The sequence below is a fragment of the Gemmatimonadaceae bacterium genome (genome assembly GCA_035606695.1).
Classification (GTDB): domain Bacteria; phylum Gemmatimonadota; class Gemmatimonadetes; order Gemmatimonadales; family Gemmatimonadaceae; genus JAQBQB01.
In genome coordinates this window covers 1-115,343 of record DATNEW010000015.1, presented here as the reverse complement: position 1 = coordinate 115,343, position 115,343 = coordinate 1, and the positions used below count along the sequence as shown (strand labels likewise).

The following is a 115,343-nucleotide window of genomic DNA, read 5'->3' as shown; positions in this document are numbered from 1 at the left end:
CGCGAACCGTACGCACCGGCAAGCCCAAGACCGGTGCCGAGCGCCGCAAGGATGAGCCCCTCGGTGAGAAGTTGTCGAATCAACCGCGATCGACTCGCGCCGAGCGCACGCCGGACGGTCAGCTCCGATCGTCTCGCCACCGCGCGCATGAGCAGCAGGTTCGCCACGTTCGCGCACACGATCAAGAGAACGATGGCCGCGACCGCGGACGCGACGCGCAGCATGGGCTCGAGCTCCTTCGCGTTGTCCCATGGGTTCTGGTCCAGCGGAAGCACCCGCACGCCGCGGCCTCGATCGTCATTCGTAAACTCTAACTCGAGCCGGCGTGCCGCCGCATCGATCTGCGCCTGAGCGGCCGCGAGATTCACTCCTGGCGCGAGTCGCGCAAACCCTTCGATCCATCGTGACGATCGGTCGTTCAACGTGTAGCCAGAAGTACTGAACACCGCCTGCTGCGACGCGGGAACCCAGAACTGCATGGCGTAGCCGACGAACGTGCCGAGGAACTCCGGTGGCGCGATGCCGACGATCGTGTGAGGCGCACCGTTCAAGTCGACGGTGGAGTCGATCAGCCGGGGGCTTCCATGAAACCGGTCTTGCCACAACCGGTAGCTCACGACCACCACCGGATGCACGCGGTCGCCCACGTCCTCGCCCGCCATGAAACCACGGCCGCGGATGGGCCGGACTCCAATCGCGTCGAAATAGTTTGCGGTCACGATCTGACCGATGAGACGCTCGGCGCGATCGCCGCCGGTTAGTGTCGCGCCCGTGATCTTGCTGACGAAGAACGAGCTGAAGGCCGTCGTTCCTTTTGCGAGATCCATGAAGTCCGGCCACGACATGTCGTCGTAGCCCGACGCGCCCTTCGCCGTCCCGGCGATCGCCACGAGCTGCTCCTGGTCGCGAACTCCGGGGAACGGATGATGAACGATCCCTTCCGTCCACGCGAGGACGGCGGCGTTGGCGCCGATTCCCAACGCGAGACATGCGACGGCGATTGCCGACACGACCGGCGTCCGGCGGAGCATGCGAAACCCAAATGACAGATCGTGGATAGCGCGCTCGCGCCACCGATTTCCCCACCCGTCGCGAAGGTCTTCCTGGATTTGACCGACGTTGCCGAATCGCCGGCGTGCTTCATCGCGCGACTCGGCCGCCGTGAGTCCGGCCGTCCTGAGCTCGTCGGCCTCGAGCGCGAGGTGATCTTGCAGCTCTCGCGCGATGTCGGCGTCAGACGGTCGCGGGCGTCGCTGCCACCAGGGCATCGCTCATCCCTCCGAGGGCCGCATGACACGGGTGACGGCGGTCATGAGCTGCGCCCACTTCGATTGCTCGCGCCGCAGCTGTTTTCGGCCGGCGGCGGTGAGGCGATAGTACTTGAGCTCGCGCGCAATCTCGCCGCGGACCTCGAACTTTCCGGCAATGAGTCCGTTACGTTCGAGCCGGTGCAGTGCCGGGTACAGGGAGCCGTGTTCGACCGACAGCACGTTTTCGGTCGTCTGCCGGATGTGGTTGGCGATGCCGCGGCCGTGCGTCGGGCCGAAGATCAGGGTTTTCAGCACGAGCATGTCGAGGGTGCCCGGCAGCAGCTCGAGTTTGTCGTCGTCTGCGCGATGCGGCATGAGGCGGGTCGATGGTAGACAATCGACTATACGATAGTCGATAGACTACTATCGATCGGCGGGGGGAATCTGTCAAGCGGCCAATGCGCGCGCTAACCGCGAGAGGCGCGAACCCCACGCGCCGCCGGGAGCGCATCCTCGGAAATCCGCCCGCGACGCAGCGCCTCCGAACGCGAACGGACGCATTGGTCCAGCGTCTCGCATCGGCATTGGACGAGACCCTCGAGCAACCCCTTCATGCGCTCGGCTTGCTCGATGCGCCGCGCCAGCTCGGCGATTTTTCCTCGTGCCATGGTCTGCCATCGGGCGGACGCCGGTGTCGACCGATCGAATCCTGAAATCAGCTGACGCGTTTCGGCGATGGTGAACCCCGACTCCTGCGCGAGCCGAATGAGCGCGAGCGACGAAAATACATTCTCGTCGTACACGCGCCGGCGGCCGATCCGGCGCGCCGGCGGAATCAACCCGGCCTCTTCGTAATACCGCAGCGCCGACACGTGCAGCCGGGCGCGGCGGGCAACCACGCCGATTGGAATCACGTCATCCGTGGCGCCCATGATGCCTCACATTGAGAGCGTGATGATCGGACCACGATCACGTACTGCCGGGCGGAACGATCCCGTTCATCCGGAGATACTCGACGAGTTGCCCGTAATGATCGTAGGTGTGCTCGATGTTCATGATCGCGATGCGGAGCCGTGAAGAACGCGGCGGACCGTACAGCGCGTAGCTGGGGCGCGGCACCAGTTCGTTGGCGTCGTCGATCGTGCGAGCGGCGCGCTCCATATAGTCGAATGCATCGCGAACGTACGCGATGACCTGCTCCTTCGTGCGCACGTTCGGATCGCCCGCTTCGGCTCGCGTCACGTTACCGCGCAACTGGTCGCCAAGGATCGCGCCGCCATCGAGGTACAAGTCAGCCGCGATGTGCTTGAGCTGCTCGGCATATGATCGTGTGCCCGCGAACCTGCCAGCCGTCGGAACGAAGTCATATTTGTCCGCGGGCATGGCCTGGGCGAGGCCGAGTACACCCTTCGCCATTGGCTCGAGCGCCGACAGCACGATTCCGGCGTTGTTGCGAGACGCTTTGAGTGAATCCGACTGCGCGGCGATCCGGGCGCCGGGACAGAGTAAGGCGAATACGACGACGATGTGAAAACGATGCATGAAGCCTCCGCGCCGGCGGAGCGAGCGAGTTCGCGGGGGCGATCACGCTTCGCTCCCCAATCCGACAACACAGGCTAAGAGCTCAAGCGCACTTGAGCGCAAGAGGGCGCTGCTTAATGTTCCTCCAACGCGGTTCGCGGCTCGACCCGAGCGGCGCGCCAGGCGGGAGCCACCGCGGCGAGCAGTCCCGCGACGCCGAGCACGCCGATCGTCCCAGCCAGCGTCGGGACGTCGTACGACGCCACCCCATATAATAGATGTCGAATCGCGAAACCCGCGCCGAGGGCGACGACGACGCCGATGGCGATACCCGCGAGCGTGAGCGCGCTCGCCTCGCGCGCGACGAGCGCGACGATCTGCGCGGCCGAGGCCCCCAAGGCGCGGCGCACGCCGAATTCCTGGCGACGCTGCAGCACGCTGTACGCGACGACGCCATACAACCCGATCATCGCCAAAAAGAGCGCCGACGCGCCGAACGCCGTCATGCAACGCGAGGCGAAGCGTGCGCTCGCACTCGAGTCGCTGATCAGATCATCGATTGTCCGAATTCGGGAGACGGGGATCGTCGGATCGACGCGCGCGACGGCGCGTTGGATCGTCGCCGCGAGATGATCCGCCGGCAACGTGCTCCGCACCACGAATTGCAATGTGCTGAACGTTGGATACGGCTTCTGCGTGTACGGCACGATCATCTCGGGGCGCGTCGTGTCCGTGAGCGCGTATCGTCGCATATCCGCGGCGACGCCGACGACCGTCATCCACGGTGCGCTGCTCTTCGGTCCGCCCAACCTGATCCGCTTGCCGACCCCCGACTGGCCAGGCCAAAGCCATTTCTCCATCGCGCGGTTCACGATCACCACCGGCAATCCGTCCTCGCGATCCGTGGTGTTGAAGTCGCGACCCGCGATGATCGGCGTGCCGAGCGCGCGGAACATGCCGTCGCTTGCGACCGTGTAGTCCGCGCCGACAATCGGACCATTCTCAGGCTGGGGCCGATTCTCCGCGGAGAACACGGTCCATTCCTGAGATCCCGAGAGTGGAAGCGGCTTTCCCATGGCGGCCGCGTCGATCCCGGGGATGGCGCGTATTTGCTCGAGGGCGGCGGCGATGAAGCGCGCGCCGGCCGGGTGCTCCATGTACGTCGGGCCTTGGCGTTCCGGATAGCGGTTGCGCGGCAGCGTCAGCTCGAACGTCACGCCGTTCGGTGCCGTGAAGCCAAGCTCCGTGCGTAATTGCCGGGCGAGACTCTTGCCCATCAAGCCCGCCATCGCGACGAGCACCACCGCCATCGTGACTTCGACGATGATGAGAATCCGCCGCAGACGCTCGGCGCCGGCAGCCGCTCCCATGCCGCGGCCGCCGCGACGCAGCGTCTCGATGAGGGGAATCCGCGACCCGAACAGCGACGCGCCGACTCCCGCCGCGAGTCCAACGACGATGGTCGCCGTCAGCGCGACGATGAGTGTTCTCATATCGAAGGACGCATTCGCGACGAGCGGGAACTTGTCGGAAAGCTGCGCGCGAACGACATGAAATCCGGCGAGCGCCATCCCCGTCCCGGCGACCCCGGCGAGGAAGGCGACGGCGAGCACGTCGACGACCGATCCGAGGACGAGCCGCCAGGCGGGTGCGCCCAACGCGCCGCGGACCGCCAGATCTCTCCGCCGCCGCTGCAGCTGCGCCAACTGCAATTGCGCGGTGTTGACGCACGCGATGAGGAGCAGGAGCGTGACCGCGGCCAGGAGGCTCAGGAACAATCGCGCCGACTCGCCGACGAGCTGCTCGCGGAGCGGGACCGCTTCAGTTCCGAAGAACGCTTTCGCTCCCGGGTAGATCTTGCGCATCGTCTCCGTCACCTGATCCAGCTCGCCGCGCGCGCGGACGATCGCCGTTCCGGGACGAAGGCGAGCGATGATGGCCATGTCCTCCGGTCCGCCGGCCGGCGGCGCGATGGGCACCCACAGCTCGGCGCGCGCGGGAAACTCGAACGTCGGCGGCATCTCGGCGCCGCGCGGGAAGGCGAAGCCCGGCGGGGCCACACCGGCGACCACATACGGCTCCGAATTGAGTGCGATCGTGCGGCCGATGATGTGCGTGTCGCCGCCGAAGCGGCGCCGCCAGAGCGCATCCGACAGCACGACGGGTCGCGTCTCTCGCGGAATCTCGTCCGATCGAGAGAAGAAGCGTCCGAGCTCGGGCCGCACACCGACGGCCGCGAAGAAGTCGCCCGTCGCTTGAATAGCGTCGATGCGCTCCGGGAGCGCGTCCTCGCCGAGGTTCATTGGCCGCGCGCGAAATCCGGCGACCGACTCGAACGACGGCATGTTGTCGCGCATCACGGTCAGTTGCTTGCCGCCGATCGGCTGCAGCGCGTCGCCGGCGCCGAGCGACGGCACGTACTGCCAGACCATGACGACGCGCTCCGGTTGCCGAAACGGCAACGGCGACAGCAGCACCGCATCCACGATGTTGAACATGAGTACGCACGCGGCGAGGCCGAGTGCGAGCGTGGACACCGCGGTCAGCGTGAATGCGCGCTCGCGCGCGAGCCGCCGCAGTGCGTGGCGAAGTTCCTGAGTGACGTGTTCCATGCGTATTCTCCGGTGGCGTGCGCGTTCGCTGGCGGCATCGGCAGAGCTCACGTAGCGTCTGGCGTCGGCGAGATCTCCTGATTCGCGTGCGACCTGCGCACGCGCGTCGGCCTCGGACATACCCTGCGCGATGAGATCGGCCACGCGCATGTCGCAGTGAAACGCGATCTCGTCGTCGAAGTCCCTGCGAATCTGGTGTGCGCTGCGCCAGGGCAATTGGAAGACGGGGCGTGGGCCGTCGGCTGGCCGCCTCATGCTGGATCGAGCACCCGAAAGATCGCGGCGGCGTAGCGCCGCCAGTCGGCGTCTTCGGCCTTCAGCCGTGACCGGCCTTTCGCCGTGAGGCGATAGTAGCGCGCGCGGCGGCCATTCTCGGAAACGCCCCACGACCCGCTGACGCAGTCGTCGTGCTCCAGACGGTGCAGCGCCTTGTAGAGCGGCGCGTACTCCACCGCGATCACGCCGCGCGTGCGGTCGCCGATCCAGCGCGCGACGGCGTAGCCGTGCATCGGTTCCCTCGTCAGCGCGCGCAGGACGAGAACGTCGAGTGTGCCCTGCAGCAGGTCCATGCCGGCATCCGGCATCCGCTCTCCAAGTACCAGGTACTAGGAACGTGCGAATGCGTGCGGCGGCGCGCCAGCGGATTTACCATTTCCGGACAAAGGAGGAATCACTCAGGACGCGCCGTCGCGGTGCGAGCACACCCCGGCCGACAGCGGCCTCAAAACGCCGTGAGCCGGTATGTCGTCTTCATCGTCAACGCCGTGCCGGTCGCGTCGTGTGACACGACGAGAAACGCGGTCGATCCCGGACGGTACTCCCACCGGGCCACGAGATTGACGCTCTCGTTCCTCACACGAAAGCCATCGAGCGCCGCCGCCGGCGGAGTGAACGAAACGAATCGATCGTCGTAGGACTCGGCCGCCGGCGTGGCGCTCAACGCGCGCACATCGGAATACGCGCCATTGCTGAAAAAGGGCGCGACGTACGCATCAAACGTCAGATCCCGCGTGAGTGCGTAGCTCGAGCGGATGGTGATGGCGGTCGTGCGCTGCGTCAGGCGCGCGAATGCATGACGTACGGTATCGACGTCCCCGCCAAAGTTGCCGAGCCACTGTGTGTTGTCGTGGTTCGTCACGAACACCGCTCCGAGTGTCGCCTGCCAGCGCGATGACAGGCGGAGGTCGACGATGGGATTCACGCTCTGCATGCGCGAGCGGCCGCCGTCCGCAATCGTCCAATTGCCGTGCAACGTCGGCGCGATGCGATCGCGTGGATCGCCCTGAATCGTCAACCACGGGATCAGCTCTCGATCGCTGCGCAGCGCGGGGCCGCCCCGGGCGCAGAAGTCGCACACCACGCTGCCCAGGTGACCAATCGTGGCGCCGCCGCGCAGCCACCAGTTGTTTCGAAATTGGAGATGAGTGTTCGCGTTCACAGCGTTCTCCAACCGTTGATCCTGCGCGTTCCACGTATCCCACTTGTTGAAATTGAAACGCCAATTGTTGTAGAACGCGCGCGGCGTGCGGAGCGTGTAGTCCAGCCATGTGGCCACCGTGCGTTGGTCGGCACGCTGCAAGTAGCCCATGTCGTTCGAATCGTAGCCCGGTGACTGATGCTCGAAACTCGACTCGAACATGAATGCGCCGCCGTACTTCCCTACCGCCGCTTCTTCCTGATCGCCCGTCAATACCGCGCGCGTCGAGTCGAGGCCGGCTCCCGGGCGCTGAAGAAAATGCACACCGTCCCGCTGCAACTGCGTGATGGCCGACGGCGACCCCGCGATTCGTGATTCGGTGGCCGAACCCCAGACCTCATATCGACCGTCGAAGAAACGATGCCGGAACGTTGCGCCGCCGACTGCGGCGCTCTGCGCGAGATAAGGCGACGTCCACTCGTTCATCGAGCGCCGAACGAACGTTCCGAGCAATCCAACGGCGCTCTGTCCCCCGCGAAAATCCTGTTGGACCCGCGCGACGGCGTAGTCACTGCGCGGCTCGATCGTTTTGCCGTCCACCGTCGCGCCGTCGGTGGATGCGCCGAGCGCCGCGATCGTCAGCCCCGCATCGGTTCGGCCTGTAAGCTTGACTGCCGAGAGAATCGGCACCGCGTTGAATGCCGAGCCGTCGCCGTACAATGCCGCGAGCTGCGGCGCGCGACCGATGCGTCGCGAATAGAATAATTCATCGCTGCCGCAATTCACGGCGTTGCAATTGAACGGAACCGTGTATGGCCCCGCGCCGTCGAGAAAGAACGGCCGGTGCTCCGGAAAGAACGTCTCAGCCGGCGACAGATTCACGACCGACGGATCCGCCTCGACCTGGCCGAAATCAGGCAGGATCGTGGCGTTGAGCGTGAAGGCCGGCGCGAGGCCTAGACGCACATCGCCGCCCGCGCCGAGCTCCGACTGGCCGGCATGCGAGATCGTACGAATGAATGGCGTCGCCTCGACCGGATGCGGGCTGCCCGCTCCCTCGAGCCCCGTCAATACACCAAACTGCGAGACAATCCCCGGACGGCTTGGATGATACGCGGGCCAGCTGTCATTCTCACCGCGACGCTGAATCGCTCGATTGACCAACAAGCCGAGGCGGGACGCCGCGGCGCCCGAGACGCCAAGCTGCGAGAACGGAATGCTGAACTCGGCCGCCCAACCCAACGAATCGATCCAGACCGCCGCACTCCACACGCCGTCCCATGATACGTCTTCTCGGCTATCGGCACTGATCGCCGCGTCACGCTGCACACCGGCGGCGTTGACGTAGAATTCGTAGCCGGTGCGACCGTCGCCGCTGGTGCCGAGGTAGATGCCAATCTCGTCGGAGGCGCTCGTGCCGTCGCGGCGGGACAGCGTGTGCACGATGCTGTTCGGCGCCGGATCGAACGCGCGCACGAACACGTAGAGATTGCGCGCATCGTACGCGACCGCGAACTCGGTGCGGAAGCTCGGCTCGCCATTCTCTTGCGGGCTCCATTGGCGAAACGACCGCTCACACGGAATCCCTGCCCAAATCGAGGACTCGTCGGACTCGTTCAAAGCCGGCGGTCGCGGCAAGCGGCGAGCAACGATGCTGGACGGACTCCCCGCGACGAGCGCGGCAAACAACACGATCGCGAACATTGGCTCTCCTGTTAGTGAACGGAGGTTCGCGATCGCGGAGGCCATCTCTCATGTGCCAGGGGACTGGCTGGCCGCGCGAGGGGATGGAGTGGCCTCGGCCGAGCACCCACGCGACCTATCTTCAAAGCATGATCGCGCGCACGTCTCGCTACTGGGTCACGGTCGTCCTGGCCGGATTCGCCATCTACACGGCCATCGCCGTGCTCGGCGCGCTGTCGGCGCTCACGTATTTCGGCGCAACGCATACGGTGATCGATTGGCGAGGGTACATCGCGAATCGATTCCTCGAGCAATACACCTGCGCGCTGTTCGTGGCGCCCTTGTTCTGGTTGGTGGATCGGTATCCGCTCGTCCCGCGCGATTGGAAGCGGCACGTCGGCGTTTTCGTGATCGCGATCGTCACATTCATCGCCGTGAAGTACGCGATCATGTTGCCACTGTATCGGTGGTGGAGCGGCGAGACGCCGGCGACATATTGGCTGGCACTCGTCGACAACGCCGTGCCGGTCTCATTCGACTTTCTTGCGATCGTCGGCGTGGCGCACGCGCTGCGCTACTATCGGGAAGTACAAGAGCGCGAGCGCGCGGCGGGCGAGTTGACGACGCAGCTGGTGCAAGCGCGACTGGATGCGCTGCGCGGCCAACTCCATCCCCATTTTCTGTTCAATACGCTGAATGCCGCGGCGACGCTCATGCACGAGAACGTGGCGGCGGCCGACGACATGCTCACCCAGCTCGGGAGTCTGTTGCGTATCTCGCTCGAGCGGACGGAGTCGGAGGTCACGCTCGAGCGCGAGCTCGAGTTGGCGGACCGCTATCTGGCGATCATGCGATACCGGTTCTCCGACCGGCTGTCTGTGGCGGTCAACGTGTCGGATGACGCCCGTCTTGCGTTGGTGCCGCCGTTCATAACGCAGCCATTGCTGGAGAATGCGCTCGAGCATGGCATCGCAAGGCGGCGAGGTGCGGGGAGCATCGACATCGTCGCACGGCGCGACGACGGCGCGTTGGAGGTCACGATCGCGGACGACGGCGCGGGTTTGTCGGCGTCCGCGGGGAACGGGATTGGCCTCGCGAACACGCGTGCCCGCCTGACCCAGTTGTATGGGGCGCGCGGCGGACTCGAGTTGTCCGCGTCGGATTCGGGCCGCGGTGCGCGCGCGGCAATTCGCATTCCCTACAGGACGTTCCCTGCGGTCTCTTCATGCGACGCGTCGTAATCGCCGACGACGAGCCGCTGGCACGGCAGCGTTTGCGGATGATGCTCGCGCGTCATCCGGAGTTTATCGTCGTCGCCGAGTGCCGCGATGGCCAGGAAGCCGTCGACGCCCTCGTCGCCGAGCGTCCCGATGCAATATTTCTCGACGTGGCAATGCCGGCGCTCGACGGCTTCGAGGTCCTGGAGGTGCTCGAGGCAGAGTCGAATCCCGCTGTCGTCGTGTTCGTGACGGCGTTTGCCGATCGGGCCGTTCCGGCGTTCGACGCGAACGCGGCGGATTTTCTGCTCAAGCCGTACGATCAATCGCGATTCGACCGGGCGATCGAGCGCGTTGAAGCGCGACTCGGCCGGTTGCCCAGCGCGACGAGTGACGTGCTGCGCACGCTGCCGCGCCCTCTCACGGCGGAGCGTTTTCTCGTGCGCGGCACCAATCATCTGTACTTCGTGCGTACGGCCGACGTGGAGTGGATCGACGCGGCGGCGAACTACGTACGCCTCCATGCCGGAGGGCGCGTGCACTTCGTGCGGGACACGATGAAGCACGTGATCGAGCGCTTGCCGGCGGAGCGGTTTCTCCGCGTGCATCGCTCGATGATCGTGAATGTGGAGTTCATTCAACGCCTCGAGCCGGCGGAACACGGCGAGTTCGTCGTCACGATGCGCGATGGAAAGCGGATTCAGACGGCTCGGACCTACAACGAACAGGTGCGCGCGTTCTTGCGCCGCTAGGCCTTGCCACGTTCTGGCCAATGCGCCTATCAGCAGCTCACCGCACCTCGAGCGTCATTCACTCCGCCGCCCGTCCTGAACAAGCCGTTCGTACAGGCGCTGGCCGATGGCTGCGTGCCGCTTGTCGCGGTCCTTCACGGAGAGCGGCGCGGATGCATCACGAACCTCGAGGCCGCTGATCTTCTGGAGATTCTTCTGAAAGCGTGCGAGCCCGCATTGCGCGAAGGCATCGGGATCGATCGAAAACGCGTACACCGCGGCGGCGAAGAGGGTTCGTACGCTGTTGCTGTTGATCACAATTCCCCCGTTCGCGTCCACCGCGAGGCGTCTCGCTCGGCGGTCCATTTGCGGCGTGAACGAGACGACGTCGACAATGGGTTTGCGCTCCGCGCCCTGTTTGAACGCGCGCAGCGGTGTGTGCATCAGCGCGCGCACGACGTGCGGGACGTCGCGCTCGTAGGCGGTCATCGCGTGCGTCGGGTGACGCGCCGCCCAACCGCCGTATGCAGTGTCGGCCAGGGCCGCGAAACCGGCCGGCTCGCTTGCGCTGTCGGCTAGTTGGCGCACGGCCTCGCAAACCACGAGGGCTCGGAGTGCCCGCGTCGGATAGGTGCTCCACCGACTCCCGGCGCGGTGCAGATCCGGTTGTCGCTCTTCGGCAACGATGCTCGGCTCGGCGTCGATCATGCCAAGCAAGACGTCGGCGTACGCCGGACCGCCGACGAGCACCGCATAGACGTCCGCGAACGTTTCGCTTCTCCACCGAATCGACCACGCGGCGATCCGCTCCTCGAGTGTTTCGTCGACGGAACCGGCCGCGGCCGCGCGAAGCGCGTCGGCGATGCCCGTCTGAAGCTCGCCGGTCAGATCAAAATCATCTTCAACGAGATGACCGGCTTCGTGCGCGACGACGATGCCATGCGGCAAATGCGCAAGTTGATAGTGCGGTACGCCGATCAGAGGAACAGGTAGCGTGCGCAGAATGTCGTCGAACAGTGCGGTCGCGTCTTCGCCCGCCCCGGTCTCGTCAATCTCGTACCCGAAACCATGCGGCCTCGCAAACGCGCTTCGTTCCGGCGTGGTGAAGACCAGTGGAGGCTCGCGTCGTGCGACATGATGGACGACGCCGCTCGCCACCGCGCGATTTCGCGCCGGCTGGTAGGCCTGCCACGCCAGCTCGTCAAACGGCGCGAGCTCCGTCCGGAGCGGCTCGACGAGTCGCAGCGCGAACTTCGAGCGATAGAACTCCCAGATTCGAAAGGCGCCGAGGAGCTGCGTGTCGAATCGATCAGCATCGGCTTGGTCCAGCGTGTCATCATCACCGGCGCTCGCCGGCAAGGATTCAGCGAGGCGTGTATAGAGCACCTCGAGGCTTTGGCACACGTCCTCGAGCTGCGTGCGGTGAATGGAGAATGCGTCGCTCGCCGCGATGGCGCGCCACGCGCCGATTTCCGATCGCAGGCTCGACAGCTTGATCGCCGTCACCACGCGACGAGTCTTTTTGCTCGCCATACGTCACGGCACCGCGCTCATGAGGAGGTCGTCGCCATCGAGCTCGGGGTCGCGAGCAAACAGGGCGATGCACGCGTTTCCGAGCCGCTCTTCTATCGATACACTCTCGCCACGCGTTTCGACGGCGCCGCCGCGGCGCGCGAGCCGGGCGATATCGCCCGGAGTGTGCCGCGCGCGCAACGCGGAGATCAGAGCCTCCGACTGCTCGTGCTGTTCGGCCGGCGTGCCGAGCCCCGCGGCCAGAACAACGGGGAGAGCGCCCAGCAGAAACAACTGCGCCGCGAATCGGTTGCGCAGTAAGAGCTGGCGCACCGCTTCGCTCACGCTCGGTGGACGCGGCGTATCGACGACGACGAACGGCGCCGCCCCCTCGGCCGTCGCGGACTTGAAGACCGACGCGAGATGCTTTGCGTCGAAGCCGGCCGCGAGGGAGAACGACGGATTGAACTGGAGGAACAGCTCGTCGCGCGAACGCGATTCGCCGATCGGCGCCGCGAGATGCACGACATCGTACCCCTGGCGCAGCAGTCGATAGAGATCGTCGACCTTCTCGACGGGCGGCGAATCGACGTCGAATCCTTTGGCCCGGTACAGCCACCGCAGATCGGTGCCGCGCGCGAGCTGACCGCGCTGCGAACTCACTTGCATGTCCAACATCGGCTCGAGCAGCAGCACTCGTGGGAAGGTTCGCTCATGCTGGCGGCGCGACATCGCCTCGCGAAGCGCCTGCCTCGTGCCTGCGTCGAGCACCGAGGTCACCGGGAGATGTCGCATCCGTTGAAAGCGCACGACAGCGCGCTGCGTCACCGCGCCGAACACGCCATCGACGACGACGAGCTCGCCCCCGAGTTGCGAGAGCGCCCCCTGTGCCCACGACACGCGCGTGTTCTGCAGCGTGCCCGATGCCGTGCGCCACATGTGGTGAAGGTTCTTCTTCCATACGAGAGGTGTGGCCGACGCCGGATCGAGCAGTATGAGCTCCCACGGCACAGCGTGAAACGCCGGGATGTCGCATTCGAACATGAAGTCGCGCGATAGGTGTGAAGGGTCCGCGCGGGCCTCCGATTCGTCACCGATCGCACGCTGCAGCGACTCGGGCAGCAATGACTCGGCGATCTCGCGTCCGAACGCGACCCAGTTCTGTCGCAGGCGCTCGACCAGGTCGAGCGAAGGAGAGCCGCCGGTCGGGCCGCCCTGGAGCATTTCCAGTTGCGTGGAAAGCGGCTCCCCAATCTGCCGACGCGTCGTGACCGGACTGTCGTGCGAGGTCCTCACGGACACCAGGGTCGCATCGCGCGGGCTGTCGATCCTGATCCCCACGCCTTCGGCGTGCGCGAGCTCGTCATGCCACGCCGCTGCGCGCGCCGCGGACAAGCGGTTCGGTGACCGATCCATGCGCATGCCCAGCTCAGCGTAGATGGATCGCGCCTGGCTCTCGTATCGCGCTTGGTCGTTCGCATTTCTCGACTCGGCCGCCAAACTGCCGAGCAGCGCGTACAGGCGGGCGTTGTAGATCGACCGCACCGCATCCTCGCGACCCGGGCCCTCGAAGAGCTTGCCGCTGATCCGCGCGAGCGAATACGACGCCTGCGCCGCGCCGCCGCGGAACTCCCGCTCGGCGTGCTCGAGATACGTCACGGCAACATACGTCGGAAATTCATCCTCGACCGACCGGATTCGCTCGAGCCATCCCTTCGGCAGAACGTCGACTGGATCGAGTCGCAAGCGATCGCAGGCGAGTGCGATTCCCCGCCACGCGAGCGGAGTGGTCGCTCGACGGAGCGTCGGAAGCATCTCGTCGAGCTCCGTCACCGCGCGCTCACGGTGGCCGAGCACGCGCAGCAGTTCGACGCGGTTGAGCGCGAGCCGAACCTGGTCCGCAGGAACGATCTTCATGTTCGCCGGCCCCACGGCGAACGCGTCGACGAGCCGAAGTACGCGCTGGGCCGTTCCGGGGGAAATTCCGGAGGCGACGCGCGCGCGCCGAAGTTCCGTGAGATTCGCGAGACGCGCCAACGGATGGTCGAACGCGGCCAGAGCGCGCTGGAGCGCATCGACCTGTCGCGCGTCATCGTCCGGATCGCCGAGCTCGAGCGACGCGACCGGAACCAACACCATGTTTTTCGGATGATCATTCTGCGTCGACGTCGCGGCTGCTTCCGCGGCGGCGAGCAGGCGCCGCACTTCGTCGCGATTGCCCAGACGATCCTGAAACGCCGCGCGAAGGAGAGTGAGATCGAGTTGCAGCGCGTCTGAGGCACGGGTAAACGCATCGCGTTCACCGAGATGCTCACCCGCTTGGCGCACGTCGCCCAAATCGTACAGGAATATGCGCGCGGTGCTGAGGAGCAGACGCGCGACCTGCGCGGGCTCCTCGGTGGAGTCGGTCAGCGAGTGCAGCAGGTCTACGGCGCGACGCAGTTGCATCCCGCGGCGAAGCGCGTGCGACTCGACGACCCCGCACGCAAGCGCGACTTCGTTCCACTTCGCGCACTCGGGCGACCCACGCGGTGCGCTCAGGCACTGCTTTCGAGCGGCGGCGCCTGCCTTGCGCGCGAGCTCCCGCGCGGCTTTCGGATTGCCCGCCTCGAGCTGCAAGGCGGCGAGGATGGGAGCTTCCTCCTGATCGACGGAACGCCGCCCCCGTCTCCACGCGGCGGCCGGCCCCGCGCGTCGAAGCGCGCTCGCGGCGAGGCCGCACCGCAGGTCCACCTCGAGCTGGGCGCGCTGAATGCGTGCGTACGCGTCGCGCAGGTCGCTCCGCGACACACCGCGCCAGTTCGCCAGGACATTCTCAGCCTTCACACACGCGTCGAGCGCGCGCGCGTATGCGCCGCTCTCCTGACTGCGCTGCACGATGCGAAGGACGGCATCGACGTATGCGGCGGCATCGTTGCGCCGCCGCGCGACTCTGCCGGCTTCGGCATCGATAGAGTCGGCGTCACGAGTGTCGGCGACCGGCGCCTCGGCCAGCGCGCTGAGCACGGCTTGTCGTTCGTCGGCGGACAACCGCGCGCGCCGGGCTTTGTGCAACGCTGCGAGCGCCGATGCGCGCGACGCCTCGTCGTCGGCGAGCTTCCAGCGCAGCACCGCGTTCTGTGCGACGGAGACGACTGTGGCCCAGGGCGCCCCACGCTCCGTCCACTCGTCGGCCTGCCGCAGGTGGATTCGCGCGTCGTCGATGAGACGCTGACGTTCCGCGGGCGCCGCAGTGTCGGCGGCCTTTGCGCGCGAGTGCGCGAGCACGAGGTGCGCCGTCGTGACGAGCTCCCGCGACACGAGCGGCGTCTCGTCGGGACCCGCTTCGGTCTCGCTGAGATCCTCGGACAACAATACGGACCCGAGCGCCGCGAGCGCGTTTGGCTCATTCCAGAACTGGCGAACGCGGCGCTGCCAGCGTGCGCCGGCCGCCGACGCGTCGAGCTCGAATTCATGGAACGTCAAATCGGCGAGCGTTTCGTCGAGCCATGCATCGCGTGTGATGAGCCTGCGCTTCAGGCGACGGACAGCGTCGCGATGAATCAGCCGGACGACCGCCTGCTGCCGCAACGCCCGGCGCATCGGATGCGTGACGGACGGCTGTAACGCAAGCGTCTCGGTCGTGCCCGCGTCGACGTTGACCCACGACGATGCGCTCGCGTAGCCGCGGAGCTCGTCCCACAGCTGATCGAAATCGAGCGGCGCCACGTGCGAGCCGTGGCGTCCATCACTCCACTGCGCCGGCCAGCGCTCGTCGCGTACGTCGTCCCGCTTCGGCTGGTCGTAGCGGCGGTCGCCGCCCATGGCGCGTTGCAGGTGCGGACCAAGCACGTCCTCGACGACGTCACGCCTGAGATGGCGAACGAACGCGGCATACCGCAGGAGCCAACGCAGCGGATAGCTCGGAATCCGCCGCAGCACACGTTCCATGACAAACAACACCTCCGGCTCGGAGTTCTTCTCGATTTCCTTCGACGTGATCTCAGGATTGGCCTGGAGCACGTCGGCGTAGAGCGCGAGCATGAAGGGAACACCGCCGGCTTTCCTGACCACCGTGTCGATGACGTCCGAATAAGGAACGCCGCGATTCTCCAGGAGATAACGGCGCGATTCGGTTGGGTCGAACGGTTTCACCTCGCTGGTGTTGACGTTCGCCGCGAACTCCGCGTTGACGGCCGGGAACTGCTGCGCCAACTGGTAACGGCCCGCGAGAATCAGCGTGAGGTCAGGTGCCGTCGGGCCGCGCCCGGTCGCGAGCGACTCCACCGCCGCTCTGAGGTTCGCGACCGCACGAACGACGGCGAGCACGTCGACACGGTGCTTCAACTCAGCATCTTCGAGCGTATCGAGCACCAGGATGACCCGCCCGCTGCAACTTTCGGCGATTACACCGGCCAATCTCGACAGCACCTCATTCTCTTCGTCGGCACGCTGCCGCTCATCATCGCCGGTCGAGACCTTGCGCTTGACCTCACTCGCTTGCCGACGCCGCCGCTGCAACTCTTGCTCGCGCATCTCGCGCACGGCGCCGACGAGCTCCGACAGCGGCGCGCCGCGAAGCTGGGGGTTCAGTCGCGCGGCGAGCTTGCCGAGGAAAAAGCGGGGCTCGAGACCCGTCTCGGACTGGTCGAGCAAATCAAAATCGACGCGCGCGACGGGGATGTTGCGCGACAAGCAATAGTGCGAGGCAAGCCAGCGCAGAAACATCGTCTTGCCCCGGCCGCCGCCTCCGTGGATGTGAAGAATGAACTTGTCGTCGGGTTTTAGAGTTTCCTCGAACGCGCGCAGGAGGGCGCCTCGCTCGAGATAGCGCGCCGTACGAAAGTAGTCGTCGGCAAGCGCTGCCCGTGCGCGCAACGCACCACGCGCATCGGTGCGAAAGCTCGCGAGGTCGGTGTCGAGAAACGCGGCGCGCTGATCGAGCACTTCGAGAAACGACTCGCACGCCGATAGATCGAAGGCGTCGACGGCGGCGGCGTACAGTGTGCGAAATTGTTGGCTCGCGGCGACACGGTCGGTCACGAGACGGTGATAGACGATCTCCGCTGTCGCCTCGACCTCGTGGTGGGCGAACCACTCCGACAGACGCGCGTTGAAGAGCTCGAATCGTGCTCGGCCCAGCGGCTCGTCGTCGATTTCGGTCTCGCTGTCCGTCTCGAGCCACTCCCGCTCATAGTGGGCGCGGTCCGAAGGATCGAGACAGAACCATCCATCGCGGCCGGAATCCGCTTGTACACCGGGCAGCGAAGGGAGTCGATCGAACGGCGCGAGTGGCAGCGTCCCCGCATCGCGCTCGAAGACCTCGCGCACGAGCTGCGCGTTTACGCGGCGCGCCAGCGCGCACCGCCTCAGCAACCGGCGCTCGGACGCGTCCAGGAGGGCCGCGGTAAACGCCGCCGGCGAGCTCGCCGTCGTGAGCGCGTCGAGAATTCGTGCAGCCGTCGCGGCGAGGGCGATGGCGGGCGTCATTTCATTTGCCCGCAAATGGTGTCGATGCGTTGTAGGACATTCCCGCCGTGACCGAACTGGTCGAGCATCTTCTGCACGATTCCGCCCTTGTCCAACGCGGAAAACACCTCGCCCGACCACTGAAAGCAGAGCTGCCGGACAACGGCGATCATCTCATCGGGGGCGAATTCGTTCAGCGGGATCTTCGCGGGTGCATTCGGCGCCACATTCGCCAATTGTGCGGCGAGGTCCTTCGATCGCGTGATCAACACGAGATGAACACCCTTCACTTCGCCTCGCGCAATCGGCGCGAACAGTCCGCGCGGCAACCAGTCGGTGAGCGCCGTCGGCTCTATTTGTTCGATCTGATCCAACACGAGAACGAGGGACCCGGGCCGAGCGGCGTTCTCCAGGGCCAGACGGAACTGCAGCAGCGTGTCGTCGACGAAGTTCTCCGCCGGCCGCTCGCTGCCGACAAGGCGGCGCCCCTCGTCCGTCACGACGTCCTCCTCGCGCAGCGGGGGAATGAGTGTCACGCCGCGGATGCGATGATTCAGAGTCCACGTGAATTCGCGGAATGCCTTTTCTGGCAACGGCCAATCGGGGTCGCGTTTCAGCTCGCGGTCGGCGGTCGGCCGCTTGCCGTCGCGAATCCATCGCAACGCATCGAGAAGATCCGGGATGCCGGTGGTGCCGAACGACACGTAGACGACGTTCGCGCCATGCCGTTGGGCGACCTGGTAGCACCACTTCGCGAGATGCGATTTGCCGATCTCGCTCTCGCCGGTGATGAGGGTCAAATGCGGCGACGACGCTCCGGTGGCTCCATCGACGGCATTGCGTGCGAGCCGCGACGCGCGGCCGCGCAGCGTCTCGCGTACGATGCGTCGCTGCGTGACTCGTGACGAAAACCGTTGCACCAGCAACGTGCTGCATTGAACCGCCGGCGGGCGAGGCAGCACGAATCTCGGCAGCACGCGCGTTCGCAGCACGGGAAACGACCACTCGCGGCGCTGCTCGAGGGAGGCGATTCTGGAAATCTCCCACCGCGCCTTCGCGACGGCGCGATCCGGACACGCGCCCTGGATGATCTCCTCGTACAACGCCGCGGAGAAGGCCGCCGCCAGATCGCCGCGGATGTCGTGCTGCATGCCGACGACGCCAAGGGTGCCGATCCGCAGGAAGCCGTCACTCAGGCTCGTGTGCGGCATCAACGCGCTGGCGCCGCCCTTAACGGCAGCAGCAGTACGACATGCGTTGAGAACCACCAGGCGGATCGGGACGCGCTGCAATGCATTCTGGATGTCGCGCGCCGACCACGCCTCCAATCCCGCTCTGCCAGGAGCGCGTGGCGAATACATGAGCAAACGCGAATCGCCGGCGCCGCCGCCCGTGTCCGCGTGACCGATGAAATGCAGAACGTGTGGCGCCGCATCCGCGCAGCGGATCGTCAGCTCCGCGATCGTGGGATTCTCGAGCACCTCGTATTCGATCTCGCAGCGATGCTTGCCGAAGAGCGTCTCGAGCCGGCACAGCTCCTCGTCTGCCGCGATGGCCGTTTTCCCTCCGGGCTCGACCGAGACCGCGACGATGACGCGCAGCGGCCAGTCGTCGAGCGGATACTCGAGCCCTCGAGCGGCGGGGCGAACGAGCGGATTGCGATCCGCGAGCGTGAGGGCTTCGCCCCGCAGCATTGGGTTTTCAGGATCGACAAACAGGTAATTCCCGTCCTCGTCCCGCATCATTTCCCACGGCAGGTCATGCAGCGATTTCGTGCTCGCGTGCGACGCGATGTTCAGGACCGTGCAGAGTCCCGCGCCGGGAGCGTCGTCACGGAAGTCGTGCCACGACTGCCCCACGCCGCCCGACGTGAGGACGCGATACAGCGACAGTCCGAGTGCGTCGTACTCCGACAGTTCCTCTTCGTCGTGCGCGTAAAGCTCGACGGCCGCTTTCGCGCCGATCGGCGGGCCGGCCTCGGACTTCGGCGCGTAGTCGGCGGCGAAGAACGCGGCCGGAATAGTCGTGGTCGCGATCGGCTCGGCCGGAAGGACCGTGGCATCGGCCGACATCACCCGCAGCTCGACGGGAAATCCGTCGTTGGTTTTCGGACCGATGTGCAGGACGGCGGTACGCACGCGCGCGCTACTCGGGTTGCGATTCGGCGAAGAGAACGATCGCCCGCTGCGGAATGAACGGTTGGGAAGTTTCGACCAGCCCCTTCCTGGACACGACTTCCGGATCGAACACCCACGGCCCGTTGTGTTCCTCCTGCCGCAGGCGTCCCGCCTTGTACGCGAACGCTGCGGGCGAGCTGCTCGCGCTCTTGAACGCAATCGTCGAGTCGTTCGCGACACTGACGCTTCCCTTCACGCCGAGATCGATGTAGGCGCCCACGTCGCCCATGATGTCCGTGCTGAATGCCTTCCGGTCGCTTCGTGTCATGAGCAGCTCGCGCGCATACGCATACTGATAGGCGATATGGAGCTGTCCGGCGTCGAGATATTTCTGCGGAATGCCCGCGGTCTTCATTCCGCGAATGATCGGATCGAGGGATGCCGGATCGACCCGCTTGTACGTCACGCCGGTAAATGAGAATGCAAACGACGTCGTGCCGGCAAACCCCAGGTCGATCTTCGGCACGGCGGAAATGCCGATGGCACGGAGCGCGTTCTCGAGAAAGCTGATCGACGCGTCGAGCTTCTTGTCCGACGTGTGCTTGTACGAGATGTCCGCCAGCTCGCCCTCCTCGACCTCGACGTTCTTCGCCGCAGCCAGATACTTGGCGAGCGGCCCACGACGCACGAGACGCTGAGTTTCGGGCGCATAGTTGTACAGCTCGGGCGGTTCGAAACCCGTTTCGGGCAGAAAGACGGGCTGGAAACCGAGGCGATTGAGCTCCCGGACGAGGGCGTCGGGCATAGCGATTCCTTGAGGAGGTGGCGCCCGAGCGAAAGGATCCGGGGCGTAGGAATGCCAGGCAATAATCGATCAGGCACGGGCGAGCCACAAGATGGGCTCGCGCCATGGAGGATTAGAGCGCTCTAATCCTTCTCGTAGTCGCCGACTCGGCTCGCGCTCGTCCAGGCTCCCCCGCACGCCACGCCCCGGCGCTCCACTTGACATTCTAAATGAGGCCCGGTAGGCTCTCACTAGATACTCTAAATGAGGCCCGGTGACCCACACCGATCTCGATTTCCTCCGTGGATCGCTCGACGTCATCGTGCTGCGCACGCTGGCCGGCGGGCCGGCGCACGGACTCGCCATCGCCCGGTGGATCCGCGTCGTGACCGACGACGCGCTCCAGCTCGACGAAGGCTCGCTCTACCCCGCCCTCTACCGCATGGAGAATCGCGGGTGGATCCGCGCCACCTGGCGCGTGACCGAGAACAACCGCCGCGCCAAATACTATTCCCTCACCATGCTCGGCCGCCGGCAGCTCGCTGAGCAGACGGTGACCTGGAATGCCTTCGTCGGGGCCGTGGCGAAAGTGTTTGCCGCGAACACGTCGGCTTCCCCCGCCCCGGTCAAATGAGTCGCCTCGACGACGGACGCCACACGCCGTGGTATCGCTACGTCCGCTTCTGGGGAACGAACGTCCGCGCCGACGTCCGCGACGAGATCGACTTTCACATGGAAGGCGTGGTAGAGGAGCTGCGCGCCGCGGGGCTCAGCGAGGCCGACGCCCGCCGCGCCGCGCGTGAGCGGTTCGGCAACGTGCGGCGCGTCGCCGACAGCATGCGCCAACTCGCCGCCCGCCGGGAGCAATCGACCGAGATGATGGAACTCTTGAGACGACTCGCGCAAGGCACGCGGCAGGCACTCCGGCGCCTCGCCCGCGAATGGCGGTACTCGCTCGCCGTGGTCGGCATCCTCGCCGTCGGCATCGGTCCCGCGGCCGGGATGATCTCCGTCATCACCAACGTTCTGCTCAAGCCGCTCGACTATCGAGCGCCGCAGCGACTTGGCATGCTGCGCGTGAGTCTCGCGCAACTACGGAATCATCCCGGACTCGCGCCGGGCGAAGTGTACACCATGCGCCAGGACAGCATCTTCGACGACGTCGCGATCGAGACGCGCCAGGCCGAAGTGTCGATGGGTCCGCCCGGTCAGCTCGTCCCGCTTTCGCAACTCGGCGTCTCCACCGAGATGCTGTCGATGCTCGGCGTGCATGCCTACCTCGGTCGCGTGTTCTCGACGGAAGATTTCGTGCCGTTGAGCGCGCAGAATCAGTCGTTCGGCTCGGCACCGGGCGCGCCATCCGCGGGGCCGCCGCAGCGGATGATGATCGACTACGACACCTGGCAGACGCACTTCTCGAGCAATCCGAACGTCATCGGGACGTTCGTGCCGATCAATGGAACGCCGACGCAGATCATTGGCGTGCTGCCACCGGGCTTTCAGCTGATCACCGGACGCGCCGCTCCGAGCCGAGTGGACGTGTACACGGCGTTTCCGCTGCCGCAATTCTGGAACGCGTGGATGTTTCCCACGATCGCGCGGCTCAAGCCGGGCCAGACATTCGAGCAGGCGCAGGCGGCGCTCGACGCCATCGCGCCGCGCATCAAGCGCGAGCATCCGGAGTTCTACGAGGGCGAGCTTCACTTCACCATCACGCCGCTGCTCGACGACATGACGCAGAGCACTCGTCCGGCATTTCGCGCCGCGGGCGCGGCGGTGATCCTGCTCTTCATCATCGCGTTCGCGAACGCCACGGCGCTCGTGCTCGCGCGCATGCGGGCGCGAGAGACGAGCTTCGCCGTCCGCTACGCGCTCGGCGCCACGCCGCGCGCGCTCGTGGCCCATGCGTTCGGTGAGAACTTGCTGCTCGCCGTGGGCGGCGCCATCGCCGGCGCGGCGCTCGCCGTCGCGACGGTGAGCGGCATACGTACTCTCATTCCACACTCGGTGCCGCGTTGGCAAGCGGTCGCCGTCGGCTGGGACCAGCTGCTGTGGGCGGCGGCCCTCAGCGTCGTCGGACTCCTGTTGTTGGGCCTCGCGCCGCTCTGGCGCGTCGCTCGCGGACGCGGCTTTTTGTCGCTGCGATCCGGTTCGGCGCAGGGCGGTGCCGCGGAGAGCGCGCGATCGCGACTCGTGCTCGTCGGCGCACAGATGGCGCTCACGGTGGTGCTGGCGTTCGGCTGCGTGCAATTGGCGCGAAGCGCGGTTCGCCTGCGGCATATCGACTTGGGCTTCGACGCGAACGTGCTGACACTCCGCGTTGCGTATGACTCGAAGCGATATCCGACGGGCGGAGCGCGAGCCGCGCTCTATCAGCGCATTCGTGATCGCGTACGCCAGGTTCCCGGCGTGACGGACGCCGGCGTCGTCACGCATGTGCCGCTCAGTGGCTCGACGATGATGGACGGCTACGAAGCGGATCTGAGCAAGGAGACGTCGTTCAAGCAGGGCGCGAACTACCAAGGGGTGACGCCCGGATATTTCCGTACGATGCGTATTCCAATCCTCCAAGGGCGCGATTTTACGGACGAGGAAGATCGCGATACGCTGCCCGTGATCATCGTCGACGAGTCACTCGTGCGCACCGTCTTTCCGCATGAACGGAGCGCGATCGGAAAGACGCTGCGGCTCGGGTGGGGATTGCCCAACGCGCGCATCGTCGGCGTGGTCGGTCACGCACGCACGATCGATCCCGGCCGCGCCGTGCGGCCGCAGATCTATTGCCCAATAGGCAATCTGTTCCAGCAGGCGGGAATCGTGGTTGCGCGCACGCAAGGCGATGCACGAGCGCTGGCCCCCGCCATCACCAGCGCCATACACGACGCGGGGCCCGGGCGCGCCGTCTCGAACGTCGCGATGCTCACGGAGAACGTGACGGCGGCGACGAGCACCCTGGTTGCCGTCACGGGATTGGTGACCGTGCTCGCGGCTTCCGCCGGGCTCCTCTCGGCGGTCGGACTCTATCTCGTCGTCGCGTTCGTGGTGCACGAACGCCGGCGTTCCACGGCGATTCGCGCCGCACTTGGCGCGACCGCGCCGCGTGTGATGTGGGAGAATTTCCTCACGAGCGCCGGCGTGCTCGGTGTTGCACTGCCGTTGGGGACGATCGCGGCGTTGCTGGTGAGCCCAGCGTTGGACGATCTCGTCTACGGCGTGAGAAGCCGTGATCCTCTGAGTTTGGCGGCCGCGATTGTAGTTGCCGCGCTCGCGGGATTGCTCGGGACGTACGTGCCGCTCAGACGGGCCGCCAATGTCAACGTGCTCGAGGCGTTGCGGGAGGCGTAGGCCGGCAACCAGCGGACAGATCGCGCCGGTTCGAAACCGGTCGTTGAGGCGAATTCGCTTCAGTTGGCGCCCCGCTGGCCGATAATCCCTTACGGGGGTCAGAAGTCTCCGGCTCGAGAGGCAGCACGACGGCTTCGTCCGCGCGTGTGAGCGTGCAGCCCGGCGTCCCCGGCGCCCTACGATAACGCTCCTCGCTCACAAGTCAGGTAACGATGCCACGGTCCCCGATGCTGGGTTCCATTCGCGCTCGCCTGCGGTTCGCTGCCGCGGGAATCGCGGTCGTGTTGTTCGCGGCCGCGACGGTCGGCGTGCTCACGCTGCAGCGGCTCGCGCGCGACATTCAACGCGCCGAAACGGCCGAAGCGCGCGTGCAGGATCTCACCAGCCGCTTCGCGCTCGACGTGGCAGACGAGCTTCGCGCGGGCGACCAATATCTGCACACGGCCGATGCCGTCTCCGACGCCGCGTTTCGCTCCCGCGGGCGAGAGGCGCACCGGGTGCAGGCCGCGCTCGTGCGCTTGCAGGGAACGGGCGTGCCGCACGACAGCGCATCCGACGCCGAGCTGCTCGCGCGCATCGACGCCGAGCTCTCCGTCATCGAAAGCGTCTACGCGCGAGCGCATCGCCTGGTCGACATCGGCGCCGGGAGCACCGCCACCACCATCGTCGGGCGCGCGGACACGCTCGAGTCGCAATTGCGCGAAGACGTGTCGGTGCTCGCCAGGAACGAGACGACTCGCGTCACGGAGTTCGCGCATTCCGTCCGGCGCGAAGCCATGGCCAGCTCGGCGGTGTTGATGGCGCTGCTCGTCGGCGCCATCGGTCTGGTGGCCCTGCTCACGTGGCAGGTTGGTGCGTCGATGTCGCGCCCGCTCGCCGTGCTCGTCGCGCACGCGAACGCGTTGCAACAGGGCGAGCGCGAGATGCACACCGCGTCGGAGGGAATGCCGAGCGAGTTTCGCGTGCTCGCCAACGCGATGAATCAGGCGTCGCAATCGCTCGCGTCGCTCGCGCGCACGGAAGAGGCCCTGCATCAATCCGAGAAGCTTGCCGCCATCGGCACGCTCATCTCCGGTGTGGCCCACGAGTTGAACAACCCGCTCCAGGCGGTGTTGCTCACCTCGGAGCTGCTCAAGGCCGAAGCGACTGATTCGGAAACGCGCGCGGAGCTCGCGGCGATCGGCGAGCAGGTGCTGCGCGCGCGCACGATCATCTCCGACTTGCTCAAGACGGTGCGCACCGACACCGTGGTACGAGATGCCGCGCCGCTCGAGGGCACGCTTCGCGACGTGGAGCGCGAGCTTTCGACCATCGCCGCGCGGTATGGATCGGACGTGGAGCTCATCGTGAACGGGCCGCTTCCGCCGCTCGTCGTCGAGCGCGTCGGGTTCGTGCAGGTGATCACGAACCTCGTGGCCAACGCCGGTGCGGCGGCCCTCGAGGGCGGCCGTATTCGCGTGACCGCGCAACGATGCGGCGGCGGTTGCGAGATTCTCGTCGACGACTCGGGCCCCGGCATCCGACCCGAGGTGCACGGCCGCATCTTCGAGCCGTTCTTCTCGACCAAACCGGTTGGCAAAGGCACTGGACTCGGCCTCTCCGTGTCTCGCGGCATCATCGAGAGCATGGGCGGCACGTTGACCGCGGAGTCGCCGGGTGGCGGCAATCTCACCGGCGCTCGCTTCCGCGTCTTCATCCCGTCCGGACGCCATCGACCGAACACGAAGCTCGCGCCTCGAGCGTCTGCCGAAGCGCCTCCGCAGCCGGCGACACAATCTGACCGGACCGCATCCGCTGCGCCGGCGCGCATCGAACCTCGTGCGGCGTGCCGCATGTTGGTCGTTGAAGACGAGCCGGCGATTCGGACCGTGCTCGAGCGCCTCTTCCGCCTTCGCGGCTGGACCGTCGACGTCGCGTCGAACGGCGACGAAGCATGGTCAGCGATCAACGAAAGCGTGATCGAGGACTCGCCGTACGGCGCGATCGTCTGCGATCTGCGCATGCCGGTGCTGTCCGGCATGGAGCTTCACGACCTGCTGCAGCGCGAGCAGCCTGATTTGTTGAACCGCCTCGTGTTCCTCACCGGCGACATCGTCGGCGCGGACGTGCGCGCCTTCGTCGAGCGCACCAGGTGCCGAATTCTCTCGAAGCCGCTCGACGTCGCCGATCTCGATCGCGTCGTCGCCTCGATCGCGCGCGCCGCCGGCGCCACCGTCACCCAACGTGAAACCGGAGCCTGGCATGTCTCGGCATAAGGCGGCGCTGCTGATCGCGTCATTCGCATCGTTGCTCGGCGTGAGTTGTACGCGTCGCGACGATGCGTACTGGGTCGGCGCCGTCGGACAGTATGCCGGCGATGAGGCGGCGCGCGAAAACCTGCGCGGCATCCAGCTCGCCGTGAGCCAAGTGAATCGATCCGGCGGCATTCACGGACACCTCGTTCGTCTCGTGACGAAAGACGACGCTGGACGAGGCGACCTCGCCGCGCGCATCGCGCACTCTTTCGTCGCCGACGAACGCGTATCGGTTGTCGTCGGACACACGACGTCCGCCGCGATGATCGCCGCCGCGCCCGTGTACGACAGGCATCTCGTCGCGATCGCCACGACGGCGTCGGCTCCCGCGCTCACCGGCATTTCGCCATGGGTGTTTCGGGTCATTCCGAGCGACTCCGTGACCGGCGCGCGGTTGGCGCGTTTCGCGGCTTCGCGCGGGTGGCATCGCGCCGCGATTCTCTACGAGAACGACGTCTATGGGCGCGGCCTGGCCGACGCGTTCAGCGGCGTCTTTCCGGGTACCATCGTGTCGTCCGATCCGATCGTGCCCGACGCCGCCGACCTGCCGACGTTCGTTCGATTCTACGAGCGCTTCACGCCGGACGTGATCTTCGTGATCACTCGTCCGAGTTACGTGCCCGCGTCGTTGCGCGATGCGTTGGCGAACAAGCACCTGCCCGTCGCGATCGTCGCCTCCGAGGGATCCACGGATCTCGAGCACGACGTTGCGCGCGCCGAGGACATCTACACGAGCGCGCCGTTCAGCAGCCTGCGTGATGGTGGCGATCGCGGCGAGTTCAAGCGCGACTACGAGGCGGCATTCGGCAATCCGCCGATGCAGGAGGCGGCGCTCGCCTACGACGCGGCGGTTACCGCGTTTGCGGCGCTCGCCGCGGTTGGTCCGGATCGCGCGGCGATCCGCGGGTACTTGCGCGCGCTGGACAACGACACCGCGCCGATCGGCGCGACCGGGCGGGTCTACTTCGACTCGCTCGGCGATCGCCGCGCGCTGGGCGGCGTGCTGTTGCAGGTGAAGCGGGGGCACGTCGTCGCGCTCGCGGACACGTTGCGCTGACTTCGTCTCCGGCATCATCGGCGAGGTTCGATCCGTCGGCGTCGACCGTCCGCTCCTGCATGGCGAACGATCGCCGAGCCTAGACCCTGCCGACGATGGTCGGGCGCAATCCATGAATCGCCCGATGACTGCCGTCACGCACAGGAACGGGGTTACGCTCGACTCCAACGAGTTGCTCTAACGAGTTGCATCGGCACGGGACAGGCGACGACGCTCGAGAAGGTCAGCGAGGCGCAGGACGCGCCGTGATGAAATCGGGAAGGCGCATCTGCGCGACGCAGGTCGTATCGACGGCGCGCGGATCCGCCGCGTCGAGAAAGGCGCGCTCCATCGCGTCGATGCATGCGCCGCGCGGGACGTGCCCGCCCGGCGCGACGACGTGAATGCTGTTCGACAAATATCTCGCGGCATCGGCGGTGAACTTCGCGGGGGCAACGGGGTCGACGTTTCCGGAAAGCAGGAACACCGGGACATCCGCCCGAACCGGGTCGCCGTAATTCTCGGATAGCTTGCCGCGCGGCCAGCCGGCGCACGCCGCGATCTGTTCGCGCACGCGGCTGTCGCCGAGATACGTATGCGCGGTCTCGCGCTCGATCGTCCGCGGGTCGATGCGCGACACGTCTTCGGTACACGTGATGGCGAGCAGGAACCCAAAACGAATACTCGAGCGGAGTTGGCGATTGGACTGAATTGCCGCGGCGGCGAAGGCGCCGTAATCGCCCTCGAACGCGCGATGTACGAGCATCGGAACGGCCAGCGAGCGTGGTGCGGAATACGTCATGACACGAAGCGCCTCGGCAAATTGCGGCCAGGTGAACGGCACGGTCGTGGAATCCGTGCCCGAACCCGCCACAACGCGCACCGCCGCGGGAGCGCGCTTCAGGCGATTCATCACCGAGTCCAGCTCGGAGGCGACATTGGGGAAGCTCGTGTGACATGCCGCTTGCCGCTGGCACTCAGCGAAGAGGGAGTCGATCGCGTCCTGCGCCGTGCGGGCATGCGGCAACGGGTTGAGGAGCGACACCGGCGCCGTTCCCTCGAGGATCGCGCTGCGCACCGTCTCGGGATGCGTGCGAAGCCACAGATACTCGACGCGCGTTCCCCACGAGGCCGCCCACAGGTCGACCTTTGCGTAGCCGAGCGCGCGACGAACCTCGTCAAAGTCCTCGACGATCGCGGGCGTCGTGTAGAATCGGAGATCCACTTTCTTCCGCAGGCCATCGCGGCAGGCGTCGATCCTGTCCTTCGGAAACAGCGTCTCGAGATACTCCGCGGCGCCGAGGGCAGGTTTCGACATGTCGCAATCGAGCCGGCTTGGGCCGCTCGTGCCGCGGTGGTCGGCGATGACGATGTCATGGTCGTCGCGCATCCACGAGAACCACGCGCGCGGTACGAGTGCCTCGGAGTTCGTGGTGCCCGGGCCGCCGGGTGAAACGAAGATGACCGGGTCGGCGGCGGGATGCGCGGTGCGCGACGGCACCACGATCACCACGAGCGGGATGGTGCGGCTTCGCGGATCGTTCCGATTCTCGCGCACCGGATATGTGCCGCACTTGAGCTCCGCATCGATATTGGGAAATCGACATGGCGAGAGCTGCAACGACTGGGCGGCGGCGGGAGCGCCTGTGGCGACGAGCAGACTGACTGTCACGGGAAGGAGTCGCATGCTCGGTACAATAGCACGCGCCGCCGGAACGGCCGTGCGTTAGATGTGGCGGAAATGTGAAATCCTTGTATGCGCCTTCAGTACGAGCCGCGTCGCCGACTGCGACTGCGAGAAAAGCGCGCCGTCGGTACTGATTCAATCCGCTCATGCGGGTTCGCGATTCGACATCTCGAACGCGAACGCGAGCATCTGACGAGAGTCAGCGAAAACCTTTCGGCCGCTACGAAACGCGGCGAACGCGTCGAGATTCGCGCGAATACCAAGAGCTTGGACATCGCCAACGCGGCTAACCAATATCTTGCCGACCCAAGCAGCCAAAGCGCGATTCGATTCCTGCTTGCAAGCAGAAAGTGCGAAGGCGCCGTGGATGCGCGCGCGGACCTCTTCAATCGAATGATCTCGGTTCTCCGGAAGCAGGCCGTGAATCCGGCATTATCGCTCGCCGACTCGGCGACGATCACCACGACCGATACCGACAGGGTTCAACGCGTCGCGGCAGCGAATGCCTTTCCCGTGTTCGCCGGCACCGTCGCGCCATACGAGGTGATCGCGCGGTTCGCGCGCGCACACAATCGCGACTCGTCGGTCACGCGCATCCTGCCCGCATTCAGCAGCTACCGCACCGGCAAAGCAAGCTGGTCTAGTCGCCACTGTCACCCGAGCGCGGCGGCAAAACCGGGTCCGAGATCAGTATCGGTATGTGTGCGTGGCAACGCCTACCAAGTCGCGGCGACTACCGCGAACGGCGGCCCCGTCCCACACTACCCGTCTGGCGTGCGTTGCCCTTCGCATTTGTCGATGCCACGCGGGCCTTCTTCCCTTTTGTCATTGGCTTTGCCTGAACGAACGCCACGCCGTTCGGGGCCTTTGACTCCGCGGCACGCAACACACGCGGACCGGCACCTGTAAACACCAATGCACCCGGGCGCCCCAACTCACGGACGCCGTCGAGTATCGTGTCCGCGGCCCTCTTGACACTCTTTCCAAAGGTCACGCGCGTGGCTCCTCGGGCCCGTTCTTCCCCCACCGGGGTGATCGCGATCTGGACATCACATGAAAGGCGATTGAGCAGTTCCATCAGCTTGCTGATGGAAAAGTCCTTCGTGTGCCCCCGCAGCAACATCGACACCTTTGGCTGCGTGGTACCAAGCCGTTCTGCGGCATCGCGCTGGTTCAGCTGTAGGCGTTCGATCCGGTCCGAGATGGCGAGCGCGAGATCGGCCTTCACGAGTTCCGTTTCTGGCTCGGCGAAGCCGAGATCTGCGAAGATGTTGTCGCTCCCAACCTTGCCCATGCTGGGTTCGGCGCGGTGCGCGTTTTTGCGTGCCATCATGACCTCCGTTAACGCCGCTTCCCCTGCGGCGGGCGATTGGATGCTTTCGTACCAGCGTTGCCGGCGTCCTTGGCCGCTGCTACCGCCGCCTTGTACTCATCGATCTTCCCTTGCAACTCGTCCGAGGGGTTTTTGCTCTCGTCTCGAGCTTCCGTAAACTTGGTTTCGATCAAGGCTTTGTCTCGCTTCGGCGTCTCACTGCCTTCGTGCGACTTCTTCTTGAAGACATGCAACACGCACACGAGGTTCGGGAAGCTCACCGTGTAGACCGCCCGATATACGTCCGTGTCGTACGGCTCGACCAGTTCAACGACGCTCCACCCTTTGTGCTTCTTCGTGGTGAGTGGTTTCGCCGAAGGATGGTGCCGGCCTCCTTGGGCGGCGCGAATCCCGACACCGAATGCACGGCGTACGGGGTCAGGCATGTCCATCAGGTCGTCGTACGAACTCCCGCACCAATACACCGGCTTGTACGGCGGATCCGCCCCCAGCGCCTTCAGCAGTTCTCGAGCCTTTCGCGTCTCGTCTGCCGTCACAGCATTATACCAGAACAAGTATACGCGGTTCCCCTCCGGAAACCAAGGCGGGCCGCCTGAGTGGACGCGCTCGTGTGTAGAACGCGAATTGTGGCATGGGATCGCAACCCGGCGGGATCACCCTCATTATGGTGCCCACTCGAGTGCTGTTGAGAGGGCCTCATTTGCCTTCTCGAGATGGTCGGAAAGCGTTTGCACTTCACGATGTACGCACGACCTGCTGTTCACCTTTAAGCCGCGGCAGCGTTCAAGATCTCTAAAGCACTCAACGCGACGTTAGGGCGAAGATCAAGAGGAGAAAATGCATGGCGCATAGCCAGGCTCGGCGGATATTCGTGCGAGAATGCTCCAACATGCACCAGGATTCGCGCACCTTTCGGGTCATGTCGCTGGTAAGCGGCGCAAACAATTCTCTAATCGTGTGAAGCGACATCACTTAGGGACGCCGATTTGTGGTGTATGTTTACCGAAACGACAAACGGCGGCACAGGCCGCCGTAAGTCAGTCAATCACAACGTTTTAAATCGGGACGGCGGGATTTGAACCCGCGGCCCCCCGAACCCCATTATGGGGTAACCGAGCGCTCAACGCCTGCAACTTCGCGCACCTCGACACGTTACCTCACCAGACATCCTGCAGATTCACGAATGGTTTTCGCGCAGATTGAGGCATTCGACATACCCCACATACCCCAAAACGCGTGAGAAGAATTGCCGGCGGTCAGGCACCACGGATTCTCTCGACGAATGCCCTCACGCGTTCCATCGCTTCGCGTCCGTCAAGTACGGGAAGTTCGAGGTCACTCGCAAGCGCGGCGAAAGGCTCGACCCAGTGCGACGGCAGCTCCAGCACGGGCGGCCAGTCGTGAGTGCCGCGAGTCCGAAACACTGATTCGCACGCTTCGCGAAGCCCCGCGTAGTCGGTGACGAGCGCCTCCATCAACAAGACATCGACCAAGTCCTTGAATCGCTCGTTCCGCTTGCCGGACCGCGGTGGCAGTGTCATTCCGTGAAGTTTCTGCGCGATGTGCATGCGCAGCGGGAGACAAGCCAGCTCGGTCGGCCCCGTGATCCCGGTTGCCTCCTCGAGTGGTACCGCAGGAATCAGCTCTATCTCACGCTCTCCGGTTTCGGCGCGAGCAACGTCGATGATGATGCTCGTCCACGCACCGCCCTTGTAGGTGACCGCAAACTCGACACTCACTGTGCGGTTCTCGAGAACGAGGGGCTCGCTCTTTCGGCGAAAGTGGAAGCCTTGATAGCCGCCGGCATTTGTGCTGATGGCATGTTCGAGAGCACGCGCGAGGTCCGCCTCATCATGATGTAAGACGAGATCGATATCCTTCGTCGCGCGCGCTCGATCCTTCAGTCGGAGCTCGAGCGCAACGCCGCCCTTGATGGTGAATCGGTGGCCATCGCTGTTCTTGCTCGACTGTTCGAGAAGGCCCGCAAGGATCATGTACGAGATCCATGCTCGAACGCGGCCTTCGCTGACGGCGAGTTCTTTCGCGTACGCGCGCGCGTACCGAGCTAGGACACCCGCCGATGGTGGTGGCCCGGTTGGCGGCTTCTGTCGTGGACTGATCACCGATGCCGCGTTCCTCGCTTCGCCGGAGTCTTGCCTCGCGCCGAACGCGTCTTCTTCGGCGCTGTGTGGGCCTCCGCCCCCGCGCTGCGTGAACTCCTTTTCCGCGACGGTGGTTCGGCGAGCAGTTCCTGCGTGAGACCGTCGGCCTCGTCGTGTGTCAGCCGCCCCGTGCGGCGGCCGTCGGCGATAGCGCGCCGAATCAGCGCGGGACCGATGTGCGCGGCGTGGACGTCACGAATCGTCCGAGCAGGCGTTGTCACCGGCACACCTTCCACAACCTGAACGTCCTCCGGAATGAGCGGCGCAAAATGCAGCACGAGCTGAGGCGGTACCGCGCGTCGAAGCCGCAGCTCAGGAGGCAGTGTGATATGGATCTTCGCGGGGCTGACTTCCGATAGCTCATGTAGTGCAAGCGCGGAGACATGAGAAACAACCGCGCGAGCGTCTGGGCGGCGGACCTGTGGCCAGAGCGCCGCCTCCATATATTGGCCGAGCGGCGACACCGGGAACCGAGTGAGCCGATACACGCCGCGGCTCACGCGCTCGATGTCGCCACTTTGATGGAGTTGAACGAGCCGAACCTGATGAATGCCAGCGGCGCGAGCCTGCGCGGCGGTGAAGTAGCCGAGCTGGCTTTCAGCTATGTCGTAGAGCTTGGTCGTCCATTGACGCGATCTCATCGGTCCAGTGCCGGAGTGGCAATAATATAATGTCTGAGAATATTATTGCCAACGGAACTTCCCGGGGCGAATGACACAACCGGACGAACATCGGCGAATCGCTGAGATACGCGAACGCCTCGACGCGATCGCGACGGAACGACGGGCGCTGAATGAAGAACTCGTCGCGCTGGAACGTCGTGTTCCGAACGCCCGCGCGCGACGTTCGACGCCGGAAACGCGCAACAAGGCCACTCGTCACAAAGAAATCACCGTCGGCCGACAAGATCGCGCTCTTCCGCCGCCTCTTCGCGGGTCGAGGCGACGTCTTCCCGGTTCGCTGGGAAAATGCCAAGACCGGGAAGTCCGGATATGCTCCGGCTTGCAATAACGAATGGAAGCCCGGCATCTGTCACAAACCGCGCGTGAAGTGCGGTGAATGTCCCCACCAGGCATTCATTCCGATTTCGGATGAAATCATTCGCCGTCATCTGGGCGGGCCGTCGAACAAATCAGCGTTCACGGATTTTGTCGCGGGGGTATATCCGCTCCTTTCAGACAATACGTGCCATTTCCTGGCCGTCGACTTCGACGGCGACAACTGGACATCCAACGCGATCGCCTTCGTCGAGACATGCCAGAAGCTGAACATCTCAGTCGGCCTTGAACGATCGCGGTCCGGCGCGGGCGGTCACGTGTGGCTGTTTTTCGAGGAGTCCTTGCCTGCTCGGCTCGCGCGCCAACTCGGTTTCGTCGTCCTCACCGAAACCATGGACCGGCGTCCTGAAATCGGCTTCGACTCCTACGATCGGTTCTTCCCATCGCAGGATATCATGCCGGCGGGAGGTTTCGGCAATCTCATCGCCCTTCCTCTTCAAGCAGACGCGCGAAAGAATGGCAACACGCTCTTTGTCGACAGCGATTTGCACCCATTCGAGGATCAATGGGCATTCCTCTCGTCACTCGCACCCGTCTCGCGCGCCACCGTCGAGCGCATCGTCGCCGAGGCCGAAACACATGAGCGCGTTGTCGGCGTGCGGATGCCGGTGGATGACGACGACGCGGACGAGCCGTGGCTTGCGCCACCATCACGACGGCCAATGGACAAGCCCATTACCGAGCCACTGCCTCATTCGGTCCAAGTCGTTATCGCCGACGGCATCTACGTCGACCGCACTGCCCTTCCGCCAGCCCTAGTCGCTCGGCTGATTCGTCTCGCCGCATTTCAGAATCCGGAGTTCTTCCGCGCGCAAGCGATGCGGCTGTTCACGAACGGCAAGCCGCGGATCATCTCATGCGCAGAAATTCATCACCAGCACATTGCCCTTCCACGCGGGTGTCTTGACGAGGCGGTCGGTGTATTGAATCCGAATGGCATCGCACCGCAGCTCGACGACAAGCGGGAGCCTGGCAGAACGCTCGATGTACAATTCGCCGGAGAACTCCGCGCAGAGCAGGCGCTCGCCGCCGGCGCTCTGTTGCATCACGACTTCGGAGTGTTGGCGGCCGCGACAGCCTTCGGCAAGACGATTGTTGCGGCCTCGCTGATCGCCACCCGCGGACGCAGCACGCTGGTCCTCGTGCACCGGCGCGAGCTATTGGCGCAATGGGTGGAGCGCCTCGCCTCATTCCTATCCGTGGACCGCTCGCAGATTGGCGTCATTGGTGGTGGGCGACGTAGGCCTACAGGCCTGATAGACGTGGCAGTGATTCAGAGTCTCGTGTGGCGCGGCGTCGTATCGGACGAGATCGCGGGATACGGTCACCTCGTAGTCGATGAATGCCATCACGTTTCGGCTGCGAGCTTCGAGCTCGTCGCGCGTCGCTCAAAAGCGCGCTACGTCCTTGGACTGTCCGCGACCGTCGCGAGACGTGATGGTCATCACCCAATCATCCTGATGCAATGCGGCCCAGTGAGGTACAGAGTCGAGCACAAAGCACAGGTGCTGCAGAGTGGATTCGACCATCGTGTGCTCGTGCGGGACACGGCATTTCGCCTTCCAACGACGATTGCCGAGGACCGTCCTTCGATAACCGATGTGTACCGCGCGCTCGCGTCTGACACACGACGGAATTCCCAAATTGTCGAAGACGTCCGGGCGGCCGTGGCGGGCGGCCGGTCACCCCTCGTCCTTACGGAGCGTCGCGATCATCTCGACGCCCTCGCAGAACAGCTGCAAGACATCGGTGACGTTATCGTGCTGCGCGGAGCCATGAAGGCCTCTGAACGTCATGCTGTCAACGCTGCTCTACGTGGCGACTCCAATCGACCCCGCGTTATCCTGTCGACTGGTCGGTACTTGGGCGAAGGCTTCGACAATGCGCGCCTCGACGCCCTCTTTCTGGCAATGCCCATTGCTTGGAAGGGCACGCTAGCACAGTACGTCGGACGTTTGCACCGTGACCGCGAAGGGAAACGCGACGTCGTGGTGTATGACTATGTTGACGGCCTGGTCCCGGTGCTCGCTCGCATGAGCGCGAAGCGGCAGGCAGGTTATCGTGCTCTTGGTTACTCGATCTCGACGCAGCGAATCTGATCGCCTGGTGCCGTCGATCTGACGGCAAGCGAGAGGAAGGAGGCCCCATGTCGGATAGGTCGCAGGATTCCGCTGAGGACATCGGGATGAAAGACGCCGCGGAGCCTGAGGGCTTAGTCGAATTCCTTCGGCAGTCGCCTCTCACCAAGGCGGTCGCCGATGGCGAGATCTCGCCGGACGTCTTTGAACGTGAGCGTGAGTCGTCGCGCGACATCGACCTGTCTGAAATCGACCCAGGGAAACCGAACGACGCTACGTCGTAACGCTCTGGCCGAAGCGGAGGCCACCTGATCATCGTTCAGGGGAGCCAGCGTTCAAGTTTGTTCCTGTGGGGCAACGCGGCATCCGGCAACGCCTTGCACTCGCCCATACTCGTGAGCAGCGCGCGAGAATCACCGATTCGACGCCAAAACCGCGCGAAACATACACCACGATTTGTCGGGTATCAGCACGATGGCCGCCCGCTTCCCGTCGGTTGTCGCGTACGCGGCCCGTCGCGTCAGGCCTTTGTACGTATCGATCGTCCACGCCTTGACCGGCGGCCAGACGGGACGTCGATCAGGAGCGCAAAGCGATAGAGCTCGTCGACGCTGGACTGCCGTCTTGCGATGCGGTGACCGACCTTTGATAGGCGCCGATCGGCTGCGCGATACGTGGCACGCACGACGCGAGGCCCGATGGCGCGCGGCCTCCGGCCGGCGTCGAATCCGAGGCGCGTCCTCTTCCCCCTTCAGCACCCACGAGCACACAGAATTCGGCGAAGACCTTCGTGATTTCGCCGAGCCCGAATTGCGGCAACGTCGTTCGCGGCATGAAACGCGCCTGCGGCGGGATGCCAAATGCGCTGTCGATGAACACGTCGCCGTCGCGAGCCTCGTGCCGGCACTCGCTGCCGTCCGCATTTCGCCAGCGTCCATACTGCGGCAGGAGTGAGCAACCTTCCCCTTGCTTACCGAGTGGAATGAACATATCTTCCACTCGGTTACCTAGGGGATCAACTGTGAGCAAGCCGACAGACCTCGTTCAAGGGACGCTCGATCTACTCGTGCTCAAGATCCTGGCGTTGCAACCGCTGAACGGCTGGTCCATTGGTCAGCGCCTGAAGCAGCTGTCGGCGGAGGTGCTTCAGGTGAGCGACGGCTCGCTCTACCCTGCCCTGCAAAAGCTCGAACACCAAGGATGGATCTCGTCCGAGTGGCAGCTGAGCGAGAAGAACCGGCGCGCCAAGTTCTACTCGCTCACCCGTGCCGGCCGGCAGCAACTCCAGCTGGAAGCCGGCAACTGGGAGCGACTCGCCGCGGCGATCACTTGTCTCGTACGACTTCAGGAGGCATGACGTGACCATCGATCGCCTCGTTCGGATCATCGCGATGCGCATTCGCTCCCTCGCGCGAAGAGGTCAAGTCGAACGCGACCTCGACGAGGAAATCCATTATCACATCGAGCGACAGACCGAGGAGAACATACGGTTGGGGATGTCTCCGGCCGCTGCGCGGGCGGCGGCACTGCGAGCGTTCGGCGGCGTTGAATACCAAAAAGATCAGGCGCGAGACCACCGCGGCACACGCTGGGTGGAAGATCTCGTCGCCGATGTTCGGTATTCGCTGCGTACACTGCGCCGCGCACCGGCGTTCACGGCCGCCGTGGTGATCACGCTCGCGCTCGGCACCGGCGCGAACACGGCGATGTTCACGGTCTTGCGCGGCGCACTGCTTCGCGATCTTCCGAATCGTGACGCCGATCGTGTGTTGCTGCTACGGCAATCGACGACCGGGCCGCGCTCGAGGGATCTCGGCTTCTCTGTCCCCGAAGTCCGTGATTACCGGGCGGCGAGCAAGACCGTCGCGGAGTTTGCCGAATACTCGTGGTCGGCGACGTCCGCGCTCCCGTTTACGCTCGCAGCGGGAAATGAGCTGCCACTCCGCCCAAGCGTGGCGATCGTGAGCGGCAACTTCTTTCGCGTCATGGGCCTCGACGCGGAGCGCGGCCGATTGATCGGTCCAGGCGACGATGGTCCGTCCGCGCCCGCCGTTGCGGTCCTTTCACACGAGTTCTGGGCGACTCACTTCGCTGCGGATTCGCGAATCATCGGTCGCACCGTCCGTCTGAACGACGCTCCGGTCACCGTGATTGGCATCGCTCGTCCCGCCGCGCCGTATCCGGAGCGCACCGACGTTTTCGCGAATACCTCATCCAGCGATCATCACATGAGTGCGGCGATGGCCAATGGACGCACGCACCGGATGTCGCAGGTTTTCGCGCGACTCGCTCGCGGTGCTACGGTCGAGCAGGCGCAGCGCGAATTGAGCGGCATTGCGGCCAATATCTACCGTGCCCATCCGGACGCGTACGCGAAATCCGCGCGCTATGAGGTGTCCGTCCTTCCGCTGCGTGACGCCGTCAACGAACGCGCCGCGCACACGCTCTGGTTGTTGATGGGCGCGGCCGTCCTTGTGCTCCTCATCGCGTGCGCAAATGTCTCGAACCTCACGTTGATCCGCGGCGCGGCGCGCGAACGAGAACTTCAGGTCCGCCTTGCGCTGGGAGCAGGCAAACCACGGCTCCGCCGGCTTCTCATCGCTGAGAACTTGATTCTCGCGCTGGCTGGCGGTGGCCTGGGCGTCGCAATTGCGGTCGCCGGAACACGAGCGTTGGTATCGTTCGCGGCTCAATTCTCGGCGCGCGCGAGTGAAGTTCACGTGGATGGCATCGTCCTCGCCGTGTGCCTTCTGACGAGCATCGGCGCGGCCCTCGTGCTGTCGTTCATTCCGCGGTTGCCCAGCGGCGGCAAGCTGGGTCCATCACTCACGTCGGCAGCGCGGCGCGCGACAATGTCACGCGGCCGCCAGCGTTTTCAGCGCGGACTCGTCGTCGCTCAAGTCGCGCTCTGCGTGATCCTACTTGCCGGTGCGGGTCTTATGTTCCGCACTCTCGTCGGGCTCAGCGCGATCGAAACCGGCGTCCACGGCGATCAGGTGCTCGCGATGGACGTTCCACTGAAGGGCGACTTCGTTCGCGAAGTCGGGCGGCGGGCAGAGAATCTCGTCCGGTACGAGCGAATGCGCGACTACGTCGCGACAGTACCCGGAGTGGCTCGCATCGCTCTCGCGTCGGCACAGCCGCTGCGCGCATCCCGCAACGACATCGGCATCCTTGTCGAGGGACATGACCTTCCAGCAAATCAGCCCGCGCCACGCAGCGCATTTCGCGCGGTCGACCCAGGCTACTTCAACATCATCGCGGTCCCGCTCCTGAGCGGCCGCGATTTCACGACGACTGATCGCTTCGAAAGCGCGCCCGTGGCGATTCTGAGCAAGGGACTCGCCGAGCAACTCTTTGGCACCGGCAACCCGATAGGTCAGCACATTGCGATGGGTGACCAACTCCCCACGGATCGTCCGGCGAAATGGGTGACGGTCGTCGGCGTCGCGGGGAACACGCGCGACCGCGGACTGGATGCCGGATTCACGGCCACCATATATCGACCGTTCGCGCAGGAGGCGATCATTTCACCGGCACTCGTGGTGCGAACGTCGTCGGACCCCACCGCCGTGAAGTCAGCAATTCTCCGGGCGATTCGTGATGTCGAATCGGCGCAAGTTGTCGAGCGCATGATGACGATCGATGAAATCCGTGATGAGGCGATGGCGCCGCGGCGGGCGACAGGATTGTTCGTAGCGTCATTCGGCGGACTCGCCTTCGTGATCGCCATGGTCGGCATTGGCGGCCTTCTCGCTTACTCCGTGAACTCACGAACTCCAGAGCTCGGCATTCGAATGAGCCTGGGCGCCGACCCTTGGCGCGTACGCGCGATGATCCTTGCGGAAGGTGGGTCTCTACTCGTTGGTGGGATCATCGTCGGCATCGGGGCAACATTTCTTTCGACTCGCCTCCTCCGAACACTGTTGTTTGGCATCTCGCCGCACGATCCCCTGACGCTTGTTGGAGTCGTGATCGCACTTGGCGTTGCCGGACTGGCGGCGTGTTGGCTGCCGGCAGCGCGGGCGGCGCGAGTGCACCCGGCGATCGCGCTGCGCGCCGAGTGACGGGTGGCGTCCGCGTTAATTCGAGGAACACTCGAATTGTTGATCATGCGCTCGCTCGCCGATGAGCCGCTGCACAGCGGCGGCATCGCGCATCGGCTCAGGCGCAACTCACACGGTGCATTCCGTGTTGCATCAGCGCACCTGATCGAACCGCTCCGCAAGCTCGAGCATCGCCGCTGGGTTCGCTCAGAATGGCGTCGCAGCGAGAACGATCGCCGCGCACGCTATTATGCGCTCACCGGTTCCGGGCGTCGACACATGGCGCGCGAAATGACGGCATGGCGCCGGCGCCTCGCCACGTTCGAGCGTCTGTTGTCGTGAGGGCCGCGCAGATCGCCGGGGTCACGTACATCGCCTATGTGTCGACATCAATCGCCGACGCCATCATGTACGGCCGCGCCACCGCGGGCGGTTCTGTCACAGCAAGGCTCGCGTCGGTTGCGCTGCACGGTGGATTGCTCGAACTCTCGATCGTTCTCGCCGTGGCGACGGTCATCTACGCGCTGCTCCTCGCGGTTTCGCTCTACACGATCACTCGCGAGGTCAACGCCGGCATTGCCCTGTTCGCGATGGGCTGCCGATTCGTCGAGGCGATGGCGAACGCGGCACCAGCGGCCGCGCGACTCGGGATCCTCCGGATCGCGACATCGATCTCGTCAACCGCCGGCGACGGTGCGAGCGAAGTGGCGCAAGCGTCGCTCTTGTTTCAGGCGCCGTCGTTAGTGATGGCTGTCAGCTCGACGATTTTCGCATTGGGTAGCGCGATCTTCGCGTTCTTGCTGTTGCGTGGCCGCCGCATTCCGTCGTGGCTCGCCGCAATAGGGATGGCGAGCTCTCTCCTTCCGTTACCGATGTTCCTGCTGCGCGCCATGCGGCTCGTCAGCGCCTCCGCGGTTTGGTATTCGAACGTTCCGTTGATCACGTTCGAGCTTGCATTTGCCGCGTGGCTGCTCGTCAAGGGCGTCAGGCAACCTGTTGCAGCGGCGCACACATCATGAACTCGCCACCACGCGTGACGAACAGGATAAAGGCTCGCATCGCCGGGACCCTCTATGTCACGGTCATCATCACCGCGGGATTCGCGGAAGCGATTGCGCGCGGGAGACTGATTGTTCGGGCAGACCCGGCCGCTACCTCCGCAAATATTCTATCGCATCAAGCGCTCTATCGACTGGGCGGAGCGGCGGACCTCGTCAATATCGCCTGTGATGTGCTACTGACATTGATACTGTATCAATTGCTCAAGCCGGTCAGCAAGACAATCTCGCAAACATCGGCGGCGTTCGAGCTGCTCGCCGACTCGGTGCTCGCCGTCGCAACGCTCGCCCACTTTGCGGCACTCCTCTTCCTCATCACACCGGACTATCGAACCGCCTTCACGCTCGCGCAGCTGCAGGCACAGGCATTCGCGTACATCCGCTTGCACAATCAGGGCTACAATATCGCGATGGTGTTTTACGGATGCCGGCACATGTTGCTCGGGTATCTCGTCTATTGCTCCGCCGATTTCTCTCGCACTGTCGGTATGGGCCTGTGCATCGCTGGAGTGTGTTACTCGACCAACGCGCTGGCGCGGTGTATCTCACCGGCATTCGCGTCGCATCTCTATCCATACATTCTGTGGCCTGGGATCCTCGCCGAAGCCATGCTGGCGTTGTCGCTGCTCTTTGGAAGGTTCGGTCAGCCGCTCAGGACGACGGCGAGACCGACTCCGCTTCATAGTCCTCTCCGGGCTGAGGACTAACATTATCGCTGGATCAGATTTCGGGGGTCACGTCAGACGAACCAGTTGTCAGTGATCCGCGCATGCGCGGAGTATAAGAGTCGGCGCACATACCAACTCGGCCGCTGCTCTTATGAAGGTTGGCTGCGACTCGCCAATTGGTGGCTGAACGTAAACAGCGTTCGCCACTGGCTCGCGTCAGCCGGCGTGAGCGGCGATCGCATTGGGCGAAGCGCTCGCAGTTTGGAAAAGAGCGGTCCAATCGCGGGATCGGCCTGGATGCGGTCGATCACCGTCTGAGCGGCCGACGCCGCGTCTTCCGGTGTCTGCGTGAGCCACGGATCAAGGAGAAGCGGTACAAGGATCCTCATCCACACGGGAAAGGTTCTTCGAATATCGGTCTTCACCGGACCTAGCTTGAGGCACCCTACACGCACGGGCCGCTTGCTCGCGAGCAAACCGTCGTAACGCATTCCGAGCGCGAGAAGATCGTTCGCGCTGCAGTATTGTTGAACTCCTTTGATCGTACCAAAAGCACGGCCCCGTTCTATATCACGATACCGAATCGGTGCCCCGGTTGGTCCTCCGTTGATAAACAGGATGGTCGGCTCAGCGGCATCCTGACTCGAAACCAATAGCGGTTCGAGCTGCTCCATGAGAACGAAGCGCGCCAGATAGTTGACCGCGAAGTTGACGTCGATCCCGTCTGGCGTCAGGCGTCGGCCTCCATGAACGGCGCCGGCCGAATGAACCAGCAGGTCGATGCGATCAATGCGGTTCGATATGGCCGCCGCGACCCGATGCACATCCGCCATGGAGGCGAGATCCGCAGCGATGAACTCAGCCACAACGCCATCGTCCCGAAGCCTTTGCCGCGCAGCCTCCCCGCGCTTCGGGTCGCGGCCCACAAGAATCATCTGATAGTCGCGCGCACCCAGAAGCCGCGCGATCTGGTATCCGATGCCGTTAGTTCCACCGGTGACGAGAGCATGACGACGTTGCGGCTTGGTCATGAGTTCTTGACCGAGCTGCGGTCGCGGCTGTGACGATCGACGTGAGGATCTCCGATCCCCACGCGGACAACTGCCACATCACCTTCACGCTCGGCTCTTTGTTCTCGCTCGTGTCACAACCAGGCGGCCATGCCGGTCATCAGGGTATGATGAAGCCCAGATTAGCGGGTTCGCACAGGCGCCGTCCTCTCGGCGCCGCGCCGTCGGCTAATCGCTCGTCCTCGACTTCGAGGTCGCCGACATCGATGCCCAACGTCGACGCCTTGACGGCATCATCGACCCGTTCGTCATCGAACCTATCACGTTGCCCTGGGCAATCTTCGACGCTCTCTCGGGACCCGACCGGCAACCTCATCAACGTTCTTTGCCGTCTTCCTGACAACCATGACATCCTATCACACTGAATCGTCCACCTCGATGTCCGTCGCGCGCCGCCGCACCGGCACCGGGCTTACGATCCTTGTTGGAGTGCTTCTAATGGCGTCCGGGACGGTCAAGATGCTCGCCGTTCCACCTGTCGTGGGGCCGCTCAAACAGTACGGGTTCGTTCACACCGTGCCGCTCGTTGCCACGCTCGAGATCATCAGTGGCGTGCTCTTTCTGCTGCCACGCACCCGTTCGTTCGGCCTCGTGTTCGCATCGGCGTTCATGGGCGGCGCTGTCGCAACGCACATTCAGCACGCCGAGACGATTCAGCTCGTGCCGGCTGCGCTCGTGCTGGCACTGCTCTGGATCGCGACGTGGTTGAAACATCCGGCGGCGCTGTGGAGCTTCTGACCTCCAAACGAAAGCGCCCTCGCATCCGAGCGAGGCTCGAATGGAGGGCGCGGTGCCCGTCGACGGAATATGTTGGCCGGATCCGGCCGCGTGCTCGGTCGCTATTTCTGCGCCAGCCCTTCCTGTAACTCCCTAAGCTGGACTCGCAGTTGATTCAGAAACCCCGCGAGATCGAGCGAAGCATCTTCATAAGTCATCATTGGAAGCGCGTACGAATCGCCCGTCGCCTTGTACTTCGCTTGTACAACAACCTTGCTTCGGTGAGTGGACATATTCGCAATTTCAAACTCAGGGAACTCGACGTTTACGATCGTACGCGCACTTTGCTTCAGGACTTCGAGCCCGCCTTTTTGGAGTGCCTTCCGATTCCCGAGGCCCAAAGGCTAACTGATTGATCTGGAACTGTTGCCGACGAGGTGGCAGCCACCGCTCGATCAATACCTCTGACGATCTCAAGAATTTCCTTCGTCATGTCATCCACTCCGCGCGCCTTGGGCTTTGCCTCAACGGCAGGGATCGATTGGAGAGCCGCGTCCAGCTTTGGCCAGAGTGCGCTGAAGATCTCCTGCAGCTGGGCGTCCGCTAACGCACCTTCCCCGGCGTCCGCAAGCGCGGCACTCAGGTTCTCAAGCAATTGAAGCGTCTCTTCGCGATTGGCTCGCTTCCCCTGAAATCGGCTCAGCGGACCGTTCGGAATATCCGTCGGTTCCATTCCGACGCAGTATGGCACGACTCGCGATGATTTGACGAGCTTGGAAATCGCTCCAGCTTCGTACATCAGCCAGGGTTCTTCGATGTGACCGGGGTGTAAGGACGAGGATGCCGTAATGAGTGTCTTGGAGTGCCGCGTCCAACTCTTCACCCCAGCGACTTCCTGCATCCAAATCCTTCTTTGACATCCAAGGCTTCAAGTTCTGAAGTACGAGCGGCAGCCATCCGCGAAGACCTTCCGCCACATGACGACTTTGCGTTCCGGACCAGCTTATGAAGACTTTCATATTCGACACGCTACGCGAATGGTCATCGCGCTGCAAGGCTGTTTCTCGCCCGGAACAGGTTGACGAGCGCAGCGAGTAGGATCTCGCCACCAGGTCCGCGAACGCAGACGTACAGATCGCCCTTGCGTGGGCGCATTGCGCGGCGCTTAACCATCGATGAGCCCTCGGTTGTCGCCCACGCGACGGCGCAGCTCATCACGTTCGCGTTCGAGCTGATTGATTCGCCGTTGTTTGTGATCGAGCTCGTTGATCACGGCGCGCATGAGCGTGCTGCCGTGCTGCGCGATGAAGCGCTTCGCCTCGTCCGAGAGCGGCTGCTCCGGATCGATCCGCGGCGGGAACAGCGGGAGCGTCATGATTCGACGCCCTCGCGGTTTCGACGTCGCTCGTTCTCCTCGCGCTTCTGTTGTAGCTGCGCGCGCTCGGTGGGCGTGAGACAGTCGTCGCAAAACCTTCGCGGACGCCCGCGCTTGGGCGGAAGGACTTGCCGGCAGCGCCCGCAGCGATGCTCCAGCTTCCCACGCTCCGGCGCAGGCGACGCCTTGAACCGGGGCGTCTCTTCGAACGCGCGCGCGATCGCATCGTCGAGATGCGCATCGCCGTGATCCGGACAACCGATCACGAAATGCTTGCCGCAGTCGCAGGCGAGCGGGTGACTCGGCACGAGCTGCCGCGAGGCCTCGAAACCCGGAAGTTGCGGATGACGGTCAGACATGGACCGCCTCGCCGCCGGATCCGGCCAACGAGCGATGCAGTACACACTCTTTCGAGATCTCGAACAGCGGATGGTTCGGATCGCCGAAGCCGCAGCCGTAGTAGTTCGCGATCATCGAGCACATGCAGCCAACGCGACGCGCCTGATCGGAGCCAGGCCGAAGGAAGCTCGGCACGACTGCCGGCACTTTCGCGACCGTGCGTCTCATCGCCCGGCCCAGCAAGTCGCGAACACCGCGATCGTCACGAGCACACCGATCAACGCAACGAGCTGCGGATCACGTGGTCGGCGGGGCGGTTGTGGCTCGAAGAAATCCTCGTACTGCATGCGCACGGATCGATCTCCGTGGCGCCGCCGAGTGCGAAGTAGGCCAGAAAAGTAGGCCAGCCAACAACGCAAAACGCCGACACCGTGTAAGGTGGGAAGAACCCTTTACACGGTGTCGGCGTTGAACTTACGCTCGATTGTCAGTTTATCGGGACGGCGGGATTTGAACCCGCGACCCCCTGAACCCCATTCAGGTGCGCTACCGGACTGCGCTACGTCCCGCCCGCCGCTCACTCGCGCGAGCCGGACAGAAGAAGAATCCTAGTCGCCAAACCGCATCCTCACAATCGCCACACCACAACGGCCCACCAGCCATCCCGATCCGCAACCTCACCACCAGCCTTCCCCAGCGCCAACCGACCTCGATCCCCGCCCATGCGGGCAGAATCTGCCCGTTGACACGAAGGTCCGTTTTTTCGTTTAGATAGGGAGAAACCGAATCAGGAATTGCGCGCGTCCATCTCTGCATTGCCGGCGCGCCAACAGCCACTGCGTCGACGAATTGCGGCACCGCGACGTCCGAACACTCCGGCGCGCGGCTCAAATCCCACACTGCGGCTCGCCAATTCGCACTCCGCGACCGCGAACATCCACCGCTCGCGTCAATCGAGGCAGTTCAACTCGACAACGTGCCTCTGCGAGCCGCGCCGGTCGCAGCGGCGAGCATCGACTCCGTTGTCGCGCAACGCAGTGCACCGCTGCTGCACATGACGGCCGTGCAGCGCAACTCCGACCGACGGTTGCCCATTCGCAAGAACGCGATGCGTGCCGCCAAGGCGGCAGTGCACGCAAACATTCTCGACTGACGGCACCGAAGCGAGCACCGCGCGACTCGAACGAGCCGTTGTCGTCATCAAAGCGGCCGATGCCGGAACGCAACTTCGTCGTGCCGCCCCAAAATCCGGCGGTGCCGCGCGGCGTCGGCATCACACAACTCTGAAAACTCTTCTGCCGTCGTGGAAGGCGCCCACGCCGGCCTTTCTTCTCACGCGCCCAAGTTTCCCCGTCAGGAGGCACGTTGAACCACGCTCAAGGCAGTACCATCTCCGCCCTGCTCGCCATCCAAACCTTCCTCGACGCGCATCCGGAGTTCGCGTCGTTGAAGGATTCGACGGCGCGCAACAACCTGGACGTCGCACGCACGCATCTCGAGAGCTTCGGCACCGATCAATCCGGCGGTGCGCAGGCGGCGAAGCTCGAGACGTCCAACCAGCGGTCGCTGCGGCTGGCGTTGCGCAAGTTCCATATGGAAGGCATCGCGCATGCGGCAAAGCAAACGCTCGCGGGCTCCCCCGATCTGAGTGAGCTCTCCATGCCCAAGGGACGACCGTCCGTGCCGCAGTTGTTGAAAGCCGCGGCGGGCATGAGTCAGGCGGCGAGGCGGCACGAGGCCTCGCTGCTCGCCGGCGGGATGACACCCGGCTTCATCGAGGAACTGGCCGCGGCGACGGCCGCGCTCCAGGCGTCGTTGAACGATCGAACGACGCTCACCATCCAGCGCGCCGGCGCCACGGCGGGACTCAAGAACGCCGAAAAGCAGGCGCGATCCGCGATCAAGGTGATGAACGTGTTGGTGCTCAAGCCCATCCCGCCGAACGAGTCCGGTCTCGGGCGGGCATGGGTGGTGGCGAAGCGAATCGCGGCGAAGGCCGGACTCCCGCGCGGTGCGAGCGCCGCGGCAGCGGCAGCTGATTCAGCGGGTGTAGCACCGCCGAGTAGTACGGCTGCGTAGGACCGCTGCGTAGGACCGCTGCGTGGTACGACAGTTAGCGCGAACGGCCGCTTTTTCGGCGGTCGTTCGCGTCTCAAATCGTCGCATTCCTTCGATCAGCTTGAGCTCGCTTTCGCCGTCGACACATCGAGAATGAAGCAGCCCCAATCCGATCCCGCGGTCGCCACCACCAACCATCGCCCCGGGGTCGGGAACGAAACAAGGCTCGGATAGCCGTACATGTGCCCGCCCCCGCGCGCCACATGCGCAATCGTCAGGCGCAGCGAATCGGCGGGTTCGCCGACGCGATCGGCGCGAATGACCAGCGGCGCTTTCAAGTCGGCTGAACCGTGAAGCGGGAGCCACAGGAACTTGTCCTCCTTGCCGGCATGCAGCCCGGTCGAGTCGTTCCACCTCCCGCGCACGATCATTTCGCCCGACCGCAACGAACCGGTAGCCTGTCGATCGTCGGCGTTGCGGGAGTCGACACACCGCCGGTCGCTCGTCCCGGCAGACGGCCGAGCAAAGAATGCCTGCGGCGCGGAAGCCGTATCAGAACGCGAATAGCCCGCGGCCTCCGCGTCGGCCTGCGCGACAGTCACAGGAATGGCGAGTTGAGACGCGGCGGTGTGCAGCGCCACGCAGAGCGGAAGTACCACGACACTGAGGGTGTGACGCATTGCTCTCTCCTGCCTTTTCAGTTCTCTGATGCCCGCGCACCCGGCGCGGGATCTTTCCGCGCCGGCGCGATATCGAGACCGCCATCGAGTCCCGCGACCTACGTCTCCCGCGCCATCATCTCGGTGAGCTGATAGAGCTCCTCATCGCTCCGCTCGAACCAGTCAGCGGGATAGTGCCGCACTCGGCGCGCCGCATCGATGGTGTCGAAGATCAGACAGGTGCCCGCTCGACGGTCAAACGCGGGCATCGGCGCTTCGCGGACGCGCCATTCACGCCCGTCGGGGCCGACGATGCGGCGATGGCGTAAATCGAGCGCCGGATCAGCGCGCTTCACCGCGCCAAACACAGGCGGATTGAGAGGGTTCTTTTCTAACGACACGCGAAATCACTCGGCGAGTAGCGGGAGGCGGAGGGAATACCTGAATGCCCGCAATGTGCATACCAGATGGGCCTCTCCGCGGTGCACGGGGGTCCCTCGACGCCGGCGCTTCGCGCCTCCGCTCGGGATGACAATAGCGGGGAGCGCTTCGCGCCTCCGCTCGGGATGACAGCCATCATCCAGCGCTCATCCCCCAACCCTCACCGCCCACCGCCCTACCTCCCCAAACTCACCTCGTAAAGATCCGCTTCCGGCAACTCCCGCCAGTTCGCCGGATACGACCTCACCCGCCGCATCGCCTTGTCGTGATAGAACACGAGACTCCCCGACGCCCGGCGGTCGTACGACGTGTCGACGATCTCGCGCACGAACCAGCGCTGCCCATCGGGGCCGCCCACCGAGCGGAACGAGCCCAACGCCGCGTGCAGGACGTCAGGAGCGTCGGACAGGTCGCGCACATCGAGCCGCCCTTCGAGCGCATCGGCCGCGCCGCCCGCGGTGGGCGCGCCGGCCGCGCCGGGCATACCGGCGGCATCCGGACGTTCGTGCTCGAGCGTCATTCGGCGACCGCCGACTGGAGTGCATCTACCTTCATTGCGCCAAGCTCGTCGATGAACATTCGACAACGTTCCGAAAGCAATCGGCGTGCCGGACGCAAGCGACGTAAACACCCGTGCAACAAACACTTGTGGCGCTACCGCGGTCACTCAGCCGCCATGACCGCCATGATCGCCATGACCACCCGCGTGATGATCCATCCGCTGAAAGCTCATGAACTCATGAATCGCTTTCACCACCTCGGCATCCGTGCTCCTGATGCGCAACTCCGCGCCGCGAGGAATGTCATGCACCTCGTACGTGATGGCCGTGCGCCTGGCGGCCATGATCTTGGTGCCCGGAACCTCGCGCATGTGCACGAACTCCGGCGTCGAGAAATCGCCCGCCTCGAACGCCTTCTTGATGTCGCGCAGGTGACGACGAATCTGTGCGACGCCGGCGCTGTCGTCCGAGTCGCGAACCAGCGCGACGCGGCCGCCGTCGGGATAGCTGTCGAACGTGTGCGTCGACGTGTACTGATCGACGCCCATGGCGTGCTTGCCACGCTCCTGCAGCGCCGCGTAGGCACTGTCGCGCGCGTGCGCCGTGTCCTTCCTGGCGGGAGCGGCCTGCGCGGACGCACTCGATGCATACACCGCCAGCATGGTACTTGTCGCGAACGCCGCGACCTTCAACGTGTTCATGAACGGCTCCAGTGGGCCCGGCATGTGGTGTAGAATGCGGCACTACACTGACGACGTCTGGAACCGAGGTTCCAATTCGTGACGACGATATCCGCAGACGAGCTCCGACGGCGCCTTCCCGCGCTCGAATCGCTGCCGAATGCAACGCTCGAGCGAATCGCGCGCGCCTCGACCGAACGGCGCTACGCGGCGAATCGCGCGCTCTTTCGCGCGGGTGACGAAGCCGACGGATTGTACTTCCTGCTCGAGGGACGCGTGCGCGTTTCGCGAGAGCTTTCGTCGCGCGCGCAGTTGCTCCACATGGAATCCGCCGGCGGCGTCCTCGGCGAGATTCCCGTCTTCGGCGGCGGTCCATTTCCCGGGACGGCCATCGCCGTCGAGCGGTCGCGTTGCGCGCATCTCGCCACGAGCGCGATCGAACGCCTGCTGCGCGACGATCCCGACTTCGCGCGCTTCGCGGTGCATCGCCTGGCGACGCGCGCACGATCGCTGCTCAATCGCATCGACGAGCTGACGACGACGACCATCGTCGCACGGCTCGCGCGATGGGTTCTCGATCGCGCGTCGAACAACGACAGTGAGACGAACGACTTCACGCTCGGCATGTCGCAGGAAGCACTTGCCGCGGAGCTGGGCACCGTACGTGAAGTCGTCGTGCGCGGACTCGCCTCGCTCGTCGACGCCGGAGCGATCAGACGAACGGGGCGATCGCGCTTCGCGGTGCATCGCTTAGGGCTACTCCGCGCGATGGCGTCCTGAATTTCGCCGGCGTTCGCTAGTCGAGCGGGTCGACGATCGGATCGCTCGGGCTGGCGTCGCTCGGATCGATCGAGATCTCGGGCGGCGTATCATCCTTCGGCTTGCAGCGCCCTTTCCCGCGAATCGAACGCCAGGTCCAGCCGACGACCTTCGACAGCACGAGGATGGGCAGCACCACGAAGATGAAGATCTTCAGCGCGAACAGGCCGAGCGTGAGCAGGGCCATGATGACCGCGACGATCGCCGCGCCGGCGATGAACACCAGGAAGATCGGCAGGCCGAAGAGGAACAGCAGGATCATCACGGGCACGCCGACGATCGACAGTACCGCGAGCAGCGGCACGCCAATGACCTTGAGCAGCGCGGCGATCGGCAGCAGCAGCGCCAGTCCGCCGAGCTTGAACAGCCACCGGATTGCCGCGAGCTGCATGACCAACCGACTCAGTACCGACCACATGACGCGCCGCCTCGAAGAGTGTGTCTGTTAGCTCGTACGGCGGGCGGTATCAGCGAGTTTCGCGAAGCCGCGCGACGTCGCCGGCCGGCATCAGCCGGCCCACGTAGAAATCACCGAACTCGGCATACTTGGCACTGACTTCATCGAAGCGCATGTCGGTGACGAGCTTCTTGAACTCGAGGGGATCGCGCGCGAACAGCGTCACGCCCCATTCCCACGCGTCGAATCCGATGGCGCCGCTGATGACCTGAAGCACCTTCCCTGCGTAGCGTCGCCCGGTCATGCCGTGTGACCACATCAAGCGGCTCCGCTCCTCGAGCGTGAGCGTGTACCAGTTCTGGCCGGCGTCACGGCGCTTGTTCATTGGATAGAACGAGACGTATGGCATGTCCTCGGGCAGCGTGGGATACAGCCGCCGGCGAACGTGGGCCGTCTCGCGCTCTGCCGCCGCACGCTGTTGAAGATCTCGCGTATAGATGTCGTCGCCGACGGCGCCACCGCGCTCCTCGGCCTCGCGCGCGAGCTGCGCCGTGAGGTGATACAAGCCGGCTTCGGTCACGCTGAGAAAGGAGTACTCGAGTCGCAGGCCTTTGGTCAGCCCGGAGGCAGCGTACTCGCGTTGCGCGTCGCCGATCGCGTCGAGTGTTGGACGAAAGTGCAACGCCATGACGTCGGCGCGCGATCCGATGAGACGCGCCCAGGCCGACCATCCTTCGGCGGGGGCCGACGGCAAGGGGACATTCGATGTGACCGCCGTTGCCTGTGTCGGTTCGACGCGTCTCTCATCGACGCCGCTGTCCACGGAATAGATCTGATGCAGCACATACCACCCCTCGAGTGTCTCGGGCGGATGTGCGATTGGACCGGTGTTCGGTGCGCTCGACGGCCGTCCGGCCGTGCCTGGGCTGGCGGGCGTAGCGGAAGGCGCAGGCGACGGGTGAGACGGGTGCGAAGGGCTCGAGGCGCGAGTTTCCATGGTATTGGGAAGTTAATCCCAAGCGGTTTTCGGCCGATACTCTGAAGCGGCATTCCCTTTGCCATTAGGCATGGCGCAGCACGTCAACATCGAATGAGCCAAACCGGCTGAGGCGCCGTATGTCGGACCAGAACAGCAGCAAAGCGATCGATCGCGTCGAAGGGCAGGACGGCCGTCGCCGTCAGCTTCGGGCGCTGATTCTCTCAGCCGCCGACACGGCGCGCGAAACACGGCGCATTCGCCAGGTGGCGGCCCGGGTGGCGCGACCGGTTGGACGCGCGGTACGGGAACGGGTTTCGATGTTGGTCAACGCCGCGGTCTAATCCGCGGCGTTTTGCTTTTTGGCGTGCGTTTTTAGGCGTCAGTCATTCCGAGCCGCAGGCGAGGAATCTGTTGTCCCGGTAGAGTGACGTCCCTCTACCTACCGTGTTAGATCCCTCGCTTCGCTCGGGATGACGAGAGGTTTTGAACTCGCTCTTAATGCTCCGAATGCTCGACGCGCGCCAACCGCGGAGACGTCGGCAACTGCGGAACCGGCCGCGCCGAGCGGCAGTACTCCTCGAGTTGCGCGTCGGTGCAGTGACTCCAGTCCGCGGGAATCGGCGACAGACGCCGCCGATCGGCGCCGCGCTCGAAGCACAGCCATCCGCCGGCGGGCGTAGCAAGCCGCGGCGCGCGGCCGACTGACAAGCGGCGATCCCCTTCCCGCCTTCCTTCCGCGTCGTCAATCACGATTTCACTCGACGACCGCCGGTCTTCGCGCCGGCGCTCCTGCTCACGTGGAATGACGTCGAAGGCGTGCCATTCCTGTCCCGTGGAATCGACAAAAGTGCGAAGTGACATCCGACCTCCCGTGCGGCGTGACCCGATGCGACGGCGAGCCGAGCGTTAGCTATCGTCGGAAGAGCCCCGCACGGTTCGTTCCATCAGTCGCGGCCGGTGACAACCGTCACGTCGCGGGACATGGGCCGAGCCCGCTACGAGGGCGAGCCCTGCCGAGCGCGCACCGGCGGTTGATACTTTGGATGGCGCGACGTCCAGCGGAACCGAAAATACGTCGCGATCAGAATGACCAGCCCGCACAGCTCGATCCCGACCTTCTCCGCGTCGAGCAAGTCCATGGGCGAGTTGTCGAGATGCTGATCGGTGACGCTACCATGAATCACGAGCATCAGCGCCAACGCGTACGTCAGATAGTGGAGCACCTTCCAGCGCTGGCGCCCGATTTCAGCGCGATAGATCGAGGTGATCACCGTGAACCCGAGCAGATACAGTGACAGCGCGCCGAGTGTGTTGATGACCGGCTGCTCGGGCGACGAGATGGGCCAGACGACGTCGAGGAATCGAAACTGCGGCTTGTCGAGGAACAAGAGCGGGATGGGATGCGCCACGGCCAACGCGAGCGCGACGTACGCCGTCCAGTTATGCAGCTTCAGTACATTGATTCGCCGATGCGGCCATCGCTTGTAGGTGTTGTAGCGGGCTCCCATCAGGAGGCCCAGGAGCACGTTGACGCTCAGCAGGTAGATGGCCGCCAGCCCAAGGTAGGTTGTCAGATCCTTCATTCAAGGCACAGTGGGTGCAACGATGTGGGCAAAATGAACATTGGTGTTCGGCTGAGACGAATGTACAACGTGCTAGCCCTCGTCTTCGTTTGCGCGGGCGTGGCACACGCACAGGACGACACGAAGGACGACCGATTTTTTCGAAGCCGCGACGCCGCGATCGGCGCTGGAATTCTGGCGGCGAGCGCGGGACTCAGTCTGTTCGATGCCCAGCTCGCGCGCGGCTTTCAGGACACGAGCTGGGCGCACGTTCGCATTGGCAATCGTCTCGACAAGTACTTCACCCACATCAACGAGACGACGCTCACCGTCGGCAGCTTGGGCATCTATGCCGTTGCACGCCTGCTCGGCGCGAACGACGTCGCCGACGTCGCGTTCCACACGGCGGAGTCGGTCGCCGCGGCGAGTCTCACCGCGCAGGTGATTCGCGGCCCCTTGGGCCGCACGCGCCCGAAGGATACAGCGACGCCCTATGCGGATCCGTACGAATTCCACTTCATGAAAGGCTTCACGCACTTCGCGCAGCGCTCGTTCCCGTCAATTCACTCGTCGTCTGGCTTCGCGGCTGCGTCGGCGCTGGTGGCCGAGGTGAAACAGCGTGCGCCTGGCGCGACGTGGTGGGTGGGCGTACCGGCGTACGCGCTGGCGCTCACTCCCGGGCTCTCACGGATGTATCTCGGGCAGCACTGGGCGAGCGACATATTCGCGGGGGCGTTCCTGGGGACGTTCTATGGATGGAGGATCGTGGAGTACTCGCATGCGCATCCTCGGACGCCCGTCGATAGAGTGTTTTTGCCGAAGAACTCGGTCAGGGTTGGGTGGTCGATCGGGTTCTAGAGGGTGGTGGAGGGGGTATCAACTTGAACTACGACAAGATCGGACAAAATCTGACAACGTCGGTAAGCCGCACCGATCTGGTCAGATTCTGTCTGATCTCGTCGTTTTGTTTTTTTTGAACCACTCCCGCGACTGTCTAGCGCGCAACCAAAGCCGGACTCAACGCCTCTATCGCCAACCGAAGCCGCGGCATCAACCCCGCGATCTGCTCGACCGAGATCACCCCAATCGACAAGCGGAACCACCCTCTATCCCCTTTCGAACCGAACGCCCCGAACGGCACTGCGGCAAGACCGGCGGCGTTCAGCAGATACGCCCGCACATCGTCGTCGGTCGACAGCGTACGGCCATCGGGCGTCTGCATGCCGTGTAGCGCGAAGCGGGCGCTCACGTAGATCGCACCCTGGGGCCGAACGCACTCCACCGGCAAACCATCCTTCGCGAGCGACGTGAGGCCGTCGTACACGGCGTCGAGTCGCGCACCGGCTTCACGACACATCGTCGTCATGTACGCATCCACCGTCGCGTGATCGTTCAGCACTTTCGCGGTCGCCACCTGCTCGGCGCGCGGCGCCCAAGCACCGACGTGGCCGACGACGTCGTTCATCGGGCGGATGATGTCGGTCGGTGCAACCGCCCAACCGACGCGCAGGCCCGTTGACGCGAACGCCTTCGAGATGCCGTCGACCATCACCAGATACGGCGCGATCTCGGGACGCAGCACGATCGGGTCGACATGCTTCGCCGAGCTGTGCGTGAGCATCCAGTACACCTGATCGTACAGCACGAACAGCGGCCGCTCGTCGCTCGAGCGGCGTGCATTCTCCTCCAGCACCAGATCGCAGATCGCGCCGAGCTGCTCGGCCGCAAACATGGTTCCCGCTGGATTGAGCGGCGAATTGAGCGCGAGGAAGCGCGCATCGCGCACGTGCGGACGCAACGACGCGGCGGTGGGCAGGAAACCGGTCGAGACGTCGCACTCGATCATCACGGCCTGGGCGCCGAGCATGTCGCAGTAGTAGTCGTTGTTCCACGAGGGAACGCCGAACACGACCTTGTCGCCTTCGTCGACGAGCGCGCGATACGCCGCGTAGATCACCGGCCTCGTGCCCGAGGCGATGAGGATCGACTCGATCGGAAACTCGAGTCCGACGCGATGTTTATAGAACTCGCATACCGCCTTGCGCAGCGACTCGAGCCCGTTCGGCGGCGGATAGGTCGACTCGCCGGCGCGCAGCGCGTCGACGATGCCGTCTTCGAGCGCTTTCGGAATGCGAAAGTACTTCGAGCTGAAATCGCCGACGGTCAGGTCGGCGATGTCGCGGCCCTCGCGAGCCAGCGCGCGCACTTCGCCCGCGATGCGAAGAATCGCGGAGCCTTTGAGGTGCGACGAGAGTGAGGAGAGGCGGTTGGGCATGCGGTTCAAACTGGGGCGGCGGATGGGGCTGGGGAAGCCTTTTGTCATCGCGAGCGAAGGCGCCCCCGGCTAGTCATCCCGAGCGAGCGCAGCGAGTCGAGGGACCCCCGTCTCAGCGGAGCGTTGCATAGCGCTCCTCCGTCAGGACGGGGGTCCGTCGACTCCGGCGCTGCGCGCCTTCGCTCGGGATGACAATTGCGCTGCTTCACGCAACGGATCCTGCTCCAGCTCGCGCACCGCCATCGCCGACAGCATGCACGACACAGTACTACAAAGCACTGCATCGAACGACCGCGTATTACTCGGAGACCGCCTGCACGTTGACGACCGTCTCGGCGAGCGTGGTGAGCTTCTTGTCCGTCAACCCTTCTTCGTCGAGCGTCTGCTGCAGAAGCGTCGCCTGATCGGCGAAGCCGAGCATGTTCGCCATAGTACGCACCGTTCCGTAGCCGGCGATCTCGTAGTGCTCGACGCGTTGGGCGGCGGCAATCATGGCCGCGTCGCGCGCCGGGCTCTCATCATGCTCCTCGAGCACCTCGTCACCTTCCTCGAGCAGGCCTTCCATGCCCTTGCACTTGTGGCCGCCCGGCTTCTCGCCGAGCTGAGAGAAGATTTTCTCGAGACGCTCGACATGCGTGCGCGTCTGCACCTCGTGCTCCTGAAAGGAGCTCGAGAGCTCTTTGCTCGCGGCGCCCTTCGCCATCTTTGGCAGCGCCTTGAGTATTTGATTCTCGGCGCTATACAGGTCCTTGAGCTGCTCGACGTAAATGTCCTGCAGTGATTCGTCGGCCATGGTTCCTCCGTGGGTGGGTATTCGCAGGCGAATTCAACCGATTCGCTACTGCGCAGCAATTAGCGCACGGAGTGTTCCGACACAGGTGAAGCAATCGTTCACTTCACGGCGGTCTGCCCCAGTTGCTGTTTGACGATGGCGAGCACCGTGCGCGGTTCGGCCGGCTTCGCGATGTACCCATCACAGCCCGCTTCCATCGCGATCTGCCGATCGCTCGGCATCGCGTGCGCGGTGATCGCGATGATCGGAATGTGGGACGTCGCGGGATCGGACTTGAGCCGGCGCGTCGCTTCCCATCCGTCGACGATGGGAATCGAGACGTCCATCAGGATGAGCGACGGCTGCGCTTCCTTCGCGGTGGCGATGCCTGCTTCGCCGTCGCGCGCTTCGAGCACATCGAACCCGGCGTGGCGAAGAATGGTCGAGTAGATCACGAGATTGTCCTCGTTGTCCTCGACGAGGAGAATCGTGGCAGTGCTGTCGGCCATGATGATACGGTCAGCGAGAGTACGCGAGTGTACGAACGACGACGCAAACGTATGATTGAAAGAATCGGGCCACGAGCCAGCCCCATGCATTACACCGCACAGAAGCGCGGCCCGCTGCTTGCTTTTTCGCCAGGCGACGACAGGACGATGCAAGCCATGGGAAGAGGCGGAGCGGGGCAAGGGGAGCAAGGCGAGAACGGCGGCGGTGCCGGCGCGGCGGCGCGCATGCGTGAAGCAGTCGCGGCCGCGATGGCGGGCGGCAGCTCACGTGACGATCTGCAGGCGGCGTCGCGCGAGATGGTCCGCGAGCTGCGCGCGAGCCAACAGACGCCGGAAAAGACGCTGCTGCACATCAAGGCCGTGCTCGCCGAGGCGGGGTTGGAGCCGACGTATACGAGCGCCGATACGGCGGAGGCGTTCGGGCCCGACGCGATCCTGTATCGAGATGTGATCGCCTGGAGCATCAAGGCCTATTACGACGAGCGGGTGTGATCAGGCCTGATCAGATGCGAGAACTACGGCACACCCTACGGCGCGACTTCGTGGAACAACACGTCCTTCTCGCGCTCGAGCGCCCACTTCAAGCCCCACGAATCCTCGAAGAGGATGAGCGGATGACCCTTCGCGTCGAAGAGCAGCATGCGGCCGCGATCGCGTGAGATGCGCTCGATCTCGGACATTGGCCCCGTGACCCAGCGCGGATAGCGCGCGGAAATTTTTTCGAGGCGGGCAGGCGCGCCGTACTCGTGCTCGAGGCGATGCAACAACACGTCGAACTGCAGCACGCCGACCGCGCCGACGATCGGCGTGGGACTCGTCGTCTCGGTGCCCGACGTGAAGAAGACCTGCGCCGCGCCTTCCTCGGTCAGCTGACGCAGACCCGCATCGAGCTGCTTCCGCTTCATCGGATCGGCGATGATGATCCGCGCGAAGTGCTCCGGCGCGAAGCGTGGAATGCCGCTGAATTCCAGATCGGTGCCTTCGGTGAGCGTATCGCCAATGCGGAGCGAGCCGCGATCCATGACGCCGATGACGTCGCCGGGCCACGCCTCTTCGACCGCGGTGCGCTCGCGCGCCATGAACTGCTGCGGCGCGGCCAATCGCATGAGCTTTCTGGTGCGCACCTGTTTCACCTGCATGCCGGCCTCGAACCGTCCGGAGCAGATGCGCACGAACGCGACGCGATCGCGATGCTTGGCGTCCATGTTCGCCTGGATCTTGAACACGAAGCCCGTGAACTGTTCGTCGGTCGGCGTCACAATGCCCGCCGACGATTCACGCGCGGCCGGCTCGGGCGCGAGCTCGAGGAATTCGCGCAGAAACGGCTCGACGCCGAAGTTGGTGAGCGCGCTGCCGAAGAAGACCGGAGAAAGTTCGCCCGCCAACACGGCGGCTTCGTCGAACGGATGCCCGGCTGCGTCGAGCAAATGAATGTCCGATACGAGCCGATCGTGCGCCTCGGCCCCAAGAATCTCGCGCAGCGCCGGATCCTCGAGCGCGCCCGAATGACCCGAGTGCGCCGCGGCGCGGGTGGCGCCGTGATCCTCGCCGCGCTCGAAGAGATAGACCTGACCGAGCCGTCGATCGTAGACGCCGACGAACGCGCCGTCCTTGTGGATGGGCCACGTGACGGGATGACACTGGATCTCGAGGTCCGCCTCGACGTCGCTCACCAGCTTGAGCGGATCTTCGCCGACGCGGTCGCACTTGTTGACGAACGTGAAGATCGGCGTGCGCCGCATCTTGCAGACGTTGAAGAGCTGCCGGGTCCGATCTTCGACGCCGCGCCGGTTGTCGAGCAGCATCACCGCGCTGTCGGCGGCGACGAGCGTGCGGTAGGTGTCCTCGGAGAAGTCTTCGTGCCCCGGCGTGTCGAGCAAATTGATATGATATCCTTCATATTCAAATTGCATCACACTCGACGTCACGGAGATGCCGCGCTCCTGCTCGAGCTTCATCCAGTCCGACGTCGCGTGCCGCGCGGCGCGCCGGGACTTGACGGATCCGGCCAGGTGGATGGCGCCGCCGTACAGCAGCAGCTTCTCCGTCAGCGTCGTCTTGCCCGCGTCCGGATGGCTGATGATGGCGAAGGTCCGCCGTGTCTGCACGGCGTTGAGCAGGTTCTGCAAGCGATGGTCGAGGTCGGTGGCCACATGTTGTAAACTAATGTGCGGGCGCAGTTTCCCCGAACCCCGCATTCGTCCTAAGTTGCAGGCTGCCGGATTCTCCTCTACCGAACGGAGCCATTCGCGTGACGCCTTGGGTGCGGCGACTGATCATCGCCAACGTGATCATGTATTTCCTCGAGCAGGTCCTGCCGGGCATCACGCGGCTGCTCGACCTCGTGCCCGCGCTCATCCTCGTGCGCCCGTGGACGCTCGTGACGTACATGTTCCTGCACGACCCGTCCGGCATCACGCACATCCTGTTCAACATGCTCACGCTGTACTTCTTCGGCCCGCGCGTCGAAGAACGGATGGGCTCGCGGCGCTTTCTCATTCTCTATTTCATCAGCGGTTTGGCCGGCGCCGCCGCGTCGTTCCTCTTCGCCTTCAACTCGGCAGTCATCGGGGCATCAGGCGCCGTATTCGGCGTCATGCTCGCCTTCGCGCGCTTCTGGCCGGATGCACAGATCCTTCTGTATTTCTTCGTTCCGGTCCCCGTCGTCCTGGCGATCGGGATTCAGGTCATGCTCGCGCTCTGGAGCGGCCTGCACGGTTCACAATCGGGCGTCGCTGACTTCTGCCATCTCGGTGGCTTCGTCGGAGCGGCGGCCTACCTGTTCTATCTGAGTCGCGCCTCGGGCACGCGGCGGTTCCGCCCCAAGGCCGTCGGCGCCGCGGTCCCCAAGGAAACGCTCGGCAACTGGAAACGCGTCGACCTGAACCGGATTCACGAAGTCAATCGCGACGAGGTCAATCGCATTCTCGACAAGATCAGCGCGAAGGGACTGAACAGCCTGACGCCGCAGGAGCGGTTGTTCCTGTCGAACTTCGTGCCGCCGGACGATCGGGTGCCGCCGGTGACGTGAGTGACACAGTCTTGTCAATCCGCCCGCAACGCCACCACCGGATCGGCGCGACTGGCCGCGGACGCAGGGATCCACGCCGAGACCGCGCTCGTTGCCGCCAGCAGCACGATCACGCCGACCAGCGTTCCCGGATCGTTTGGCGCGACATGAAATAGGAGTTTCGTCATCACCCGCGTCGCGAACAGCGCGATCACGAGCCCGACGAACAACCCGCCCACGGCAAGCCGCAATCCCTGCCGCACGACGAGCCAGCGCACCTGCGACGCCTGCGCGCCGAGTGCGACGCGAATGCCCATCTCTCGCGTGCGATTGCGCGACGTATGCGCAAGCACGCCATACACGCCGACGACGGACAGCACGACACCGATCACCGCGAATGCCACGAGCAAGGTCGTCAGGAACCGCGCCCGCGCGAGCGACGCGCTGCGCATGGCGTCCATCGTCTTGACCTCGAGCAGCGTGAGATTGGGATCGAGATCGCGGAGCGTCGCGCGCACCGACGGCACGAGGGACGTCGGATCGCCGCTCGTCCGCAGCAACGCCACCATGTATGGGGACGGCTCCTGCGCTTCCGCGTGAAAGCACTCGATCCGCGGCGTGACGTCGAGCGCATCGACGTGTTCGCTGCCGACGACGCCGATGATCGTGTACCACCGCGTGTCCTTCGTCACCGCCTTCGCGAACGCGAGCCGCTGTCCAACGGGATCCTGCCCGGCGAAGTATTGCGACGCGAGCGCCTGATTGATCAGCAGCACGGGCGTCGACCCAACCCGATCCTCCGGCCCGAACACACGACCGCGCAGCAACGGCACTTTCATCGTCGCGAAGTAAGTTGGCGTCACGGTCCGGTTGCCGATCTCGGTGCCGTACTTTCCGTCCGGCCATCCCGCGACGATGAAGTCCGTCGTGTATGACGTGCCGTTGAACGGAACGTTGGACGAGAGCGCGGCGGCGGTGACGGTTGGAATCGCGTGCAGACGCTGTTCGAAGCTCCGCATGAATCCGTCGATCTTCGGCGCGGTGTCATACTTCGCGTTGAGCTGTACCGCGGCGGCGAGCACGCCGTGCGTGTCGAAGCCGGGATCGACGTCGCGAATGGCCATGAAGCTGCGCACGAGCAAGCCCGCACCGACGCTCATCAACAGCGCGAGCGCGACCTCGCTCATCACGAGCAAATCCCCCCAGCGACGCGCGCGGCCACCCGTCACGGCAACGCGGCCGCCTTCCTTCAGTGAATCGGCCGGATTCCGGTGGCGCGTCCACAGCGCCGGCGCAATGCCGAAGACCATCGCGCTCACGAGCGTGATCGCCACGACGTAGCCGAGTACGGGGCCGTCGAGGCCGAACTCCCGGACGCGCAGCATGTTCGCCGGCTGAAGACGCACGAACGCGCGCGTTCCCGCCCAGCCCACGCCCAAGCCACACAGTCCGCCGACCGCCGACAAGACAACGCTTTCAGCCATCGCTTGCCGAACGAGTCGCGCGCGACCGGCGCCGAGCGCGAGCCGCAACGCCGATTCGCGCGAGCGGGCGGCCGCTTGCACGAGGAGGAGATTGCCGACGTTCGCGCACGCGATGAGCAGGAGGAAACCGACAGACGTGAGCAGCACGAGCAGCGGCAGCCGTGTATCGCCGACGAGGAAGTCGTGCATGGGCATCATCGCGGCGCCCATCACCTTGTTCGTCGCGGGATAGTCGTGCTTGAGGCGCGCGACGACTGCCTGCAACTGCGCGTTCGCGTGCTCCTGCGTCACGCCCGGCTTGAGGCGGGCGACGGCACGCATGTAGTGCGCGCGGCGAAAGCCGATGTCTCCCGTCTTGGTCTTGTCCCATTCGATCGACTGCCAGACATCGACGTTGTCGGTGGGAAAGGCGAATCCCGGTTGCGTAACGCCGACGACTTCGACCGACTGTCCATCGATGACGATCGACTTGCCGACGATCGAGGGATCGGCGCCGAAGTGACTGCGCCAGCCCCGATCGCTCAGCACGGCGACGTGATGCTTGCCGTGCGTCCACGTATCCTCGAAATCGAACACGCGCCCGAGCGCCGCGCGCTGGCCAAGCGTCGAGAAGAAATTGCCGGTGACGTAGCCGCTCATGAGCAACTGTGGATCGCCGCGGCCGGTGAGCGTTGCGTGTCCGACGCCGTCGACGTGGCCGGAGACGTCGGCGAAGTCGGACACGCCGGCGCGCCAATCGAGCAAATTTGCCGGCGCCGCGACCTGGAGATGCCAATGCTTCTCCGGATTCTCCTCGGTGATGACCATCAACCGATCCTGGTCCGGGAACGGCAGCGGCTGCAGCACGACCGCGTTCACGGCGGAGAAGATCGCGACGTTGGCGCCAATGCCAAGCGCCAGCGTGACGATCGCGGCGCCCGCGAGCGCGGGACTGCGGCGGAGCGAGCGCACCGCGAAGCGCGCGTCCGTCACGAAGTCCTCGATCCATTGCAGCCGTCGCACGTCGCGATGGTCCTCGCGCACGCGCAGCACGCCACCGAAGTGCGCCAGCGCCGCACGGCGCGCTTCGGCGGGCGGCATCCCCAGGCGAACGTTCTTTTCCGTCTCGAGCTCGATATGGAACTGAATCTCCTCGGAGAGCTCGCGATCGGCGGTGGTGCGCTTGAAGAGCGCGCGGAGGCGCGCGCGAATGCCGGAGAGAATGCCCATGCGTCGCTCCTTGGCTTCCTGAGGGTGCTACGCGATGTCGAGAATGAGCTCGACGGCTTCGACGTACCGGCGCCAGTTCGTGGTCTCGGTGCCGACGGCGCGTCGTCCCGAGGCCGAGAGCGCGTAGTACTTCGCGCGTCGATTGTTTTCGGTGGTTTGCCACGCGCTGACGATCCACCCTTTCTGCTCGAGCCGCTGGAGCGCCGGGTAGAGCGAGCCCTGGTTGACGTCGAGAATGCCGCGGGAGAACTGCTGGATGCGCGCGCTGATGCCCCAGCCGTGCATGGGCTCGAGGGTGAGCGTCTTCAGGATCAGCAGGTCGAGGGTGCCGCGGAGTACGTCGGACTGGTCGTGTGCCACGCGCTGCCTTCTGTCGGGTTCCGACAGAAGATATCACGCTCCTGTCGGAATTCAACAGGAGGGGATGTAAGCGTTTCGGGTGTCATCGCGAGCGAGCGAGTCGAGGGACCCCCTTCTCAGCGGACCCTTGCCTACGACTCCTCCACCGGACGGGGGTCCCTCGACTCCGGCGCTCCGCGCCTCCGCTCGGGATGACACATTAGCTGCGCCTCCGCTCGGGACGACACGTGAGGCGCACCGCCGCGCCCCTACCGCCGCGACGACACCACGAACGCCGGAAGAATCGTCTGCGTGTCGGTGATCTGGCGGGCAATGCGCGCTCGGGTCGACAGATAATGGTCGTACGCCGTGGCCACCGCGCGCGACGCCGACGTGAACGGGCCTTGGCAACGCGCCACCGACGTGGCGTCCAACTGACACGCCTTTGCGGCCGCCCCCAAATGATCGAGCGCGCCGCGCGCCGTGCGCAGCGACGTCAATAATTCGCGGTTGAGCTCGTGAAGATCATCCGGCACCGGCATGTGCTCGAAGCGGCTCATCGTCGCGTCGATCTGGATGGCGGAGACGTCGCTGCGCCGCGCGATCTCGAAGAACACCGCCGCGGACGAATCGCGCGGCGAAAGGAAAAGGAGCTGCACGCGAAGCTGCGCGCGCGGCGGAAAGAAGTCGAGACGGTGAATGGCGCTGTCGGCGATCAGCGACACCGCGTTCGCGTAGAGCGTCTCGTCGGTCGGACGAGCACTTCCCTGCTGTGCGGGCAGCACCGGGCCGCGCGCTGCGGTGACCGAGCAGACGAGGGCGAGGCCGAGACAACCCCGGCGAAGCGAACCGAACACGGGTGCGTTCACGATTCTTCATTCTGCGTCCAAGCGACGGCGGGCGCAACGGCCCTAGTTCTGCACTTCAGAGCGCCGTAATGAACTATCGGCGCAAGTGTCCTAGCCCCACGCTGGCCCGCTGGGCCACCGCGGCGGCAACGATCATATTCATGGCGAGCGCATGCACACCGGGAATGCCGCACATCGACGGCGTCCCTGGCGCCTCACCCGACCCGTCCACGCCGTGGACGGTACCGGCGCAAGCCCGCACGCCGCCGCCGCCCGCAGACCCGCCGCGGGCGCCCGGCGCGACGGACGCGCTGCGCGCCGATTCGGCGGCCAACGCGTCCGCGCGCATGCTGTCGCTCACCGACGTCGTGGATCTCGCGCTGCGGAACAATCCGGCAACGCGCGAAGCGTGGGCGAATGCCCGCGCCGCGGCCGACGAATACGGTGCGGCGCGCGGCGAGTTGTTCCCGAGCATCAACGCCAACGTCAACGCGATTCGCACGTCGGGGAGCGGCGGCACCGTCGTTTCGAATTCCGGAAACGGCGGAATCGGCGGAAACGGCGGGACAGGCATCGGCACGGACTCCACCGGCGGCACGCGAACCGGAACGACATCCGGTGGTGGCGGCGGCGCGACGCGAGTCCAGCTCACGCCGTCCGTGTCGCTCTCATATCTCATCTTTGATTTCGGTGGCCGCGCCGGAACCATCGAAGCCGCACGGCAACGCGCGATCTCGTCGGACCTCGCGCACAACGCGACGATTCAGGACGTCGTGCTGGAGGCGCAATCCACGCTTTTTTCGTTCGTCGCGACGCGCGCGCTGCGCGATGCGCAGCGAGTCGCGGTGCAGGAAGCGGCGGCCGATACCGCTGCCTCGGAAGCGCGACTGCGTGTCGGCGTCGGCACGCTCGAGGAAGTGCTGCAAACACGGACCGCGCTCGCGCAGGCGCGCTTTCAACTGGCGACGCTCGAAGGCCAGCTCCTGTCGGCGCGCGCGAATCTCGCGACGGCGATGGGTCTCCAGGCCAACGCGCGATTCGACATTCCGAGCTTCACGCCGACGGACTCGGTGAGCACGGTCGCCGCGAGCGTCGATACGCTGGTCAATCGCGCGATTGCGACGCGGCCCGAGCTGGCGGAAGCGCGCGCCGACGCCAAGGTGCTCGCGGCGGAGGTTCGGATCGCACGCTCGGCGGGTTATCCCGCGCTGACCTTCAGCTCCGCCGAGAGTTTCGTGCAGCCGATTCAGGGAACGAACCTGACGACCTCGCACACCACGTCGCTCGTGCTCGGCCTGCAGATTCCGGTCTTCAACGGCTTCTCACGGCAATACGACGTGCGCGCCGCGCGCGAGCTGTACGATGCGGGACTCGCGCGCGTCGCGTCGACGCAGCTACAGATCTCATTGCAGGTGTACACGTCGTATGCGGCATTGCAGACCGCGACACAGCGCGTGAGCGCCGCGGGCGACGAGCTCGCGAGCGCGCAGCAATCGGCCGACGTTGCGCTCGGGCGGTATCGCGAGGGCGTGGGCACCATCGTCGACGTGTTGCTCGCGCGCAGTGCGCTGGTGAGTGCACGCGCCGATGAGATCCAGGCGCGATGGGAATGGCAGACTGCGCTCGCGCAGCTGGCGCACGATACGGGATCGCTCGACCGCCTTGGGCGGCCCAACATACCTCTGGTGAATGGCAGATGATGAGGATCATTCGACGCGTGGGGCTCGCCGCGCTGACGGCCGCCGCGTTGGGAACTATCGGGTGCAGTAGTGCGCCGGCGAAAAAGGGACCGCCCGCGACGCCGGTGCGCGTCGCGACGGCAACGCTCGTCAACGCGCCCATCGACATCTTGGCGAGCGGCGTCGTCGAGCCCATGCAAACCGTTGCCGTCACGGCGCAGGTGAGCGGTTCGCTATTGAGCAGCGCGTTCAAGGAAGGCGACTTCGTTCAGAAGGGACAGGTGCTGTTTCACATCGATCCGCGTCCGCTAGACGCGGCGGTCGATCAAGCGCGCGCGGCGCTCGCACGCGATGAAGCACAGGCCGAAGCCGCACGTCGCGATGACGAACGATACAAGAAGCTGGCGGACATGGGATACGTCAGTCGTTCGCAGTCCGATCAAGCGCATGCAACGGCCGTCGCGCAGGCGGCGACCGCGCAAGCTGATCGCGCTGCATTACGCTCCGCCGAAGTGAATCTCGGCTTCGCGACGATTCGCGCGCCGATTGCCGGTCGCACAGGAAGTCTGCTGGTTCGGCCGGGAAACAACGTGGGACCGTCGACCGGTCCGCTCGTCGTGATCAATCAGCTCAGTCCCGTGCTCGTGCGCTTTCCGGTGCTCGAGCAGGACTTCGACGGGCTGCAGCGCGCGGTCGCGGCGCATCCACTCGTCGTCACGGCGAATGCCAGCGACAGCACGCCGACGAGCGAGCGCGGGCAGCTCAGCTTTCTCGACAACACCGTGGACTCGCTCACCGGCACCGTCACGGGCAAGGCCCGGTTCGAGAATGTCGGACGGCGCATGTGGCCGGGCGAGCTGGTGTTCCTCACCATCGAGCTCGACGTGCAGCGCGGCGTCGTCGGAGTTCCGACGGACGCGGTGCTCACGGGCCAACAAGGCGCGTACGTGTATGTCGTGGACAACACGGGAAGGGCGACGACGCGCAACGTCGCGCCGGGTGTGCAGGTGAACGATCTCACCGTCGTGCGAAGCGGTTTGCAGGCCGGGGAGCGCGTCGTGATCGACGGCCAGTCGCGACTCAATCCCGGCAGCAAGGTGGCGATAATCAACACGAACGGCGACACGTCGCGCGCCGGCGGACTCGAAACCACCTCTGGCACCGCGGCGGGCGAGCTTTCGAATCCCAACTATACGACAGCCGGACGAGCGGGCGGTTCAGGCAGCGCGGCGCCTGAGGGCCAAGGACGCGGCACGCCTGGTGGCAGCGCCGCGGACACGCGCGTCGCACCGACGCGCGGCAATGCCGGATCGTTCGTGCAGTCACCGTCGGCGCAAACGACGCCGCAGACGCGAACGATTCAAACGCCCGCGACGACGCCGAGCGTAACGCGCACACCGACGGGCGCGACGACACCCGCGACGATCACACCCGGTTCGACGACACCGGCCGGCGGCCGAGGCGGTACGCCCACAACGCGGACGGCGCCGACGCCGCCAGCGACAGGACGGCCGCCTGGTTCGCCCGGCGCGCCAACCACAGGCCCGGGTCGTCCATGACGTTCTCCGAGCTGTTCATTCGCCGTCCCGTCATGACGCTGCTGCTCATGACGGGCATCATCGTGTTCGGCATCGCGTCGTACAAGCGATTGGCGATCAGCGACCTGCCGACCGTCGATTATCCGACGATCAGCGTGAACGCGAGCCTGCCGGGCGCGAGCCCGGCGACGATGGCCGCCGCGATCGCGACGCCGCTCGAGAAGCAGTTCTCGTCGATCGCCGGCATCGACAACATGACGTCCACGTCGAGCCTGGGCTCGACGTCGATCACGCTGCAGTTCAGTCTCGACCGCGACATCGACGCGGCCGCGCAGGATGTGCAGGCGGCGATCGCGAAAACGTTGCGGCAGTTGCCGCAGGGGATCACGCCGCCGTCGTACTCGAAGGCGAATCCGGCGGCGTCGCCAATTCTGTTCTTCGCGCTGACGTCGCCAACGCTGTCGCTGACGTCGCTCGATGAAGTGGGCGAGACAACCATAGCCCAGCGCCTATCGATGATCGACGGCGTCGCGGCGGTGCAGGTGTTCGGCTCGGCCAAGTACGCGGTACGCGTGCAGCTCGACCCGACGGCGATGGCGTATCGCAAGATCGGGATCGACGAAGTCGCGCAAGCGATCAGCGCGCAGAACGTGAGCCAGCCGACCGGCGTGCTTTGGGGCAAGACCACCGCGTACACGCTGCAGGCGAGCGGCCAGCTCGAGGACGCGAACGCGTTTCGCGCGTTGACGGTGTCCTATCGCAACGGCGCGGCGGTGCAGCTCGGCGCGTTGGGCCGTGTGGTGGACGACGTCGAGAACAATCGCAACGCGAGCTGGTTCAACGGCCAGCGTTCGATCGTGCTGGCGGTGCAGCGGCAGCCCGGGACGAACACCGTCGCGGTCGCGCAGGCGGTGAACGCGGAGCTCGATTCCATGCGGCCGAATCTGCCGGGCGGCGTGCGTATCCAGACGTTGTTCGACCGTTCGGTCGGCATTCAGAACTCCGTCAGCGACGTGAAGCACACGCTGCTGCTCACGCTCGTGCTCGTGATCGCGGTGATCTTCCTGTTCCTGCGCAACGTCTGGGCGACGTTGATTCCGAGCCTCGCGCTGCCGCTGTCGGTGGTCGGGACGTTTCCGGTCATGTATCTGCTCGGGTACAGTCTCGATACACTCTCGCTCATGGCGCTGACGCTCGCCGTGGGCTTCGTGGTCGACGACGCGATCGTCATGCTCGAGAACATCGTACGCCATCTCGAGATGGGCAAAGCGCCGATTCAAGCCGCGATCGACGGCGCGGCGGAAGTGGGATTCACGATTCTGTCGATGACGATCTCGCTCGTCGCGGTGTTCATTCCCCTGCTCTTCCTGGGCGGCGTCATCGGGCGGCTGTTCCGCGAATTCGCGGTCGTCATCGCCACGTCGATCCTGGTCTCCGGCGTCGTGTCGCTGACGTTCACGCCGATGCTGTCGAGCCGCTTGCTGCGCGCCGAGGGGAACAAGGCGCATGGACGATTCTATAACGTGACCGAGCGGGCGTGGGACTGGACGCTCGACAAGTACAAGACGACGCTCGATTGGACGATGGCGCATCGCGCGCTGTCGATGATCTTTTCGCTGCTCGTGCTCGTGGGCACCGTGGTGTTGTTCAAGATCATTCCGTCGGGATTCATTCCCGATCAGGACACCGGGCAGATCAACATCTCGACGCAGGCTGCGCAGGGTACGTCGTTCGAGGACATGGTGCGACGGCAGCAGCAGATCGCGGCGATCGTGCAGCGCGACACCAATGTCAATTCGCTGATGTCGAGCGTGGGCGGGGGCGGCGGGTCGTCGGCGTCGAATACCGGGCGGTTATCAGTGACGCTCAAGCCGCTCGGCAAACGCCTCGCGGCGCAGGACGTCGTGAACGAGCTGCGCGGCAAGCTGGCACGAATTCCGGGCATCCAGGCATTTCCCTCGCTGCCGCCGGCGATTCAGATCGGCGGCCGGTCGGCGCGCGCCGCCTATCAATTCACGATGCAGAGCTCGGACGTCGATGCGCTCTACACGGGCGCGATGAAGCTCCAGTCCGCGGCGCAGCAGTCGAATCTGCTGCAGGACGTGAACAGCGACATGCAGAACTCGAATCCGCAGATCAACGTGCAGATCGACCGCACGCGCGCCGCGGCGTTCGGCGTGACGGCCGACCAGATCGAGAGCTCGCTGTACGACGCGTATGGCTCGCGCCAGGCGGGATTGATCTACACGCCCGCTAATGAGTATTCTGTAATACTCGAACTGGAACCACAATATCAGCAGGACCTGTCGGCGCTCAACCTGTTGTTCATTCGCGCGCAGAGCGGCACGCTCGTGCCGCTGCGCGCCGTGGCGTCGCTGACCAGAACCGTGGGTCCGGTATCGATCAACCACTCCGGCCAGATGCCGTCGGTGACGATCTCGTTCAACCTCGCGCCCGGCGTCTCGCTCGGCGCGGCGACGTCCGAGCTCGAGCAGCTCGCCGCGCGCGACCTGCCGAACGGCATCACCACCGCGTTCTCCGGTACGGCGCAGGTCTTCCAGCAGACGCAGGCCGGTTTGCTCGTGCTGATCGTCCTGGCGGTCTTCGTGATCTACATGGTGCTGGGCGTGTTGTACGAGAGCTTCATCCATCCGATCACGATTCTCTCGGGTCTTCCCTTCGCCGCGTTCGGCGCGCTCTTGGCGCTGTGGATCTGTCACGTCGAGCTCAGCGTGTTCGCGTTCGTCGGCATCATTCTGTTGATCGGCATCGTGAAGAAGAACGCGATCATGATGGTCGACTTCGCTGTCGAAACCGAGCGGACCGAGCACAAGCCGCCTGGCGAGTCGATCGTGCACGCGGCGCACATTCGGTTCAGGCCGATCATGATGACCACGGTCGCCGCGCTCGTCGGCACGCTGCCGGTCGCGCTCGCCACGGGCATGGGGTCGGAGTCGCGGCGTCCGCTTGGCATCGCCGTGGTTGGCGGGCTCGCGTTCTCGCAGCTCGTGACGCTGTACATCACGCCCGTGGTCTACACGTATCTCGACCCGCTCAATCGGCGGCTCGAGCGGAAGCTGGCGAGAGATAAGAAGAAGCAGGCGGGCGCGGCGGGGCCGGCGGTGGTTGACGCCGTTGGCTAGTCATCCGAGCGCAACGCCCTTGTCATCCTGAGCGGAGCGCAGCGTAGCGAAGGACCTCTGTCTCAGCGGAGCGCTGCGTAAGGCTCCTCCGTCGGGACGGGGGTCCCTCGACTCCGGCGCCACGCGCCTTCGCTCGGGATGACACACGCGCGTTGCGCCTCACTCCCACTCACAATCGCGCCATTCCCACCACCCCCCATCGCCCATCGCCCATCGCCCAGCGCCCACCGCCCGGCTGGGATCGTTAACTCCACCGTGGGGTCTTACGTCTATCGATGTACGCCTCAACGAGGGCACTCATGAAGCACATGAATGGACGAGCCGGCTTGATCGCGGCGTCAGTGGCGATGATTGGCCTGGCTGCCTGCAGCAATAAATCGCAGACGCCGGTCGACGACGGACTCAAGGCCGACCTGGCAGCCGCCACCGGCGGTCAGACGAGCGGCGACCTGCAGCTCGCGCCCAAGTCGGCGCAGTCGCAGATGATCGACGCGGAAGATGCTCCCGTCTCGGCGCCCAAGCGCGCGAGCGTAAAGCACATCCCGACACCGACACCGAAGCCCGCGCCGAGAGTGGCGTCGAACGACGCGCCGGCTCCGGCACCGGCGCCCGCACCGCAGGCGACGGTCGTCGAGACCGCTCCGACGCCGCAGCCGCAAGCGCAGGAGCCTGCTCCGGCACCGGTCATGGCGCCGCAGCCCGTGCAGCAGCCGCAGCGACAGCAGCGCGGCGTGTACAAGACGGAAGGCGAGATCTTCAAGCAGATGCCGTGGATTCGGCCGTAACGGACCTCCGCTTCATTTCGAAACTGTGAAAACACGAACGGGGCTACGTCGTCGTAGCCCCGTTCGTGTTTTCTACTAACCAATCAGGAACGAATCAGGAATGACTTCTGGTCCAGGTCCCGCTCCCGCGCTCACCCTTCTGGCACTTGGTGGTGAACGACACGTTGCTGAGGACGGGACCGTCCGGTGTCGAAACGAACACGCTCACGATATCGAGGTACGTGTCCTTCAGTCCCTTCGCACGCGGACGCAGATCGAAATCCTGGTCGGTGAAGAAAACCGTCGCGCCCGGGCTCAGCACTGAGGCGGTGATCGCGAGGTTCGATCCGAAATACGTGACGCCCGACGGCTGGCCGACGGCGTTGATCTGATCGAATACGCCCGTCAGGTTGAACGTGCCCTGCTGCCCCGCCGCCGCAACGGCGAGCGCGTAGTGCGTGCTGGTGCCGGTCACCACTTCACCGTTGCAGTCGATGGTGCTGAACGGCAGCGTGACCGGTTTCGGCGCGACGACGGTGACGCTTCCGGCGCCACTTCCAGCACCGCCGGCGGTGTGATTCATCGCCGCATCCTGCGGCTGCACCGCCGCAAGCTTCGGCTCGCTGATTGGCGCGGTGGAATCCGCGCACGCCGCCGCCGCGGCGATGCCCAGGAGAGCGGGCAGGTACATCAAACGCATCGATCGAGACTCCGGTGTCCGAGTGAGGTACGATTGGATCACGAATGGATCACGAATGGATCACGAGTGGATCACGAGTGGATCGAGTGGCTTCATCGCCGCATCGCCGCTCGACCGGCGCCGGCCTGACTCGGCGCGTAGAAAAAGCACAATCGGGACCAAGAGCCATCGTGGGCCAACGGTCACCGTGCCGACTCTCGGCACGACCCCTGCCCCGTATCGGCGGAGACCTTCGAGGTGAGACGTGGAGACAACTCAGCATCACGACGACAATGCATCGTGGGGTAAACGAGACCTCGAGCATTTCGAGCAGCGATTGTTGGCGGAGCGGAAGCGGGCCGTGGCGCAGGTGGCGCAATTCGACGATGATCTGCGACTGAGTCCGGACGATACGGACGGCGAGATCACGAGCTGGCGCTTCCATATGGCGGACGAGGGCAGCGACACCTTCGAGCGCGAGCAGAACTTTCTCCTCGCGAGCCGCGAGGGGCAGCTGGTGTGGCACATCGATCAGGCGTTGCGCCGGATCTACGCGTCACCAGAACGCTACGGCCGCTGCGACGAATGCCGGTCGAAGATCGGCTTCGAGCGGCTGGATGCGATTCCGTACGCCACGCATTGCGTGCACTGCAAGCAAACCTGGGAAGGCGGGCGGGCCGACTGACGGCTAGGACGTCAGTCGGTTGCCCTTCATGTCGAAATCAAGTCGATCCCGGTCAGGTGCTGATCAAAACGGTTTTGAGTACGTAGTGATCATCCAGAATGAATACCGACGAGATCGACGATGAGTCGGCGACGCACGCAGCGAAAAAATTGCCGAATTGAACGACGATGAGCGCATTCGATTGCGGCGACGTAGAAGCCGCATTTACCGCTTTCGTTACGGCATCACATACACTGTCTACAGCCACGACTACGACTTGCGCCGTATCGGTGCTCGTCACCGAAAGGTCGGCGCGCAACTGAGCATAGTCGGGCGACAGCTCATAGCCAATCGCCCTAGTGCGGAGACTGCTGGACTTTGGACTCGCAGGCTGACATGTGAATGCCTCGGCTCGTACAGCTGCCGGAGCCAAAAACGCCAGCGTGACAATAAATGTCAACCGCATGATTGAGCACCTCAACTGTGCCAGTCGCAGGTGGAATTTGAATTCCCAGAAATCTTCCAGAATTTGCGATTTCCGGCCTGTTCCGGGAACGACAGATAGCTTGGAAGATTCCATACTTCACCGTTGGCGTTCATCACGTATTCGTCTCGCGTTCCCATGACTTGGACCCAGTCTCCATACAAACTTCCACCGCCAGTGTTTATGTCTGGATCTTTCCTAGGGATCGGCCGACTTGTGTCCCAAGGTCCCCGTGACAGGAGCATCTGAGCCCCAGGGCCGACGGCCGTCGGAGGGCACCCATACACGGGCAAGCCGTTTAGCGTCGGATGCGAATGCGCATGCGCGACCACGCTGTCCGCTGGATTGTGTTTCCGAGTATTTGGGTTACCGGATTGAAAGCCGCACTCGTTTGCGAAAACTCCGGAGTCCGGTTCGAAATAGTAGGTGCCGCCTGAAGTCTTATATATATAGCCGCCGTGCTCGCGCTTGTTCCCCACACTGTCGCCGTTTGCGATGCCATCACCGGGTGGCAGTGTCGGCCCAGACTGATTGAGCATGTTCATTAACCCGACTCGTACGCCATACGTATTCAAAATCGGATCGGTAGTCAGGCAGGAAACGACGACGCGCACAGTCGCGTACCGAAACACGCCGTTGCGCTTAACTTGGACCTTCATCGTTCCGCTCTCTTGAACCGGCTTCGTGCACGGATCTTCCCAAAAGTTGCAATTCGTGTGGCCGGGCGATTGGTCTGGTACCCAAATCCACGACCACATGTCAGGCGCGGTCGGATGCCCGTCACTCCACGTCGGCGTAAAGGTGACATTCGTGCCAGCTGTTACGACTTGTGAGCTTGCAGTTAGGGTAAGTGATGGCGTTGCAACATGGACGCTGCCCACTTGTCGTTTACCATTTATATACGCAACGACGCTCAGTGTCCCTGAACCAACGATCGTTCTCGTACACGCGTTACCCCGGAGACCGAAGAAGCAGGGCGTTGTGTCCGAGGGTTCGCCGCCCTGAGATGCCGGATCCGGTATCCACGTCGACGAGTCAACCTCCACGGGGATTGTTTGGCCCTGAACGACGGCAGGATTCGCGAGCGCAGAAAAATGCACAACGGAGCCAGGGACGACGCTCGTCGAATCGACCACAAGACTCAGCGAAGATTCGAGCCGAGTCAACATGATTGTCGCAGAGCCTGAGAAATTTGCACATAGCGGCGCATGATACTGAGGTCCGCACGTGATTGGCTGCGTTTGCCCAGGGGGGACGAAGTTCAGTTCATTCTCAATTCCGTAACTCGTCCAAACGCCTCCGTCGACGCGAGAGTTGGCATCGAACAGCACGTAGATCGTATCGCTCGACGAGAACGGTGAAAGCACGAACGTGTTATGACCATCGTGCCATGTCAAATCTGTCGCTCCGATTGGATCGTACGACGTCGCGCTGCCGAGCCCCGCGAAGTTCGGAGTTCGCGTGACAAGGCCACCCACTGCCGCCTTCATCACAGTTGTGTGTCGAATCCATGGAGGGACGAAGCCAGTGTCTGTGCCTCCCGATCCGTCAGTATCATTGATAGCGATCGGTACAGTGATCGATGGGGGTGTTTCATCGGGATATAAAGTCGTCCGTGCGACCGAGCCGGGCCTCAGAGTTATAGGACTCTGATGCCCGCTTGGACTGGTGAAATAGTCTCGACACGCAACGAAGCTCACCAACGAAATCAGAGACGCGAGGAACGCCAGCCGCCGGCCACTTGCCGAACTGCGGCGAGAAATCGATCGACGCTCCGAAGAGACCTCGGGATCCACCTGATCGAATTCGGTTGAATCAACCGTGTGTGCGAGTTTTGCAGGAACCTCCTCTAGGGCCTGGCGAGGGGCATGCCTAGTTCGCGACGAGATGAATCGCACGTCGTTTGATACTCCAAATGGGGGGACGAGCTGGCGTGATCTACGTTACGCCGAGCGTACTGCGAGGCGGGCTGCGTCGCGCGACCGGGCGGGAAATGGTGGTCGCAGACAGGTCGCAACTTATGCGACGTACCGGCCTTCGCAAGAGATTAATTATTGGATACTAACAAGCGACGTCGGGCCAGTCGCTGGCAATCGCCTCAAGCGGGGTCACCAACACTCGCGTTCGCTTGAGCACAGATGAGCCTGGTGCTGCGACGGAGGTTGGAATGTGCATGGCTTGTGACCGGACGAACGGGCATGGAGCTGACGTCTGAACTGCAAGCAAACCTGGGAAGGCGGGCGGGCCGACTGACGGCTAGGACGTCAGTCGGCGCCGCCCGTCGTCGGCGGCTACTTCAGGCTACTTCAACTTCACCACCGTCACGATGAGCGCTCCTTTGGTCAACGCCCCCGCGTCATAACGCTTCATCGCGATCCCATCGACGTCTGACATCTGGACGCCGGTTCCCATGAAGCCGGCCACTGCCGCGCTATCGCTGCTGCGCGCGAACGACGCGACCACCGCGCCCGCCGGCTGAACTTCGTCCGAGGCGATGCGACGGACCATCACGGCGTTCGCGGCCGCGACGGCAACAGTTCCCGAATCTCCCTCGGCGGCGCGCAGCATCGTCACCGGGCGCACCGTGCTCTTCACATAGTTGCCCAGGTTGTCGAGCACGATCGTCAAATGATTCGCCTCGGACTCGTCGGTGAGGAGCTGCGGTTCGTACTTCCCGATGATCGCGCCAATGACGTCGTCGCCGACAGGCAACTCGCGATTGATGCGCGCCGCGCCGACCATCGCGCCGGCGGCGGGCCGCGCGACGATCACGCCTTGCGCCTGGGCGGTGCCAACGGCGGCCGACAGCGGGACGATGAGGCAGCAGAGTGCGGCGGCACGACAAAGAGCGTTGGTGCGCATGCGAACCTCGCGAGGATGTTGTGAAGAGCGGACGGAAGTCGAATTCAGCCGACGTACCTGAGTCACGCGCGGCCGCGAATTGGTTTCCACGGCTGGCCTGAGCGTCGCGGGCGAGTAGAATTAGCCCGTCTCCTTACCACCTCCACACACATCATGGCCATCGTTCGATCGATCCTCCTGCGCGCCTCGCGCAGCCCGTGGCTCGCCGACCAGTTTCGGCGTCGCAAGTTCGCGCGGCGCGCGGTTCGCAAGTTCATGCCCGGCGAAGACGTGGGCGCGGCGCTCGACGCCGCCGCGAAATTCTCCACCGACCGCATGGGCACCGTCATCACCGCGCTCGGCGAACGCGTGACGAACGCCGCCGAAGCAGCCGCGGTGCGCGATCACTACCTCGAGCTCCTGAACGCGATCAGTAACCGCGGCTTGCCGACGCACATCTCGGTCAAGCTCACGCACCTGGGTCTCGACATCGATCCCGAGCTGTGCGCCGCGAGCCTCGACCTGCTCGCGACGCGTGCGGCGGAAGTCGGGTCGTATCTCTGGATCGACATCGAGGAGTCGTGGTACGTCGATCCCACACTCGAGATGTTTCGGCGCACACGCGCGGCGCACGAGCGCGTCGGATTGTGCCTTCAGGCCTATCTGCGGCGGACGGCAAACGATCTCGAATCGTTGATGCCGCTGTCGCCCGCCATTCGATTAGTGAAAGGCGCGTATCGTGAACCGCCGGAAGTCGCGTTTCCGAAGAAGAGTGACACCGACGACTCCTACTTCACGCTCAGCGATCGGATGCTCGCCGCCGCCGCGCAGGGTCGCGGGTATCCGGTGTTCGGCACGCACGACCTCGAGCTCATCGAACGCATTCGCACGCGCGCCAAAACGCTTGGCGTGAACGAAAGTGCATACGAGTTCCACATGCTCTACGGCATCAAGCCGGGCGAGCAACGTGCGCTGCGCGATCGCGGCGCGACCGTGCGGATTCTGATCAGCTATGGAACGCATTGGTTCCCGTGGTACGTGCGTCGTTTGGCCGAGCGGCCCGCGAACGTGTGGTTCGTGGTGCGAAGCATGTTCTCGTAGCATTAGACGCTTTTCATAAATGCGCGCCATTCCCTGGAGCGATTCGCTCCAGCAGAATGAACGCGCGTGACATTCGCGAGACGGTCGTGACGCCAGTCACCGCTACGCGCGCGAGAATCGCCGACTATTCATTGGTCGGCGATTTTGCATGCAGCGCCCTTGACATCGACTTCCGCTGACACCCACATAGAGGCAGTGCTCTCGGGCGCGCGGCGCGTGCGCGCACAGGGATCGAACGACAACGAGCCGGGACGTCATGCCGTCGCTTGTGATCGCATCCGAGATCCGGCTGTTCCGCGAGGGACTCGCCGAGCTGTTGTCGCGCAGCGACTCACTGTCGGTCGTCGCGATGGCCACCGACTGCAATGAAGCGGCGCGACTCACGCGCGAGCATTCTCCCGACGTCGTGCTGCTCGATCAAGCGTTGCCCGGCAGTCTCATGCTCGTGCGCACGTTATTGCGCCCGCTCGCCGACATCACGTCACAGGTTCGTGTCGTCGTGATCGGCGTTCCCGACGCCGACGACTCCGTGCTCGCCTTCGCCGAGGCGGGCGTTGCCGGATATCTGCCTCGGGAGGGATCGGTTGAGGATCTCGTGCTGGCGATCGAAGGCGCCGTGCGCGGTGAGCTTCACTGCTCGCCGCAACTGGCTGGTACGATCGCGCGGCGTCTCGCCTGGCGCGCGGCGAGTCTGCCGGATCAGTCGAACATCCTGCTGACGGCGCGCGAGCTCGACGTGGTGCGGCTCATCACCGACGGACGGTCGAACAAGGAGATCGCCACCGCGCTTGGCATCGAGGTGGCGACCGTGAAGAACCACGTTCACAATTTGCTCGAGAAGCTGAACGTGCGCCGTCGCGCCGAAGTCGCCGCGCGACTCGGCGCACGGTAGCCGTTACGGCAAGTGTGCCTTGAGGTAGGCGAGTTGGTCCGCCGGTAGATCCGGAAGGTTTGGGTACACGGCCGGCCCGCACTGCACGTTGTAGCCGACGTCTCCCGAAATCAGAAACTCCGCCGCCGAGCGAGACACCACTTTGTGGTGATAGAACACGATGCCGCCAAAGGCATCGATCGCGAGCTTGCCGCTGAACTCGTAGTATCCGTTGCCGAGCGGGTCGAACATTCCGTGATAGTTGAAATTGAGCGGCCAGCCGCGCGGATCGCCGCCGGGCGGTATCGACTTGACCCAATCCAGTGTGACGTTGGCCGAGGAGTGACTGAATTCGGTTGACGTGTCGAGATCGCGGCTGAAGATCACCGTTTCAATTTCGCCATACGCGTTGCCCGCCCATTCGGCGTACACGTCGGCATGCGCCGTTCCCGCGCGCATTTGCGGCATGTGGAACACCAGCCGCCGATACTGCGTCTTTCCTCCGCTCGCCGCGCCGGGCATGGCCGCGCGCGCTTCGCTCGTCAGCAACCGATCGGCTTTGTCGAACGTCAGCCCGAACGCGCCCTCGCCCGCTTGAACGCCGGACTGCACCATGCTCGCGCCCGCGAGTCCGACCTGGAGCGCGTCACCAAGCTCCATGCCGGCGACGATGATCGGCGCGACTTGCGCGCGCGCGAGATCGGCGGCGGGATTGTAGTACGTCGACGACTGCACGATCGACAAGCTTGCATCCGCACCGGTCGCCGGCGGCCAGTGCACGATCGTGTATGGCCACGTCACCGCGCTCGACGCTTCGAATCTGGCCAGGAAGTCGTCGAACTTGGCGGTCACGGTCTTGCCGCCCGCCGGGTTGACGTACGTGATCGACGTGCCGCTCGGAGTGCCGTCGCCGGACATGCCGGTCACGATGATCGCGTGCGTGTTATTCGATGTGATGTTGCCGATGTCCACGTACAACGGCCCGTACTTCTTGAGCAGCGTGACCCAGCCATCGATCGTCGGCGAGAATGAATTCAGCGGGACGAGGCCCGATGCAGTGTAGAGCGCCTGCGCCGTGGTGGCGTCGATTCCGCCATTTCGATCGAAGATGTCCACGTACTTCTGGTCGACCGTGGCCAGTGCGTCGCGGATCGCGATCGACTTGGTGTTCCGCCAGCAATACATCATCGTGAACACAGCGGCCCAGCACGTCATCGGCGAGGGTTGCGGAATGATCTCGAACGTGCCGGGAATCGTGTAGTCGACGCCGGAGAACGAGCCGGCAAACGACATCGTGCTCGCACCGCGAGCGTCCACGCGCGCGAAACGGTCCGCTTCAGCGTTGCGCCGCTGCTGCAGCTCGGGACGTTCAACGACGACTCCGTTGACTCGCACGCGCGTCCACTTCCTGATCTCACTCGGCACCGCGGAGAGGTTTCCCGCGTTGATGAGTCGCAGCATCGACGACTGCTCGAAGGCGTCGCCGCCGATGTCCGAGACGACGCTCACGAGGGCGTCATACTGATTCTGATTGAGCGCGCCCGTGACGCAATCGTTGATGTGCTGTTGCACGTCGCCCAATTGGCGGCGGAGCAACTCGGTGGCTTGGTCCTGGCTGATGCCGTCCGCATACGGCTGCTCGACCGGCCTGGTATCGCAGACGCCGGCGTGGAGCTGTGAGCCGAACCCGATCGTGCAGTTGCCGTACGCGTCGTTGTGCAGCTTGCCGCGGAACGTTTCGAAGCTCTTGATGAAGTCCAGTCCCGCCGGAGAGAGCGAGCGTGCCGGCGCTCCGCCGCGCGGATCGGTGCTCATCGATTGCAGCAGGCGAACCGGCAGCACCGTCGTCGCCAACGAGCTGGAGAGACTCTGCGCCGTGGTGAGATCGTCGCTGTTGATCGTGATCGCGCGACTCCCCTGCACCACGGGAGCGCTGTCCTTGACGAATTCCAAATTATCGAAGCCGATCTGGCCGGCGACGGTGCTCGAACCGGGAATTGGCAAGTCGCTGATGAACGTGCGAACGGCGTCGTTCATCAGGTTGATCGTCTTCCGGTAGGCCGACGTGACGGCCGTCTCGAATCCCTGGCCGGCTTTCCAATTCTGCCAGAAGAAGTACATCGTCGGTTCGGGCAGATAATTGTTGCGAATGGATCCCGACGATGCGCGCGCGCCGGCGTCGATCCACGCCTGATTCAACGACGACCCGACGCAATTCATCATGTACACGACACGAATCGCCAGCGGGCCGCCGTTCTCGGTCTTGATCGCGCGAATCATGTCGCCGGTGATCGCACTCTGGAGAGAGATCCTGTTCGTCCCGCCATGCGTCAGAATCAGGACGTCGATCACCTTGCCGGCTTTCGTCAAACCGATCAGCTGGGATTTGAGGTCGCCGTACGTCGCGGTGCCGTCGCGGAGCACGATGACGTCGCCAAAGATCGACGGCTTGGCGGCGTTGTAGCGGTTGAGCGTGAGCTCCGCCGTCTCGAGCAGCGAGTCCGTCAGCGACTTGATCTTGGTCTCGAGGAACGATTCGATCTGATCCTTGAGCCCGGCGGGCAACAGCGACGTTCCGGGCAGCAAATCGTAGATCTTCCCGGCAAGGGCGGGAATGCCGAGATCGACTCCGCCGTTCTCGATGAGAATGACGAGCGCGCGGTCGCTCGCCGAGAATGGACGGGCCCACGCCCCGGACTGCGACCTCGAGTAACCGACGATCGGATCGAGCACCGCCGAGCGCGCGTTCGCGCCGCGACGCCGTCCAGTGCCCTCGGGAATGAATCGATTGTCCATGCTCGCCTCGTACGGCGCTTATGCCGGTTTGAGCTTGTGCTCGTTGACCAGGACGTCGATGAACGAGTTCAACTGCTTCTTGATGATGACCGCGGCCGCATTCACGAGCACCGTCGAATTCGGATCGGTGTAGTCGCGCATGAGACCGGCGATTTTTTGTTTCGATGCGGCCGTCGGCAGCGGGACGTAGCGCCAGACGCCGTCGAACAGCGCTTGAACGTCCACGTTGCTCGCGCGAATGGCCGGGCTGTTGATGTCGTCCACGGACTGCTGCACGGCCTTGCGCATGATCATCAGGTTCTTGTCGAGATTCGCCTGCGTGAGGCTGCCCATCGGAATCATGAGCGACCCGTCGCCCGGCAGCATCCACGTGCCGTCGCCCGCGGAGTTGCTGACCTCCACGCCGTTCTCGTTCAAATAATCGTGAAGTGCCTTGACGACGAGATTCGCGACGCGGTCGGGCTGCTGCCGCGCCGATTCCTTCAAGACTTCGCCAAAACGGCTGGCGCTGTCGATGTTCGGATGGAACGGCAACCAGATGCCGTGCCAATGCGCCCAATCCACCGTCTCGAGCGCGGAGAATCGATCCTTGACGTCGCCCTGCCACGCGGTATTGGCGACCTTCTCGAAGAACGACTCGCCCGCGGAGTTGAGCGCGGTGCCGGTATAGAAGCTCGCCTTGAACTTGTCGATCATCACTTCCTTGTTGATCAAATGACCGGCCGCGAACGCGTCGGTGAGGAAATGATCGCCGAACGCATTGATCGTGAGCGGCCACTCGAAGAACAGCGAGACGTTTCCGCTCGACTTGAGAAACTGATCCTGCGCCGCTTCGATCGCGCGCCGATGATAGAACTCCCAACTCGTCTTGTTGTCGCCGTGCCGCGTGCGCGTTCCCGCGCCCATCAGCACGGTCGCCGGCGAGAAGTGCTCGTAGTTGTTTTCGGCCAGCTTCAAATAGCGGCCGGACGTTGCCTTGTCCCACGTATCGTTGCCGACACCCATGCTCTTGTTGGTGCCCTTGCCCTCGTAGAACGCGGTGTCGCGAACGATGAGCGCCTTGAGCCGATTCAACTCCGCCGCGTCGGCGTTCATCATCTGGTCGACGGAGTCGTACAGGTCGGCCATCGAGATGACCTGGCCGTACGAGAGCGCTACCGCCGAACCTTTTCCCACACGCAAACGTCCGGCATAGAGCGAGTTGCCCGCGAGGACATGTTCGCCTGTGTCGTAGAGCGGCTGGCTGATGGGCCGTGTCGCCTGCGACTTGATCGTGTCGAGGTCCGCGATGAAATCCGACGTATCGGGCAACGACTGCGCGCTCGCTGTCGCGGAAGGCGGTGCGTCGACCGAAGGCGCCGATTGCGCGACGAGCCTCTTCGGCTTCGTGCTCTGCTTCCGCTGCTCGTCCTGACGGTCGAAGTCGGCGAACCGATTCTCGAGCTCGACGGTGCCCAGGTCGTACGCGTTCGCGTACTGCATGCTCTGCGCAATGCGGTCGAAGATCTCCTGACCGTTCGACTGACCGTTCGACGTCGCGGGCCGCGGCGCGCCGCCGGTTCCCGACTCTCCCGGGCGACGCTGCACGCTGGCGCGATCCACCATCCCGCCAGCGTCCTTGTCGTAGACCTTGTGACCGCGAATGATCGCATCCAGATCGCCGAGGATGTCGTCCTCCGTCGGCCTGGTGCTCGCGCTCATGCTCTGACTCGACGATCCCGCGCCGCCGGAGACAGACCCGGGTGCATTTTGCAGCGGGGTCGGTGTCGTCGTTGAATTGCGCGGCACCTCCACCCACTGCTTGTTCACACCGTCTTCCTGCTCCGTGATACGCGGCGGCGCCGTCGGCGCCGATGATCCCGCTGATGATCCCACCGATGGCGCGCGGCGCGGCGTGTCGCGAGTCAACGTTGGACCCGCACTCGGCGTCGAGACGATGTCGATGACGTACTCCTCGAAGTCCTGGGAGTGCGACACCGGCGCGTTGCCCGATCGCGGCCGGGGCGTCGGCTGCGAGAGAATCTCTCCGTCGTCGCAGCCGAGCGAGAGTGAGACCGCGGGGGATGCCCCGCGACGCGACGACGAGCTCGGCGGCCGCCCGTAATACGTCGAGAACAAATCCTCGACGCGCTTCCGCGGATCGGCCTGGTCCGGACCGCGGCCGTAGTAGCCCGTAACCAAATCGTCGAACGAGGCTAGTCGTTTCTGGCTCATGGAGAACTGCCTTCGCCTTTGACGTGGACTTTGAGAACGGCGAACGGATCGCACGTGAGGACGAGGTCCGCCGGCTCGGACAGGTCGTGCGACGCCGGCAACGCGATCCGCACATGCTGCTCGTCGCTGGACAACACCTCGGCCAGCGAATTGTTGATCACCGCCACCGGCGGAAATTGCGGATTCACCGCGAGGTGCCGGCCGCGCACCAGCAGCGCGAGCGGTTCACCTTCCTCGCGAGACAACGACACCGAGCGCACGAGCGGCGGGCGATCGTTCCGCTGCGCCTGCTGGATCTGATTGGAGATCGATCGGTAATCGATGTCGTTATTCCCCACCTTCTTGAGATCGACGTTCTTTCGTTCGATGCGCTGCAGATCGTCCACCGACTGCACGCCGAGCTTGCGCAGCTCCTTCTTCGTGGTCTTGTCCACGGCGATGTCGTCGAGCGACGGGCCCTTCGTCTTCTCCGGCACCTTGGACGTCGCACGCACCTGCTGATCGGTGATGGAGCCGAGCTGGATGCTCACCTTCGACGCACCTTCCTGCCCCGGCTGCGCCGTCACGAACCGCACGTTGTCGCCGTCGTACGTCGGGAAGATGTTGAGATCCAGCGCCAGCTCCTTCACCGTATACGACAGCGGCTTGTTGATCGCCTTCACGGCGAGCGTCTCTCGCGTCTTATCGAGATCGACGACGAGCGAGTCGACAAAATCCTCGAGCTGCCAGGCCGTGTTTTCAGCGGCCATGTGGCGCCTCGTCGACGACGGCGGTGAAACGGACGCGGTGGTACGACGGACGATACGTCGTGCTCACGGGGTAGAGCGGCGGGACGGATCCCAGTACGAGCGAGCCGTCGTCCGCACGCGACACGTCGAGCTCGATCGGCAGCTCAACGGTGCACTGGTAGATGTGCGAACGAACGCCGGCGGCGGCATCGGTGATGTCGCCGTGGAAGTCCAGCATCAACGCCAGTGCGTCGGTCACCGAGATGAACGCTTCATCCATCATCGCGACGGCGCATCCTTGCCGCGATCGTCGCGGTGATGGCCGCGGTGATGCCGCTCGGGAAGCGGCGTCAGCGCGATCTTCTGCGACAGGTCGATCTTGTAGCCGTCAAACTTGTACTCCGGCTCGGCACTCGGATCGGTGTCGCTCGTCTCGGTGTCGAACGCGCGTGCCCCGGCAGGATTGGTGTATTGAGTATTCATTGAATTACCCTCTCAGGTCTGCGATCGGAGACCAAGCACGCGGGCCGCGACCGGGAGCGGGAAGCGGACCTTCTCTTCGGTCACGGACACCACCTGGCCGGAATCGTCGGTCTTCTGAACGCTGCTGAGCGTGAACTCGGCCATCTGAAATACCGGAACGATCCATACCATGCCGCGTTCGCCGGCGCGGCCGTTCAACTTGATGTGCGAGATGAACTCGCCGCTGTTGGCGTGCGCCACGGCTCGGGATTCCAGGGCGGCGAGATGATCGGCATCGAGCGGCGTCTGTCCGGTCCACAGCGTCGACAGCTTGTTCACTTCGGCGATGCTCAATTCGACGCCGCCCTTCAGGCGGCCGTCGACCTTGAGCGACAGCGCATCGGGATCGACGGGCGACGATTGCAGCTTGGTCTCCATCACGCCGTTCGCTTCCTCGTGGCTCGTGAGGATGACCATGTAGCGCGCGTCGACGTCGAGCTCCCACAACGACTTCGCGCGGCCGCCGTTCGTCTTGTTCATTGCGTCGAGTGGCGGCGCCTCCCAGACCTTGTTCCAGAACGGACGGAATTGCGCCATGTCCGTGAGCTCGCGCTGATCACCGACGCTCGCGCCGCGCTCCTTCACGAAATACTTGCCGACCAGCACGATGTCGGTGGTGCCGGTCGCGCAATAGGGTGTGCCGCCGTGACTCGACGGCCAGCGCAGGTCGGCCACGACGGCGATCTTGCGATTGGCCGGCAGCTTGGCGAGGTCGGCCTGCGGTAGCGTGATGGTCAGCACGCCGTTCGGCGTCACGTCCTTGAGCTTCGCGATGCTCTTGACCCACTCCGTTGGGCGATGCGAACCCTTGAATGTCAGAGTGAGAATGGCCCGGGGCAGCGCGTTCTTCGGCACCGGATCGCCAACGGTGAACTTCACCTTGAACTCGGCGTCGTGATCGCGGCTGAAGACGAGGCGCGGCGTTCCGTTGAACGGAAGCGGGTCCGCCGAAACGAACGTGAGAATGGCGCGTTGGCTTGGCGTCGCGGCCGGGGCGGCCGCGGCGGCGGGGGCGTCACTCATCGACAGGCTCTGGGCCTTCGCCGGCGCCCCCGATGCCGCCGGTGACGCGGGGGCCGCCTGGCTCGCCGCGTCGAGCAGTTGCTTGAGCTGCGCCAACTGCGCCGCCTGGTCGCCGGAAGACTTCTGCTGCGCCTGCAGCAGCTGCTCCATGAGCATTCTCTGATTGACTTGCGCCAACGCGTCGGTCACGAGCTTGTTGTCGGTCTGCTTGGCCTGCAGCCGCGCCTGATTCGCCGCGTTCACGAGTTGCGGCAGGACATTGAGCAGCGGACCGGCCAAGGTGGCGAGCAGCGCGTCGTCGATGCCGAAGATGAACGGCCGCGACCACTGCGTCTGCGCCGCGGCGACAAAGCGGTTCTCTCCCCGCGTCGCCACCGAGAACGATTGCGCCTTCGCCACCGGCGCCGGACTGTTCGCGGCCGCCGCCGATCCAGGTTGCAGTCCCGACAACAACGTCTTGAGCAGGAAGGTGACGACGCCACCGACCGAGTCGCCCGTCGCGCCGGCGCCGCCGCCCGTACTCCCACTCGCGCCACCAGCGCCGCCGGAGCCGAGCATTTGCAGCACGACCGGTGCGGCCACCTTCACGAGGCCGGACAGCAAATCGTCGAGCGACGTCTCCCGCGCGAATTGATCGGGAGACTGCACGCACGGAATGCGTCGCGGAGTCTGGAACGTCGCCTGAGTCAGAGTCATGGACGCAGCAACCGGGTATGGAATGCCGAAGTTGAGCTTGCCGCCGCCCAGCGCTTGCGCGCCCGACGGCAGCGGAATCACCTGCGAGAATGCCGGACCGCGGCCATCCGGCGTCTTGAAGCTGACCAGTTGCACAAATGCGTCACCGCGATCCAGTCGCGACGCCGGTACCGTCACGTTCCGCGTGGCGGGAAGCAGACTGCCGCCGGCGTCGTTCGCTTTCATCGGCGTCGTCAGGTAGACGTCGTCCACCCAGTCGAAGCCTTCCCTGCTCGCGCGCGCTCGCCCGACGCGCAGCTGGTAGTAGCGGCTCGTTCCGGTATCGATCGTGAACCGAAGCGCACCACGATCGATGCCGGCCAGCTCGAGCCAGGCGAGCGCCATGCAGGCTCAGTCCTTACCGCGGTGCCGCTGCCGGTGCCGGTGCGCCACCGGCGGCCGGCGGCTTGAGCGCCTGCGTTCCACCGTCGGCGTACATGTTCGCGAAGTTGTCGAGCTTGAAGTAATCGGTCTTGAACTGGATGCTCACCTTGCCGTGCAGCGTCGCGGATAGATCGTCCGTCGTTTTCTTGTCCGACGTGTTCACCTGGATGTTCGTATTCGTCATGTCCATCGACATACTCGGACCGCCGAACAGCGAGCCCAATCCGCCGCCGTACGACGCCGACACGTTCGTCACGTTGACGTTCTGATCTTCGTGATGCGCCGCGCTCTGGCGATTGGCCTTGATGCTGAAGTCGACGCCCGCTTCCACGAGGCCCTTGTCGACGACGAGACGCGTGACGCCCATGAGCAGCACCTCGCGCAGCGCGGCGCGATGCTCCTTCGCCATGTTCAGCTTCGCCTCGACGATGTCCTTCTTGACCTCGGCATCCTCGAGATCGGCCTTGTCGCCGTCCGGCGTGGTGAGATTGAGCTTCGTGCTCCCATCCGGCTGGCGCTCGTTCGAGAGATTGTACTTGTTGCTGTGCTTCTCGATCAGCGCGCCGAAGGTGTCCTCGTCTTTCACGTTCTTCACGAAGTCCGCCGTCGACTTGGTGCACTCCTTCATCAGCTTGATGTAGGAATCCGTCTGCGTCTTCATGACGGTGAGATTCGCGTCGAACACCGCCTTGAGCAGATCGGCCACGAACTTCGGGAAGTCCACCGACTTCACGAGGTCGTCGAACGCCTGGGTATCGCCCTGGAAACCGGGATCGTACCCCTTGTAGCCCATGTCCTTGCCCGAGTCCGTCGCCATCGATCGCGCGTAGCCGTTGCCGCCGCCATTCGAGAGGCTCATGCTGCCCGACCGCGAGGCCGGCTGCCGCTTGTCGATGTACTCCTGCACGAGCGAGAGGTAGATGCTCTTCTGGTCGTCCGCCGGCATCGCGGTGAAGGACGCGCTGCGCGAGCACACGTCTCGCGCGAATTGGCGTGCCTGCGCGGTCACGTCGCCCGCGCCTCGCCGCACCATCGTATCAGTCATATGCCCTGGTCTCCGGTGTCAGGCGATCAGAAATCCCATTCTCCACCACCACTGCCGCTGCCACTGCCGTTCCCGTTGCTGCTCGCGTTGCCGTTCTGACTTCCGGCGCCGGCTCCCACCGGTATGCCACTCGGCATGCCCGGCATGGGAATCCCGCGCGGCATGCCCGGAATGCTGATGCCGCCCGGCAGATTCCCGCTCAGCGCCGCCTGCGCCGGATCGGACGAGTCGGGCGCACCGCTGCCGTCCGCGTCATCGTCCTGCTGCAGAATGCTCTGCGTCGTGATGAACGCCTGCACTTCGCTGATGAAGTTCGAGAAGGTGTCGTTGTTCTCGAACGACGCCGGATCGTAATCGCCGATGTCCTTGAGGATGTCGTAGCCGAGCTTGGCCTTGTTGTACAACACCGTGGACCGTGGCCGCGCGTTCTTCATCGCCAGATACAGCGTCTCGACGACGCGCCACCACGTGCCGCCCGCCGGCACGATCTGCCGCATCACTTCGTCGTGCATGAAGATCCGCCGGATCACGAAGTCGAGCTCCGCGTAGATCAGCGGCGACACGACGTTCACCATGCCGATGCAGTGCGTCGAAAGGTTGTACTGCAGGTCCTCCACCGCCTGCTGGACGTTCTGCCGCGACACGTACTGGTCGGGATAGAACGCCGCCTGCGCCTGCTGGATGTACTTCGCCGTCTCGAGGATCAGCACTTTCCAAAGCTTCGGGAACTCCGGATTCGGCACCAGGATCTGCGCGAGGTCGTTGTCGGTGATCTCGGCGCCCGCGTTGAACGCCTGCTTGTAGAACATGGCGCGCTCGGCAGGCCGCGTCCGGTCGTTGATCTTGCGCGACTTGAGATCCGTGAACTTGTTCGAGAACACATACAGCTGCAGATCGTCGCGCAGCGTGCTGTCCTGAATCTCGATGCCGCCGCGCAGCAGATAGTTGTGCGTGAAGTAGTTGATGGTGCTGAACACGTCCAGCTCGTCGCCGAGCACCATGCTGTAGTAGAGCTGCGCGGCGCAGCGCACGGCGGACCGGCTCACCTGCATCACCGCGTCGGTGTCCTGCAGGAACTCGACGTCGAAGTCCTGATCGGCGACGTCCGGATCGCTCGTCGCGGAATCGTCGACGGTCGTGCCGCCGCTCAGCTGGCTCAGGTACGTCGGCAGGAAGAAGTCGATATTCGTGTCGTCGACGGGCACCGCCGACTTCTTCATGAACTGGATGATCTGCGGCTTGAGATTGTCGGGGATCTTGATCTTCGCTTTCTGCAGCGTCAACAGCTGCTTGCCGTTGAAGACGAAGTCGTCGATCACCTTCTTGAGCGCGGGAATGAACGCCGCCTCGGTGAGCGACAGTTTCGCGTTGACGACCTGCGTCATGAAGTCGCTGCCGTCATCGTTGTAGCCGTCCACCTTGAGCGCCTGGCTCAGGATGTACGACCGCGCCGCGCTGACGGCCGCGTAGTTGATGATCGTGGCGACGCCGTGCGAGTTGTTGAGGATGAAGTTCTTGAGACCGTTGAACTCGGTCACCTTCATCACGTTCGCGGCGTACACGAGCAGATAGTCGCGGATGGCCGGATACGTATTGAGCGCGAAGCGCACGTTCGCGTCCATCAACGACCAGTTGCCCGAAAGGCTGTTTTCGTAGGCGTACTTCAAGTCCGACAGCTCGGGCACCATGTCGATGTAGTCGGCGAGCGTGAGATCCGTCGCCGCCGCGTCGTCGAGCGTCGCGCCCAGGGAGCCCGGCGCCCACTCGATCGGAGCGGCCGCCGCTTGCACGTTGGCGTTCGCTGGATTGGCGGGATGGGTGGTAGCCTGGGCACCGTGATGCGCCGCTGCATGGTGTTTCGACGTCGGCGCCGGCGCCGCCGCCGGGTCCTTCGGCGGCTCGAACTTCGGCGTGAGCGTCGGCGTGATGAGCGCATTCACCTCTTTGGTGAGCGCGTCGAGCGCCGTCGCGCGATTGCCGAAGATGCGTTTGCCCAGCAGCCGGGCCAGCTCGTCGAAGTGCGCGTCGACCGTGGGATCGACGTCCGCTGAGACTCCACTCGTCGTAATGATCGGGCGCTTGATGCGAAATGGTGCCCCACCGTCGACCGTAAGATTGACCGTCGCCATGTTGTCCCCTTGTTCCCCGTCTCGGCTAGTTGAACTGATGGGCCAGCAGCTTGAGTGCGTCCGCGAGATTGATCAGACCATAGCCCGCGCGTTCGGTGCGGAGCTGCGCGTCGCCGCGGTCGGCGGTATTGCGCAGGACTTGCGTGACTTCTCGAAACCCGATGCGCCGTCCCGCCTGCCGCGCAAAGGCGTGCAGCAGCGCGACCGCACCGGTCACGAACGGCGCCGCCTGCGACGTGCCCGACGCGACCGCATAGGTGTTGTGCGCGAACGAGCTGTAGATGTTCGTGCCCGGCGCGACGACGGTGATCGGCGCGCCATACGACGTGAACGGCGTGACGACGCCGGAGGGGTCGACCGCGCCCACCGCGATCACTCCCGGCAGCGCGCCGGGATAGTAGCGCTCCGCGGTGCCGTCATTGCCGCTCGCCGCGACGACGGTGACGTTCTTCGTGAGCGCGTAGCGAATCACGTCCTCGTGCGGCAATCCACCGCCGGCATGACGAATCCCTAAACTCATGTTGATGACGTGCGCGCCGTGATCGACCGCCCACTTGATGCCGGTGTTGATGTTGTCGATGATCCCCGCGCCGACGAGGCGGTCGCCGCTCTTCATCGTCGCGAGCACGCGCACCGGCATGATGCGACAGTCCGGCGCCACGCCTTCGTCCATCGCGACGCCGCGCGCCGCGATGATCCCCGAAACGTGCGTGCCGTGTCCGACCTCATCCTCCGGCACGTCGTCGTAGCCCATGAAGTCGCCGATGAATCCCGTGGTATCGAGACCCTCGAGATCCACGAAATCGGCGCCGGGCAAGAGCTTCCCCTCGAGCTCCTGGTGATCGAGGTTGACGCCCGTGTCGAGCACGGCGATGTGCACTTCGGGCTGGCCGCGCGTGATCGCGCGCGCATACGCCAGCCCGATCATCTCTTCCGCGCGGCCCATGGGCAGCGAGCTCTCGATCGCGAGCCCGCGGTGAGTACCGCCGTCGCCGCCGTCTCCGTCTGTCGGCCGCGTGGGGATGTCCGCTTCGCCGACTGCCAGATCGTGGATTCCCTCGACCCCCGGTACGAGGCGAATGCGCGCCACGAGATCCGGCGGCAGGTCGTAGTCGTCCTGCAGAATGACGCGATAGACGCGATCCAGCCCGTGCCGCACTTCGTCGTCGGTCCAGTATTCGCCGGCGGGCTTGTGTTCGCTCACGACCCAGAACTTCGCGCCCGCGTCGCGCATCACACGATCGAAGTCCGGCACCAGCCGCTCCTTCACGAACGACTTGTCGTGAATGAAGTCGAGCCAGTCCGGAATGTCGTCGTCGTCGCGCAACCGTTTGTACAGCTTTACAACCAGGTGCTGCTTCATGCGCTCTCGGCCGTCGGTCACTCGTCAGGCGGCATCGCCGGGGCAAGCAACGTTGGGCGGGCGCTCCTTCGGGACAATAAACCGAAGGATTCAATTCGGATGCAGGGAGCAGGCCGAAGGATGCAGTTCGCGGGACGCGAAGGATCTAGGCCTTTCTAGATACTCTTGTCATCCCGAGCGACCCTGAGCGAAGCGAAGGGGAGTCGAAGGACACCCTTCACTACGGAGAGGTCCTCCGTCGGGATGGGGGTCCTTCGACTCGCTTCGCTCGCTCAGAATGACAACGGGAAGTTACTTACCGAATTCCCGCGCTCGCCGCCGGCGCGCCGGTCATCCACTGCTGTTGCGGCAACTTCCGTTGGCGCGGATACACTTCATCGAGCGTATTCGCATCGTACACGCGCCCATTCTTCATCACGAGACTGATCGAGTTCGTGTTGCGGATGTTCGTCAGCGGGTCGCGATCGAGAACGAGAATGTCCGCGAGCTTGCCCGGTTCGAGCGAGCCTAGATCCTGGCCCATCCCGATCCCCTGGGCCCCGACGATCGTGGCCGCACGCAGCGCGTCGTGCTCCGACAGACCACCGCTCTGCAGCAGCCAGATCTCCCAATGCATGCCGAGTCCCTGGAGCTGGCCGTGGCTGCCGACGCCGATGCGGCCGCCGGCCGCCACCGTCTTCGCGACGTCCTGCGCGTGCTGCCACATCGCGTACTCTTCCTTCACGGCGAAGCCCGCCGGTCCAGGCGCGTTGCCCTGGCCGCGACGGCGAATCTTGGTGGCGATGTCCACCGGATGCGTGAAGTGATTCAGCTTGGCGTCGTGCACGAGATCTTCGCTCTGGTAGAACCAGCCTTCGCCGAACGGTCCGCCGTATTCGACGATGAGCGTCGGCGAGTTGGTCACCTGCGTCGCCTTGTACCACTCGAACACGTCGGCGAACTTCGGCGTGATCGGCAGCGTGTGCTCGATGCCCGGATAGCCGTCGAGCCCATGCGTGATGTTGAGCTTGTAGTCCAGGCCGCCCTCGGTCGTCGGCATGAGCCCCAGCTCCTTCGCCGCCATGATCACCCACTCGCGCTGCTGGCGGTTGCCCGTCATGTACATCTTTAGCGTTTTGGTATCATAATACTCTGAATACTTCTTGAGGATCGACCGCGCGTGGTCCAGGTCGCGGATCTGCTCGCTCGAGAACACGCCCGGGCCGGTCGTGTAGATGCGCGGCCCCACCATCTCGCCCGTCTCCACGCGATCGCCGTACGACAGGAAGTCGGTCGTCGCCGTCTGCGGATCGCGCGTCGTCGTCGTGCCGTACGCCAGCTCGGCCAGATACTGCCAGACCTGGTTGCTGTGCACGTTCGGTGTCAGCCACTGCGGATGGTAGTGCGTGTCGACGAACCCGGGCATCACGGTCTTGCCCGTGACGTCGATGACATGCGCATCCAACGGCGCCTGCACGCTGCCGCGCGGACCAATCGCGACAATGCGATTGTCGCGCACCAGCACGTCGGCGTTGTCGATGATCTCGTGTCCCTTCATCGTGATGGCGCGGCCGCCGCGAAGCAGAATCGTGCTGCGCGGCGTGTCGCGGTCGGCCATCACCGTGATGCGCATTTCGGCCGCCTTGTAGCCGGGCTTGTCCTTCTTCGCGGAGTCCGTCTTCGCGCTGTCGGGCTTCGCTCCGCTCGCCACGGCGGCCGCCGGCGGGGCGCCTGCCTGCGCCACCACGGCACTGTCGCGCAGCCGGGCGATGACCTTGGCGCGCGCGTCGGCCTTTAGAGAATCCTCAACGACCTTCGCGCGGTCGAGATCGTACGTCCACACCGCGTTGGCGAGCGCCCACATGATGTGCTTGCCGTCGGCCGTCCACGTCGGAAACTCACCGCCAATTTCATTCAGCAGCTTGACCGGCATCACCGCGTTCGCCGGATTCGCGACCGACACCGTCGGCGGCGTGGTGCCGACGAGCGGCACCGTCACGGTGTAGATGTTCATGCCCACGACGGCGATCGCCTGGTCGCCCGTGGGCGACATCATGACGAGCGACGCGGGCGGCGCCTGCGGAATCGGGTTGGGCTCCGTCGGATCGTCGCCGAGCACGACGTGCGCGGCGCGTCCGCCATTCCAGTACTTCGCCGACTCCTCCACGAGACCAGCATCGAGCGTCGTCGCGCCGCCGGGGACGGTGCCCATCGTCGGCATCGGGCCCGTGACCTTGATGTGCGAGCGCATGTCCGTGCCGTCCCAGCGGAACGACACGAGTCCGTCGCGCGGGCCGTATGCGTAGATGCGATCGGGATTCGTCGTGAAGTGCGGGTTGCCGAGTCCGGCGGCCGGCATGATCAGCGTGGCGTTGCCGCCCGTCGCGGGCATCCACACGAAGTCCGCCGCGGCCGGGCCGAAGAACGCGGCGCCGGCGTCCTGCATCTCGCGCGCGGCGGCGCGCGTCATCACGATGCGATCGCCGGCCGGCGACCACGCGAGATCCGAGTACAATCCCGCGGTGCGTGAGAGTTGTGTAATCGCCGGCTGTCCGGCGCGCGCGCCCCACGTTGCGCGCATCACCTGTCCGCCCGCCTGATCACTCCACGTCACCCACGCGAGCGACTTGGAATCCGGCGACCAGATCGGCCCGAACTCACCGACGTTCGCGTTCGACACGCGCACCGGCGCGCCACTCGGCATATCCATGACGTACACGCGGTCGAGCGACGTGAACGCGAGCTTCTTGCCGTCGGGGGAGGGCGCGATGTCGCGCACCTGATGCGACTTGAACGTCGCGGCGGTGTCCACGCGGTACGCGAAGCGCACCTCCGGTCCCATCTCGATCTTCACGTTCGCCGTGAACGGAATCTTCGCCGGCGCGCTATGGTCCACCGGCACGCGCCAGATCTCACCGCCATACGTGACGACGATCGCCTTCGAGTCCGGCGTGAACGAGTAGCCGGGATACGCATCGAGCGGCGAGCGCGATTCGATCTCGTCGCGCTGCACCGGGTAGGCGAGCCACTCTTCGCGCTGTGTTTCGAGATCTCTAATGCGGAGGCCGGTCTTCGTGTCCTGACGCGTCGCGTAGACGAGATACTTGCCGTCGGGCGAGAGCGCCGGCCGGAACGCCGAGCCGATGCGCGTCGACATCTGCGAGGTCTTGCCGTTCTCGCGATCGTAGACCTGGAGCTCGAACTGCGCGCCGACGGAGTTGTACTGCCAGTCGCCCTGGCGCGCCGCATACCAAATGTAGCGTCCGTTATTGCCGAACGCGGCGCCGAGCGTCTTGAGCTGCGGCGGCGAATCGCGGAGCAGCGGAACGCCGGTGCCGCCGTCGACGTTGTACAGCCAGAGCTTCGCCACGCCGCCCAGCCCGCCCGACTTCGACGCGACGACGTACTTGCCGTCGGGCGTCCACTCGGGCGACACGTAGAGATTGTCGTTGCCCTTGGTCAGCTGCACGGTGTCCGATTTGTCGAGCGACATGAGCCACAGGTTGTCGCCCCCGCTGCGGTCGGACACGAACACGATGCGCTTTCCGTCGGGCGAAAAGCGCGGTTGCGCGTCGTACGCAAGGCCGCTCGTGAGCGCGACGGCTTTGCCGCCCATGATGGGCATTGTATAGATGTGGCCGAGCATGTCGAACACGATCGTCTGCCCGTCGGGCGAGACGTCGAGCGAGATCCACGTCCCCTTCGACGTCGTGAAGGTGTCGGTGCGCGCCACCTTGAGCGGCAGCGTGTTGCGCGCTGCATTCGCGGCATTCGCCGCGGGCGACATGGGTGGACCCTGAGCGATCAGGATCGCGGCGGGTACGAGCGTAACTGCCACGAGCGCCGCGGGCGTCGCGGGCGTCGCGAGCGTAGCGAGGCGACGAAGGGAGCGGAACATGGGGACCCTCGTTGAAGATGCGTGTGGGGAGGGCCCAATCTGCACGCGCGCGCGGGCGCGCGCTACGGTCAATCGTCTAGCGCGAAGGTTCGCGAATTGTCATGGTCGTGGTGCGAATCGTGGCGCGCGACGCGAAGGATCGCGCCCAAGGCGACGCCCAAGAGCATCGTGGCAACGTTCAACGCGAAGTGGGCGGGAGACGGACCGTATCCGTACCGGCGGATTTCCGGAAAAAGCCAGGCGTATGAGACGATCATGACGCTGCCCCAGACCGCGCCGCAAACCAGGCTGTTTACCAGCTTCGCCCGACGGCTCGTCCACGCGGCGACATATCCGCCGACAAGTCCGTCGGCGAGTGTCCATGCGAGCATGAACGCGGGCATGACGGCCCACCAGCGCGTCCGTTCGGCGGCGACGACAAAATTGTGTACCGCACGATGCATGAGCTTCTCGAACACCCACAGGCTCACGGAGCTCCAGAGAAACGCATGGACCGCGTCACCGACGTCGAGCCACGAGCGACGCCGCCAGCGATCGCGAAAGAGATACGGCGCGACGCGAACGCATTCGCGGTAATACCAGAACCGCGCCGCGCGCTCGCCGTCCCATCGGACGCGTAGCACGTACTCCTCAGCCAAATCACCGAGCACTTCGTCAGAGAATTCGCGCGTTGCGCCGAGTGATTGCAGGACGCGTTCGGCGCCGCGTGGGGCGTTCATGTCCAAGTTCATATTCAGGTTTTTGTTCATGCCGGCTCCGGCGTAGGACGACCGATTCCCGCCCACACGGATCGCGCCATCCGCTCGGCGTCGCGAATGGCGCGGCGGCCGGCCGCGGTCACGGTGAACTGTCGGCGCGAGCGTCCGCCGCGTGTCGGTGTCGGAGATGTCGTGCGCGACGAGACGAACCCTTTCGTCTCGAGCCGCTCGAGGGTGGTGTAGATGGCACCGACGGAGTAGTCTCGGCCCGTGCGGTCGGAGACGTCGCGGCGGATGGAGAGTCCGTAGGCGTCGTCGCACAGGCGGGCGACGGCGAGAAGGATGGTGAGCTCGAGGGAGCCGAGGGTGGCGAGGGTGGCGGGCATGTTCTATCTTGTAGAACAAATCACGATTCCGCAAGGGACGCGCGGGTGCTGTTGGTCGATTCGGCAGGACGGAGCGGCGAACGCCCAAGACGAATTCGACGCCGGTAGTCCATAGAGGACCGTGACATGCTGAATCTGGCAATCTGGACGAAGATCGCGATGGTCGTCGAATGTCTGGGAGTGATCCAGCTCGCGTGGTCTACCTCCAAACGGCGGCGACGGCTCATCGATCACGCGACGTATCGCTATCAAACGCTTGGCTCACTCGCGGTTGTTGTCGCGACATGGGGCGTCGTTTTACCGGGCGGCTGGCGCGTCGCGTCCGCGTCCGCCGGCGCGCTGCTCGCGTGGATGGGTGTCGTCGTGATGCAGCGTGGTACGCGAGCGAATCGCGCGAGGAGTGAATCGCACTGATGACCCGCTGCCGATCCGTCACCCGAATGCTGCACGACCGCCGGAACAGTTTCCGGCGCCACGGGTGACACGAACAGACAACGCGAATGTTCGATCAGTAGCCGAAGCCAAGAGACACCAGCACGGGTATGAAGTAGCGCGGAGATTTTGATGCGGCGACCCACTGAACGCCGCTCTCGAGCGACGCTCGCAGGCTCTCGCCGACCCTGACGACATACCCCAAGCTCCCACTCACAAACGGTGGACCGACGGCTTCGTTCCGCACCTCGAGATGTATGGCACCGAGACCGGCACCGACAAATGCTCCGTTCTCGTCCGACGACACATACCTGCGATACTCCGCGCCGATCGAGAGAGTCCACAAGTCGCTATGACCGGTCAGATTCGGATCCCACGACAGTCGCGATGCAGGAATGAAATTTCCGAGCCGTCCTGAGCCGGATGAAATCCGGTCGAGTCCCGGTATGACGAGGAGCTCATCCGAAAACGTCGAGCCGGAAAGCGCCACTCGAACGGCGTTCTTCGCTGAATTGACGAATTCGAACGCCAGTGTCCCGGCAAAGCCGGCCGGACGAGCGGCGAAATAGTCGCGGGTATCGCGCAGCGTCGCTCCGCCACCGACGACGAACCAACGCCGGTCCTGTGCGTCGCAGGACTGACTGCCCGCAAGGCCGAGCAGAGCCGAGAGCGCGAGAATGCGATAACAACAGCGCATGGTCGCGTTACTCGAGCCCTTTCTTCCGCTTGTAGTACGCGACGTACTCCTTCGGCGTCGACATCGCGATCACGTTCGCAATCGACGTGAGCTCGAGATCATCGAGCGTCTTGAAATGCAGGCAGCACTTCCCCATGTCGAGCCGCTTTCCGGCCTTCTTGAACGCGTCGACGAGCAGCGTCTGCGAAAACGGCGACGTGTACTCGCCCGTCGCGCTGTCGAAGACGCCCATCAAATAAAGCGAGTTGTAGCTCTTCTTCGCGCCGAGGCCGACGTAGCTCAGCGGCTGGCCGTTGTGCGTGCTGGAAAATTCTTCGAACGGGATTCCCCAGTTGATCACGCCCCAGTTCATGAACTCGGCATAACCCTTCGGGAGATGCTTGTGGACAAACGCGCGGGCTTCGTCGATCACGGTGCGCTTGTCCGGCGTGAGCGAGGCGAGGTAGGCGGCCACGGTGGTCGGGCGAGGGGCCTTCGCGGTTGCGCGTGACTTGCTCGGCATACGGAAGTTTTTCGGAATGTCGTACGGATCTGGTCAGATCTGGTCGGACGTGGTCGTCGTGACAGGTGTTGGCCGGCGACGGATGGCACCACGACAGAATCTGACCAGATCTGACGTTCGGCGCGTACAGAAACATTCTGCCGGCCGGCCTGAAACTCAATGGTCCCCGGCCCGTACGGCCCGATAACCCTCCTCTTGCTTACCGAGGGGTCCTCCTTGTACTCATATCGGTAACCGAGGGAACGAGCCAACCGCCATGAGCAAGCCCAACGATCTCGTCCAGGGCACCCTGGACCTCCTCATCCTCAAGATGCTCGCGCTCGAGCCCATGAACGGCTGGTCCATCGGCCTCAGGCTCAAGCAACTCTCCGCCGAGATCCTGCAAGTGAGCGACGGCTCGCTCTACCCCGCCCTGCACAAGCTCGAGCAGGAAGGGTGGGTCAGCGCCGAATGGCGGCCCAGCGAAAACAACCGCCGCGCGAAGTTTTACTCGCTCACACGCGCCGGCCGCAAACAACTGCAGCTCGAGGCGAAGCACTGGGATCGCCTCGCCACCGCCATCACCGCGCTCATTCGCCTCCAGGAGGTGTGAGATGTCGCTTCGCTCGAATCTGTCCTTCGATCGGTTGCCGCGGATCGTCGCCCTGCGACTGCGTTCCCTCTTTCGCCGCGATGCCGTGGAACAGGAGCTCGACGAAGAGCTCGAGTATCACATCGAACAACAAACCGCCTATAACATCCAGCACGGCATGTCGCCGGCCGATGCACGCGACGCCGCGCTGCGCTCGATCGGCGGCGTCGCATACCGCAAGGAACAGGTGCGCGACACGCGCGGCACGCGATGGCTCGACGAATTGATCGGCGACGCGCGCTTCGCGACGCGCAGCCTGGTGCGTGCCCACGCCTTCACCGCGACCGTTGTCCTCACGCTCGCTCTCGGGATTGGCGCCAACACGGCGATGTTCACCCTGCTGCGCGGCACGCTCCTTCGCCCGCTGCCCAACCGCGACGGCGATCGCCTGGTGTATCTCAGACAGTCCGCTCCCGGCGCGCACCGAAAGAACGTGCAGTTCTCGGTGCCCGAAGTCGCGGACTTCCGCGCATCCTCGAAAGCCATCGCCGAATTCGCCGAGTATTCGTCGGCCGTGCCGTTCACGCTGGTGTCGAACGGCGGACATCCCGAGCGTGCGCGCACGGCGGTGATCAGCGGCAACTACTTCGACGTCGTCGGACTCACTCCCGTGGTCGGCCGCCTCACGAATGCACGAGACGACGGTGCCGCCGCGTCTCCGGTCGCGGTGTTGTCGTATCGCTATTGGCTCGAGCACTTCGCCGCCGACCCACGCGTCATCGGCTCGACGATTCGCCTCAACGACATAATCACGACGATTGTCGGCGTCGTGCAGGAAGCACCGCCCTACCCGCAACCCACCGACCTCTTCGTGAACACGGTCGTGAGCCCGCATCACCTGAGTGCGACGATGGTCACGGGCCGCACGCATCGCATGTCGGAGCTGTTCGGCCGCCTCGCGCCAAGTGCGAACGTCGACGTCGCACGCCGCGAGATGACGCAGATCGCCGCGACGATGTTCCGCGATCATCCGGAATCGTATGAGAAGGCCGCGCACTTCGAGCTCACCGTCGAACCGCTCCGCGCGGCGGTGAACGAGCGCGCGTCGCTCACGTTCCTGCTGCTGATGGCCGCCGCGGGGTTCGTGCTGCTCATCGCGTGCGCGAACGTCTCGAATCTCACGCTCATGCGCGGCGTCGGCCGCGAGCACGAAATGCTCATCCGCGCCGCACTCGGCGCCGGGTCCGGCCGGCTGCGCCGGCTGCTGCTCGTCGAGAATCTGCTCCTCGCGCTCGTCGGCGGACTGCTCGGCGTTCTGGTTGCGTTCGCGGGGATCAAGCTACTCGTCGGCTTCGCCGCGCAATTCTCGCCGCGCGCGTCCGAGATTCGTATCGACGCTCTGGTGCTCGCGGTCGGACTGGCGACGAGCCTCCTCGCCGCCGTCGTGCTGTCGTTCATTCCACAAATCGGCAGTCATCGCGCGCTCGCCGCGTCGCTGCTGCCGAGCGGCCATCGCGCGACGCTCGGTCGTGGACGGCAGCGCGTGCAGCGGTCGCTGGTCGTGGCGCAAATCGCGGTGTGCGTCGTGCTGCTTACCGGCGCCGGCCTTCTCACGCGGACGTTGACGAAACTCGGGGCCGTCGAAACGGGCGTGCGCACCGATCACGTGCTGACCCTCGAGATGCCGCTGCAGGGCGATCTCCTGCGCGAGGCGATGAAGCAGCCGCTCAATCTCGCGCGCTATGAGAGTATTCGTACGCGCGTCGCCGCGCTGCCGGGAGTGGATGCCGCGTCGATCGGCAGCGTGCCGCCGCTGCGCGGAGCGATATCGTTCGACGTCAAAGCCGAGGGCCGCGCCGTGCCGCCGAATCGTGCGACGCCGCACGGCGACATGAAAACGGTCGATCCGCAATTTTTCGCGACGTCCGGTATTCCGCTCATCGCGGGACGCGCGTTCGCGTCGACCGACCGGCGTGGCAGCGCGCCCGTCGTGATCCTCAGCAAATCAATGGCGCGCGAGTTGTTCGGCGATGACGATCCCGTCGGCCGTCGTGTCGCGTTCACGGGTGAAGTGCTCAAGTTCACACCGTTCACGAGCGATTGGCGCACCGTTGTCGGGGTGGTGGGCGATACGCGGGATCATGGGCTCGAGTCTGATCCGACCGCGACGATCTATGAGCCGTTTGCGCAGGAGCTCATTCTGGCCGGCGCGCTCGTCGTCCGGACGTCGGCCGATCCGGCGACGCTCCAACCGATGATCCTTCGCGCCATTCGCGACGTGTCGCCCCAGCAGTTGATCGAGCATGTCGCGACGATCGATCAGATCCGCAGCGAGAACGTCGCGCCGCGGCGGCTCAACGCGATGTTCATCGCGGCGTTCAGCGCGCTCGCGGTCGTGATCGCGATGGTCGGCATCGCCGGCGTGCTCGGATTCTCGGTCCGCTCGCGCACGTCGGAGATCGGCATTCGCATGAGCCTCGGCGCCGATGCCTCTCGTGTGCGCCGCATGATCCTCGGCGAAGGCAGCGTCCTGCTCGCGCTGGGATTGGCGATCGGCGTGAGCGGCGCGTTGTTCGCGACTCGCGTGCTGCGCGGATTCCTGTTCGGCATCACGCCGCACGATCCCGCCACGCTCACCGCCGTCGCGATGACGCTGGTGCTCGTCGGGGTCGCGGCGTGCTGGTTGCCGGCGGCGCGTGCGGCGCGGGTCGATCCGGCGGTGGCGTTGCGATCGGAGTAGGCTCAACCCGCGCTCGTCAAACCGTACAGCGATTCCACGACGGCGACTTTGTCTTCATCGCTTTGTGAATCGAATCAAACTGGATGCGTGGCATCGAGTCCTTCTCGTCGAGGTCGGGGATCGTAGTCACCTGGATATGCACCCAATCGGCGCACAACTGATTCTGGATTTGGATGCTGAACACCATGGTGCCTGACCAAAGGACGGGCATCGAGCACGTCAACTCCTTCGCGGCGCAGACCTTTGTGAAGGGGTCGATGTTGTCGAGGTCGGGAATCCAGTGCCAGCCGATGATGCGCGGGCCGTTAAGAGGGTCTTCGCCCTTCGCACGTGCGATTTCTACTGCCACGTCGGGGCGAAGCCGAGCTGTGAACGTGACGTCGCTGTCCCCGACGACAATCGTGGTCGTGGACGCGGAGACTCTTACCGCCGGATCCCGCACCGCTCTTGTTGGTGATCGTTGGGCCATGCAAGATGCCGCAAGCGATACCGCGCCACATACGCCCAATCCCCGCAGCGACCGAATCATTTGAGTTTTCATACACCGTTCAGCGTTTCACCGGTCCGGCGCTGCGAACGCGGCTTCAATATCCTTTGACGACGCCGCGCCGGACAATTCATTGAACGTGCCGCTGCCGGCGATCTCGCGCGCGGCAGTGAGCACGGCGCCCCACGCGACGCGCGCGAGCGCGCCACCGACACTGATGCGACGCACTCCCAGCTCGGCAAGCTCGTTCACGGTCGTGAATCCGCTGCTCACCAGCACGTTGACGGGTTTGGGCGACACCGCGCGCACCACGTCGCTGATGTCGGACATGCTGCGAAGGCCCGGCGCATAGAGACAATCCGCGCCGGCCTCGGCGTACGCGGCGAGACGCCGAATCGTCTCGGCGAGGTCGGGGCGGCCGGTGATGAAGCCTTCGGAGCGGCCGGTGAGAACCACGTCGCGGCCACTCGCGTCGATCGCTTGCCGCGCCGCGCGCACGCGCTCGACGGCGAGCGTGCGATCGAAGAGCGGGTTCGCCGCGTCGCCGGTCGAGTCCTCGATCGAGACTCCGGCGATGCCAGTGAGTGCGGCGCGGCCGACGTTCGCGGCAACGCCGTCGGGCTCGATCGCGAAGCCGCCCTCGAAGTCGGCGTTGATCGGGAGCTCGACGGCGCCGCTCAGCACGCGCAGCCACGACAATGATTCATCGACAGTCAAGTGATTGTCTCGACGGCCCATCGTCCAGGCCGAGCCGGAGCTGGTGCTCGCGAGGGCGCGAAAGCCCAGATGCGCAAGCAGGCGCGCGCCGCCGATGTCCCATGGGTTGGGCATCACGAAGCAGCCCGATTCGTGAAGCCGGCGAAACGTGCGGGCGCGATCGGGTTGGGTCATGCCGGCTCCATTTATGGTTCCGCGTTGGTTGGTTGTGCGTGTTCAAATGCATCGCCATGCAAACGAACGATGCCATATGATGTCGCCGCCAGGTGCACGTTGTCGATCCCACACTCACCGCGAGGAGATCAATGATGACGTATCATCTCGAGAACGTTCTGGCCACGCTCGGGCAGCATCAACAGCGCGCGACGTATAGCGCGGTCGCGGAGCTCGTCGGCGAGACGCCGCGCAGTCTCATGCGCGGCAAGGCGCGGACGCCGGAGCATTCGTGGATCGTCTCGAAGACGACCGGCCGCCCGACAGGCTATGCGGACGCCGATGTGCATCCGTCGCTCGCGAGCAACCACACCATTCTCGCCACCGGTCAGCAACTGCGCGAATGGCTCGCGAGCCACAACGTGCACGACGATGCACCGCCGCAACACGCTCAACGGGCGGTTGCCGTGTGAATTTGCGCCGAACGTTGTTCGCGATTGGCATTGCGTTGGTCCGCCGGGTAGCTTGCGAGTGCTTGGACGTTGCGCATCGGCCGCGTCACACGCTGCGTCTTCATTAGAGACTACTCATGACCAGCACTTTGTCCCGAGCAACGCCCGCAATGGATTTTCGATTCGACCTCGCGATCTCCGCGGTCACGTCGGACGCCGGCCTCGTTACCGAGCTCGTGAACGAGCTTGCGACGCGACTGCCGACCGCTCCGGTGTGGCAGACCGATGTGCCTGAGCCGGATCGTGAAGTCGCGACGCCGTTGGTTGCCGAGCGTTCGCGTCTTGCGCTCGTGTTGCATCATGACTTGTGGGAGCACGACGACCACACGCGCAGTGACGCCAGCTTGCTGCGGGATCGGCTGCGCGATCGGCCGGGTTCCGTGTGTGTGATGACGTTCGACGATGCGCCGGTGCCGGGTTGGTTGTCGAAGGCGCCGCGGTATGACGTGGCGGCGAATGGGCGGGCGGGCGCGACGACCTTCGTGCTGGATGCGATCGAGTTGGCAGGCGGGTCGGTTGGCGTCGAGCCCGTGGCGGTCGAGGCCGAGCCGCGCTCGCGGTGGCCCGAGCCGCCGCCGCCGTTTCTGTCGCAGCCGCGCGCGCACTCGGCGCTGCGTCATGAGTTCGATGCGTTGATTGCCGAGATCGAACCGATGTTGGATAGCCGGCGTGCCGGCGCGCCCGACGGGAAGTTCGAGCTTCAGGTGCTGCCGCACCGTTTGATCGCGCGGATGAACGACGTTGCGATCACGTTTTCGTGGGTGGCGGGACGTTTACCCACCGTGGGCGATGGCTCGCTGCTCGTGATTGCCTGGCGGGACGTGGCGCCGGGCGTGAGCGGGATTGCCGCGCTCAAGTCGGCGGCGCCGGTTTACGAGCGCACCTATAATGTTGAAGGCAGTGATGCCGGCCGCTGGCGTTGGCGTGCGAGCGATTCGAGCAGCCGGTCGTATTCGACCAGGAATTTGGCGGCCGAATGGTTGGCGCGTGCGTCGCTTGCCAAGGGCTGACGAGATCGTTAAGTTTGGGGTCAAGCGACACACGCGCGGTGCGCGTGGACATGTTCCGGACGTATATTGGGGCCTGCCGAATTGCGAGCAGGCTCTTTTGCGTTTGTGTCGTGAATGATCCGCATGTTGCGGATCGCCCATCGTGAGGGCTTTGGTCACGAAGCACGTTGTGTCGGTTGGTACGGCATGTTCCGCACTCCCAACACAGCATATCAACATATGGAGTACGACAATGCGTACGACTGGCACCGTCAAGTGGTTCAACGATTCGAAGGGTTTTGGCTTCATCACGCCTGAGAACGGATCGAAGGATTGCTTCGTCCATCATTCGGCGATTCAGGGCGACGGCTTCAAGACGCTCGCCGACGGCGAACGCGTCGAGTTCGACATCGTGCAGGGCCAGAAGGGCCCGGCCGCGGAGAACGTGACGAAGTTGGGTCGCTGAACCGTCCAATCGCCTCCGCCGCGGTACCGTCCGCGGCGGGAGCGGACTGGCGCCGCGCAGTCGAGCCGTTCATCGGCCCGGATGCGCGGCGCGCGTCGTTTCAGCTGGTAACGACGCTTGTTCCGCTGGTCGCGTGTATCGTGGCCATTCACTTCGCGCGCAGCCGGTCGCTCATCGCCGCCCTCCTGCTCGCGCTGCCGACCGCCGGCCTGCTCGTGCGCACGTTCATTCTCATGCACGACTGCGCGCACGGTTCGTTCTTCGCGTCGCGCCGGCTCAATGACGTCGTCGGATTTCTGACCGGCGTCGTGACGTTGACGCCGTTCGCTCAATGGCGGCGCGATCACGCGCTGCATCATGCGTCCTCGGGCGATCTCGATCGCCGCGGCCATGGCGACGTGCCGACGCTGACCGTGCGTGAGTATCTCGCCAAAACGCCGCGCGCGCAGTTGGGGTATCGCATCATTCGGCACCCGATGCTGCTGTTGTTCGGCGGCCCATTTCATCTGGCCATCGGACAGCGTCTGCGCGGCAAGAGTCTGGCGACCGGAAAGATGCAGGCGGCGAGCGTCTGGATGACGAACGCGGCGATCGCGCTCGTGCTTGCGGTCGCGCTATGGGCGGTCGGCTGGAAGTCGGTGCTCATCGCCTACGGTCTTCCCTACTACATCGCGGCGATGGCCGGCGTGTGGCTGTTCTACGTGCAGCATCAATTCGAGGATGCGTACTGGACGCCGCATGGCGAGTGGGACTACGTGGAGGCGGCGCTGCGCGGGAGCTCGCATCTTCGGCTCCCGGCCATCCTACAATGGACCACCGGCAGCATCGGGCTGCATCACGTACATCACGTCGCGCCGAAAATTCCGAACTATCGCCTGCAGTCGTGCCACGACGCGAACGACATGTTCGCGAAATCGCCCGTGATCACGCTTCGCTCCGGGATGTCCGCGCTGCGCCTGGCGCTGTGGGACGAGGATCGCCAGCGGCTGATCGCGTTTCGGGATCTCCCGCAACGATAAGACACGAGCGCGACGTCAGGCGCGCTCCGTCGTTTCCTTGGTCATCTCGATCATCGTTGGGCGGAAGCCGACGGATGCGAACAAATGCTGCGCGGCTTCGTTGCGCACCGCGGTCGACAAAAGCGTTCGCGGCACGCCGCGCGCCTCGAGCGCCGCGATGATTGCATCGAGCAGCATCCGTCCGACGCCCTGCCGGCGACACGTCGGATCGACGACGATGTCCTGCAGCGCGCCGGCGGGTCCGCGCAGCGACATGTAGTCGTAGCCCTCGACGGATCCGTACGCATAGCCGATGACGGTGCCGTCGCGTTCCGCCACAATGATGATCGCGTCGGGCTCGCCGATCTGGCGCCCGAGGAACGCGCCGTATCCTTGCGCCGTTTGCGGCGTGGGCTCGAGGAACCGCTGTGGATCGAAGTCGTGATGCATGCGCACGAGCAGCTCGCCGAGCCGGCCCATGGCCGCGGCGTCGGCGGGCGCCGCCGGCCGAATGACCGTTTGCTCAACCTCGGCCATCAGCGCGAGCGTTCCACGCGATAGCGCAGCCAGAGCACATCGTCGTCGCGGCGCTCGACGCTGTCGAGCGAAAGCAGGCACGGCGTCATGTCGTCGCTCTGGACGTCGAACACTGCGGGCGTTCCCATGCGGCCGTCGACGACGGGCGCCACGAGCACGCTCACTTCGTCGATGAGCCCCGCGCGAAGCATGCCTCCGTTGATCTTGCCGCCGCCCTCGAGCATCAGCGTGCGCACGCCGAACACCGCGCCGATCTTGTCGAGCGCGATCGCGAGATCGACTTCGCGCGTGCCGGCGAGAATGTAGGACACACCGCGCTCGCGAAGAAAGGCAAGGTACTCGTCGGAGACGCACTCCGAGAGCACGGCAACGACGTGGTCGCCGTCGATGTCGTTCGATTCCCAGGCGAGCCGGCCGTGCGCATCGATCGCGAAGGCGAACGAATCGTGGTCGCCGGGCGCGCGGAAATCCGCGCGCGACCTGGTGCCGGTGTATTCGCGCGAAACGTCCTGGGTCGAACGAACATGTTTGGCGAACGGCTCCATCGTCACGCGTCCGCACATCCAGGCGTCGCCATCGTAGCCGACGTGCACGAGCTCATATTGTCGCCGTGCGGTGTCCGAGGTAGGCCATCCACCGGCGGCGATACGGCCGTCGATGGACGTCGCCATGTGGCAGATGACGCGCGGGCGACGGGAACCGGATCGAGAATCGTTGCTGATCATGCTACTATGATAACCATGATCGAACCCGCGCTGCCCGCCCTGTCCGGCTGGGAAAACTTCTACGTCATCATCGGCTCGTCGGCGGCGGCGCTCATCGGGCTGCAATTCGTCGTCATCGCGCTTATCAAGGATACGCGGACGCGCACGAACTCCGGCACCATCAGCGCGTTCGGCACGCCGACGGTCGTTCACCTGGGCGGCGCACTCGTCGTCTCGGCGGCGATGAGCGCACCGTGGCCGACGCTGACGTCGATTTCGATCGTCCTGACCATTTGCGGACTCATCGGGATTGGATACGCCGCCAGCATCATCGCGCACGCACGTCGGCAGACGGGCTACGCGCCGGTGTTCGAGGACTGGCTCTGGCACATGATTCTGCCGAGTCTCGCCTATATGGCACTCACCATCTCGGCGCTGCTGATGCGCGCCGACACGCGTGGAGCGTTGTTCGTGATCGGCGCGGCGGCGTTGGCGTTGCTGCTCATCGCGATACACAACGCGTGGGACACCGTGACGTATCTGGTGATCAGCACGGATCGCTCTGGAACTCCGGGCGGCGAATAGCGGCGTTCAAACGAAGGCCTGGCTGGCGTTGTCAAAAGCCAAACCCTCGTCACTGGCCAATGGACCTTTTCATCCAGGATGTCCGCTACGCATTCCGCTCGCTTCGGAAGACGCGTGGCACCACGCTGATTGCCGCGGCTTGTCTCGCGCTCGGCATCGGCGCCAATACCGCGATCTTCTCGATCGTCCGCGCGGTGCTGCTCGAGGGACTTCCCTATCGCGCGCCATCGGAGCTCGTGCGGGTGAGCGAGTTTGGATCGCATGGTCCGGGCTCGGTGTCCGTGCCGATGTACATGGACCTCGAGTCGCTGACCAGCGTCTTCCAGGATGTCGCCGCGTGGGCCGGAACGAGCCGCGATCTCGGCGACGTCGCGGAACCTGAACGCCTGCGCGGCGTTCGCGCGACGACGAACCTGTTCACCACCCTCGGCGCACGGCCACTGCTCGGCCGCACGTTCGTCGCCGCGGATGAACCGCCGTCGAGCGAGGCCGTGGTCGTCATCAGCGAAGGATTCTGGCGCCGGCGACTCGGCGCCAATGCGCGCGCGCTCGGGTCGACGATCACACTGAGCAATCGCAAGTTCACGATCGTCGGCATCATGCCGGCTGCATTCGACTTTCCTATTTCTCCACTTCGAAACGACTTCTGGATTCCGCTCGACTACAACGAGATCGGCGGAACGCAGCAACGGGGAAATCGATCGCTCGCCGTCGTCGCGCGATTCGCGCCCGGAGTCGATTCGACGTCGGCCGCCGCGCAGCTCGGTGTGTTGGCGCGACGGCTGGCCGAGTCGTTTCCGACGACGAACAAGAATCGTGGGCTTCTGGCGTCGAGCCTGACTGGAACTGTTGTAGGACGCGTGCGGCCTGCCCTGCTCATTTTGCTCGTCGCCGTTGGCCTCGTGTTGTTGATCGCGTGCGCGAACGTGGCGAATCTGTCGCTCGCGCGCGCGGCGGCGCGTCGCCGCGAAATTGCGATTCGCGCCGCGCTCGGCGCCGCTCGGTCGCGCGTGGTTCGGCAGATTCTGACGGAAAGCGTGCTGTTGTCATTCGTCGGCGGCGCCAGCGGGCTCGCGCTCGCGTGGTGGGGATTGCGCGCCATGAGTGGGACCCTCGCCGGCATGCTGCCGAGGAACGATTCAATTGGCGTCGATGGACCCGTGCTGGCGTTCACGATCGGCGTTTCGGTGCTCACGGGCATTGTCGTCGGCGTGATTCCCGCGCTGCGCGCAAGTCAAAGCGACCTGCGGCAGGATCTGTCGGATGCCGCCGGCAAGTCGAGCGCGTCGGCGGCGCGGCATCGCACGCTCAATACGTTGATCGGCGCCGAGATCGCGCTGTCGGTGCTGCTGCTCGTCGGCGCCGGTCTCGTCATCAGAAGCTTTCTGGCAGTGATGCAAGTCGATTCCGGGTTCGTCTCCGATCACGTCCTCACGTTCCGCGTCGGTGCGCCCGCGGGCGCCTTCGTCGACACGATGCGCTATGAGCAATTCTATACGCCGCTCATCGCGCGTCTGCGCGCGATTCCCGGCGTGCGGTCCGTCGGCGCCACCACCGTGCTGCCGATTCAGGACGGGCAGACGGATCGCTACTTCTCGATCGTCGGCCGCCCGAGCGAAGATGATCCGTCGCGCATGCCGGACGCGCAGTGGCGCGTCGTGACTCCCGACTACTTGCAGACGCTTGGTATTCGCGTGATCGCTGGTCGAGGGTTCACGGCCAGCGATACGCGCGGCACTGAGAATGTGATGGTGGTGAACCAGGAGCTGGTGAAGCGCTACTTCCCGGGCGAATCGCCGCTTGGGAAGCAGATCGAGGCGTCTGGACATACCTGTCGCATCATCGGCGTCGTGAAGTCGGTGCGTCAGGTCGGACTCGATCAGGAGGCGCTGCCGGAATTCTATGTCTCGGCGGCACAGCTGTCCGAGGGGACGGGGCTTCTCACGTTCGTGATTTCGGCGCGCGGCGATCTCAACACGCTTGCCGCGGCCGTGCGCCAGACGGTGCACGACGTTGCGCCGCAGCAGCCGGTCTTTCAGCTCACGACGATGAATGAGGTGATCGAGACGTCAGTCGCGACGCGGCGTTTGCTGCTGCAACTTCTCGGTGGCTTTGCACTGCTCGCGCTCGTGCTGTCGGCGGCGGGTGTGTATGGCGTGATGTCGTACGGTGTGACGCAGCGGCGGCGCGAGATCGGCATTCGCATCGCGCTCGGCGCGCGGTTTGGGAATGTCACGGGTATGGTGTTGCGTGACGTCGCGGTGGTCGCCGGCGTTGGGATTGGTGTGGGGGTCGGTGCATCACTGGCGCTGACGCGGTTGTTGTCGAGTGTGCTGTACGGCGTCGGCGCGTATGACGCGTTGAGTTTCGCGGGCGCGCCGGCGCTCATTCTCGTCGTCGCGCTGGTTGCCGGATTCGTTCCGGCACTCCGCGCCGCGCGCGTCGATCCGCTGGTGGCGATGCGATCGGAGTGAAACGCTTGTCATCCTGAGGCGCGAAGCGCCGAGGGATGACCGCAGGGGCGCTACTTCGGCTCGGGACCCATCTTGAGGCGCACCTTCCTTACTTCCTTGAGAGACGGCGCGCGCGCCGCATGTCCGCCCTGCTGCAGCGTCATGCGAACGATGACGTGGCCTTTCGAGATCGCGTCGGCCGACACGGGAATGGTATAGGTGCCGGCTGGGTGGCCTCCGCGAACCGCAAACGGCGAGACGACGCCGAGCGTTCGGCCGGACGTCGTCTCGAGATCGATCTCCGTTCCGCGCGGCACGACGCCGAGCGTGACTTCGAGCCACACCGTCTCACCGGCGCGCAACGCGTGCGGCAACGCGAGCTTGAGCACGCGGGCCGAATCCGGGTGCGACGGCTGCGTCAGCAATGCGATCAACGCGAGCGCGACGGTGGGCATTCGCATGGTGAATTGGCTAGCGCGACCGAATGACGACCGACTTGAGCGTCGGCGCTTTCTGTCCCGCATGTGACGGCACGACGCGAATGTTGACCGCCGTCGTTTGCCCGGGCGCGGCGCCAAGCAGAGTCGGTGCTTTTGGCAGCGGCACGGTGAACGTGACGTCGCCGCCCATGTTGGTCATGGCCATGTGTCCGAAGAACGCGATCGTGCCGGCGTAGTACGGGCTGTCGGCGTTCGCTTGCGTCGTGCTCGCCGGCGCGCCGACGAGCACGTCGAATTCGCGCGACGACGCCGACGTCGGTTTCGGGATCGTCACTTCGGCAACGAGCGTCGACTCGGCGGGTGAGTTGATGTGCGACTGGACCGCGCTCGTCGGGAGCGAGACGGTCGCCGCATTGCCGGTCGGTGTGGCGGTGGCGTGCACGACCGCACCCGGCGATGCCGCGAGCACTTTCGCGGGCTGAACGACGTTCTCACCGAAGCCCGGCTCGTACTGATAGTTGAATCGATCCATGCTGAGATAGTCGCCCGCGTGCGCCGTGCCCACGTACTTCCCGGTGCTGTCGGCGTAGAACAGGAACGGTTCGTTCGACAGCGTGGCGAGGTCGGCCCCCGTGGGCAGATACGGGAGACCGAGCGCCTTCTGCTTTCGTACCCACACATCCCACAGTCGGTCCATGTTCGAGTGATGCAGAAAGAAGATCGGGTCCACGGGCGACAGATTGTTCGTCATGTTCCCGTACGGGCCGGGATCGCATGGGCCGACGCCGCCGATGAAATTGTGGGTCTTGTTGTGCGGCAGTCCCTCGAGCACCGAGAACTTGGTGCCGGCGTTCGGCGCATCGTTGTGCGAGGCCGTCTTGGAGCTGGTGAAGCTGTTCGCGGGCTCGGTGCTGTAGAAGAGTTTGGGCAACAATCCCGACGACACGATGTGCGGCGATACGTCGTACGCGGTTTTCGGATCCAGCTTCGGATTGTCCCGCGTCAGGTAGCGCGATCCCGACGTGAACGCATACGTCAGGTTGCCGGAGAAGAACTGCTGCGACGGGACGTCGAGTCCCATCACGTCGTTCCACATGTCGTCGAACGCCTTGTAGTTTCGCTTGTCGAGCTGCGCACGCTGCGCGGCATTTAGAGAATTCCAATAAGCGGTCAGCGGTCCGCGCAGCTGTGTCGAGAACGCCGAGATGTTGCGCGTGTACGGCTCGTAGTGTGGATCCGTCGGCGTCAGAACGCCGTTGAACATTCCGTCGGGTATTTGTGGCAGCGTCGTCCAGTCCCAGTATGGAATGGCGAAGGTGGGATCGCCGCTGAGCGTGCGGAGGGTCTGCTCGAAGTAGCCGAGGTAGCCGCGGTGCCATACGTAGAACCACCAGTTGCCGTGCGGGCAGTCCATCATGTGGATGAACGCGTTGCGGAACCAGTTTCGCGGGTCCGTCGGCGGCAGCTTGAGCATCGCGTCGATGGCTCTCTGATAGCTCGCGAGTGCTTTCTGTCCGCCGGCGCTCATGACGTTGTAGCGCGTGTACTTCGCCGGTTGTGGCGCTTGCGGAGCCTGCGATGCGTGTGGGGCCAGGGTCGCGGCGAGTGCGTCGAGCGGCAGCGACGCGGCGCCGGCCGCGCCGGCGGCCGTCGCGGTGGTCAGGAGGAAATGACGGCGAGAGACGGCGGGATCGGACATGGGGGCGCTCGAGGAAGGAGGAGGACCGCGTGCGCCGAAGCTATGAAGGCCGGCCGTCGCCGTCAAAGATTAGATAATTCTCATAAACAGGCGGTGATCAGGACCACGGACAAACGGCGGACAACTGCGGATCGGCACGGAGACGGCGTGAACTGCGGTTAACCACCAGTGATTTTGAGAACGCCTCAGGATGCTTCGACAAGAGGGGCGTCCCGAGAGTCAGAGCGGCCAGCTAACGCGCCGCCGCCGGGAACTGCGGCAGTTTCGCCACGTCGCGCTGATCGTGCTGAATGATGACGGTCGCCTTGAGGTTCGCCGCCATCTTCTTGAAGCGGTCGAGCGACGCGATCGTTGCCGCGCGGTCGGTGTTGAACGTGGGCACGCCGTTGCTGTCGTAGTTCTCGTGGAAATGCGCGAGGTCGCCCGTGAGCAGCACGTTGCCCATCTGCGGAAGCTTCACGAGTAAACTGTGATGTCCCGGCGTGTGCCCGGGCGTGTTCAACATCACCACGGTGCCGTCGCCGAACACGTCGCGATCGCCGACGACCGGCTCGACCTTGCCGCCGCCGCTGAGCCAGTGCGTGAACGGACCCGATGTTCCCGCCGGCGTCTTCGGATCCGACACGACGTCCCAATCGGCCTTGCCGATGAGCAGCGTCGCCTGCGGAAATTCGCCGGCTTGTCCGGTGTGGTCGCCGTGGTAGTGGCTGATGGCGACGAATTTGACTTGCGCGGGGTTCACGTTGGCTTGCGAGAGCAGATCGACGAGGCTCGTCTTCGGCGCGGCGGCGCCGGCACCCATCGGATTGCCGGTATCCCAGATGAGATAGTCGTCGCCATGCCGCACGAGATAACAGCTGAAGGTGAGTTGGACCATCAGCCCATTGAACGCGTAGACGTCGGAGAATCGCTGGCCGACGTTCGTCGGCGCGGCGTTCGTGCCGCACTGCAAGCGCGTGAGCGTGACGGTGGGCGGTGTCTGCGCGCGGAGAGCTGCGGAATGCAGAACGGGCACCGCGGCGACGAGCGCGAGCGATCGAACAAGTCGAGTCATGGATGGCGAGGGCAAGGTGGGCGGGCGATGGAACCGCATAATGTCGGTCGTCCCGGGCGTCGCCGCCACCACTGCGCTTCGCGCAGTTTTACGTGCGCCGCGTCACCGCGCGCCCCGGCACTGTCGATGCGTGTTGAGTCGTCATGCAGGAACCCGTCGACGCCCCGACACCAAAAGCGCTAGCCGACCTCGTTGCCCGGTGCCGCGAAATAAACCGCTATGCGACCCAGCTCACCGCCGCCGAGGAAGGCCGAATCGCCGCGCTGGCGTCCGGCCTCATCACGATGCGCCAGGTGTTGGGACTCGAGCAGGTCGCGCCAAGTAAGCTCCCGGCGCGGCAGGCACGCATCACGCACTGGCTGCTGACGGGCGGGTCGCTCGACGACCTGGAGACGCCGCCCATTCGGCAGCTCAACGGCGTCCTCGTGCTCGACGAGCACGAACAGATCAAGATTCTCTCGGGCCGTCATTGGCGCGGCGCGTGGCGAGAGGTTACCCTGTGGCGTGACGGCGTCGCACGACTCTCCGCCCACGATCTCATGGAATACCTCGCATCGCTCGTCGCGCGCGCTCAGGAGCGGGCGCCGTCCGCGGCCACCGCACTGCTCGAGCGAAGCCGATTGATCGCTGGCACCGATGCCCTTGGGCCGCATGGCCCGCGAGGACGGGCTGACTAGCACGACTGCTCACACGGCCCCCCACACGACATCCACTGCCAAGCGCTGGACGCTCGTCGCGACGATCGTTGCGTCGAGCATGACGTTCATCGACGGCACGGTGATCAACGTCGCGCTCCCCGCGCTGCAGCACGGCATGAACGCAACGATTGCCCAGGTGCAGTGGGTGATCGAAGCATACGCGCTCTTCCTCGGTTCCCTCCTTCTGGTCGGCGGTTCCCTCGGCGATCAGATCGGCCGGAAGCGCGTCTTCATGATTGGCGTCGCGATCTTCACGCTCGCCTCGGCGGCGTGCGGCCTCGCGCCGACGCCGCTTTTCCTCATCAGCGCACGGGCGATTCAAGGCATCGGAGCAGCCTTCCTCGTTCCGGGGAGCTTGTCGATCATCTCGTCCACATTCGAAGGCGCCAAGCGTGGTCGTGCCATCGGCACGTGGTCGGGATTCAGCGCGATCACCACGGCGGCCGGGCCCGTTGCCGGCGGTTGGCTCGTTGAACACGCGTCGTGGCGCACCGTTTTCTTCATCAACGTGCCGCTCGCCGCGCTTGTCATGTTCCTCTCGGTGCGATACGTCCCCGAGAGCAAGGACCCGTCGCGCGGCCGCTCGATCGATTGGGCGGGCGCGTTGCTCGGCGTCGTGGGGTTGAGCGGAATCGTGCTCGGCTTGCTCGAGTGGCCATCGCGCGGCGCAGGCGATCGACTCGTGCTCCTCTCGCTCGCGAGCGGCGTCGTGTTTCTCGCGGCACTGATCGTCGTCGAGGCGCGCACCAGCGACCCGATGCTGCCGTTGGCACCGTTTCGCGTGCGCGCGTTCACGCTGAGCAATCTCCTCACGCTCTTTCTGTACGCGGCCCTGGCCGAAGTCATGTTCATGATGCCGCTCCTGCTGATCGAGGTGCGCGGGTTCAGCGCGACGGCGGCCGGCGCGTCGTTGCTTCCGTTTCCGATCATCATGTTCGCGCTGTCGCGCTGGTCCGGGGGGCTCGTCGCGCGGGTCGGAAGCAAGTTGCCACTGACGATCGGACCAGCCGTCACCGGAGCAGGATTCGCCCTGCTCGCGATGCTCGGCCGTCTTGGCTCGAGCAGCGTGTTGGTCGTGCCGGCGGTCGTCATCATGGGTCTTGGCATGGCATTGACCGTCGCACCGCTCACGACCACCGTCATGAGCTCGTTGCCGAGCATGCATTCCGGCGTGGCGAGCGGGGTGAACAACGCCGTGTCGCGCGTCGCGGGACTGATCGCGATCGCGGCATTTGGCGTCGTGATCGCGAGCGTGTTCAACAATCGCGTAACGGCGCGGCTGGCATCGGTTTCGATGTCTCAGACGGAGCGCGCGACGCTCGGCCGCGAGCTGCCGAAGATGGCGGCGGCGAACGTGAAGGGCATCGCGTCGATGTCCGGCGACGCGCGGCGGGCCGTGAGGCGCGCGATCGACGACTCGTTCGGCGGCGCGTTTCAGATTGCCATGCTCGGCTCGGCCGCCCTGGCGTTCGCGGCGGCCCTCGTCGGCGTGATGATCCCCTCGCGCGCCCGGGGGTGAGCGAAAACTTTCCAACCGTTCACCCTTCCCCCGTCCGGTCGATACTCAGAGGGCCCGCCATGACTGGCAGCTCTCTCCCACCGGCCGTGTAATGCCCGGAATGCCTGTAGTCCCACATTACGAACCACGCCTCGTCGCCCTTTCGGTGATCGTGGCGTCGCTCGCGTCGTTCGTCGCGCTCGATCTCGCGGGACGCACGCAGGCAGCGGCGGGACGGGCGCGTCTGGGCTGGCTGATCTGCGGCTCGGTGGTGATGGGCGTCGGTATCTGGAGCATGCACTTCGTCGGCATGCTCGCGTTCGGATTGAACGCGGGCATCATGGCCGTTCAGATCGCGTACGATCGCGTCGGCCTGATCGCGAGCGTGTTGGTCGCCATCGCCGCGTCGGCGCTGGCGCTCGAAGTAGCCAGCCGGCGGTTTCTCGGGACTCGCCCGCTGCTCGGTGCAGGATGTCTCATGGGCGGTGCCATCGCCGGCATGCACTACCTCGGCATGGCCGCGATGCGCATGGCGGCGAGTCTGCACTACTCGGCTCCGCTCGTCACGCTCTCGGTCTTCATCGCCGTCGCGGCGTCGATCGTCGCGCTGGCGCTGGCGCGCCGGCTCGGCGAAACGAAGACGGTGGGCGAGAAGTGGGCGAAGCGAGTGGCGGCCGGCATCATGGGAATCGCCATCGCCGGCATGCACTACACGGGCATGGCGGCAGCGCACTTCGGCGTGGGCGAACACGAGATGAGCAGCATGGGTCACTCGGTGCTCGCGACATCGGGGTTGGCGATCGCCGTGACGCTGAGCGCGCTGATCGTGTTCGCGGGCGCCGCGACGGCGACGGCGCTCGATCGCCGGCACGGCCGTCTCGGTCGAACGGCGCGCGCGGCGGAAGCACGCTATCGCGCGCTCACGCAATCGGTGAGTGATGCGGTGTTCTGCATCGATTCCGACGGGTGCATCGTGTTCTGGAATGGCGCCGCCGAGCAAATTTTCGGCTATCCTGCGTCGGTGGTGAATGGCCAGTCGCTGGCGCTGCTGATCGGCGAGCGCTCGGCGGAGTTCGACGTCTCGGTTGCCGCATCCGGTCCCGGCATTCTGCACGCGATCGAGCTCGAGGGACGAAAGGCCGACGGCACCCTGTTTCCGCTCGAGCTCACGCTGACGGAATCGATGGACGACGATGAGTCCATCATCACCGGCATCATTCGCGACATCACCGAGCGGAAGCGGGCCGAGGCGGCGCTGCGCGAAAGCGAGCAACGGTACCGGAAGCTCGTCGAGCATTCGCCGGAAGCAATCGTGCTGCACGCGGACGACACGCTGCTGTACGCCAATCCGGCCGCGGCCGCGCTGATCGGCGTCGCCGATCCGTCGCTCCTGCGCGGCCAGTCGGTGCGCGCCTTCATTCCCGTGGCCACGCGCGATCTCGTCGTCGGCCACGCGGTGAGCGAGCCGGGCGCGATTCGCCAGACCGTGGAATATGAGATCACTCATTCCGACGGGCGCGCGCTGTACGTGGAAGCCACCTCGGTGAGCGCGACGTTCGACCAGATCGCCGCGGTGCAGACGCATCTCCGCGACGTGACGGCCCAGAAGGCGCTCGAAGGACAGCTTCAACACCAGGCGTTCCATGAC

At 64.7% G+C, this 115,343-nt stretch carries 102 protein-coding genes and 1 tRNA gene (1 of these 103 running past the window's edge); 40 read left to right on the top strand and 63 right to left on the bottom strand.

Features of this window, described 5'->3' with window-relative positions; genetic code table 11:
* The 7 genes from VN706_05495 to VN706_05465 form a co-directional block, all read right to left on the bottom strand.
* Positions 1–1,268: the 5' portion of an ABC transporter permease gene (locus VN706_05495; protein HXT15061.1), read on the bottom strand. 1,375 nt of this gene lie to the left of the window's left edge; the window shows 1,268 of its 2,643 coding nt (coding positions 1–1,268); it begins with the start codon at positions 1,266–1,268; the stop codon falls past the left edge of the window.
* A 3-nt stretch (positions 1,269–1,271) separates the two neighbouring features.
* On the bottom strand, positions 1,272–1,625 hold the full coding sequence (locus VN706_05490) for a PadR family transcriptional regulator (protein ID HXT15060.1): 354 nt from the start codon (positions 1,623–1,625) through the stop codon (positions 1,272–1,274).
* Positions 1,626–1,717: 92 nt separating this feature from the next.
* Positions 1,718–2,182 carry a MerR family DNA-binding protein gene (locus tag VN706_05485; protein HXT15059.1) on the bottom strand — a complete coding sequence of 155 codons (465 nt, stop codon included), beginning with the start codon at positions 2,180–2,182 and terminating at the stop codon, positions 1,718–1,720.
* A gap of 37 nt (positions 2,183–2,219) precedes the next feature.
* Positions 2,220–2,792: a DinB family protein gene (locus VN706_05480; GenBank protein ID HXT15058.1), complete on the bottom strand. Its 573-nt coding sequence runs from the start codon at positions 2,790–2,792 to the stop codon at positions 2,220–2,222.
* Positions 2,793–2,905: 113 nt separating this feature from the next.
* A complete protein-coding gene (locus VN706_05475; GenBank protein ID HXT15057.1) occupies positions 2,906–5,383 on the bottom strand; it encodes an ABC transporter permease in 2,478 nt (825 codons plus the stop codon).
* Between the two features lie 251 nt (positions 5,384–5,634).
* On the bottom strand, positions 5,635–5,967 hold the full coding sequence (locus tag VN706_05470; protein ID HXT15056.1) for a PadR family transcriptional regulator: 333 nt from the start codon (positions 5,965–5,967) through the stop codon (positions 5,635–5,637).
* 137 nt (positions 5,968–6,104) lie between these two features.
* Entirely contained in the window at positions 6,105–8,504 is a 2,400-nt protein-coding gene (locus VN706_05465; GenBank protein ID HXT15055.1) for a DUF5916 domain-containing protein, read from the bottom strand.
* Between the two features lie 128 nt (positions 8,505–8,632).
* Here VN706_05465 and VN706_05460 point away from each other — a divergent pair, with 128 nt between their 5' ends.
* Positions 8,633–9,724: a histidine kinase gene (locus VN706_05460; GenBank protein HXT15054.1), complete on the top strand. Its 1,092-nt coding sequence runs from the start codon at positions 8,633–8,635 to the stop codon at positions 9,722–9,724.
* Entirely contained in the window at positions 9,709–10,452 is a 744-nt protein-coding gene (locus VN706_05455) for a LytTR family DNA-binding domain-containing protein (GenBank protein ID HXT15053.1), read from the top strand. The genes VN706_05460 and VN706_05455 overlap by 16 nt, the downstream gene beginning before the upstream one ends.
* A 54-nt stretch (positions 10,453–10,506) precedes the next feature.
* On the opposite strand, the gene VN706_05450 is transcribed toward VN706_05455, so the two are convergent.
* The 4 genes from VN706_05450 to VN706_05435 are packed head-to-tail and all read right to left on the bottom strand — an operon-like array spanning position 10,507 to position 20,313.
* Positions 10,507–11,964, bottom strand: a complete 1,458-nt coding sequence (locus tag VN706_05450) for a hypothetical protein (protein ID HXT15052.1) — start codon at positions 11,962–11,964, stop codon at positions 10,507–10,509.
* 3 nt (positions 11,965–11,967) lie between these two features.
* The gene (locus VN706_05445) at positions 11,968–17,412 is read right to left on the bottom strand and encodes a peptidoglycan-binding domain-containing protein (GenBank protein HXT15051.1); all 5,445 of its coding nucleotides are present in this window, start codon (positions 17,410–17,412) and stop codon (positions 11,968–11,970) included.
* On the bottom strand, positions 17,409–19,529 hold the full coding sequence (locus VN706_05440; GenBank protein HXT15050.1) for a CHAT domain-containing protein: 2,121 nt from the start codon (positions 19,527–19,529) through the stop codon (positions 17,409–17,411). The genes VN706_05445 and VN706_05440 overlap by 4 nt, the downstream gene beginning before the upstream one ends.
* 7 nt (positions 19,530–19,536) lie before the next feature.
* Entirely contained in the window at positions 19,537–20,313 is a 777-nt protein-coding gene (locus VN706_05435; GenBank protein HXT15049.1) for a hypothetical protein, read from the bottom strand.
* A 253-nt stretch (positions 20,314–20,566) separates the two neighbouring features.
* Between VN706_05435 and VN706_05430 the strand changes: the two genes are divergently transcribed.
* From VN706_05430 to VN706_05415, 4 genes are all read left to right on the top strand, one after another.
* Positions 20,567–20,926: a PadR family transcriptional regulator gene (locus VN706_05430; protein ID HXT15048.1), complete on the top strand. Its 360-nt coding sequence runs from the start codon at positions 20,567–20,569 to the stop codon at positions 20,924–20,926.
* Positions 20,923–23,637 (top strand): ABC transporter permease, encoded by a 2,715-nt coding sequence (locus tag VN706_05425; GenBank protein HXT15047.1) that lies wholly within the window; start codon positions 20,923–20,925, stop codon positions 23,635–23,637. Before VN706_05430 ends, VN706_05425 begins: the two co-directional genes overlap by 4 nt.
* Positions 23,638–23,849: 212 nt before the next feature.
* Positions 23,850–25,892: an ATP-binding protein gene (locus tag VN706_05420; GenBank protein ID HXT15046.1), complete on the top strand. Its 2,043-nt coding sequence runs from the start codon at positions 23,850–23,852 to the stop codon at positions 25,890–25,892.
* A complete protein-coding gene (locus tag VN706_05415) occupies positions 25,879–26,988 on the top strand; it encodes an ABC transporter substrate-binding protein (protein ID HXT15045.1) in 1,110 nt (369 codons plus the stop codon). Before VN706_05420 ends, VN706_05415 begins: the two co-directional genes overlap by 14 nt.
* Before the next feature lie 223 nt (positions 26,989–27,211).
* On the opposite strand, the gene VN706_05410 is transcribed toward VN706_05415, so the two are convergent.
* The 5 genes from VN706_05410 to VN706_05390 all read right to left on the bottom strand — a co-directional run bounded on the left by VN706_05410 (position 27,212) and on the right by VN706_05390 (position 32,790).
* Positions 27,212–28,654 (bottom strand): alpha/beta hydrolase, encoded by a 1,443-nt coding sequence (locus VN706_05410; GenBank protein ID HXT15044.1) that lies wholly within the window; start codon positions 28,652–28,654, stop codon positions 27,212–27,214.
* Positions 28,655–29,387: 733 nt separating this feature from the next.
* Entirely contained in the window at positions 29,388–29,987 is a 600-nt protein-coding gene (locus tag VN706_05405; protein ID HXT15043.1) for a helix-turn-helix transcriptional regulator, read from the bottom strand.
* A gap of 8 nt (positions 29,988–29,995) precedes the next feature.
* Positions 29,996–30,418 (bottom strand): type II toxin-antitoxin system RelE/ParE family toxin, encoded by a 423-nt coding sequence (locus tag VN706_05400; protein ID HXT15042.1) that lies wholly within the window; start codon positions 30,416–30,418, stop codon positions 29,996–29,998.
* 825 nt (positions 30,419–31,243) lie between these two features.
* Entirely contained in the window at positions 31,244–31,981 is a 738-nt protein-coding gene (locus tag VN706_05395) for a nucleotidyl transferase AbiEii/AbiGii toxin family protein (protein HXT15041.1), read from the bottom strand.
* A gap of 125 nt (positions 31,982–32,106) precedes the next feature.
* Complete coding sequence (locus VN706_05390; protein HXT15040.1) at positions 32,107–32,790, bottom strand: type IV toxin-antitoxin system AbiEi family antitoxin domain-containing protein; 684 nt, start codon at positions 32,788–32,790, stop codon at positions 32,107–32,109.
* Between the two features lie 152 nt (positions 32,791–32,942).
* Between VN706_05390 and VN706_05385 the strand changes: the two genes are divergently transcribed.
* A complete protein-coding gene (locus VN706_05385) occupies positions 32,943–35,306 on the top strand; it encodes a DEAD/DEAH box helicase family protein (GenBank protein HXT15039.1) in 2,364 nt (787 codons plus the stop codon).
* 86 nt (positions 35,307–35,392) lie between these two features.
* Complete coding sequence (locus tag VN706_05380; GenBank protein ID HXT15038.1) at positions 35,393–35,569, top strand: hypothetical protein; 177 nt, start codon at positions 35,393–35,395, stop codon at positions 35,567–35,569.
* Positions 35,570–35,864: 295 nt separating this feature from the next.
* On the opposite strand, the gene VN706_05375 is transcribed toward VN706_05380, so the two are convergent.
* A complete protein-coding gene (locus tag VN706_05375; GenBank protein ID HXT15037.1) occupies positions 35,865–36,314 on the bottom strand; it encodes a hypothetical protein in 450 nt (149 codons plus the stop codon).
* Here VN706_05375 and VN706_05370 point away from each other — a divergent pair.
* Genes VN706_05370 through VN706_05350 form a run of 5 tightly spaced genes read left to right on the top strand, consistent with a single transcriptional unit; the run spans position 36,307 to position 41,096 of the window.
* Positions 36,307–36,642, top strand: coding sequence for a PadR family transcriptional regulator (locus tag VN706_05370; protein ID HXT15036.1), 336 nt, complete (start codon positions 36,307–36,309; stop codon positions 36,640–36,642). The genes VN706_05375 and VN706_05370 overlap by 8 nt on opposite strands.
* A 1-nt stretch (position 36,643) precedes the next feature.
* On the top strand, positions 36,644–39,352 hold the full coding sequence (locus VN706_05365; protein ID HXT15035.1) for an ABC transporter permease: 2,709 nt from the start codon (positions 36,644–36,646) through the stop codon (positions 39,350–39,352).
* Positions 39,353–39,397: 45 nt separating this feature from the next.
* Entirely contained in the window at positions 39,398–39,673 is a 276-nt protein-coding gene (locus VN706_05360; GenBank protein HXT15034.1) for a helix-turn-helix transcriptional regulator, read from the top strand.
* The gene (locus VN706_05355; GenBank protein HXT15033.1) at positions 39,670–40,350 is read left to right on the top strand and encodes a DUF4386 domain-containing protein; all 681 of its coding nucleotides are present in this window, start codon (positions 39,670–39,672) and stop codon (positions 40,348–40,350) included. Before VN706_05360 ends, VN706_05355 begins: the two co-directional genes overlap by 4 nt.
* The gene (locus tag VN706_05350; protein ID HXT15032.1) at positions 40,347–41,096 is read left to right on the top strand and encodes a DUF4386 domain-containing protein; all 750 of its coding nucleotides are present in this window, start codon (positions 40,347–40,349) and stop codon (positions 41,094–41,096) included. Before VN706_05355 ends, VN706_05350 begins: the two co-directional genes overlap by 4 nt.
* 110 nt (positions 41,097–41,206) lie before the next feature.
* Here the strand turns inward: VN706_05350 and VN706_05345 are convergent, their stop codons facing one another.
* Positions 41,207–42,088 (bottom strand): SDR family NAD(P)-dependent oxidoreductase, encoded by an 882-nt coding sequence (locus VN706_05345; protein HXT15031.1) that lies wholly within the window; start codon positions 42,086–42,088, stop codon positions 41,207–41,209.
* A 384-nt stretch (positions 42,089–42,472) separates the two neighbouring features.
* Between VN706_05345 and VN706_05340 the strand changes: the two genes are divergently transcribed.
* Complete coding sequence (locus tag VN706_05340) at positions 42,473–42,865, top strand: DoxX family protein (GenBank protein HXT15030.1); 393 nt, start codon at positions 42,473–42,475, stop codon at positions 42,863–42,865.
* Between the two features lie 328 nt (positions 42,866–43,193).
* On the opposite strand, the gene VN706_05335 is transcribed toward VN706_05340, so the two are convergent.
* The 6 genes from VN706_05335 to VN706_05310 form a co-directional block, all read right to left on the bottom strand.
* A complete protein-coding gene (locus tag VN706_05335; protein HXT15029.1) occupies positions 43,194–43,745 on the bottom strand; it encodes a hypothetical protein in 552 nt (183 codons plus the stop codon).
* A 264-nt stretch (positions 43,746–44,009) separates the two neighbouring features.
* Complete coding sequence (locus tag VN706_05330) at positions 44,010–44,219, bottom strand: hypothetical protein (GenBank protein ID HXT15028.1); 210 nt, start codon at positions 44,217–44,219, stop codon at positions 44,010–44,012.
* On the bottom strand, positions 44,216–44,578 hold the full coding sequence (locus VN706_05325; GenBank protein ID HXT15027.1) for a hypothetical protein: 363 nt from the start codon (positions 44,576–44,578) through the stop codon (positions 44,216–44,218). Before VN706_05325 ends, VN706_05330 begins: the two co-directional genes overlap by 4 nt.
* Positions 44,571–44,786, bottom strand: a complete 216-nt coding sequence (locus tag VN706_05320) for a hypothetical protein (protein HXT15026.1) — start codon at positions 44,784–44,786, stop codon at positions 44,571–44,573. Before VN706_05320 ends, VN706_05325 begins: the two co-directional genes overlap by 8 nt.
* Positions 44,783–44,911: a hypothetical protein gene (locus VN706_05315; GenBank protein ID HXT15025.1), complete on the bottom strand. Its 129-nt coding sequence runs from the start codon at positions 44,909–44,911 to the stop codon at positions 44,783–44,785. The genes VN706_05320 and VN706_05315 overlap by 4 nt, the downstream gene beginning before the upstream one ends.
* Before the next feature lie 142 nt (positions 44,912–45,053).
* Positions 45,054–45,127, bottom strand: a tRNA-Pro gene (locus tag VN706_05310).
* 407 nt (positions 45,128–45,534) lie between these two features.
* Here VN706_05310 and VN706_05305 point away from each other — a divergent pair.
* The gene (locus VN706_05305; protein HXT15024.1) at positions 45,535–45,711 is read left to right on the top strand and encodes a hypothetical protein; all 177 of its coding nucleotides are present in this window, start codon (positions 45,535–45,537) and stop codon (positions 45,709–45,711) included.
* A gap of 212 nt (positions 45,712–45,923) precedes the next feature.
* A complete protein-coding gene (locus VN706_05300; GenBank protein ID HXT15023.1) occupies positions 45,924–46,637 on the top strand; it encodes a hypothetical protein in 714 nt (237 codons plus the stop codon).
* A gap of 95 nt (positions 46,638–46,732) precedes the next feature.
* Here VN706_05300 and VN706_05295 read toward each other — a convergent pair whose 3' ends face one another.
* The 4 genes from VN706_05295 to VN706_05280 all read right to left on the bottom strand — a co-directional run bounded on the left by VN706_05295 (position 46,733) and on the right by VN706_05280 (position 48,941).
* Positions 46,733–47,296 carry a hypothetical protein gene (locus VN706_05295; protein HXT15022.1) on the bottom strand — a complete coding sequence of 188 codons (564 nt, stop codon included), beginning with the start codon at positions 47,294–47,296 and terminating at the stop codon, positions 46,733–46,735.
* Positions 47,297–47,394: 98 nt separating this feature from the next.
* A complete protein-coding gene (locus tag VN706_05290) occupies positions 47,395–47,631 on the bottom strand; it encodes a hypothetical protein (protein ID HXT15021.1) in 237 nt (78 codons plus the stop codon).
* Positions 47,632–47,891: 260 nt separating this feature from the next.
* On the bottom strand, positions 47,892–48,236 hold the full coding sequence (locus VN706_05285) for a hypothetical protein (protein ID HXT15020.1): 345 nt from the start codon (positions 48,234–48,236) through the stop codon (positions 47,892–47,894).
* A 147-nt stretch (positions 48,237–48,383) separates the two neighbouring features.
* Positions 48,384–48,941, bottom strand: a complete 558-nt coding sequence (locus VN706_05280; GenBank protein HXT15019.1) for a hypothetical protein — start codon at positions 48,939–48,941, stop codon at positions 48,384–48,386.
* 54 nt (positions 48,942–48,995) lie between these two features.
* On the opposite strand from VN706_05280, the gene VN706_05275 reads away from it, so the two are divergent.
* Positions 48,996–49,676: a Crp/Fnr family transcriptional regulator gene (locus VN706_05275; GenBank protein HXT15018.1), complete on the top strand. Its 681-nt coding sequence runs from the start codon at positions 48,996–48,998 to the stop codon at positions 49,674–49,676.
* A gap of 16 nt (positions 49,677–49,692) precedes the next feature.
* Here the strand turns inward: VN706_05275 and VN706_05270 are convergent, their stop codons facing one another.
* Positions 49,693–50,133, bottom strand: coding sequence for a hypothetical protein (locus tag VN706_05270; protein HXT15017.1), 441 nt, complete (start codon positions 50,131–50,133; stop codon positions 49,693–49,695).
* A 49-nt stretch (positions 50,134–50,182) separates the two neighbouring features.
* Complete coding sequence (locus VN706_05265; GenBank protein ID HXT15016.1) at positions 50,183–50,956, bottom strand: chlorite dismutase family protein; 774 nt, start codon at positions 50,954–50,956, stop codon at positions 50,183–50,185.
* A 272-nt stretch (positions 50,957–51,228) separates the two neighbouring features.
* Between VN706_05265 and VN706_05260 the strand changes: the two genes are divergently transcribed.
* Entirely contained in the window at positions 51,229–51,432 is a 204-nt protein-coding gene (locus VN706_05260) for a hypothetical protein (GenBank protein HXT15015.1), read from the top strand.
* Between the two features lie 154 nt (positions 51,433–51,586).
* Here VN706_05260 and VN706_05255 read toward each other — a convergent pair whose 3' ends face one another.
* Together VN706_05255 and VN706_05250 are read right to left on the bottom strand one after the other, a co-directional pair.
* Positions 51,587–51,952, bottom strand: a complete 366-nt coding sequence (locus tag VN706_05255) for a hypothetical protein (GenBank protein ID HXT15014.1) — start codon at positions 51,950–51,952, stop codon at positions 51,587–51,589.
* A 134-nt stretch (positions 51,953–52,086) separates the two neighbouring features.
* The gene (locus VN706_05250; protein ID HXT15013.1) at positions 52,087–52,674 is read right to left on the bottom strand and encodes a ferric reductase-like transmembrane domain-containing protein; all 588 of its coding nucleotides are present in this window, start codon (positions 52,672–52,674) and stop codon (positions 52,087–52,089) included.
* Positions 52,675–52,773: 99 nt separating this feature from the next.
* Between VN706_05250 and VN706_05245 the strand changes: the two genes are divergently transcribed.
* Positions 52,774–53,511 carry a phosphatase PAP2 family protein gene (locus VN706_05245; protein HXT15012.1) on the top strand — a complete coding sequence of 246 codons (738 nt, stop codon included), beginning with the start codon at positions 52,774–52,776 and terminating at the stop codon, positions 53,509–53,511.
* Positions 53,512–53,647: 136 nt separating this feature from the next.
* Here VN706_05245 and VN706_05240 read toward each other — a convergent pair whose 3' ends face one another.
* The 3 genes from VN706_05240 to VN706_05230 form a co-directional block, all read right to left on the bottom strand.
* The gene (locus VN706_05240; protein HXT15011.1) at positions 53,648–54,928 is read right to left on the bottom strand and encodes an aminotransferase class I/II-fold pyridoxal phosphate-dependent enzyme; all 1,281 of its coding nucleotides are present in this window, start codon (positions 54,926–54,928) and stop codon (positions 53,648–53,650) included.
* Positions 54,929–55,226: 298 nt separating this feature from the next.
* Positions 55,227–55,721 carry a ferritin-like domain-containing protein gene (locus VN706_05235; GenBank protein ID HXT15010.1) on the bottom strand — a complete coding sequence of 165 codons (495 nt, stop codon included), beginning with the start codon at positions 55,719–55,721 and terminating at the stop codon, positions 55,227–55,229.
* 98 nt (positions 55,722–55,819) lie between these two features.
* Positions 55,820–56,209, bottom strand: coding sequence for a response regulator (locus VN706_05230; GenBank protein HXT15009.1), 390 nt, complete (start codon positions 56,207–56,209; stop codon positions 55,820–55,822).
* Between the two features lie 84 nt (positions 56,210–56,293).
* On the opposite strand from VN706_05230, the gene VN706_05225 reads away from it, so the two are divergent.
* Positions 56,294–56,701, top strand: a complete 408-nt coding sequence (locus VN706_05225) for a hypothetical protein (GenBank protein HXT15008.1) — start codon at positions 56,294–56,296, stop codon at positions 56,699–56,701.
* 35 nt (positions 56,702–56,736) lie between these two features.
* On the opposite strand, the gene VN706_05220 is transcribed toward VN706_05225, so the two are convergent.
* On the bottom strand, positions 56,737–58,362 hold the full coding sequence (locus tag VN706_05220; protein ID HXT15007.1) for a peptide chain release factor 3: 1,626 nt from the start codon (positions 58,360–58,362) through the stop codon (positions 56,737–56,739).
* 98 nt (positions 58,363–58,460) lie between these two features.
* Between VN706_05220 and VN706_05215 the strand changes: the two genes are divergently transcribed.
* Positions 58,461–59,240, top strand: coding sequence for a rhomboid family intramembrane serine protease (locus VN706_05215; protein ID HXT15006.1), 780 nt, complete (start codon positions 58,461–58,463; stop codon positions 59,238–59,240).
* 14 nt (positions 59,241–59,254) lie between these two features.
* Here VN706_05215 and VN706_05210 read toward each other — a convergent pair whose 3' ends face one another.
* The 3 genes from VN706_05210 to VN706_05200 form a co-directional block, all read right to left on the bottom strand.
* Positions 59,255–61,912 (bottom strand): ABC transporter permease, encoded by a 2,658-nt coding sequence (locus tag VN706_05210; GenBank protein ID HXT15005.1) that lies wholly within the window; start codon positions 61,910–61,912, stop codon positions 59,255–59,257.
* A gap of 27 nt (positions 61,913–61,939) precedes the next feature.
* A complete protein-coding gene (locus VN706_05205) occupies positions 61,940–62,272 on the bottom strand; it encodes a PadR family transcriptional regulator (GenBank protein ID HXT15004.1) in 333 nt (110 codons plus the stop codon).
* A 248-nt stretch (positions 62,273–62,520) separates the two neighbouring features.
* The gene (locus tag VN706_05200) at positions 62,521–63,120 is read right to left on the bottom strand and encodes a hypothetical protein (protein ID HXT15003.1); all 600 of its coding nucleotides are present in this window, start codon (positions 63,118–63,120) and stop codon (positions 62,521–62,523) included.
* A gap of 164 nt (positions 63,121–63,284) precedes the next feature.
* Here VN706_05200 and VN706_05195 point away from each other — a divergent pair, with 164 nt between their 5' ends.
* From VN706_05195 to VN706_05180, 4 genes are all read left to right on the top strand, one after another.
* Positions 63,285–64,799 (top strand): TolC family protein, encoded by a 1,515-nt coding sequence (locus tag VN706_05195; GenBank protein HXT15002.1) that lies wholly within the window; start codon positions 63,285–63,287, stop codon positions 64,797–64,799.
* Complete coding sequence (locus VN706_05190) at positions 64,796–66,337, top strand: efflux RND transporter periplasmic adaptor subunit (GenBank protein HXT15001.1); 1,542 nt, start codon at positions 64,796–64,798, stop codon at positions 66,335–66,337. Before VN706_05195 ends, VN706_05190 begins: the two co-directional genes overlap by 4 nt.
* Entirely contained in the window at positions 66,334–69,459 is a 3,126-nt protein-coding gene (locus tag VN706_05185) for an efflux RND transporter permease subunit (protein ID HXT15000.1), read from the top strand. Before VN706_05190 ends, VN706_05185 begins: the two co-directional genes overlap by 4 nt.
* Before the next feature lie 299 nt (positions 69,460–69,758).
* The gene (locus VN706_05180) at positions 69,759–70,244 is read left to right on the top strand and encodes a hypothetical protein (GenBank protein HXT14999.1); all 486 of its coding nucleotides are present in this window, start codon (positions 69,759–69,761) and stop codon (positions 70,242–70,244) included.
* Positions 70,245–70,338: 94 nt separating this feature from the next.
* On the opposite strand, the gene VN706_05175 is transcribed toward VN706_05180, so the two are convergent.
* Positions 70,339–70,923 carry a hypothetical protein gene (locus VN706_05175; GenBank protein HXT14998.1) on the bottom strand — a complete coding sequence of 195 codons (585 nt, stop codon included), beginning with the start codon at positions 70,921–70,923 and terminating at the stop codon, positions 70,339–70,341.
* 244 nt (positions 70,924–71,167) lie between these two features.
* Between VN706_05175 and VN706_05170 the strand changes: the two genes are divergently transcribed.
* Entirely contained in the window at positions 71,168–71,587 is a 420-nt protein-coding gene (locus tag VN706_05170) for a TraR/DksA C4-type zinc finger protein (GenBank protein HXT14997.1), read from the top strand.
* A 52-nt stretch (positions 71,588–71,639) separates the two neighbouring features.
* On the opposite strand, the gene VN706_05165 is transcribed toward VN706_05170, so the two are convergent.
* Complete coding sequence (locus VN706_05165; protein HXT14996.1) at positions 71,640–72,146, bottom strand: hypothetical protein; 507 nt, start codon at positions 72,144–72,146, stop codon at positions 71,640–71,642.
* Between the two features lie 2,205 nt (positions 72,147–74,351).
* Complete coding sequence (locus VN706_05160) at positions 74,352–74,912, bottom strand: hypothetical protein (protein HXT14995.1); 561 nt, start codon at positions 74,910–74,912, stop codon at positions 74,352–74,354.
* 153 nt (positions 74,913–75,065) lie between these two features.
* On the opposite strand from VN706_05160, the gene VN706_05155 reads away from it, so the two are divergent.
* Entirely contained in the window at positions 75,066–75,992 is a 927-nt protein-coding gene (locus tag VN706_05155) for a proline dehydrogenase family protein (GenBank protein HXT14994.1), read from the top strand.
* A 256-nt stretch (positions 75,993–76,248) separates the two neighbouring features.
* Entirely contained in the window at positions 76,249–76,884 is a 636-nt protein-coding gene (locus tag VN706_05150) for a response regulator transcription factor (protein HXT14993.1), read from the top strand.
* 3 nt (positions 76,885–76,887) lie between these two features.
* Here the strand turns inward: VN706_05150 and VN706_05145 are convergent, their stop codons facing one another.
* The 12 genes from VN706_05145 to VN706_05090 form a co-directional block, all read right to left on the bottom strand.
* Positions 76,888–79,659 (bottom strand): papain-like cysteine protease family protein, encoded by a 2,772-nt coding sequence (locus VN706_05145; GenBank protein HXT14992.1) that lies wholly within the window; start codon positions 79,657–79,659, stop codon positions 76,888–76,890.
* 18 nt (positions 79,660–79,677) lie between these two features.
* The gene (locus tag VN706_05140; protein HXT14991.1) at positions 79,678–81,873 is read right to left on the bottom strand and encodes a hypothetical protein; all 2,196 of its coding nucleotides are present in this window, start codon (positions 81,871–81,873) and stop codon (positions 79,678–79,680) included.
* Positions 81,870–82,622 (bottom strand): hypothetical protein, encoded by a 753-nt coding sequence (locus VN706_05135; GenBank protein ID HXT14990.1) that lies wholly within the window; start codon positions 82,620–82,622, stop codon positions 81,870–81,872. The genes VN706_05140 and VN706_05135 overlap by 4 nt, the downstream gene beginning before the upstream one ends.
* Positions 82,612–82,884 carry a hypothetical protein gene (locus tag VN706_05130; GenBank protein HXT14989.1) on the bottom strand — a complete coding sequence of 91 codons (273 nt, stop codon included), beginning with the start codon at positions 82,882–82,884 and terminating at the stop codon, positions 82,612–82,614. The genes VN706_05135 and VN706_05130 overlap by 11 nt, the downstream gene beginning before the upstream one ends.
* Positions 82,881–83,084, bottom strand: coding sequence for a hypothetical protein (locus tag VN706_05125; GenBank protein HXT14988.1), 204 nt, complete (start codon positions 83,082–83,084; stop codon positions 82,881–82,883). The genes VN706_05130 and VN706_05125 overlap by 4 nt, the downstream gene beginning before the upstream one ends.
* A 12-nt stretch (positions 83,085–83,096) precedes the next feature.
* Positions 83,097–85,226, bottom strand: coding sequence for a hypothetical protein (locus tag VN706_05120; protein ID HXT14987.1), 2,130 nt, complete (start codon positions 85,224–85,226; stop codon positions 83,097–83,099).
* Positions 85,227–85,239: 13 nt separating this feature from the next.
* Positions 85,240–86,310 carry a hypothetical protein gene (locus tag VN706_05115; protein HXT14986.1) on the bottom strand — a complete coding sequence of 357 codons (1,071 nt, stop codon included), beginning with the start codon at positions 86,308–86,310 and terminating at the stop codon, positions 85,240–85,242.
* A 26-nt stretch (positions 86,311–86,336) separates the two neighbouring features.
* Entirely contained in the window at positions 86,337–88,439 is a 2,103-nt protein-coding gene (locus VN706_05110) for a hypothetical protein (protein ID HXT14985.1), read from the bottom strand.
* 25 nt (positions 88,440–88,464) lie between these two features.
* Positions 88,465–89,802 (bottom strand): S8 family serine peptidase, encoded by a 1,338-nt coding sequence (locus tag VN706_05105; GenBank protein ID HXT14984.1) that lies wholly within the window; start codon positions 89,800–89,802, stop codon positions 88,465–88,467.
* 295 nt (positions 89,803–90,097) lie between these two features.
* Positions 90,098–93,679 (bottom strand): amidohydrolase family protein, encoded by a 3,582-nt coding sequence (locus VN706_05100; GenBank protein ID HXT14983.1) that lies wholly within the window; start codon positions 93,677–93,679, stop codon positions 90,098–90,100.
* A 68-nt stretch (positions 93,680–93,747) separates the two neighbouring features.
* Positions 93,748–94,398, bottom strand: coding sequence for a hypothetical protein (locus tag VN706_05095; protein HXT14982.1), 651 nt, complete (start codon positions 94,396–94,398; stop codon positions 93,748–93,750).
* A 26-nt stretch (positions 94,399–94,424) separates the two neighbouring features.
* A complete protein-coding gene (locus VN706_05090) occupies positions 94,425–94,763 on the bottom strand; it encodes a PadR family transcriptional regulator (protein ID HXT14981.1) in 339 nt (112 codons plus the stop codon).
* A gap of 126 nt (positions 94,764–94,889) precedes the next feature.
* Between VN706_05090 and VN706_05085 the strand changes: the two genes are divergently transcribed.
* Positions 94,890–95,177: a hypothetical protein gene (locus VN706_05085; GenBank protein HXT14980.1), complete on the top strand. Its 288-nt coding sequence runs from the start codon at positions 94,890–94,892 to the stop codon at positions 95,175–95,177.
* A 94-nt stretch (positions 95,178–95,271) separates the two neighbouring features.
* Here VN706_05085 and VN706_05080 read toward each other — a convergent pair whose 3' ends face one another.
* Together VN706_05080 and VN706_05075 are read right to left on the bottom strand one after the other, a co-directional pair.
* A complete protein-coding gene (locus tag VN706_05080) occupies positions 95,272–95,892 on the bottom strand; it encodes a hypothetical protein (protein HXT14979.1) in 621 nt (206 codons plus the stop codon).
* 7 nt (positions 95,893–95,899) lie between these two features.
* On the bottom strand, positions 95,900–96,346 hold the full coding sequence (locus VN706_05075; protein HXT14978.1) for a DUF1801 domain-containing protein: 447 nt from the start codon (positions 96,344–96,346) through the stop codon (positions 95,900–95,902).
* A gap of 304 nt (positions 96,347–96,650) precedes the next feature.
* On the opposite strand from VN706_05075, the gene VN706_05070 reads away from it, so the two are divergent.
* Both VN706_05070 and VN706_05065 read left to right on the top strand, forming a co-directional pair.
* A complete protein-coding gene (locus VN706_05070; protein ID HXT14977.1) occupies positions 96,651–96,986 on the top strand; it encodes a PadR family transcriptional regulator in 336 nt (111 codons plus the stop codon).
* A 1-nt stretch (position 96,987) separates the two neighbouring features.
* Positions 96,988–99,705 (top strand): ABC transporter permease, encoded by a 2,718-nt coding sequence (locus tag VN706_05065; protein ID HXT14976.1) that lies wholly within the window; start codon positions 96,988–96,990, stop codon positions 99,703–99,705.
* Positions 99,706–99,721: 16 nt separating this feature from the next.
* Here VN706_05065 and VN706_05060 read toward each other — a convergent pair whose 3' ends face one another.
* Both VN706_05060 and VN706_05055 read right to left on the bottom strand, forming a co-directional pair.
* Positions 99,722–100,147, bottom strand: a complete 426-nt coding sequence (locus tag VN706_05060; protein ID HXT14975.1) for a hypothetical protein — start codon at positions 100,145–100,147, stop codon at positions 99,722–99,724.
* A 114-nt stretch (positions 100,148–100,261) separates the two neighbouring features.
* On the bottom strand, positions 100,262–101,083 hold the full coding sequence (locus VN706_05055; protein HXT14974.1) for an isocitrate lyase/phosphoenolpyruvate mutase family protein: 822 nt from the start codon (positions 101,081–101,083) through the stop codon (positions 100,262–100,264).
* A 131-nt stretch (positions 101,084–101,214) separates the two neighbouring features.
* Between VN706_05055 and VN706_05050 the strand changes: the two genes are divergently transcribed.
* The 4 genes from VN706_05050 to VN706_05035 all read left to right on the top strand — a co-directional run bounded on the left by VN706_05050 (position 101,215) and on the right by VN706_05035 (position 104,048).
* Positions 101,215–101,535 (top strand): hypothetical protein, encoded by a 321-nt coding sequence (locus VN706_05050; GenBank protein ID HXT14973.1) that lies wholly within the window; start codon positions 101,215–101,217, stop codon positions 101,533–101,535.
* Positions 101,536–101,651: 116 nt separating this feature from the next.
* Positions 101,652–102,584, top strand: coding sequence for a hypothetical protein (locus tag VN706_05045; GenBank protein HXT14972.1), 933 nt, complete (start codon positions 101,652–101,654; stop codon positions 102,582–102,584).
* A 232-nt stretch (positions 102,585–102,816) separates the two neighbouring features.
* The gene (locus VN706_05040; protein ID HXT14971.1) at positions 102,817–103,029 is read left to right on the top strand and encodes a cold-shock protein; all 213 of its coding nucleotides are present in this window, start codon (positions 102,817–102,819) and stop codon (positions 103,027–103,029) included.
* A 140-nt stretch (positions 103,030–103,169) separates the two neighbouring features.
* Positions 103,170–104,048 (top strand): fatty acid desaturase, encoded by an 879-nt coding sequence (locus VN706_05035; GenBank protein HXT14970.1) that lies wholly within the window; start codon positions 103,170–103,172, stop codon positions 104,046–104,048.
* Positions 104,049–104,063: 15 nt separating this feature from the next.
* Here the strand turns inward: VN706_05035 and VN706_05030 are convergent, their stop codons facing one another.
* Positions 104,064–104,564, bottom strand: coding sequence for a GNAT family N-acetyltransferase (locus VN706_05030; protein ID HXT14969.1), 501 nt, complete (start codon positions 104,562–104,564; stop codon positions 104,064–104,066).
* The gene (locus VN706_05025; GenBank protein ID HXT14968.1) at positions 104,564–105,289 is read right to left on the bottom strand and encodes a RibD family protein; all 726 of its coding nucleotides are present in this window, start codon (positions 105,287–105,289) and stop codon (positions 104,564–104,566) included. Before VN706_05025 ends, VN706_05030 begins: the two co-directional genes overlap by 1 nt.
* Positions 105,290–105,304: 15 nt before the next feature.
* On the opposite strand from VN706_05025, the gene VN706_05020 reads away from it, so the two are divergent.
* Both VN706_05020 and VN706_05015 read left to right on the top strand, forming a co-directional pair.
* The gene (locus tag VN706_05020; protein ID HXT14967.1) at positions 105,305–105,853 is read left to right on the top strand and encodes a hypothetical protein; all 549 of its coding nucleotides are present in this window, start codon (positions 105,305–105,307) and stop codon (positions 105,851–105,853) included.
* Positions 105,854–105,912: 59 nt separating this feature from the next.
* Positions 105,913–108,327, top strand: a complete 2,415-nt coding sequence (locus VN706_05015) for an ABC transporter permease (protein ID HXT14966.1) — start codon at positions 105,913–105,915, stop codon at positions 108,325–108,327.
* A 50-nt stretch (positions 108,328–108,377) separates the two neighbouring features.
* Here VN706_05015 and VN706_05010 read toward each other — a convergent pair whose 3' ends face one another.
* The 3 genes from VN706_05010 to VN706_05000 form a co-directional block, all read right to left on the bottom strand.
* The gene (locus VN706_05010; GenBank protein ID HXT14965.1) at positions 108,378–108,767 is read right to left on the bottom strand and encodes a hypothetical protein; all 390 of its coding nucleotides are present in this window, start codon (positions 108,765–108,767) and stop codon (positions 108,378–108,380) included.
* Positions 108,768–108,777: 10 nt separating this feature from the next.
* Positions 108,778–110,445 (bottom strand): tyrosinase family protein, encoded by a 1,668-nt coding sequence (locus VN706_05005; protein HXT14964.1) that lies wholly within the window; start codon positions 110,443–110,445, stop codon positions 108,778–108,780.
* Between the two features lie 232 nt (positions 110,446–110,677).
* Entirely contained in the window at positions 110,678–111,499 is an 822-nt protein-coding gene (locus VN706_05000; GenBank protein HXT14963.1) for an N-acyl homoserine lactonase family protein, read from the bottom strand.
* A 143-nt stretch (positions 111,500–111,642) separates the two neighbouring features.
* On the opposite strand from VN706_05000, the gene VN706_04995 reads away from it, so the two are divergent.
* The 3 genes from VN706_04995 to VN706_04985 form a co-directional block, all read left to right on the top strand.
* A complete protein-coding gene (locus VN706_04995) occupies positions 111,643–112,176 on the top strand; it encodes a hypothetical protein (protein ID HXT14962.1) in 534 nt (177 codons plus the stop codon).
* The gene (locus VN706_04990) at positions 112,151–113,716 is read left to right on the top strand and encodes an MFS transporter (GenBank protein HXT14961.1); all 1,566 of its coding nucleotides are present in this window, start codon (positions 112,151–112,153) and stop codon (positions 113,714–113,716) included. Before VN706_04995 ends, VN706_04990 begins: the two co-directional genes overlap by 26 nt.
* A gap of 100 nt (positions 113,717–113,816) precedes the next feature.
* On the top strand, positions 113,817–115,343 hold a 1,527-nt coding region (locus VN706_04985), incomplete at its 3' end, for an MHYT domain-containing protein (GenBank protein ID HXT14960.1).

Excerpts from the sequence above, each read along its gene's own strand:
- VN706_05490 (HXT15060.1), bottom strand. The coding sequence starts at position 1,625 with ATGCCGCATCGCGCAGACGACGACAAACTCGAGCTGCTGCCGGGCACC.
- VN706_05485 (HXT15059.1), bottom strand. The coding sequence starts at position 2,182 with ATGGGCGCCACGGATGACGTGATTCCAATCGGCGTGGTTGCCCGCCGC.
- VN706_05480 (HXT15058.1), bottom strand. The coding sequence starts at position 2,792 with ATGCATCGTTTTCACATCGTCGTCGTATTCGCCTTACTCTGTCCCGGC.
- VN706_05475 (HXT15057.1), bottom strand. The coding sequence starts at position 5,383 with ATGGAACACGTCACTCAGGAACTTCGCCACGCACTGCGGCGGCTCGCG.
- VN706_05470 (HXT15056.1), bottom strand. The coding sequence starts at position 5,967 with ATGCCGGATGCCGGCATGGACCTGCTGCAGGGCACACTCGACGTTCTC.
- VN706_05465 (HXT15055.1), bottom strand. The coding sequence starts at position 8,504 with ATGTTCGCGATCGTGTTGTTTGCCGCGCTCGTCGCGGGGAGTCCGTCC.
- VN706_05460 (HXT15054.1), top strand. The coding sequence starts at position 8,633 with ATGATCGCGCGCACGTCTCGCTACTGGGTCACGGTCGTCCTGGCCGGA.
- VN706_05455 (HXT15053.1), top strand. The coding sequence starts at position 9,709 with ATGCGACGCGTCGTAATCGCCGACGACGAGCCGCTGGCACGGCAGCGT.
- VN706_05450 (HXT15052.1), bottom strand. The coding sequence starts at position 11,964 with ATGGCGAGCAAAAAGACTCGTCGCGTGGTGACGGCGATCAAGCTGTCG.
- VN706_05445 (HXT15051.1), bottom strand. The coding sequence starts at position 17,412 with ATGACGCCCGCCATCGCCCTCGCCGCGACGGCTGCACGAATTCTCGAC.
- VN706_05435 (HXT15049.1), bottom strand. The coding sequence starts at position 20,313 with ATGCCCGACGCCCTCGTCCGGGAGCTCAATCGCCTCGGTTTCCAGCCC.
- VN706_05425 (HXT15047.1), top strand. The coding sequence starts at position 20,923 with ATGAGTCGCCTCGACGACGGACGCCACACGCCGTGGTATCGCTACGTC.
- VN706_05420 (HXT15046.1), top strand. The coding sequence starts at position 23,850 with ATGCCACGGTCCCCGATGCTGGGTTCCATTCGCGCTCGCCTGCGGTTC.
- VN706_05415 (HXT15045.1), top strand. The coding sequence starts at position 25,879 with ATGTCTCGGCATAAGGCGGCGCTGCTGATCGCGTCATTCGCATCGTTG.
- VN706_05410 (HXT15044.1), bottom strand. The coding sequence starts at position 28,654 with ATGCGACTCCTTCCCGTGACAGTCAGTCTGCTCGTCGCCACAGGCGCT.
- VN706_05405 (HXT15043.1), bottom strand. The coding sequence starts at position 29,987 with ATGATGGCACGCAAAAACGCGCACCGCGCCGAACCCAGCATGGGCAAG.
- VN706_05400 (HXT15042.1), bottom strand. The coding sequence starts at position 30,418 with ATGGACATGCCTGACCCCGTACGCCGTGCATTCGGTGTCGGGATTCGC.
- VN706_05395 (HXT15041.1), bottom strand. The coding sequence starts at position 31,981 with ATGATCCTTGCGGGCCTTCTCGAACAGTCGAGCAAGAACAGCGATGGC.
- VN706_05390 (HXT15040.1), bottom strand. The coding sequence starts at position 32,790 with ATGAGATCGCGTCAATGGACGACCAAGCTCTACGACATAGCTGAAAGC.
- VN706_05385 (HXT15039.1), top strand. The coding sequence starts at position 32,943 with ATGAAGAACTCGTCGCGCTGGAACGTCGTGTTCCGAACGCCCGCGCGC.
- VN706_05380 (HXT15038.1), top strand. The coding sequence starts at position 35,393 with ATGAAAGACGCCGCGGAGCCTGAGGGCTTAGTCGAATTCCTTCGGCAG.
- VN706_05360 (HXT15034.1), top strand. The coding sequence starts at position 39,398 with ATGCGCTCGCTCGCCGATGAGCCGCTGCACAGCGGCGGCATCGCGCAT.
- VN706_05350 (HXT15032.1), top strand. The coding sequence starts at position 40,347 with ATGAACTCGCCACCACGCGTGACGAACAGGATAAAGGCTCGCATCGCC.
- VN706_05345 (HXT15031.1), bottom strand. The coding sequence starts at position 42,088 with ATGACCAAGCCGCAACGTCGTCATGCTCTCGTCACCGGTGGAACTAAC.
- VN706_05340 (HXT15030.1), top strand. The coding sequence starts at position 42,473 with ATGACATCCTATCACACTGAATCGTCCACCTCGATGTCCGTCGCGCGC.
- VN706_05335 (HXT15029.1), bottom strand. The coding sequence starts at position 43,745 with ATGCAGGAAGTCGCTGGGGTGAAGAGTTGGACGCGGCACTCCAAGACA.
- VN706_05330 (HXT15028.1), bottom strand. The coding sequence starts at position 44,219 with ATGACGCTCCCGCTGTTCCCGCCGCGGATCGATCCGGAGCAGCCGCTC.
- VN706_05325 (HXT15027.1), bottom strand. The coding sequence starts at position 44,578 with ATGTCTGACCGTCATCCGCAACTTCCGGGTTTCGAGGCCTCGCGGCAG.
- VN706_05320 (HXT15026.1), bottom strand. The coding sequence starts at position 44,786 with ATGAGACGCACGGTCGCGAAAGTGCCGGCAGTCGTGCCGAGCTTCCTT.
- VN706_05295 (HXT15022.1), bottom strand. The coding sequence starts at position 47,296 with ATGCGTCACACCCTCAGTGTCGTGGTACTTCCGCTCTGCGTGGCGCTG.
- VN706_05285 (HXT15020.1), bottom strand. The coding sequence starts at position 48,236 with ATGACGCTCGAGCACGAACGTCCGGATGCCGCCGGTATGCCCGGCGCG.
- VN706_05280 (HXT15019.1), bottom strand. The coding sequence starts at position 48,941 with ATGCCGGGCCCACTGGAGCCGTTCATGAACACGTTGAAGGTCGCGGCG.
- VN706_05270 (HXT15017.1), bottom strand. The coding sequence starts at position 50,133 with ATGTGGTCGGTACTGAGTCGGTTGGTCATGCAGCTCGCGGCAATCCGG.
- VN706_05260 (HXT15015.1), top strand. The coding sequence starts at position 51,229 with ATGTCGGACCAGAACAGCAGCAAAGCGATCGATCGCGTCGAAGGGCAG.
- VN706_05255 (HXT15014.1), bottom strand. The coding sequence starts at position 51,952 with ATGTCACTTCGCACTTTTGTCGATTCCACGGGACAGGAATGGCACGCC.
- VN706_05250 (HXT15013.1), bottom strand. The coding sequence starts at position 52,674 with ATGAAGGATCTGACAACCTACCTTGGGCTGGCGGCCATCTACCTGCTG.
- VN706_05240 (HXT15011.1), bottom strand. The coding sequence starts at position 54,928 with ATGCCCAACCGCCTCTCCTCACTCTCGTCGCACCTCAAAGGCTCCGCG.
- VN706_05235 (HXT15010.1), bottom strand. The coding sequence starts at position 55,721 with ATGGCCGACGAATCACTGCAGGACATTTACGTCGAGCAGCTCAAGGAC.
- VN706_05230 (HXT15009.1), bottom strand. The coding sequence starts at position 56,209 with ATGGCCGACAGCACTGCCACGATTCTCCTCGTCGAGGACAACGAGGAC.
- VN706_05225 (HXT15008.1), top strand. The coding sequence starts at position 56,294 with ATGCATTACACCGCACAGAAGCGCGGCCCGCTGCTTGCTTTTTCGCCA.
- VN706_05210 (HXT15005.1), bottom strand. The coding sequence starts at position 61,912 with ATGGGCATTCTCTCCGGCATTCGCGCGCGCCTCCGCGCGCTCTTCAAG.
- VN706_05195 (HXT15002.1), top strand. The coding sequence starts at position 63,285 with ATGCCGCACATCGACGGCGTCCCTGGCGCCTCACCCGACCCGTCCACG.
- VN706_05190 (HXT15001.1), top strand. The coding sequence starts at position 64,796 with ATGATGAGGATCATTCGACGCGTGGGGCTCGCCGCGCTGACGGCCGCC.
- VN706_05185 (HXT15000.1), top strand. The coding sequence starts at position 66,334 with ATGACGTTCTCCGAGCTGTTCATTCGCCGTCCCGTCATGACGCTGCTG.
- VN706_05180 (HXT14999.1), top strand. The coding sequence starts at position 69,759 with ATGAAGCACATGAATGGACGAGCCGGCTTGATCGCGGCGTCAGTGGCG.
- VN706_05175 (HXT14998.1), bottom strand. The coding sequence starts at position 70,923 with ATGCGTTTGATGTACCTGCCCGCTCTCCTGGGCATCGCCGCGGCGGCG.
- VN706_05165 (HXT14996.1), bottom strand. The coding sequence starts at position 72,146 with ATGGAATCTTCCAAGCTATCTGTCGTTCCCGGAACAGGCCGGAAATCG.
- VN706_05160 (HXT14995.1), bottom strand. The coding sequence starts at position 74,912 with ATGCGCACCAACGCTCTTTGTCGTGCCGCCGCACTCTGCTGCCTCATC.
- VN706_05155 (HXT14994.1), top strand. The coding sequence starts at position 75,066 with ATGGCCATCGTTCGATCGATCCTCCTGCGCGCCTCGCGCAGCCCGTGG.
- VN706_05150 (HXT14993.1), top strand. The coding sequence starts at position 76,249 with ATGCCGTCGCTTGTGATCGCATCCGAGATCCGGCTGTTCCGCGAGGGA.
- VN706_05145 (HXT14992.1), bottom strand. The coding sequence starts at position 79,659 with ATGGACAATCGATTCATTCCCGAGGGCACTGGACGGCGTCGCGGCGCG.
- VN706_05140 (HXT14991.1), bottom strand. The coding sequence starts at position 81,873 with ATGAGCCAGAAACGACTAGCCTCGTTCGACGATTTGGTTACGGGCTAC.
- VN706_05135 (HXT14990.1), bottom strand. The coding sequence starts at position 82,622 with ATGGCCGCTGAAAACACGGCCTGGCAGCTCGAGGATTTTGTCGACTCG.
- VN706_05130 (HXT14989.1), bottom strand. The coding sequence starts at position 82,884 with ATGATGGATGAAGCGTTCATCTCGGTGACCGACGCACTGGCGTTGATG.
- VN706_05125 (HXT14988.1), bottom strand. The coding sequence starts at position 83,084 with ATGAATACTCAATACACCAATCCTGCCGGGGCACGCGCGTTCGACACC.
- VN706_05120 (HXT14987.1), bottom strand. The coding sequence starts at position 85,226 with ATGGCGCTCGCCTGGCTCGAGCTGGCCGGCATCGATCGTGGTGCGCTT.
- VN706_05115 (HXT14986.1), bottom strand. The coding sequence starts at position 86,310 with ATGACTGATACGATGGTGCGGCGAGGCGCGGGCGACGTGACCGCGCAG.
- VN706_05110 (HXT14985.1), bottom strand. The coding sequence starts at position 88,439 with ATGGCGACGGTCAATCTTACGGTCGACGGTGGGGCACCATTTCGCATC.
- VN706_05105 (HXT14984.1), bottom strand. The coding sequence starts at position 89,802 with ATGAAGCAGCACCTGGTTGTAAAGCTGTACAAACGGTTGCGCGACGAC.
- VN706_05100 (HXT14983.1), bottom strand. The coding sequence starts at position 93,679 with ATGTTCCGCTCCCTTCGTCGCCTCGCTACGCTCGCGACGCCCGCGACG.
- VN706_05095 (HXT14982.1), bottom strand. The coding sequence starts at position 94,398 with ATGAACGCCCCACGCGGCGCCGAACGCGTCCTGCAATCACTCGGCGCA.
- VN706_05090 (HXT14981.1), bottom strand. The coding sequence starts at position 94,763 with ATGCCCGCCACCCTCGCCACCCTCGGCTCCCTCGAGCTCACCATCCTT.
- VN706_05085 (HXT14980.1), top strand. The coding sequence starts at position 94,890 with ATGCTGAATCTGGCAATCTGGACGAAGATCGCGATGGTCGTCGAATGT.
- VN706_05080 (HXT14979.1), bottom strand. The coding sequence starts at position 95,892 with ATGCGCTGTTGTTATCGCATTCTCGCGCTCTCGGCTCTGCTCGGCCTT.
- VN706_05070 (HXT14977.1), top strand. The coding sequence starts at position 96,651 with ATGAGCAAGCCCAACGATCTCGTCCAGGGCACCCTGGACCTCCTCATC.
- VN706_05065 (HXT14976.1), top strand. The coding sequence starts at position 96,988 with ATGTCGCTTCGCTCGAATCTGTCCTTCGATCGGTTGCCGCGGATCGTC.
- VN706_05055 (HXT14974.1), bottom strand. The coding sequence starts at position 101,083 with ATGACCCAACCCGATCGCGCCCGCACGTTTCGCCGGCTTCACGAATCG.
- VN706_05050 (HXT14973.1), top strand. The coding sequence starts at position 101,215 with ATGATGACGTATCATCTCGAGAACGTTCTGGCCACGCTCGGGCAGCAT.
- VN706_05045 (HXT14972.1), top strand. The coding sequence starts at position 101,652 with ATGACCAGCACTTTGTCCCGAGCAACGCCCGCAATGGATTTTCGATTC.
- VN706_05040 (HXT14971.1), top strand. The coding sequence starts at position 102,817 with ATGCGTACGACTGGCACCGTCAAGTGGTTCAACGATTCGAAGGGTTTT.
- VN706_05030 (HXT14969.1), bottom strand. The coding sequence starts at position 104,564 with ATGGCCGAGGTTGAGCAAACGGTCATTCGGCCGGCGGCGCCCGCCGAC.
- VN706_05025 (HXT14968.1), bottom strand. The coding sequence starts at position 105,289 with ATGATCAGCAACGATTCTCGATCCGGTTCCCGTCGCCCGCGCGTCATC.
- VN706_05020 (HXT14967.1), top strand. The coding sequence starts at position 105,305 with ATGATCGAACCCGCGCTGCCCGCCCTGTCCGGCTGGGAAAACTTCTAC.
- VN706_05015 (HXT14966.1), top strand. The coding sequence starts at position 105,913 with ATGGACCTTTTCATCCAGGATGTCCGCTACGCATTCCGCTCGCTTCGG.
- VN706_05010 (HXT14965.1), bottom strand. The coding sequence starts at position 108,767 with ATGCGAATGCCCACCGTCGCGCTCGCGTTGATCGCATTGCTGACGCAG.
- VN706_05005 (HXT14964.1), bottom strand. The coding sequence starts at position 110,445 with ATGTCCGATCCCGCCGTCTCTCGCCGTCATTTCCTCCTGACCACCGCG.
- VN706_05000 (HXT14963.1), bottom strand. The coding sequence starts at position 111,499 with ATGACTCGACTTGTTCGATCGCTCGCGCTCGTCGCCGCGGTGCCCGTT.
- VN706_04995 (HXT14962.1), top strand. The coding sequence starts at position 111,643 with ATGCAGGAACCCGTCGACGCCCCGACACCAAAAGCGCTAGCCGACCTC.
- VN706_04990 (HXT14961.1), top strand. The coding sequence starts at position 112,151 with ATGGCCCGCGAGGACGGGCTGACTAGCACGACTGCTCACACGGCCCCC.